Source organism: Streptomyces sp. NPDC056479 (assembly GCF_042795335.1).
Classification (GTDB): Bacteria; Actinomycetota; Actinomycetes; order Streptomycetales; family Streptomycetaceae; genus Streptomyces.
In genome coordinates this window covers 1,042,226-1,130,630 of the sequence record NZ_JBHTRZ010000001.1, presented here as the reverse complement: position 1 = coordinate 1,130,630, position 88,405 = coordinate 1,042,226, and the positions used below count along the sequence as shown (strand labels likewise).

At 69.3% G+C, this 88,405-nt stretch carries 73 protein-coding genes and 1 pseudogene; 42 read left to right on the top strand and 32 right to left on the bottom strand.

The window, feature by feature from the left end:
- Positions 1-91: 91 nt before the first annotated feature.
- The 11 genes from ACFQ6S_RS05020 to ACFQ6S_RS04970 form a co-directional block, all read right to left on the bottom strand.
- On the bottom strand, positions 92-2,452 hold the full coding sequence (locus tag ACFQ6S_RS05020) for an AbfB domain-containing protein (RefSeq protein ID WP_383403621.1): 2,361 nt from the start codon (positions 2,450-2,452) through the stop codon (positions 92-94).
- 127 nt (positions 2,453-2,579) lie between these two features.
- Positions 2,580-3,614, bottom strand: coding sequence for an ABC transporter permease (locus tag ACFQ6S_RS05015; protein WP_383403618.1), 1,035 nt, complete (start codon positions 3,612-3,614; stop codon positions 2,580-2,582).
- Positions 3,611-4,573 (bottom strand): ABC transporter permease, encoded by a 963-nt coding sequence (locus tag ACFQ6S_RS05010; protein ID WP_383403615.1) that lies wholly within the window; start codon positions 4,571-4,573, stop codon positions 3,611-3,613. Before ACFQ6S_RS05010 ends, ACFQ6S_RS05015 begins: the two co-directional genes overlap by 4 nt.
- Entirely contained in the window at positions 4,566-6,125 is a 1,560-nt protein-coding gene (locus tag ACFQ6S_RS05005; RefSeq protein WP_383403613.1) for a sugar ABC transporter ATP-binding protein, read from the bottom strand. Before ACFQ6S_RS05005 ends, ACFQ6S_RS05010 begins: the two co-directional genes overlap by 8 nt.
- Before the next feature lie 84 nt (positions 6,126-6,209).
- Positions 6,210-7,304, bottom strand: coding sequence for an ABC transporter substrate-binding protein (locus ACFQ6S_RS05000; RefSeq protein WP_383403610.1), 1,095 nt, complete (start codon positions 7,302-7,304; stop codon positions 6,210-6,212).
- A gap of 372 nt (positions 7,305-7,676) precedes the next feature.
- Complete coding sequence (locus tag ACFQ6S_RS04995; RefSeq protein WP_383403607.1) at positions 7,677-8,708, bottom strand: LacI family DNA-binding transcriptional regulator; 1,032 nt, start codon at positions 8,706-8,708, stop codon at positions 7,677-7,679.
- 325 nt (positions 8,709-9,033) lie between these two features.
- Positions 9,034-9,201: a hypothetical protein gene (locus tag ACFQ6S_RS04990; protein WP_383403605.1), complete on the bottom strand. Its 168-nt coding sequence runs from the start codon at positions 9,199-9,201 to the stop codon at positions 9,034-9,036.
- A gap of 27 nt (positions 9,202-9,228) precedes the next feature.
- Positions 9,229-9,585 (bottom strand): PRC-barrel domain-containing protein, encoded by a 357-nt coding sequence (locus tag ACFQ6S_RS04985; protein ID WP_383403602.1) that lies wholly within the window; start codon positions 9,583-9,585, stop codon positions 9,229-9,231.
- A gap of 141 nt (positions 9,586-9,726) precedes the next feature.
- Positions 9,727-9,960 carry a hypothetical protein gene (locus ACFQ6S_RS04980; protein ID WP_383403599.1) on the bottom strand — a complete coding sequence of 78 codons (234 nt, stop codon included), beginning with the start codon at positions 9,958-9,960 and terminating at the stop codon, positions 9,727-9,729.
- Between the two features lie 546 nt (positions 9,961-10,506).
- Entirely contained in the window at positions 10,507-10,659 is a 153-nt protein-coding gene (locus tag ACFQ6S_RS04975) for a hypothetical protein (RefSeq protein WP_383403597.1), read from the bottom strand.
- 53 nt (positions 10,660-10,712) lie between these two features.
- Positions 10,713-11,177, bottom strand: coding sequence for a cupredoxin domain-containing protein (locus ACFQ6S_RS04970; protein WP_383404328.1), 465 nt, complete (start codon positions 11,175-11,177; stop codon positions 10,713-10,715).
- Between the two features lie 168 nt (positions 11,178-11,345).
- On the opposite strand from ACFQ6S_RS04970, the gene ACFQ6S_RS04965 reads away from it, so the two are divergent.
- Both ACFQ6S_RS04965 and ACFQ6S_RS04960 read left to right on the top strand, forming a co-directional pair.
- On the top strand, positions 11,346-12,083 hold the full coding sequence (locus ACFQ6S_RS04965; RefSeq protein ID WP_383403594.1) for a hypothetical protein: 738 nt from the start codon (positions 11,346-11,348) through the stop codon (positions 12,081-12,083).
- Positions 12,084-12,121: 38 nt separating this feature from the next.
- Positions 12,122-12,965, top strand: a protein-coding gene (locus ACFQ6S_RS04960) for an IS5 family transposase (RefSeq protein ID WP_383403591.1) whose coding sequence is annotated in 2 segments (ribosomal slippage) — positions 12,122-12,469 and positions 12,471-12,965 — 843 coding nt in all. Because the reading frame shifts where the segments join, the coding sequence is not laid out codon by codon here.
- Positions 12,966-12,981: 16 nt separating this feature from the next.
- On the opposite strand, the pseudogene ACFQ6S_RS04955 reads toward ACFQ6S_RS04960, so the two are convergent.
- Both ACFQ6S_RS04955 and abc-f read right to left on the bottom strand, forming a co-directional pair.
- Positions 12,982-13,132 (bottom strand): annotated as a pseudogene (locus ACFQ6S_RS04955) (GNAT family N-acetyltransferase); the annotation flags it as partial.
- An 87-nt stretch (positions 13,133-13,219) separates the two neighbouring features.
- Positions 13,220-14,908, bottom strand: a complete 1,689-nt coding sequence (gene abc-f / locus ACFQ6S_RS04950) for a ribosomal protection-like ABC-F family protein (RefSeq protein ID WP_383403589.1) — start codon at positions 14,906-14,908, stop codon at positions 13,220-13,222.
- Between the two features lie 223 nt (positions 14,909-15,131).
- On the opposite strand from abc-f, the gene ACFQ6S_RS04945 reads away from it, so the two are divergent.
- Positions 15,132-15,308 (top strand): hypothetical protein, encoded by a 177-nt coding sequence (locus tag ACFQ6S_RS04945; RefSeq protein ID WP_383403586.1) that lies wholly within the window; start codon positions 15,132-15,134, stop codon positions 15,306-15,308.
- A 366-nt stretch (positions 15,309-15,674) separates the two neighbouring features.
- Here ACFQ6S_RS04945 and ACFQ6S_RS04940 read toward each other — a convergent pair whose 3' ends face one another.
- The 4 genes from ACFQ6S_RS04940 to ACFQ6S_RS04925 form a co-directional block, all read right to left on the bottom strand.
- Positions 15,675-17,504, bottom strand: a complete 1,830-nt coding sequence (locus ACFQ6S_RS04940; protein WP_383403584.1) for a glycoside hydrolase family 2 protein — start codon at positions 17,502-17,504, stop codon at positions 15,675-15,677.
- 65 nt (positions 17,505-17,569) lie between these two features.
- Complete coding sequence (locus ACFQ6S_RS04935) at positions 17,570-18,469, bottom strand: carbohydrate ABC transporter permease (protein WP_383403581.1); 900 nt, start codon at positions 18,467-18,469, stop codon at positions 17,570-17,572.
- A 2-nt stretch (positions 18,470-18,471) separates the two neighbouring features.
- Complete coding sequence (locus ACFQ6S_RS04930) at positions 18,472-19,422, bottom strand: carbohydrate ABC transporter permease (protein ID WP_383403578.1); 951 nt, start codon at positions 19,420-19,422, stop codon at positions 18,472-18,474.
- A 21-nt stretch (positions 19,423-19,443) separates the two neighbouring features.
- Positions 19,444-20,805, bottom strand: coding sequence for an extracellular solute-binding protein (locus tag ACFQ6S_RS04925; RefSeq protein ID WP_383403575.1), 1,362 nt, complete (start codon positions 20,803-20,805; stop codon positions 19,444-19,446).
- A gap of 260 nt (positions 20,806-21,065) precedes the next feature.
- Here ACFQ6S_RS04925 and ACFQ6S_RS04920 point away from each other — a divergent pair, with 260 nt between their 5' ends.
- From ACFQ6S_RS04920 to ACFQ6S_RS04800, 25 genes are all read left to right on the top strand, one after another.
- On the top strand, positions 21,066-22,169 hold the full coding sequence (locus ACFQ6S_RS04920) for a LacI family DNA-binding transcriptional regulator (protein ID WP_383403573.1): 1,104 nt from the start codon (positions 21,066-21,068) through the stop codon (positions 22,167-22,169).
- 352 nt (positions 22,170-22,521) lie between these two features.
- Positions 22,522-22,974: a hypothetical protein gene (locus ACFQ6S_RS04915; RefSeq protein ID WP_383403570.1), complete on the top strand. Its 453-nt coding sequence runs from the start codon at positions 22,522-22,524 to the stop codon at positions 22,972-22,974.
- 77 nt (positions 22,975-23,051) lie between these two features.
- Positions 23,052-25,634, top strand: coding sequence for a tetratricopeptide repeat protein (locus tag ACFQ6S_RS04910; RefSeq protein ID WP_383403567.1), 2,583 nt, complete (start codon positions 23,052-23,054; stop codon positions 25,632-25,634).
- 371 nt (positions 25,635-26,005) lie between these two features.
- Positions 26,006-28,777, top strand: coding sequence for an AAA family ATPase (locus ACFQ6S_RS04905; protein WP_383403564.1), 2,772 nt, complete (start codon positions 26,006-26,008; stop codon positions 28,775-28,777).
- A gap of 216 nt (positions 28,778-28,993) precedes the next feature.
- Positions 28,994-29,380: a hypothetical protein gene (locus ACFQ6S_RS04900; RefSeq protein ID WP_383403561.1), complete on the top strand. Its 387-nt coding sequence runs from the start codon at positions 28,994-28,996 to the stop codon at positions 29,378-29,380.
- A gap of 101 nt (positions 29,381-29,481) precedes the next feature.
- Positions 29,482-29,898 (top strand): hypothetical protein, encoded by a 417-nt coding sequence (locus tag ACFQ6S_RS04895; protein ID WP_383403558.1) that lies wholly within the window; start codon positions 29,482-29,484, stop codon positions 29,896-29,898.
- Positions 29,895-31,199 (top strand): hypothetical protein, encoded by a 1,305-nt coding sequence (locus ACFQ6S_RS04890; RefSeq protein WP_383403555.1) that lies wholly within the window; start codon positions 29,895-29,897, stop codon positions 31,197-31,199. The genes ACFQ6S_RS04895 and ACFQ6S_RS04890 overlap by 4 nt, the downstream gene beginning before the upstream one ends.
- A gap of 111 nt (positions 31,200-31,310) precedes the next feature.
- The gene (locus ACFQ6S_RS04885) at positions 31,311-32,090 is read left to right on the top strand and encodes an aminotransferase class IV family protein (protein ID WP_383403552.1); all 780 of its coding nucleotides are present in this window, start codon (positions 31,311-31,313) and stop codon (positions 32,088-32,090) included.
- A gap of 820 nt (positions 32,091-32,910) precedes the next feature.
- Entirely contained in the window at positions 32,911-33,720 is an 810-nt protein-coding gene (locus ACFQ6S_RS04880; RefSeq protein ID WP_383403549.1) for a 2OG-Fe(II) oxygenase, read from the top strand.
- A 54-nt stretch (positions 33,721-33,774) separates the two neighbouring features.
- Positions 33,775-38,091, top strand: a complete 4,317-nt coding sequence (locus tag ACFQ6S_RS04875; RefSeq protein WP_383403546.1) for an amino acid adenylation domain-containing protein — start codon at positions 33,775-33,777, stop codon at positions 38,089-38,091.
- A gap of 32 nt (positions 38,092-38,123) precedes the next feature.
- Positions 38,124-38,882: an SDR family oxidoreductase gene (locus ACFQ6S_RS04870; protein WP_383403543.1), complete on the top strand. Its 759-nt coding sequence runs from the start codon at positions 38,124-38,126 to the stop codon at positions 38,880-38,882.
- 24 nt (positions 38,883-38,906) lie between these two features.
- Positions 38,907-40,484 carry a fatty acid--CoA ligase family protein gene (locus ACFQ6S_RS04865; protein WP_383403540.1) on the top strand — a complete coding sequence of 526 codons (1,578 nt, stop codon included), beginning with the start codon at positions 38,907-38,909 and terminating at the stop codon, positions 40,482-40,484.
- Between the two features lie 84 nt (positions 40,485-40,568).
- Complete coding sequence (locus ACFQ6S_RS04860; protein ID WP_383403537.1) at positions 40,569-41,873, top strand: 3-deoxy-7-phosphoheptulonate synthase; 1,305 nt, start codon at positions 40,569-40,571, stop codon at positions 41,871-41,873.
- A 438-nt stretch (positions 41,874-42,311) separates the two neighbouring features.
- A complete protein-coding gene (locus ACFQ6S_RS04855; RefSeq protein WP_383403534.1) occupies positions 42,312-43,349 on the top strand; it encodes a polyprenyl synthetase family protein in 1,038 nt (345 codons plus the stop codon).
- Positions 43,350-43,395: 46 nt separating this feature from the next.
- The gene (locus ACFQ6S_RS04850; protein ID WP_383403531.1) at positions 43,396-44,274 is read left to right on the top strand and encodes an SAM-dependent methyltransferase; all 879 of its coding nucleotides are present in this window, start codon (positions 43,396-43,398) and stop codon (positions 44,272-44,274) included.
- 103 nt (positions 44,275-44,377) lie between these two features.
- Complete coding sequence (locus ACFQ6S_RS04845; protein ID WP_383403526.1) at positions 44,378-45,550, top strand: cytochrome P450; 1,173 nt, start codon at positions 44,378-44,380, stop codon at positions 45,548-45,550.
- Between the two features lie 53 nt (positions 45,551-45,603).
- On the top strand, positions 45,604-46,476 hold the full coding sequence (locus ACFQ6S_RS04840; RefSeq protein WP_383403523.1) for a 4-hydroxybenzoate octaprenyltransferase: 873 nt from the start codon (positions 45,604-45,606) through the stop codon (positions 46,474-46,476).
- A gap of 17 nt (positions 46,477-46,493) precedes the next feature.
- Complete coding sequence (locus ACFQ6S_RS04835) at positions 46,494-47,345, top strand: arylamine N-acetyltransferase (protein ID WP_383403521.1); 852 nt, start codon at positions 46,494-46,496, stop codon at positions 47,343-47,345.
- Positions 47,326-48,348, top strand: coding sequence for a diiron oxygenase (locus ACFQ6S_RS04830; protein ID WP_383403519.1), 1,023 nt, complete (start codon positions 47,326-47,328; stop codon positions 48,346-48,348). Before ACFQ6S_RS04835 ends, ACFQ6S_RS04830 begins: the two co-directional genes overlap by 20 nt.
- Before the next feature lie 63 nt (positions 48,349-48,411).
- The gene (gene pabB / locus ACFQ6S_RS04825; protein ID WP_383403516.1) at positions 48,412-50,526 is read left to right on the top strand and encodes an aminodeoxychorismate synthase; all 2,115 of its coding nucleotides are present in this window, start codon (positions 48,412-48,414) and stop codon (positions 50,524-50,526) included.
- 185 nt (positions 50,527-50,711) lie between these two features.
- Entirely contained in the window at positions 50,712-52,583 is a 1,872-nt protein-coding gene (locus ACFQ6S_RS04820) for a 1-deoxy-D-xylulose-5-phosphate synthase (protein WP_383403514.1), read from the top strand.
- Positions 52,580-53,719: a flavodoxin-dependent (E)-4-hydroxy-3-methylbut-2-enyl-diphosphate synthase gene (ispG, locus tag ACFQ6S_RS04815; protein WP_383403511.1), complete on the top strand. Its 1,140-nt coding sequence runs from the start codon at positions 52,580-52,582 to the stop codon at positions 53,717-53,719. Before ACFQ6S_RS04820 ends, ispG begins: the two co-directional genes overlap by 4 nt.
- Entirely contained in the window at positions 53,716-53,880 is a 165-nt protein-coding gene (locus tag ACFQ6S_RS04810; RefSeq protein WP_383403508.1) for a hypothetical protein, read from the top strand. Before ispG ends, ACFQ6S_RS04810 begins: the two co-directional genes overlap by 4 nt.
- Positions 53,877-54,854: a 4-hydroxy-3-methylbut-2-enyl diphosphate reductase gene (locus ACFQ6S_RS04805; RefSeq protein ID WP_383403505.1), complete on the top strand. Its 978-nt coding sequence runs from the start codon at positions 53,877-53,879 to the stop codon at positions 54,852-54,854. Before ACFQ6S_RS04810 ends, ACFQ6S_RS04805 begins: the two co-directional genes overlap by 4 nt.
- Positions 54,855-54,978: 124 nt before the next feature.
- Positions 54,979-55,872, top strand: coding sequence for a DMT family transporter (locus ACFQ6S_RS04800; protein ID WP_383404326.1), 894 nt, complete (start codon positions 54,979-54,981; stop codon positions 55,870-55,872).
- A 103-nt stretch (positions 55,873-55,975) separates the two neighbouring features.
- Here ACFQ6S_RS04800 and ACFQ6S_RS04795 read toward each other — a convergent pair whose 3' ends face one another.
- Complete coding sequence (locus ACFQ6S_RS04795; RefSeq protein ID WP_383403503.1) at positions 55,976-56,428, bottom strand: hypothetical protein; 453 nt, start codon at positions 56,426-56,428, stop codon at positions 55,976-55,978.
- Between the two features lie 141 nt (positions 56,429-56,569).
- Here ACFQ6S_RS04795 and ACFQ6S_RS04790 point away from each other — a divergent pair, with 141 nt between their 5' ends.
- A complete protein-coding gene (locus ACFQ6S_RS04790) occupies positions 56,570-57,577 on the top strand; it encodes an NAD(P)-dependent alcohol dehydrogenase (protein ID WP_383403500.1) in 1,008 nt (335 codons plus the stop codon).
- 442 nt (positions 57,578-58,019) lie between these two features.
- Here ACFQ6S_RS04790 and ACFQ6S_RS04785 read toward each other — a convergent pair whose 3' ends face one another.
- Positions 58,020-58,739 (bottom strand): DinB family protein, encoded by a 720-nt coding sequence (locus ACFQ6S_RS04785; protein ID WP_383403496.1) that lies wholly within the window; start codon positions 58,737-58,739, stop codon positions 58,020-58,022.
- Between the two features lie 371 nt (positions 58,740-59,110).
- Between ACFQ6S_RS04785 and ACFQ6S_RS04780 the strand changes: the two genes are divergently transcribed.
- A complete protein-coding gene (locus ACFQ6S_RS04780; protein ID WP_383403493.1) occupies positions 59,111-64,906 on the top strand; it encodes a WD40 repeat domain-containing protein in 5,796 nt (1,931 codons plus the stop codon).
- 27 nt (positions 64,907-64,933) lie between these two features.
- Here the strand turns inward: ACFQ6S_RS04780 and ACFQ6S_RS04775 are convergent, their stop codons facing one another.
- Positions 64,934-65,461, bottom strand: a complete 528-nt coding sequence (locus ACFQ6S_RS04775) for a hypothetical protein (protein WP_383403490.1) — start codon at positions 65,459-65,461, stop codon at positions 64,934-64,936.
- Positions 65,462-65,615: 154 nt separating this feature from the next.
- On the opposite strand from ACFQ6S_RS04775, the gene ACFQ6S_RS04770 reads away from it, so the two are divergent.
- The 3 genes from ACFQ6S_RS04770 to ACFQ6S_RS04760 all read left to right on the top strand — a co-directional run bounded on the left by ACFQ6S_RS04770 (position 65,616) and on the right by ACFQ6S_RS04760 (position 67,858).
- Complete coding sequence (locus ACFQ6S_RS04770) at positions 65,616-66,518, top strand: SDR family NAD(P)-dependent oxidoreductase (protein ID WP_383403487.1); 903 nt, start codon at positions 65,616-65,618, stop codon at positions 66,516-66,518.
- Positions 66,519-66,679: 161 nt separating this feature from the next.
- Positions 66,680-67,246 carry a TetR/AcrR family transcriptional regulator gene (locus ACFQ6S_RS04765; protein ID WP_383403484.1) on the top strand — a complete coding sequence of 189 codons (567 nt, stop codon included), beginning with the start codon at positions 66,680-66,682 and terminating at the stop codon, positions 67,244-67,246.
- Between the two features lie 117 nt (positions 67,247-67,363).
- Positions 67,364-67,858: a peptidylprolyl isomerase gene (locus ACFQ6S_RS04760; protein ID WP_383403481.1), complete on the top strand. Its 495-nt coding sequence runs from the start codon at positions 67,364-67,366 to the stop codon at positions 67,856-67,858.
- A gap of 132 nt (positions 67,859-67,990) precedes the next feature.
- Here the strand turns inward: ACFQ6S_RS04760 and ACFQ6S_RS04755 are convergent, their stop codons facing one another.
- The 3 genes from ACFQ6S_RS04755 to ACFQ6S_RS04745 form a co-directional block, all read right to left on the bottom strand.
- A complete protein-coding gene (locus ACFQ6S_RS04755; protein WP_383403478.1) occupies positions 67,991-69,703 on the bottom strand; it encodes an IlvD/Edd family dehydratase in 1,713 nt (570 codons plus the stop codon).
- A 379-nt stretch (positions 69,704-70,082) separates the two neighbouring features.
- Positions 70,083-70,496 carry a hypothetical protein gene (locus ACFQ6S_RS04750; RefSeq protein WP_383403476.1) on the bottom strand — a complete coding sequence of 138 codons (414 nt, stop codon included), beginning with the start codon at positions 70,494-70,496 and terminating at the stop codon, positions 70,083-70,085.
- 77 nt (positions 70,497-70,573) lie between these two features.
- Positions 70,574-72,772 (bottom strand): hypothetical protein, encoded by a 2,199-nt coding sequence (locus ACFQ6S_RS04745; protein ID WP_383403473.1) that lies wholly within the window; start codon positions 72,770-72,772, stop codon positions 70,574-70,576.
- 353 nt (positions 72,773-73,125) lie between these two features.
- On the opposite strand from ACFQ6S_RS04745, the gene ACFQ6S_RS04740 reads away from it, so the two are divergent.
- The 3 genes from ACFQ6S_RS04740 (at position 73,126) to ACFQ6S_RS04730 (ending at position 75,836) form a co-directional block, all read left to right on the top strand.
- Positions 73,126-74,190, top strand: a complete 1,065-nt coding sequence (locus tag ACFQ6S_RS04740) for a zinc-binding dehydrogenase (protein WP_383403470.1) — start codon at positions 73,126-73,128, stop codon at positions 74,188-74,190.
- A 58-nt stretch (positions 74,191-74,248) separates the two neighbouring features.
- Entirely contained in the window at positions 74,249-75,223 is a 975-nt protein-coding gene (locus ACFQ6S_RS04735; RefSeq protein WP_383403467.1) for an amidohydrolase family protein, read from the top strand.
- A 127-nt stretch (positions 75,224-75,350) separates the two neighbouring features.
- Complete coding sequence (locus tag ACFQ6S_RS04730) at positions 75,351-75,836, top strand: MarR family winged helix-turn-helix transcriptional regulator (RefSeq protein ID WP_383403464.1); 486 nt, start codon at positions 75,351-75,353, stop codon at positions 75,834-75,836.
- A 33-nt stretch (positions 75,837-75,869) separates the two neighbouring features.
- On the opposite strand, the gene ACFQ6S_RS04725 is transcribed toward ACFQ6S_RS04730, so the two are convergent.
- The 6 genes from ACFQ6S_RS04725 to ACFQ6S_RS04700 form a co-directional block, all read right to left on the bottom strand.
- Entirely contained in the window at positions 75,870-77,585 is a 1,716-nt protein-coding gene (locus ACFQ6S_RS04725; RefSeq protein ID WP_383403461.1) for a PP2C family protein-serine/threonine phosphatase, read from the bottom strand.
- Positions 77,582-78,643, bottom strand: a complete 1,062-nt coding sequence (locus ACFQ6S_RS04720; RefSeq protein ID WP_383403458.1) for a SpoIIE family protein phosphatase — start codon at positions 78,641-78,643, stop codon at positions 77,582-77,584. The genes ACFQ6S_RS04725 and ACFQ6S_RS04720 overlap by 4 nt, the downstream gene beginning before the upstream one ends.
- Positions 78,643-79,086, bottom strand: a complete 444-nt coding sequence (locus tag ACFQ6S_RS04715; protein WP_383403455.1) for an anti-sigma regulatory factor — start codon at positions 79,084-79,086, stop codon at positions 78,643-78,645. The genes ACFQ6S_RS04720 and ACFQ6S_RS04715 overlap by 1 nt, the downstream gene beginning before the upstream one ends.
- Positions 79,083-79,502: an STAS domain-containing protein gene (locus tag ACFQ6S_RS04710; RefSeq protein WP_383403451.1), complete on the bottom strand. Its 420-nt coding sequence runs from the start codon at positions 79,500-79,502 to the stop codon at positions 79,083-79,085. The genes ACFQ6S_RS04715 and ACFQ6S_RS04710 overlap by 4 nt, the downstream gene beginning before the upstream one ends.
- Positions 79,499-80,398: an STAS domain-containing protein gene (locus tag ACFQ6S_RS04705; protein WP_383403448.1), complete on the bottom strand. Its 900-nt coding sequence runs from the start codon at positions 80,396-80,398 to the stop codon at positions 79,499-79,501. Before ACFQ6S_RS04705 ends, ACFQ6S_RS04710 begins: the two co-directional genes overlap by 4 nt.
- 63 nt (positions 80,399-80,461) lie before the next feature.
- On the bottom strand, positions 80,462-81,634 hold the full coding sequence (locus ACFQ6S_RS04700; RefSeq protein WP_383403445.1) for a PP2C family protein-serine/threonine phosphatase: 1,173 nt from the start codon (positions 81,632-81,634) through the stop codon (positions 80,462-80,464).
- A gap of 155 nt (positions 81,635-81,789) precedes the next feature.
- Between ACFQ6S_RS04700 and ACFQ6S_RS04695 the strand changes: the two genes are divergently transcribed.
- A complete protein-coding gene (locus tag ACFQ6S_RS04695) occupies positions 81,790-82,269 on the top strand; it encodes a MarR family winged helix-turn-helix transcriptional regulator (RefSeq protein WP_383403442.1) in 480 nt (159 codons plus the stop codon).
- Positions 82,270-82,485: 216 nt separating this feature from the next.
- Here ACFQ6S_RS04695 and ACFQ6S_RS04690 read toward each other — a convergent pair whose 3' ends face one another.
- Positions 82,486-82,884: an STAS domain-containing protein gene (locus ACFQ6S_RS04690; protein ID WP_383403439.1), complete on the bottom strand. Its 399-nt coding sequence runs from the start codon at positions 82,882-82,884 to the stop codon at positions 82,486-82,488.
- 361 nt (positions 82,885-83,245) lie between these two features.
- Between ACFQ6S_RS04690 and ACFQ6S_RS04685 the strand changes: the two genes are divergently transcribed.
- Positions 83,246-83,716 carry an ATP-binding protein gene (locus ACFQ6S_RS04685; RefSeq protein ID WP_383403436.1) on the top strand — a complete coding sequence of 157 codons (471 nt, stop codon included), beginning with the start codon at positions 83,246-83,248 and terminating at the stop codon, positions 83,714-83,716.
- 632 nt (positions 83,717-84,348) lie between these two features.
- Here ACFQ6S_RS04685 and ACFQ6S_RS04680 read toward each other — a convergent pair.
- Positions 84,349-85,224 (bottom strand): RNA polymerase sigma factor SigF, encoded by an 876-nt coding sequence (locus ACFQ6S_RS04680; RefSeq protein WP_383403433.1) that lies wholly within the window; start codon positions 85,222-85,224, stop codon positions 84,349-84,351.
- Between the two features lie 356 nt (positions 85,225-85,580).
- Between ACFQ6S_RS04680 and ACFQ6S_RS04675 the strand changes: the two genes are divergently transcribed.
- From ACFQ6S_RS04675 to ACFQ6S_RS04660, 4 genes are all read left to right on the top strand, one after another.
- Complete coding sequence (locus tag ACFQ6S_RS04675) at positions 85,581-86,450, top strand: SigB/SigF/SigG family RNA polymerase sigma factor (protein WP_383403430.1); 870 nt, start codon at positions 85,581-85,583, stop codon at positions 86,448-86,450.
- Positions 86,451-86,476: 26 nt separating this feature from the next.
- Positions 86,477-86,764 (top strand): DUF5133 domain-containing protein, encoded by a 288-nt coding sequence (locus ACFQ6S_RS04670; RefSeq protein WP_383403427.1) that lies wholly within the window; start codon positions 86,477-86,479, stop codon positions 86,762-86,764.
- A 76-nt stretch (positions 86,765-86,840) separates the two neighbouring features.
- Positions 86,841-87,212, top strand: a complete 372-nt coding sequence (locus ACFQ6S_RS04665) for a PRC-barrel domain containing protein (protein WP_383403424.1) — start codon at positions 86,841-86,843, stop codon at positions 87,210-87,212.
- A 239-nt stretch (positions 87,213-87,451) separates the two neighbouring features.
- The gene (locus ACFQ6S_RS04660) at positions 87,452-87,799 is read left to right on the top strand and encodes an ATP-binding protein (RefSeq protein ID WP_383404324.1); all 348 of its coding nucleotides are present in this window, start codon (positions 87,452-87,454) and stop codon (positions 87,797-87,799) included.
- 49 nt (positions 87,800-87,848) lie between these two features.
- On the opposite strand, the gene ACFQ6S_RS04655 is transcribed toward ACFQ6S_RS04660, so the two are convergent.
- On the bottom strand, positions 87,849-88,289 hold the full coding sequence (locus ACFQ6S_RS04655; protein WP_383403421.1) for an ATP-binding protein: 441 nt from the start codon (positions 88,287-88,289) through the stop codon (positions 87,849-87,851).
- Positions 88,290-88,405 lie beyond the last annotated feature (116 nt).

Genomic DNA, 88,405 nt, shown 5'->3' with positions numbered 1-88,405 from the left:
TGGCGGGGGGGGGGGGGGGGGGTGGGGGGGGGGGGTTCTCCCTTCCCCCCCCCCCCCCCCCGCCCCTACGGCTCCGTTCACCGCGCCCGGTTCACGGCGCCCACGGGGACTCGACGGCCCACGTGGTGTCCTCCGTGAAGAGGGCAGAGTTGTCCCAGGTGTGGGTGCCGCCTGGCGTGGCTAGCCACAACTCGGCGTTGTAGTGGCGCAGGTATTGCTCCGGGTAGTTGTAGGCGGAGAGCCGCACTCCCCCGTTCGCGCCCCTGACGGGGCAGAAGGTGGCGTCCGCCCGGTACAGGTCGCCGCTGCCGGCCTCCTTGTAGACGCGGAACTCGCGGTGGCGCAGGTACTCGCCGGGGTAGTTGCGCGATTCGAAGCTGTAGCAGGAGCTGTTGGCGAGGCCGAGGACGATCTTCCAGGTGGCGTCGTTCTTCAGCAGGGCGTCGCTGCCGCTGCTCACCACCTCCGTGAAGACCGCTCCGTCCTTGTGGCGCATGTACCGGTCGGTGTAGCCGGGGGTCGTCACGCGCAGGGACCTGTACTGGTTCGTGGGCAGGGTGATGGGGGCCGTCGATCCGCGGGAGGCGTCGATGAGGGCGAGGTTGGCCGCTCGTACCCGGGCCTCGTCGACCTTGACCACCTGACGGTCGTAGGTGAGCAGGCCGTTGACCTCGTTCTCGACGTCGGTGATCTCGGTGTAGACCGACGCGGACAGGCCTCGGGACATGCGTACCTCGCGGATCGCGTCGATGAGGCCCACGAAGCGGTTGTTGAGGTGGGCGAGGTCGGGCTGGTCCTCGTAGCTGAAGCCGCCGCCGGGGTACCACTCGTGGCCGGCGGCCTTGAAGCCGAGTCCGCCGAACTCGCCGAGGACGGCGGCCCGGGTGGCGCTGGGCACGGTGGTGCCGGGGCCGACATATACGTGATGGTCGACTACGTCGCCGTTGCCGCCGTCGACGGCGCCGCAGCAGTTGACGCCGCTCATGTTGTCGACCAGGCGTGAGGGGTCGTAGGCCTTGACCTTGTCGGCGATGCGGGCCTGGTCGTACTGGCCCCAGCCCTCGTTCTGGTTGACCCACATGACCAGGGACGGTGAGCTGCGGTGCTGGTCGATGATGCGGTCGTACTCGGCCTCCCACTGGGTGCGGGCCGCGGCGTCGGGGGTGTGTTCCATGGAAGGCATGTCCTGCCAGACCAGCAGTCCGAGCCGGTCGGCCCAGTAGAACCAGCGCTGCGGCTCGACCTTGATGTGCTTGCGGACCATGTTGAAGCCGAGGTCCTTGTGCTTCTGGAGGTCGTGGCGCAGGGCGGCGTCGGTGGGCGCGGTGTAGATGCCGTCCGGCCAGTACCCCTGGTCGAGGGCGCCGGTCTGGAAGACGAACTTGCCGTTGAGGACGGGGCGGAGGACGCCGTCGACGCGGGCGATGCCGATGGAGCGCATGCCGGTGTAGCTGCCGACGGAGTCGACGGTCGTGCCGACGGAGAGCAGGTCGGCCTTCACGTCGTAGAGGAAGGGGTCCTCCGGGGTCCACAGGTGCGGGTTCGGGACGGGCACGGTGAACTCGGTGCCTACCGGGCCGGTGGCGGTGCCGATCGTGGTGCCGCCGGTGGAGACGGTGACGCGGGCCTGGTGGCCGTTTGTTCCGGTTCCTCGGACGGTGACCTTGAGGCGGTTGTTCGCAGGGTCCGGCACCATGTCGAGGCGGGTGATGTGCGCGGGGGCCGTGGGTTCGAGCCACACGGTCTGCCAGATGCCGGAGGCTGCCGTGTAGAAGATGCCGCCGCCGGGGTGTGGGGCGACGTCGCGGATCCGCTGCTTGCCGACCGCCTGGCCGCCGGTCTCGGTGGGGTCCCAGACGGAGACGACGATCGTGTTGGTGCCGCCGTTGAGGAGGTCGGTGACGTCGTAGGAGAAGGCGTCGAAGCCGCCGCTGTGGGTGGCTCCTGCCTGACGGCCGTTGACCCATACGGTCGTACGCCAGTCGCTGGCGCCGAAGTTGAGCTGGACGCGGCGGCCGTTCCAGTTCGACGGGGCGGTGAAGGTGCGCTTGTACCAGAGCCTGTCGTTCTGGGTGATCTTGCGCTGGATCCCGGAGAGCGCGGACTCGGCGGCGAACGGGACCCGGATCTGCTCTGTGAAGGTCACCGGCTGTCCGGCGTCCGCCGAGGTGACGGCGAAGTCCCAGATGCCGTTGAGATTGGCCCAGTCGGGACGGGTCAGCTGGGGGCGGGGGTATTCCGGGAGCGGGTTGTCGGTGGGGACCTGGTTGGTCCATGGGGTGGTCATGGGGGACGGCTTGGGTGTCCACGCCCGGGGTGCGGCGGCCGCGGAAGCGGTGGCCGTCAGTGCCGTGCCGGCGACCAGGGTGAGCGCGGCGAGCGCGGTGGTCGCCCACCGCGCTCGTCGTCTCAGCCAGGCGAACGGCCGTCGGCCTGCGGGTACTCGACGCATCGTGCCTCCTTGAATCGTGGGGTGGGAGACGTGCGCGTGCGGGTGGCGGCCGGAGGGGAGTCCGGCCGCCCGGAACCGGACTCGGCGGCCGGGCCGTCTGGGGCTCTGCCGCCGGGTCCGGGGCTGGTCACATGAGTTGCCGTCTGCGGCCCAGCCAGGTCTGGGCGATCACGACGACGGCGAGGAAGGCGCCGCTGACGACCTGCTGGTAGGAGGAGTCGAGGGAGCCGATCTGGTTGATGACGTTCTGGATGACCTTCAGCAGCAGTACGCCGACCAGGGAACCGCTGACGTAGCCGAGGCCGCCGGTCAGCAGGGTCCCGCCGATGACCACGGCGGAGATGGCCTCCAGTTCCATGCCGTTGCCGAGGATGGTGACGCCGGAGGCGAGCCAGGCGGCGTTGAGCGCACCGGCCAGCCCGGCGAGGAGCCCGGACAGGGTGTAGACGAGGATCTTGGTGCGGGCCACGGGGGCGCCCATCAGGGCCGCCGCGTCCTCGTTGCCGCCGACGGCGTACACATGTTGTCCGAAGCGGGTGCGGCGCAGGACCACGGCGCCCGCGATGAAGAGGGCCAGGGTGATCCACACCGGGTTGCCGAGGCCCAGGGTGGTGCCCTGGCCCAACTCGGCGAGGAACGAGCCCTTGCCGATCAGGAAGGTGTCCGCGCCCTCGTCGGTGATGGCGAGCAGCAGGCCGCGCGCGCCCAGCATGGCGGCCAGCGTGACGATGAAGGGGGCGAGTCGGGAGCGGGCGACGAGCAGGCCGTTGACGACTCCGATCAGTCCGCATACCGCCAGCGGCATAAGCAGGGCCACCAGGGTGCCGTGGCGTGATCCCCAGGCCGCCAGGACGCCGCCGAGGGCGAACAGCGAGCCGACCGAGAGGTCGATGCCGCCGGTGATGATCACGAACGTCATGCCTAGGGCGACGATCGCCAGGAAGGCCGAACTGGTCGCCATGTTGCTGACGTTGTCGCCGGTGGCGAAGGCGTCGAAGGAGAACGACGCCACCAGGGAGACGAGCACCAGCACGGCCAGCGCGCCGTGCTGCTGGATCAGGGCGCTCAGCCTCTCGGAGCGGGCGGAGCCGACCGGTTCGGTCTCCCCCGTCGGCTCGTTGCTCGCAGTGGTCACGGGCGCGTCCGCTTTCGTGACGGTCATCGCCTCCCCCGTCCCCGTGCCGCGTAGACGGCGGCGACGATCACTATGGCCTGGGCGATCTGGGTCCAGGAGGGCGGCAGATCGTGCTTGATGAGGGTGGCGGTGAGCAGTTGGATGAGGACGGCTCCCGCCACGGTGCCGGCGATGTTGACCCGGCCGCCGGTCAGTGGGGTGCCGCCGACGACGACCGCCGTGATCGCCGAGAGCTCCATCAGATTGCCGAGCGAGGTCGGGTCGCTGGCCTGGAGGCGGGCGGTCGCGAGCACGCCCGCGACGGCGGCGAGCAGCGCGCAGACGACGTACACGATGATCAGCACGCGTCGCACCGGCAGGCCGGCGAGCTGCGCGGCCGGGCGGCTGTCGCCGATGGCGAGGAGCTGGCGCCCGAAGGTGGTGCGGCGCACCACGAAGGCCACGAGCACGGCCAGGACCGCGGCGATCAGGATCAGGTACGGGATGCCGAGGATGTCGCCCGAACCGAGGGAGGCCAGGGAGGGGTTGCGCAGGTCCTCCAGCTGGGGCAGCAGCACCAGGGCGAGGCCCCGGCCGCCGACCATGAGGGCCAGGGTCGCGACGATGGGTTGAACGCCGACGAGCGCGACCAACGCGCCGTTGGCCAGTCCGACCCCGGCGGCGAAGAGCGCGACCACGAGCAGCGCGGGCAGGAGTCCGTAGCCGAGGTAGAGCGCGGTGACGGAGGCCGCCAGTGCCATCACGGCACCGACCGACAGGTCGACGCCCTCCGTGCCGATGACCAGGGCCATGCCGAGGGCGACGATGATGACGGGGGCGACCTGGACGGCCTGGGTGCGGAAGTTCTCGGCGGAGAGGAAGTGCGGGGTGATGACGGTGTTGACGACGAGCAGCGCCGCCACGCCCGCGTAGACGCCGTAGGTCTGCAGCCACTGGAGCAGGCGGGTCTTGTCCAGCGGGGCGGTGCGGAGGGTGGCCTCAGCCATCGGTGGCCACCTCCTTGGCCAGGTGCTCCACCGCGGCGTCTCCGGCGATGGTGCGCATCAGCTTGTCCTCGGTGACGTCGTCCCTGGTCAGTTCGCCGACGACGGCACCGTCCTTCAGTACGACCACGCGGTCGGACCCTTCGATCAGCTCCTCCAGGTCGGAGGAGATGAGGAGGACGCCCAGGCCGTCGGCGGCCAGTTCGTCCACGAGTTTCTGGACCTCCGCCTTGGCGCCGACGTCGATGCCGCGCGTGGGCTCGTCGAGCAGCAGCACCTTGGGGTTCATGGCGAGCCAGCGGGCGAGCAGCACCTTCTGCTGGTTGCCGCCGGAGAGTTCGCCGACCTTCTGGTGGGGCGAGGATGCCTTGATGCGCAGGCGCTTGATGAAGGTGTCGACGACGCTGTCTACGCGGGTCTCGGAGACGAGGCCGAAGCGGGAGAGCCGGGGCAGGACGGCGAGCGCGATGTTCTCCCGGACCGAAAGGCCGGGGACGATGCCCTCGCTCTTGCGGTCCTCCGGCAGCAGGCTGACACCCGCCCGGATGGCGGCCGGTGCCGAACCGCCGCGCAGCGGGACGCCGGCGACCTTGACACGACCCGAACGGACGGGCAGGGCACCGGAGATGGCCTTCGCAGTCTCGGTTCGTCCGGAGCCGAGCAGCCCTCCCAGGCCGACGACCTCGCCCGGACGGATACTCAAAGACACTTGGTGCAGCTTGTGCGGCACCGTCAGTTCCCTGGCGTCCAGCACGGGTTGGGTGTCGGTCGCCTCGTGGTCACCGGTGAACTTGGTGAGACCTTCCTCGCGGACCTCGCCGAGGTCCCGGCCGAGCATCGTGGACACCAGGGCGAGGCGGTCGAGGTCGGCCAGGCGGCCGTGGTGGACACGCCGGCCGTCGCGGAGCACCGTGACCGTGTCACACACGGCGTAGAGCTCGTCGAGGCGGTGGCTGACGTACACGACGGCGATGCCCGCGTCGCGCAGGCGCCGGATGACCGAGAACAGGGTCTCGACCTCGCGTGGTTCGAGGGAGGATGTCGGTTCGTCCATGATGACGATGCGCGCGTCGGTGGCCACGGCACGGGCCAGGGCCACCATCTGCTGGGCGCCGACCCCGAGGGTGCGCAGCGGTCGGCGGACGTCGACCTGGACGCCGTAGCCGCGCAGGGTCTCCTCGGCCTCCCGGTTCATGCGGGCGATGTCCAGGACGCCGAAGCGGTTGCGCGGTTCCCGGCCCAGGAAGAGATTGCGGGCCACGCTGAGCAGCGGGATCAGGTTGACCTCTTGGTAGATGGTCGAGATGCCCGCCTTCTGTGCCTCCAGGGGCGTGGCGAAGGAGACCTTGCGGCCCTGGAAGGTGATGTCGCCGGCGTCCGGCCGGTACACGCCGGTGAGGAGCTTGATGAGGGTCGACTTGCCGGCGCCGTTCTCGCCGATCAGGGCGTGGACCTCTCCGGCGTGCAGGGTCAGGTCCACGTCGTCCAGGGCCCGTACGCCGGGGAAGGTCTTGCTCAGTCCGCGGACGGCGAGGACTTCGGCGGGGGGTGCCACCTGTGCCTCCAGGAAGAGAAGGGTGCGTGCGGAACGTGGTGCGGGGAAGGCGATGGGGGCACGGTTGCCCGTGCCCCCATGGGGTCAGTACGCCTTGGTGATGTCCGTCTTCGCGTTGCCCGCGGTGTAGGCGCTGTCCTGGATGATGATGTCCTGCGGGACCTTCTCGCCCTTGGTGAAGGTGTCCAGGGTCTGGAACGCCAGTGGTCCGAACCGGGGGTTGGACTCGATGACGCCGCTGATCCAGCCGTCCACGATGCCCTGGACGGCGTTGCGGGTGCCGTCGACCGTGACGATCTTGACGTCGCCCGCCTTCTTGCCGGCGCCCTTGAGGGCGGCCACCGCGCCGAGCCCCATCTCGTCGTTCTCGGCGTAGATGCCCTTGATACCGGGCTTCGACTGGATGAGCTGCTCGGTGACCTGCTGGCCCTTCTCGCGGGCGAACTCACCGGTCTGCTCGAACACCACCTTCAACTCCGGCGCCTTCTCGGCGATCCGCTCCTTGAAGCCCTGGGTGCGCTCGGTGGTGACGTTGTTCCCGGCCGAGCCGAGGAGGATGGCGACCTCGCCCTTGCCGCCGGTGGCCTCGATCATCTGGTCGGCGGCGCGCCGGCCCTGCTCGACGAAGTCCGAGGCTATGAAGGAGACATAGTCCTTGCAGGCGGTGGCGTTGATCTTCCGGTCGATCGTGACGATCGGGACCTTCTTGGCGGCCGCGGCCTGGAGCACCGGGTCCCAGCCGTCGGAGTTGAGCGGGGCGATCACCAGCAGGTCGGCGCCCTTGGCGAGCAGGTCCTGGACGTCGCTGATCTGCTTGGAGAACTGCGACTGGGCGTTGGCCGTCAGCAACTTGACGCCCCGCTTCTCGGCCTCGTCCTTGATGGACTGGGTCTCGGCGATGCGGAACGGATTGGCCTCCTTCTCCGATTGCGAGAAGCCCACCGTCGCGTTCTTCAGGTCCAGCTTCTGGGCACCGTAGGCATCGATGGCGCAGGTCTTGCTGCCCGGCTTCGGCGTGACGACCTTCTGTTCGGCGCCGGCCGCCGCCGGGGACCGGGTGTCCTTCGACGCGTCGTCCTCGGACTTCGCGCAGGCGGTGGCGGTCAAGGCCACCGCGGCGGCCAGGGCCACGACGCCGGGGCGGGCGAGGAGGCGAGGACGGTCAGTGGTGCGCTGCATGGTGACCCCGATCCGGGCGACGCTGAAAGGGAATTGGGGAGCTGATGAATCATCGGAAAAGTTGCTTCTCCCCCGGCGGGCAACGTTGTCGGGCCCGTCGCAAAGAGGTTTTTACATCGTTGGAAGGAAGCTGTAAACCCCCTGTGCGCGCAGCTGTTGCGCGCAGCGAGGAGGTGGGGTGCCACGCAAGCGCTTGCCTCATGACCGGCGCTAGCAGCGACCACGAACTCCCGTTCCTGTCTCGGGACCTCGGCAGACCAGACCCCTTGCCGCGGCCGGGCGAGATGCCCGCGGCCAGGCGGCACGACGGAGGACCCCGCCGTGCCGGTCGGCCAACCGACGGGGTTCGCGGCGTACTTGGTTACGCCCGGGTCAGCCCTCGGCCTCGCCCTTCGACGCGCCGCGCCCGAGTGTGCTCTCCCGCTCGACCAGGCGGTAGTCCGCCCAGACCCTGCGGGGTTCAGGAGCCTCACCGCCCAGCCGGGCGAGCACCGACTCGACCGCGAGCCGGCCGATGGCCTCCTTGTCCGGCGACACGGAGGTGAGCGTCACCGCGCCGAAGCGCCCTTCGACCACGTCGTCGAAGCCGACGACCGCGATGTCCTCAGGGACGCGCAGTCCATGTTCGCGCAGGACACGCATCGCGCCGATGGCCACGGGGTCGTTGTAGGCGAAGATCGCGTCGGGACGCCGTCCGGCCTCGAGGATCCGGGTCATGGCCGCCGCACCGTCCGCGTGCCCCCACCCCTCGGTGGTGGCCACGAGTCCGTCGTCGGCCGGTAGTCCGGCGGCGGTGAGTTCCTCGCGCCAACCGCGCACGCGCAGTTGTGCGGGCTCGCTGCGGCCGCGCCGGTCTCCTATGAACGCCACCTCCCGGCGTCCGAGGCCGACCAGGTGCCGGACGGCGGCGCGGGCCGCGGCGACGTTGTCGATGGCGATGTGGTCGTAGGGCAGGTCGTAGTCCCGCTCCCCGAGCAGTACCAGCGGCACGTTCTCCGCCCGGTCGCGCAGGTCTTCGGTCTCCAGCTCGATGGGGCTGAGGATGAGCCCGTCGATGACCCGTGCCCGGAAGCCCTGGCTGACCAGGATCTCCTGTTCATGGCGTCCGCCGGTGTGGTCCAGCAGCACGATGTAGTCGTGGGCGGCGGCCGCGTCGATGACGGCGGCGGCCAGTTCGGCGAAGTAGGGGTTGCCGAGTTCGGGGAGGGCGAGGGCGATGATGCCCGTGCGTCCTTTGCGCAGGTGCCGGGCGGCCAGGTTGGGCCGGTAGCCGAGCGCGTCGATGGACCGCTGGACGCGTTCGCGCATGGCGGGGGTGACGTGCTGGTAGTTGTTCACCACGTTGGAGACGGTCTTGATGGAGACCCCCGCATGGGCGGCGACGTCCTTGAGGCTGACCCGCACGGCATTCCCCTTCGAAGCGGCCCGACTCGGGTGGTCGGTGCGGGTACGGTGTCGTCACCGTGAGCCTGGCGCCGAGTCCCGGTGCTGACATTTACAACGTTATACATCCGACGTTGTCACGCTGACAAGGCGTTGTGGGAGCGCCGGACGGGAGGGGGCGGCGCGAGCGGTACACGCTCGTGTCCGGCGGGTTGACCGTTGATCGCAAGCGCTTGCTCCCATGCAGTCGGCGACAGAGCGCTCGGGCCCCGTCGACCTGAGGGTCGGCCTCGCTCCGCAAGTCCGGGGGCGGTGGTCGCGTCGTCCATTCGTCGGACAGACGGGCCTATCGAACCGGGCGCCTGCCGCTTCGCCGGAGCTTCATTCCCACGTAGAGGATGTCGGCGATGGCCACGAGCACCCCGATGATCAGCAGATAGAGCAAACCCTCGGCGAGTACTCCGATGAATCCGAGCACTATCGCCACAAGAAGCAGGAACAAGAACAGAGCCATGGCCGCCTCCCGGATCGACGTTGTTCGTCAGCGGCGTGCCAGCCGCCGCTCGCCCTCCGCGCCGGGCCGGTAGGCCAGGTCGTAGTGGGCAAAGACCGCTGCTTCGTCCTCGGCCGGCAGGACTCCGTCGATGTCGATGGACGGCGCATCCTTGACCTGGTGTTTTGCGTAGGTGACCCGCAGGTATCCAGGGCCGACCGTGGCTCCGGCGAGCGGAACGAACACCAGGCGGTGCCGAGTCGGCATGCCGACCGTGACGGTCGCGAAGGACGGCGCGTCGGAAGCGGTGTCCACATAGATCGACTCCAGTTTGCCGATCTTGTGTGCGCTGTCGTCGACCACATCGTGACCGCGCCACTCTCGGATGTCACCGGCCTCGAACATCGCGATCCTCCGCTCGTCGTCCCTTCCGGCCGCGTACCCCCATTCTGCTTCTCTGCACGATGCGTCACGATGCGTCCGGCAGGGCTGCGCCCGGGGAGGCCGCCAGCGGCCTCCCCGCCCGATGTCCGGATCAGTGCCAGGTCATGTTGATCGCGCGTTCGAAATTGACGTAGCCGGCGCGCTGGAAGGCATTCGCCATCGGAGCGTTGCTGAGATCTGTGACGTTCGGATGCGCGGGACCTTCTGCTCGGCGAGGACGCGGGTGCCTTCGGCGAGGATCTCGTCGATGTAGCCGTGGCCGCGGCGTGCGGGCAGAACGGCCAGGTAGGCAATGATCGAGTTGTAGCCGTTGCGGGCCGGGATGACGAACCCCACCGGATCACCGCCGGGTATCGCGACCCGCCAGCATTCCCGCGGGCTCGTGTGGCGCGGAGCTTCCTAGTAGTGGCTGAGCGCCGCTTCGCGAGCGGGCATCCGGGTCAGGCTGCGCCGGCTGTGAGCGTCCAGCGTCCCGTCCATGGCGAGGGTCATCAGGGCAAGGAGTTCCTCGGAGTCACGGACTGACCGGAACGCCAGTTGTCCGCTGGGCTGGGGAAGAGGTGTCCCTGAGCGCCACTCCAGACGCAACCGATCCACGAACAGCTCGGCGCCGGTTCGCTCCAGTATCTTCGGTCCTTCACCACGCGCTCGGTCACCGCTCTCTCACATCAGTTGGACGGGACGAGGCGGTTGTAGTCGGGCGGGCCGATCCCCCGGGGGAAGCGTCTTGGCCATGGCGGTGTGCAGGAGTCGTCCGCCGATGTCCACGCGGTCGGGAGCCGCGGCACTGTCGTCGAGATCGAGAATGTCCAAGAGAAGCGGTGTGTCCTCTCCGGCCCGGCCCCACCAGGCGGACCTGACCACTAGGCCCTGTCGTTCGGATCAGCCCGGCTGCGAGGATCGGTTCCTCTCGGCCGACCCGAGCGGGGCATGGCGCGTGCAGCTGGCGAGTTCGAGGATCGTGGGGCGGCCCTCCAGTTCGGCCAGCCAGGCCGGGGGGAAGGCCGTCTCGCCGTGCAGGGCGACCACTCGCACACCAGGGGTCGCCCTTGCCGCTGCCGGCTTGACCGGGTTCGCGTCGACAGCGCTCAGTAGCCATTGCTATCGGACGTGTTGGTGTCGCTGTCCGTCGAGGCGGTGCCGCCCACGGTGAGCTCGGTCTTCATGCCCATGCCCTTGTGGTCGTCGACAGGGCAGTAGACCTCGTACGTGCCGTCCTTCAGCGTGATGGTGAGGTTCGCCGACTCCCCGGGTTCCAGCGTCCGCGTCTTCTGTTCCGTTCCTGAGCCCTCGATCTCCAGGGCGTGGTCGTGGTCTCCGTCGTTCTTGGCGACGAAGGTGTAGTCACCCGCTTTCAGCGTCGTCTCGGACAGCTCCATCTTGAAGTCGGTCATCTTGACGTCCACCTGGGTGGTTCCCGGCTCGCCACTCTGTTCCGGGGCCGGCGATGAAGAGCCGCCACCGTCGCCGTTACCGCCTCCGCACGCCACGAGAATGCCCGCCACTGCTCCGGCAGCCAGCCCGGGCCCGACGTTCCTACGCACGAACGTCATGAGCGTCGTCGCCATGTCTCGGCCCTCCGTGAGAAATCGTCCTGCCCAGAGGTACGGACGGGCCGCGCCAGGGGATTTCCGGCAAACAGCATCAAGCGGGAGAATGGGGCCGTGATCCCGCGTGGCACTGGGGGAATCCGTTCGGCGAGTTTCGCCGTATTCACAGGTATGCGCGGATCGGGCCTGCCACTTGGGCGGCTCTCGGACGAGGCGCTGCTGGCGGGAATGGCGGCAGGCGCCCCGGAGAGCGCCCTCGCGTTCGTCCGCCGGTTCCAGCGCATGGTCTTCGGCATCGCCATAGCTGTCGTTGACGACTCACAGCTCGCCGAGGACATCGCCCAGCACCGGTTGCGCCTGAACCGGCCCGCACGACGGCGGCGACCACGGGCGGGCGTGGCGGTCGCGGCCGCCGCCGCGATCGCCCTCGGGTGCGGTTTCGGTGGCTGGGCCGTCGGTACGGCCATCGAGGGAGCGTCGGCTCCCTCCTCGCCGAGTTCGGAGCCCCCCGGCGCGGAGCACGGCCTTCTCACAGCGTCTCTGCTGACGCCCGGCCACCGCCCGGTGGGCCGGATCTTCGCCTATACCGGATCTCCGGGCTGGATCTACATGTCGGTCGACCTCGGCCCGGACGGGTCCCGATCCGGCTCCCAGGCCGAAGAGGAGTCCGAGGCCATCGACTCACGCAACGGTTACGACGAATACCCGGAGGCCGGGAAGGTCAGTTGCCGGCTGGAGCGCTCGGACGGCACGTCGGTCCGCATCGGAGAGTTTTCCCTCGACGACGCCGGCCGGGGCTACTGGGGAGCCCCCACGCCGGTCGCCCCGGAGACCGTGTCTGGTGCCAGCCTGCTGAACGCGGACGGCTCCGTCCTGGCCACGGCCCACTTCGACGCGCGGGACAACTAGGGGCGTCTCGTTTTGGATCATCGGATCGTTGGTCCGGTGTGCGGTTGCCTGATGTGCAGTGGGCACGGATCGAGCCGTTGCTCCCGGACCGGACGCCCAAACGGGGTGGTCGCTGGACGGATCACCGGGAGGTGATCGACGCGATCGCCTTCAAGTTCCAGACCGGAACGCAGTGGGTGCACCTGCCGGAGAAGTACGGAAATTGGCTGGGCGTCTACAACCGGCTGCGGATGTGGGCCGTCGACGGTACCTGGGAGCGGGTGTTCACCGCGCTGATGGCCCAGGCCGACGCCGACGAGGACCTCGACTGGGCGGTCTCGGTGGACTCCACGATCGTGCGCGCTCACCAGCATGCGGCCGGGGCCCGCAAAAGGGGGCCCGGCCGGTGAACCCGGCGACCATGCCATCGGACGGTCCGGCGGCGGACTGACCACGAAGATCCACCTGGCTGCCGATGCCCGCTGCAGGCCTCTGGCTTTCGTCCTCACCGCCGGACAGGCAGGCGAAGCACCGGTCTTCACCGATGTCATGGCCCGCCTGCGTGTTCCCCGCCGACGTGGCCGACCGCGCACCAGACCGGACGGGGTCCTGGCGGACAAGGCCTATTCGTCCCGCGCGATCCGCGAGCACCTACGCCGACGCGGCATCCGTGCCGTGATCCCCATCCCTGCGGACCAACGCGGCCACCGACGGCGACGAGGCAGCCGAGGCGGCAGACCGCCGGCCTTCGACCGCGAGACCTACAAGCAGCGCAACACCGTCGAGCGGTGCATCAACCGCCTCAAGCAGTGGCGCGGGATCGCCACCCGTTACGAGAAGACAGCCACCATCTACCTGGCCGGACTCCACATCGCAGGCACCTTCCTCTGGTCCGCCCGATGATCCAAACGACAGGGCCCAGGTGCCCGCCGCGCAGGGCGACCCACATCCATTCCGGCCGACGCCAGCCGACGCCGGCCGGCTGCGAGATCGTCCGCCAATTCCTCGTTGAAGGCACACGGAAGTCGGCAGAAGAGGTCGAGTTCGTCGTGCCCGGTGATCGGGCGCATGGTCAGGTCGTGCTGTTCCACGGTCCATGCGCGCTCCGATGACCGGGCCCGTCCGGGGGCGGCGGACGGTTGGGCGGCCCAAGGTCGTCAGTTCTGGGGCACCTTCTCAGCGGACATGGGGAGTTCCAGGCGGGGCCCGTGGAAGCGTTCACGCAGGAGCCGGTCGTGCGTCACCACGACCAGCGTGCCGGTGTAGCGGGCCAGGGCAGCCTCGATCTCTTCCACCAGTGCGGGGGCCAAGTGGTTCGTCGGCTCGTCGAGCAGGAGCAGATCGAGTGGGCCGTCCGTCACGAGCCGGGCCAGTTCGAGCTTGCGGCGCTGCCCGACGGACAGGTTCCGTACGGGAACGGAGAGGTCGGCGGCCTGGAACAGGCCGAGCGCAAGGAGTGCGTCGGCGTGCTCGTCGGGCTGCCCCACCCTGTCCGCTGCGAATGCCGCGAGCAGCGTGCGGGCGTCGAAGGCGTCGTCGGGCGCGCATTGCTGACGCAGGAATCCAACCCGGCGCGGTCGGCGCACGATACCCGCGTCGGGTGTCAATTCCCCTGCCAGTAGCTGGAGAAGGGTGCTTTTGCCGACACCGTTGGGGCCGGTGACGAGGAGTCGTTCTCCAGAAGCGAGTTTCAGGGACGGAACGTACAACCGCCCTTTGACCAGGACGTCTTCCAGGTGCGCTGCCGTTGGTGTTTCCTCGGCGGTCGGCGTGCCTTCGACCCGGCCTGCGAAACTTAACGGCTGCGGAGGTGGCGGCACGGGGTTCTCCGTCAGCCGTTGCAACCGCTCGCGTGCGTTCCGGATGCGGCTTTGTGCGCCGTGTGCCCGCGAGCGCGCACGAAAGGCGCCGGCGCCGCTGAACGCCCACGGCCCCTTGCGGGGGATCTCGGCCAGCATTCCGATACTGGAGTCGGCGAGGTGTTCCTGCCGGGCGACCTCATTGCGCCATTGCTCGTGTTCCCACGCCCACCGGGCACGGGCCGCCGCCTTGGCGGTGAGAAAGCCGGCGTACCCGTCGCCGTAGCGCCGTACCGTGTGCTGATCGTGGTCCACTTCCAGGATGGTGTCGGTGACGCGTTCCAGGAACGCCCGATCGTGTGTGGCCACGATGACCGTGCCCCGATGACGCCGAAGTTGTCCTTCGAGCCAGGCCACGGCCTCGTCGTCCAGATCGTTGGTCGGCTCGTCGAGCAGCAGCAGTTCGGGTGCCAAGGCCAGGGTCGCGGCGAGTGCGAGACGGGAGCGCTGCCCTCCGGAGAGGGTGCTCAGCACACGCCCCCGGTCCAGCGGCGCGTGCTCGCCGAGCCGGCGCAGGCTCACCTCGACCCGGCGATCCGCTCCGTGCCCGCCCCGCGCATCGAACTCGGCCACCAGTGCGGCGTAGCGCTCGAACTCAGCGTTGCCGGCCGTGCCCAGCGCGGCCTCGGCGACACGAATACGGTGCTCCAGGGCGCGTAGTTCACCCAGTACGTGATCCACGGCATCGCCCACGCGCGCCGAGCCGGGCAGATCGAGAGTCTGGCGAAGGTGGCCGATCCCGCCCGGTGCCATGACGGTCAGGCTGCCGTTGTCGACCACCTCCTGTCCCGCTAGCAGCCGCAGAAGCGTGGACTTCCCGGAGCCGTTGTCCCCGACGATCCCGACCTTCTCGCCCGGCCGGACAGTGAGAGACACGCGGTCCAGCACCATGCGGTCGCCGTAGCGCTTGGTCACCTCGGCAAGAGCGATCTGAGACGTGGCGAGCGGAGAAGCAGTGACGGTGGTGCTGACGGAAGCAGAGTGCAAGGGCAGTCCTTTGATGGGTGAACAGGATCGTGTGGCAGGCCGAAGGAACAGCAACTGCCGACCAACGATGACGATGAAATTAGACGATACGTTTCGTCTCGTCAAGTGGCCATGCGTCGCTCACCGCGCACTCGCGGCGCCAGGCAGTGCGTGAGGGGGTCCGCCGGGGGCATACGCGAGAAACGGCACCATCGGTCGATTCCCCTCACCAAGGAGGCACACCGTGCTGGGCATCATCGCGGCGGTCCTGTTCTTCATCGCCTTTCTCATCAACGCGGCGGACATATCCACCAACGAAGTCTTCACATCCACCAACGTCATGCTGATCGGGCTCACGTGTCTCGCCTTGCATGTCGCGGGGATCGGTAGCGGCTGGGCGGCGCGGGGGCGCAGGCGCTGAGCGGGAGCGTGAGGCGTGGCAGGTCAGGTAAGCGGGGGCGGAGCGTCTTCACGGGCGCCCTCGACGAAGAGCTGACATCAGCTCCATTTACATCGAACGGACGCCGCGCCGACCGTCGCCTCGGCACCCACGCCGGGTGGCGGTTCCGCCGGGCGCATCCTGCTGGTCGGACAGCGACTGCTCAACCGGGACGGCATGCCGCCGCAGGCAGACGGCAGCCAGGCGCTGCAGATCGCGACCGGCTTCGAAGGCACGGTCTGCCGAGGGTATTTCGCGAGTGGCGACGTCACCTGACGGCAGTGCCGGAGTGGTGCCACCCCGTCGTCCGGCGGAGTGGCACCACTCTCCTCTCCTGATCTCCTGCGATCAGGCCCGATCGTCGTCCTGGTTCTCGATCGCGGCCGGACGCAGCTGCGCGGCCCTGATGCGGTCGACGTCCAGCTTGAGACCCCGGTCGAAGCGGTAGATGCCGTTCTGTTCCTGGAAGACGTCGGTCAACTGGGTGTAGCAGTAGCCGAACATGTCACGGTCGTTCAGCAGCACCTCGGTCAGGCCGCTGAAGCGGGCGTGGAACTCCTCCTCGTCGCGGACGCGTTCGCCGTAGCCCCAGGACTCGGTGCGGTCCTCTCCGGACTGGGCGGCCGCTGCCTCGGGGTCCCACCAGATGCCGCCGAACTCGCTGACGAAGTACGGCTGGCCGCCGTAGGGAAGGGAGTAAGGTGCGCCGCCCTCATGGGAGTTGACGAAGGGGTCGTCCTTGGCTAGGCCCGACATCAGCTGCCGGAAGGTCTCCGGGTCCTGCTCGTAGTGGTGTGAGTCGTAGATGTCGGTCCCGGCGACGCGATGGGCGTAGCCGGAGGCGTCGATCACCGGGCGGGTGGTGTCCATCGCCTTCGTGGCCAGGAACATCGCGCGGGTGACGTCGTCGAGTTGGGTGATGCGGTCGTGGAGCTTCTGGTACGTCTCGTTGAGCGGGCACCAGCCGATGATCGAGGGGTGGGAGTAGTCCCGTTCGAGGGCCTCCAGCCACTGGGCGACGTACGAGGCGTCGGGCCGCTGGTTGTCACCCGAGGAGCCGCCGATCTCGCAGCCCCAGTCGCCGAACTCGCCCCAGACCAGGTAGCCGAGGCGGTCGGCGTGGTGGAGGAAGCGCTCCTCGAACACCTTCTGGTGCAGCCGGGCCCCGTTGAACCCGGCCGCCATGGCCAGCTCGATGTCCCGGACCAGCGCCCCGTCGGTCGGCGCGGTCATCAGTCCGTCGGGGTACCAGCCCTGGTCGAGGACGAGGCGCTGGAAGACGGGCTTGCCGTTGAGCAGGACGGTCTTGCCGCTGAGTCCGACGGAGCGTAGTCCCGCGTAGCTCTCGGCGCTGTCGACCACCTTGCCTGTGGCGTCGAGGAGTTCGAGGCGTACGTCGTACAGATGCGGGTCTTGCGGGCTCCATCCGCGGCGCCGGTCGTCGGGCACGGGCAGGTGCAGGCGTGGGGCCAGGTCCAGATCGGCGCGGACCTCGGCGCGGCTCACCTCGCCGTCGGCGTCGCTGAGGACGGCGCGTACGCGGTGGCCGGGGCGGCTGCCGGAGATCGACAGTTCGAGGTGGAAGGCGGAGCCGGCTAGGTCGGGGGTGATGCGGGGGCGGCGCAGGTGCAGATCGGGGACGGGCTCCAGCCAGACGGTCTGCCAGATGCCGGTCACGCGGGTGTAGTTGCAGTCGTGGTTGGCGTACTGGATCGCCTGCTTGCCGCGTGCCTGCGGGCCGGACTTGGGGTCGCGAGCGCGGACGGTGATGACGACCTCCTCACCGCTGCCCGCGATGTCGCCGAGGTCGGCGGTGAACGGGGTGAAGCCGCCGCGGTGCCGGGCGACCTCGCGGCCGTCGGCCCACACGGTGGTGTCATGGTCTACGGCGCCGAAGTGCAGCAGCACGCGGCGTCCGGCCCATTCGGCGGGCAAGGTGAGTGCACGTCGGTACCAGACGGCCTCGAGGAAGTCGGTGTCGCCGATGCCGGACAGCTCGGACTCGGGTGGGAAGGGTACGAGGATCTCGTCGCGCAACTCGCGGCCGAGCAGGCCGCGTTCGAGCCCGCTGTCCCCTCGGTCGGTCTCGAACTGCCAGGCGCCGTTCAGGTTGAGCCAGTCGCGCCGCACGAACTGCGGACGCGGATACTCCGGGCGCGGTACGGAGTGAGTGGGCACACATGCTCCAGTCGATCGGGGGCCGGCCAGACGCCGCCGGCCTCTGAGTACGGCGAGGGGTGAGGTCAGGAACCGCCGAGGCCGGTGGTGGCGACGGAGTCGACGATGCGGCGCTGGAAGCAGAGGAACACCACGATCAGTGGCAGGGCCGCCAGCAGCGCGGAGGCCATGGACTGGGCGTACTGGATGCCGAAGGCGTCCTTGACGGTGGCCAGGCCGACGGGGAGGGTCATCAGGTCCGGGTCGTTGGTGACGATGAACGGCCACATGAAGTTGTTCCACGCCCCGATGAAGACGAAGATCGCCACGGCGGCGACGATCGGCCGGGACAGCGGGAGCACGATCGACAGGAACACCCGGAATTCCGATGCCCCGTCCATCCGGGCCGCGTCCTCCAGCTCAGGGGGGATGCCGTCGAAGAAGCGCTTGAGGATGAAGACCATCATGGGCGCGACGACCTGCGGCAGGATGACCGCCGCGTAGGTGTCCACCAGGTTGAAGAGCAGCATTTGCTCGAAGAGCGGCACGACGAGCAGCTGCGGCGGGACCAGGATGGCGGCGACGGTGACGGCGAGCAGCGTCCGGCGGCCGCGGAAGGTGCCGCGCGAGAAGCCGTATGCGGCGAGCGTGGAGACGACGACCGTGATCAGCGTGACCAGCCCGGCGATCAGGAAGCTGTTGAAGGCCCAGACGGTGACGTTTCCGCGTTCCAGGATCTGTTGATACGCCTCGGTCGTGAAAGCGCCCTTGATCGGGGACAGGCCGGGCGACGCCACGTCCTGCTCGCTCTGTACCGAGGTCGCGACGGCCCAGACGAACGGCAGCAGCCAGACGGCGGCCAGGACGGCCAGCGCGGTGCCGGCCAGGGCGCGCGGCAGCCGGCCGTGTCCGAGGAGCAGGGAGGATTCGGCAGCTGCCAAGGGGGGACGGCGCCGCGGGCGAAGGGGTGTTGCGGTGGCGGACACGGTCAGTCCTCCTGGCGGAAGAGACGCAGCTGCACGAGCGAGACGACGATGACGAGGGCGAAGAAGAGATAGGAGATGGCGGAGGCGTAACCGAGCCGGTAGCCGGTGAAGCCGACGTCGTAGACGTACTCCAGGACCGGCCGGGTCGAGGCGTTGGGGCCGCCCTTGGTGAGGATGTAGATCTGGTCGAACACCTTGAGCGAGGCGAGGATCTGGAGCATGGCGACCAGCGCGGTGGTCCTGCGCAGTTGCGGCAGGGTGATGGACCACAGGCGCCGCCAGGCTCCGGCGCCGTCCAGCGCGGCGGCCTCGTAGGAGGTCGAGGGCAGGGACTGGAGCGCGGCGAGGTAGAGCAGGAAGTTGAAGCCGACCGTCCACCAGACGGTGAGAGCGGCGATCGACCACATCGCGACGGCTTCGTCGGACAGCCAGCCGACGGGCTCCATGCCGAGGGTGTCGAGGAACTGGTTCGCCAGGCCGAGCTCCGGCTGGTAGAGCCAGGTCCAGATGAGCGTCACCACGGTCACGGGCAGCAGGTAGGGGGCGAAGAAGGCCAGTCGCCACACCCATTGCCCGGCGAGGCCGCTGTGCACCAGCAGGGCCATGGCCAGCGCGATCAGCACCAGCGGAACACTGGAGATGACGGTGAAGACGACCGTGTTGCCGAGGCTGCTCCAGACGTCCGGATCGCCGAACGCCTCGGCGTAGTTGTCGAAGCCGACGAAGGCCGTGTCGCGCAGCGCGAGCGAGCTGTCGGTGAAGCTCATCCAGAGCCCATGCACGATGGGCCACACGAGGAACAGGACGAAGACGAGCAGGAACGGTACGACGAAGGCGAGGCCGGGGCCGTGAGTGGTACGGCGGCTCTTCGTGCCGATACGGCGGCGGCCGCCAGGCCGGTCGGCGGCCGGGCCGGTCACGGCGTCGGCGCCGGGGGGTGCGGTGGTGGTCACGTGGGTCACTCCTTCTGCTCGTCAGGCCACCGGGTTGGGCTGCCGGAGCAGCGCGTCCGCCTCGCGGACCATCTGACGCACCGCCTTCTCGGCGGAGGTGTTGCCGAGCAGCGCCGACTGGAGCGGCTGGCACATCCGGTTCTGGAAGTTCGAAGCTGCCCCGGCGAACCAGTTCGGCGGGTCGAGCACCGCCACCTCTCCGGCGTCCGCGTAGGAGGACTGCGGGTCGAGGGCGGCGTACTCCGGTTCCGCGATCACGGGCTGATAGGCCGGGATGTGGCCGGCGCTCGCCCAGGTGAGGCTCTGCTTGACCAATTCCGCGACGTACCGGTGGGCCTGGCGGCGGCGCGCCGGGTCGGGGTCCTCCTGATGCGGGAGGACGAAGCTGTGGCTGTCCGTGTAGACGGCCGGCTTGTCGAAGACCTGCGGGAAGGGCGCGGCGCCGAGCGGGATGCCGGACTTCTTCAGCGTCGGCAGTTCCCACTCCCCCAGCATGACCATGCCTCCGCGGCCACCGATGAAGCCGGCCATCGCGCCGTTGTAGTCCAGGTTGTTGGGGTTGGTACGGCCGTCGAAGAGCTGCTGCATGAACGTGACGACGCGTACCGCCGCGTCGACGTCGATCTGCGCGGGCCCGCCTTCCGGCAGGGTGAAGGCGGACCCGGTCTGCGCGTAGAGGGCGGCGAACTGCCGCCAGTTCTGGGCCGTGTCGGTGACGTGCCCGAACAGGATGCCCTTCTGCCCGGTCGCCTCGGCGAGCGCCTTACCGGCGTCGAGCAGGGCGTCCGGGGAGCCCAGCGGGGCAAGTTCGCCAGAGGTGTCGAGGAGTCCCGCCTTGTCGGCGGCCTCCTTGTCGTAGAACACGATGAACGGGTGGACGTCGAGCGGGATGGCGTACACCGTCCTGTCGTGCTGCGTCCGCGCCCAGACCGCCGGTGCGAAGTCCTTCTGGCTGACGCCGAATTCGGCGAGCAGTTCCAGGTCGAAAGGGTCGAGGAGGCCGCCGGGCGCATAGCCGGCCAGCCGGGAGAGATGCATGACCGCGACATCGGAGGCCCGGCCGCCGGCGGCCGACATGGCCAGCTTGGTGTAGTACGACGGTCCCCAGTCGAGGATCGTCCGCTCCACCTCGAAGCCCTGCGGGCCTTCGGACACGGCCTTGATCATGTCGTCCATCAGCATGCCGTCGCCGCCCTGGAACAGGTCCCAGACGCTCAGTGCGGAGGCGTCGGCGGCGGCCGGTGAGGCGCAGCCGGACAGCGGGCCGGCGGCGAGCAGCGCACCTGCGGCGGCGGTGCCGTGGCGCAGCAGCCGGCGCCGGGTGAGGCCAGGTGCCGCACCGGGTGCGGGGGCTGGTTGCGAGACAGAGAAGCGGGTGAACATCGCGTACCTTCCGACAGCCGGACACGCATGCCGGACCGACGGTGGACCACCCATGAGCGTGGTGTTCCACCGCCTGGGTCAGGCGGGGGCGCACCGGTCGAGCCGATGCGATGGCTAGTTTTTACATCGATGTACATTGGCTGTAAAGGGCCAGGGAGCAAGGCCGGAAACCGAAGGCCGAACGAGCCCGGAGGTCTCGCTGCCGATCGGCGACCTGCCGGGACATAAACTCAGCAGCGCTGAGGAGCAGGGAGGTTCCGGTGGCACGACCCAGGATCAAGGACGTCGCGCGGCTCGCAGGCGTGTCGGAGAAGACGGTGTCCAACGTCATCAACGACTACACCCACGTCTCCGACCGCACCAGGCGCGCCGTCCGCGATGCCATCGAGGAACTCGGCTACAAGGTGAACCTCGCCGGTCGCCACCTGCGCCAGGGCCGCACCGGCATCATCGCTCTCGTCGTTCCCGAACTGGACGTCCCGTACTTCGCGGAGCTCGCCCGGCACGTCATCCGCGAGGCCGAGCGGCGCTCGCTGACGGTACTGATCCACCAGACCGGAGCGGATCGCGAGCACGAGCTGGCGGCGCTGACCGGATTCGGCTCCAGCTTCGTCGACGGAGTCATCCTCAGCCCGCTCGCCCTCACCCCGGACGACCTGCACGATCGCACGGACGCCCCGCCCACCGTGCTGATCGGCGAACTGCTGGAGGAAGGCGCCGACCACGTCGCCATCGACAACGAGAAGGCCGCGCGGGAGGCCACCGAGCACCTGATCACCCTGGGCCGCCGCTCCATCCTTGTCATCGGCGGACGCAGCGACACCCGCCCGGGCACGGCCGAGGCCCGCACCCGCGGCTACCGCGCCGCGCTGGCGGAAGCGGGCATCGCCTACGACCCGGCCGCCCTCCTGCCCGTCGAGTCCTTCCGCATGCCGGACGGCGCCGAGGCCGTGACCCGGGCGCTGAGCGAGGGCTCCCGCCCCAACGCACTGCTCTGCCTCAACGACCAGTTGGCGCTGGGCGCGTTGCGCGCACTGCACGAGCACGGCATCCGGGTGCCGGAGGAGGTCGCGGTCATCGGCTTCGACGACGTCGAGGCCGGCCGCTTCAGCGTCCCCACGCTGAGCACCGTGGCCCCCGACAAGGCCGCGGTGGCCCGGGTCGCCGTCGAACTCCTGCAGCAGCGGATGGACGAGGCCACGGGGTCCGCCTCGAGGGACGACGCCTTGGCGGATGCCTCGTTGGCGGATGCCTCCTCGGTCGGGGTGCGGTCGCCTCGGGATCTTGTGGTGGCGCATCGGTTGGTGTTGCGGGAGAGTACGGAGGGTTTCGGTGGGGGGATGGATTCAGCCTCTCGGCCGTAGTCATCCTGACTTCCGGTCGTCCGGGACGTCTGGCCAGAGGAACCAGCGGCTCTGCGCTCATCGTCGATAGGGCTCGATGTCTCATGGTTTCTCGGCACCTTGAGGGTCCTAGCCTGCCTGGCACTCCATCAAGGCGAGCGTCGAATGACCGCCAGGTGCGTCATTTCACGGAACCTTCTGAACCCCGCCTCAGCGACCAACAGCGTCAGGACTTCGAAGGTCCGGTCAAACGGGTGCCCCTGGCCGTCCAGGAGACCACAAGACCAAGCAGTCCACGCACAGCCAGCACCACCCAAAGCCGCTTCGCCGACATCGTCGGTGCGTCCCTTCAGCGCGGTGGGTTGGTTGTGCGATGGACGTGGTCCGGAAGTTCGGTGCGTGCAACCATGCTGTGTTCCTGGGTGTGTTGCTCGGTGTGGACGGGGGTCGCGGCATGGCGGCGGTGCTGCGGTGGCTGGTGGCGGTGGTGGCCTCGGTGGCGGCGTTCTTTGCCGTCGCGGTGCCCTGGGCGGTGCTGTCCTCGGGCGGGGGTGATCCTTGGGAGGTGATCGGTCCGGTGGCGGGGGTGGTCGCGGCAGGGGTGCTGGCCGGGGTGGGCTGGTGGGCCTCCCAGACCGGTGCACCCGGCGGCACTGGGCCGGTGCGCACGGTGCGGCAGTCGGCACATACGAAGGGGAACGTCAGGCAGACCGCGGGAAGCATCGGCGCCTCCGGCCGGGCCGGCCGTCGGCCCATGCGGGAGAGCATCCGCCAGAAGGGGCGCGGCGGCGGTGACGTCGATCAGGTCGGCGGGGACCGCACCTAGAGGGGGCGGCCGCAGTGGAGCGTTCAGGACAGCGCCGAACGCGTCAGCAGGCGCGGGCGCAGCGTGATGTCACTCAAGTGGCAGGGGATATGCATGTGTATCCGGCGCCGGTACAGGGCCCGTCCGTGCAGTGGCCGGTCTGGGTGGGGGATGTACCGCGGCTCGCGGCGGCCTTCCAGCCCCGTACGGAGATCCGGGACCGCGCCGATGAGGCGCGACGCACGGGCCATGACGTCGTGCTGTCCGGGGCGGGCGGAGTGGGCAAGAGCCAGCTCGCGGCGTCCCTGGCACGGCAGCTGCGGGACCAGGAGCACACAGCGGGTGTCGGTCGGGATGTGCTGGTGTGGGCGAGAGCCACCAGCCCCGACCAGATCATCACGGTGTACGCGGAAGCAGCCAGGCAACTACATCTCTCCGGGGCCACCCCCGAGGACGAAGGCGGGGCGGCGCAACTGTTTGTACGGTGGCTGACGGCCACGCAGCGGCGATGGTTGGTGGTGCTGGACGACCTCACCGACCCCGCCCTCCTTGGGGAATGGTGGCCGGACAGCGGCGCCGGTAACGGCTGGGTCCTGGCCACGACCCGGCGCGAGGATGCCCAGCTCAGCGGCCAGGGCCGCACCCTGATCCGGCTCGGCCTCTACACGCGGGACGAGGCGGATGCCTATCTGCGCCGCCGACTCACCGACGCCGGCCACGCCCACCTGCACGACTCCGACCGGGCGGACAAGCTGGCAGACGAACTCGGCAATCTTCCTCTCGCCCTCGGTCACGCCGCCGCCTACCTCATCAACACCCGGCGCACGATGGCCAACTACCTCACCCTGCTGCGCGATACCAGCAGCAGGCTGGGTGATCTGCTCCCGCCCAGCGCCGACACCGAAGGCTACGGACGGCCCGTCACCGCCTCGCTACTACTCTCCCTCGACGCGGTCGACGAAGTCGACAACACCCGACTGGCCCGCCCCCTGCTGCACCTCGCCTCCCTCATGGACCCCCTCGGCCACCCCGCCATGGCATGGACCACACTCGAGGCACTCGGCCATCTGCGCACCGCACGCCCACCACAACGCCGCTGGTTGTGCCGCCACCGCCCCGCCGTCACCGAAGGCGAGGTGCACAGCGCGCTGGAATGCCTGCGCACCTACGCCCTGATCACCCAAGACACGGCCACCGCCCCCATCCGTCTGCACGCCTTGACCGCCCGCGCGGTGCGCGAAACCATCCCGTCCGGCACGCTCCCGGCCACAGCCCAGACCGCCGCTGACGCGATCTTGAGCCTGTGGCCCCGTTTCGACCACGAGGAACGGGAAATGGCCGCCACACTGCGTGCCAACACGGCCCATCTCGATGAGCTCACCCACCCGGTCTTGTGGCAGCCCGAAGCCCACCCGTGCATCTACCAGGTCAGTGTCAGCCTCGCCGATGCGGGGCTCTACGACCAGGCCATCGAGTACGACCAGAGAACCGCTCGCCAGAGCAACGACATCCTCGGTCCCGACCACTTCGACACCCTCCTTGCGCGCCACAACCTCGCCGCCTCCTATAGCGACGCCGGGCGCGTCCAGGACGCACTCGACCTCGGCGAGCAGGTGCTGGCCGACTACGAACGGGTCCTCGGCGACGACCACCCCGACACCCTCACCGCCCGCAACAACCTCGCCAACTCCTACAGCGCCGCCGGGCGCGTCCAGGACGCCCTGGACCTGCGCGAGCGAGTCCTGACCAGCCGAGAGCGGGTCCTGGGTGACGAACACCTCGCCACCCTCTCCGCCCGCAACAACCTCGCCGCCTCCTATAGCGATGCCGGGCGCGTCCAGGACGCCCTCGACCTCGTCGAGCAGGTCCTGATCGACTATGAACGGGTCCTGGGCGACGACCACCCCGACACCCTCGACGCGCGCCGCAACCTCGCCGTCTCCTTCAGCACCGCCAGGCGCGTCCAGGACGCCCTCGACCTCGGCGAGCGGGTGCTGGCCGACTACGAACGGGTCCTGGGCGACGACCACCCTGACACCCTCGGCGCGCGCCACAACCTCGCCGCCTTCTATAGCGATGCCGGGCGTGTTCAGGACGCCCTGGACCTGCGCGAGCGGGTCCTGACCAGCCGGGAGCGGGTCCTGGGTGACGACCACCCCGACACCCTAGACGCGCGCCACAACCTCGCCGTCTCCTACGGCGACGCCGGGCGCCTTGACGACGCTCTCGACCTGCGCGAGCGGGTGCTGGCCGACTACGAACGGGTCCTGGGCGACGACCACCCCGACACCCTTTCCGCCCGCAACAACCTCGCCTGCTCCTATAGCGATGCCGGGCGCATTCAGGACGCCCTGGACCTGCGCGAGCGAGTCCTGACCAGCCGGGAGCGGGTCCTGGGCGACGACCACCCCGACACCCTCGACGCGCGCCACAACCTCGCCGAGTCCTACGGCGACGCCGGGCGCCTTGACGACGCCCTCGACCTCGGCGAGCGGGTGCTGGCCGACTACGAACGGGTCCTCGGCGACGACCACCCCCACACCCTCACCGCCCGCAACAACCTCGCCCGCGCCCGTGATGCTGCGGCAGCTGTACAGCAACCGGATACAGCAACCCCAGCAACCGCCCCCGACCTCAACCCCCATCAAACACTCCCGAGCAACCGGTATGACCCTCCCTGATTGCACATACAGCTACGGATCAGAAGGTACGCCAGGGGCAACCGCAGCAGGCGCCTCAGCCTCTCGCCCCCCAACACACACAGCGCTGCCGGACGTCGCACCGCCGACGCATGTCCAGTTCGCCCGGCACCGACGCAGTGCGTCCACCAGGGGTCCTGCTTCTTCAACGGACCATCCCTACACACTGCCTGGCGCTGCATCAGGACTTTGACGGAAAACGGTGACGGTCCCGACCGGCGCTGTCACTCTGGGTCCTGCTCAGCGGGTGCGGCCCGGTCTTGGGGAGGTCCGGCAAGGAGCCGCCCGCCCGGCTTCTGGCGCGCCGCAGCGTCCTGCGGGCTCATGGTTTCGTCGAACCAGCGGGGGGACGAATGCGGCAGACGTCCGAGGTGCCGTTCCTGGGCAGGCACGAGGAAATGGCCAGGATGAGCGGCTGGCTGGACATGGCGGCCGGAGGCGAGCCTCGGCTCGTCGTCATCGATGGAACCGCCGGGATCGGGAAGACCTCCCTGATCCGTCGTTTTCTGGCCGGCCCGGCCAGGGACTGCCGTGTGCTGACTGCCAGCGGCGAGGAACTCGAGCGGGAGCTGGCCTACGGCCTCATCACTCAACTGATGCGCCAACTTCCGGGGACGACCGGTGCGGTGCTTCCCGATGCGGCTGACGGTGCCTCGTCCGGCACCGCCGCGCATGACCCCGTTGCCGTGGGGGCGGTATTCCTGGATGCCCTGGGGCGATTCCAGGACCAGAAACCGGTGGTCATGGTGATCGACGACATCCACTGGGCAGACACTCCCTCTCTCCATGCGCTGACCTTCGTCCTGAGAAGACTGCGCGTGGACCGGGTTCTGACCGTGCTGGCCATCCGGGACTCAGCCGATCCCCGGGTGCCGCAAGGGCTCCACCGGTTGGTCCAGGACGACAGCACGCTCAGGCTGACGCTCCAGGGCCTCGGGCTGCCGGAACTGATGGCGCTGAACGCGGCCCTCGGACCCGTGTCACTGCCACGCCGGGCCATGGTCCGGCTGCGGGATCACACGCTCGGAATCCCGCTGCACGTCAAGGCACTGCTCCAGCAGTTCCCCGCCGATGTCCTCGGTCACCGCGCCGTCCTGCCGGCACCCCGCAGGTACGAGCACATCATCGCGGAGCGACTCGCTGCCTGCGAAACGGGATCACGCCGCCTGGTACAGGCCGCCAGTGTCCTCGGCATGTCCAGCCCTCTCCATCTGGCGGCGGAGGTGGGTGCTGTGCCGGAGCCCCTGACCGCGCTGACCCGGGCGATGGCGTGCGAACTGCTGGAGGAAGGCCCCACTGTAACTCCGCCGCAGGTGTCCTTCCCCCATCCTCTGCTGCGTGCGGCCGTCTACCGCGGGCTGGAGCCGTCCGAGCGCTCGCGCCTGCACCGTGTGGCCGCCGATCTCATGGTCGACCCATGGCTCGCGCTGCAGCACCGGGTCAACGCCGCCATCGGACCCGATCGACAACTCGCCCAGGAACTCGCTCTGTTCGCCTCGCAGCAGTCCGCGAATGGCGCATGGTCCGCCGCGGCCTCCGCCTCGATGGCCGCCGCCCGGCTGTCCGCCGAGCCCGGCACGCAGGCGCGGCGGCTGCTCCAAGGGGTCGAGTACCTGCTGCTCGCCGGAGATGTCAGTCAGGCCGCCGAACTGGAGCCGACCATCCGCGGCATGGTTCCCGACGCGGAACAGCACTACGTCCTGGGCCACCTCGCCCTCACCGCGGGCCGGCTCGACGAAGCCCGTCGTGAGCTCGCCGCCTGCTGGGACACCTGTGACGCGACCACGGGAACGGAAACACTCCGCAAGGCCGCCGAGCAGATGGCCTGGCTTTGTCTCATCCAGGGCGACGCCCCGCGCATCATCCACTGGGGCGAGCGCGGACTTGCCCTGCCACCGGGCGAGCGGTCGTCTTTCCTACGCGATTCCCTCGCCATCGGCCTGGCGATCTCCGGCGACTACGAGCAAGGCATGCGGTCCGTCGCACACCTGTCGGACACCGGACGGCGGGACACCCCGGAGAAGCTGGACGGCCTCCTCGCACGCGGCATGCTGCACCTGTGGAACGGGCAGCTGCGCGAGGCCCGCCGGGACCTGAAGGACGCCTTCGACTCTCACCGTCGTGGCGGGCTTCCCTATGCGGCTCTGGTCGCGCTGGGCTTCCTCACGGACGCCGCCTACCGCGCCGGGCAGTGGGACGAAGCCATCGCCCACGGCACCCATGCCGTGTCCCTGGCGGAGGACACCGACCAGACATCCATCCTCGCCGTGGTGCACGCCGTGACCGCGTACCCGCTCGCCGGCCGAGGTGACTTCCGGGCCGCCGAAGCACATGCCGCATCAGCAGCCGAATACGCCCAGATGCTCGGAGACGTCAACGACTCCGCCTTCGCGGCCACCGCGCTCGCTCTCGTCCACCGTGCCCGCGGTGATCAGGAGAAGGTGATCGAGCAGCTGAGCCCCTTCCTGAGCCCGGAGATCGTCCACCGGTACGGCATCGAGGAGCCCGGCCTCGTCGCCTGGCGTCCCCTGCTCGCCGAAGCCCTGACCCGCACCGGCCGCACGGAGGAAGCCCAGGCGGTGCTCACTCCGTACGAGAGGCGTGCGGCCGAGCGGGGAAGGCCGCTCGAGCAGGCGGCGGCCGCGCGCTGCCGGGGGCTGCTGGAGGAAGCCCTCGGCCACGCCGAAGCCGCCGACCTGGCATTTCTCAACGGCTTGCGGCACTGCGTACAGGGCGACGGCTGCTGGGAAGAGGCGTTGTTGCACCTGGCCTACGGCACGTTTCTTCGCCGTTCCGGCCGACGCAGGAACGCGGCGTCCGAGCTCGAAGGCGCGCAAAGGATCTTCCGCCGCCTCCAGGCCACGGTGTACCTCGAGCGGTGCGACAGGGAACTGACGGCCTGCGGACGCGTGACCGTCCGTCCGCGGACCACCTGGCATCCGGTACTGACCGCGCAGGAACTCACCGTCGCCAGGCTGGCTGTGCAGGGAATGACGAACCAGCAGATCGCCCGTGAGCTGGTGCTCAGCGTGAAGACCATCGAGTACCACCTCAGCAACAGCTACAGCAAGCTCGGCATCACTTCCCGCATGGGGCTGATCGACAAGCTGCCCCGGGACGTCTGACGACGGGCGCGACAGGAGCGCCGGGCGGCGCCAACTACCCCTCGCTTCACGTCGGTTCGCGCCCCAGGGATCTCCCCAGGGTCGCCCCTGGGGCGCTGTGAGCTGCTGCTCCGTAGCGTTCCTGTCCACCACACACGACCGATTGGGGGGAAAGAGTTGCGTGCGATCGCCTTCACTTCACGCCTCTTCTGCGCTGTGATGCTCGCTCCTGTACTGATGACCACCGCGGCCTGCTCGAAGGAGGGAACACCGCCGACGGGCCCGGTGAACGCCGACGCCCGGCCAGCCGCCGAAGACGACTCACAGTCGGGGTCCAGCGGCGTTTCCTTCCGTACCCCACCACGCGTGGTGGGCAGTTGGTGCGGAGGAACGGACAGGGCGGCGCACTGGACCTACGTCTTCGCCGACGACGGACGGTACGTCCGGAGCGATGGAGGCAGGCAGGGCGATTCCGGAATCGCCCGCTTCGACAGCTCGCAGCTGACACTCCTCGTCGACGGCCGGCCCCTCATCTCCTATCCGTGGTCCCTGTACTCCGACCCGACCCTCGGTGACCTGCTGTACATCGACGGCTTCAGCTATGTACGGGGAAAGTGCTCATGACCCGTCCCGCCCCTGACACGACCCCCGGCCGTCGGCTTCGCACCCCGCTTCGCCCACTCGTTGCGCTGCTGCTTTCCGGCGTCGCTGCCTGCTCAAGCCCTGTGACCGGAGCAGACACCACGGACTCGCGTTCACCGATCGGGCCCGCCGTCCCTCAGGACATCGTCGGCGCGTGGGAGAGCGCGCAGCCGGGCAGCAACACCACACTCGCCTACCGGTTCACCGCGGAGGGGAAGTACAAGTACTTCGGCATGACGTCCTATCCCATGGGAGAGACGGGAACCTACGAACTCACCTATGTCGCCGGAGGGACGTACAAGACTTCGGCGAAGGCCCTGACCCTCAGGCCGCACTTCGCGAGCGTGACCAGGAAGAACCCTGAGAACCCCGAGCAGGACCACACGAACAGGCCGGCCCCTGTGGAAACGCAGCACTACCGGTGGGAGGTAGCGGACCGGAAGCTGTCGCTGACCCGTTCGGACGGTACGCAGTTCGTCTTTACGTGGGTGTCCCCATGACCAGCCCCACGCCTACGGGCCCGGCCGGCACCGCTCCGCCCCGGAGGCGGTTCTGTCTGCGTACCCATGTCCAGCTCGGGCTGATAGCCGCCATCGTGACAGCGACACTGCTGGCCACCTGGCAGTTCAAGAAGGCCGGTGACTGCTATCAGGACGCGGTCGCCGAGGAACTGAGGCTGCAGACGGCGGTCCAGGAAGAGGCACGGTATGTGTACGCCGACGAGGCTCCCCTCGGATTCCGCGTGGCTGCTGCCTCCAGCCGAGCCGAGGCACTCGGGGCGCTCAAGGACGACGGCCGGCTCGCGGCATCGGAGTTCTCTCTCGCCGAGCAGGAGGCGGTCAGCCTTCGTCACAGCGCTGCTCCCGAAAGCATCATCGGCAGCGACCGGTACCGGGACGCCCAGAAGGGCTACGACGTTCCCCGCCGCCTCGCCCACCAGGAGAAACGGGATCCTGCCGAGTACCGGCTGACGCCGAACGGGACGATGGAGGACGGCGACAGGTGGGCGGCGTGGGGGCGGTTCTCCTTGGCCCTGGCCGGCGCGGCGATCCTCGCGATGATGGCCGCCGCGAGCGTTCTGCGCCCCGAGCCATGGCGTATCCCTCCCTCCACTGGCAGCTCGCCCCGCCTCCTGCGAGGCATTGACCCGATTCCGCAGCCGGCGACCGCCTCGCCGGACCACCGGCGCGGCACGCAGATGCACCTGCTTGTGGTGGTGCTGCTGTTCCTGTTGCCTCTGCTGCAGTTGGCGGCCGCCTCCAACGAGCAGCGCGCGCAGGCCGAAGCGTCACGCCATGCGCTCCGGCTCGGCTCGGCCATCGTGGCCAGCGGACAGCGAGAAGCCTTTCTGACGCAGGCCGTCACGGAGTCACAGGTAGCCGACATCCATGCGGCTGCCCGCGAGCTCGCGGTCCTGTACGAGAAGGACTCTCCCGCCGTACGACACGAGCGGGCCGTTGCCTCCGCCGAGACGAGCCACGCCTCCCGGCTGCGTGTGATGGCGGAATACATGGGCCGGGCACCCAGCCGCGCCGACGGGGTCTCCGCCGCGTCCGTGGCTGCCTTACGGGCTCGGCCCGAGGACTGGCCGGGCATGCGGGCGGAGCAGAACCGTCAGAAACTCGTTGCGGACGCGGCCGGTGATCGAGGTCTGTATCTCGCCGCCGCCACCGCGCTGGCCGTGGTCGCGGAGATGCTGGCAGCCGCGTTCCTGGAGTCCGATCGTCTGTTCAGGATGGGATGGCCCGCGGGAATCGCCGCGCTCTCGAGCGGCATCACGGCCTGGGCCCTGCTTTCGTGACACCGTCGAGCTCCGCGGCAACGCCTTCGGAATGACGTCGACATGACGCTGACCCGCCAGGAACCAACTTTGGAGTGCCATCAGCAAAGGCAGCCCTGACATCCTGGCGGCATGGCGACACTCAACGGAAAGCCCGTTTCCTCCGATGAACTGCTGTCCCTGGCCCTGGTCAACATCGGCCACTTCACGACCATGCGAGTAGAAGACGGCCGTGTCCGCGGCCTGCCGCTGCACATGGAACGCCTCACGAAGGACTGCAAGGCCGTGTGGGGTGCTGAACTGGACACCGAACGTGTCCGCGACTTCGTCCGCCAGGCCCTGGAGGGGCAGACGCAGCCGTGCGTCGTCCGCGTGACCATCTACGACCCCAAGGTCGACATGGGACATCTCGCGAACGTCGGGGAACCGCAGGTCCTGGTGACCGTGCGGGGTGCCGGCGCGATGCCTCCGGCTCCGCTACGTGCCAGGAGCATGCCGTACGAGCGAGACCTGCCCGAGGTCAAGCACGTCGGCCTGTTCGGGGCCCTGCACACCCGGCGCAGCGCGCAGCTCGCCGGATTCGACGACGCCCTGTTCATCGGACGCGAAGGACTCGTCAGCGAAGGCAGCACCTGGAACGTCGGATTCGTCGAGAAGAACGGCACGGTGGTGTGGCCACAGGCTCCTGTGCTGCCCGGAGTCACCATGGCACTGCTCCAGCTGCGCGCCGAACACCGGATCGCCACCGTCACCCTGGAACAGGCCAAGGGCATGGCGGCCGCGTTCGCGACGAACACAAGTATCGGCGTACGGGCCGTCGCTGCGATCGACGACACCGAACTGGCCACCGAGCACGCCGTGTTGGACCGGCTGCGCGAGACCTACCTGTCCGTCCCCGGAGAAAGGCTCTAGGCCGCGGCCTAGACGGGCGGCCCACGCGGAAGAGCCGAGGCGAAACTCCCGAGCCAGCCTCGCCAATGAGGCTCCCTCGACGCCCTGCCGGCCCGAGCCGAACCCGACGATCAACAGCGGTTCGCGGCGCCTCTCACCAAGCGGGACGCCGTCGAACACGACAAAGGAGCCGGGCAACTGCTGCGCCGCGACCGCCCGAATACGGCGCCGAGCGGGCCCGTTCGGTGCCCGCATTGAGAAATCTCGGGCCAGCCGAACATCCGCCGGCACTCCTGGGCGCTGAGCTCGAAATTGCATCGTTCCCTAGTGATTTCCCTAGTCCCCATTGCCACATCGTTGACACAACTGGAAGAGATCACCCAGACTCAAATCCGGTCCCGCCACTGGATCCCTGGGTGACTCTGGATTCCGGGTTCGCTCGCGCGGCTGGAGGAGAATCGCGATGAGTCTGAAGCCGAGGCAGCCGTACGGTTCGCCCGCCGCACCATATGACCGCCTTCCCTCTCGTAGTCTCCCTTGGCGCCGGAAGCAGATCGCACTTGTTCGAAGAGGCCCTATGAGCTTGTCCACCTCCAATAATCGCGGATAAATCAGACGCGTAGCGGCATGGACAATGGGTTGACGATTTCCGAGAAATAGACGCCAAGGGTTTCAAATCGCCGACCTCTGGCCAACCCTGCCGTTGCGGCTGGCGAATTCCATTCCTTCTGATCCGGGCTGTCCTGCCATCAACGCCGATCCGGATGAGCGCGAAATCGAGTTCCGAGCACGGTCACGTCTTCGCGCCAGCCCTGCGCCATCCACCGAGAGGAAGCCATCCGTGACCACCCAGCCCGACGTCGTACGGTCCGCGACAAGCACGGTCGCGCACGAACTCACCACAGAGACGCTGCTCCAGCTGGCGAACCGAGAGATCGCCGCGATCCATGTGCGCGGCTATTACCCGGTCGAGATCGCGGCCGAGGCCGCCAAGAAGGCAATCAATCATCAGGAACTCGGCCATTACCACAAGCAGCACACCAGCAGTGTCGGTCGTGTCTACATGCCTCACATCGACACCAAGTGGGACGAGGAGCTGACGGATAGGTACCACGAGCAGGCGCTCCCGGCGATCGAAGACGTCCGCTCGATGTTCCACCCCTACATGGCGCCGGTGGACCGTATCCGACTGGAGCTCCAGGAGCTGTGGCCGGCAGGCGCCAACCTGCTGCGCCTGCGCGGCCGTACCTGCTTCGTCGGTGCGCTCCGCGTGTTCCAGCCGAACACCTCAGAGTTCTGGCCGCACAACGACGCGATTGACCAGGAGACCGACGCCCCCGAGATCGAGGGCGTGCTCAACCAACTCGTTGCCAACATCTACTTGCAGTCCGCGGATGAGGGCGGCGATCTCCAGCTCTGGCTGCGTGAGCCGACTCCTGAGGAGACGAAGCAGATCCTCGTCGTTGAGGGGCTGGAGCCGGACTCCATCGAGAAGCCGGTGATTCAGATCCACCCGGAAGCCGGGGACCTCATTCTCGTCAGCCCCCGTCAGCTGCACGCGGTGACGCCGGCCAAGGACCAACACCGGGTCGGAGCCAGCGCCTTCATCGTCTCCAAAGGCCCGCAGGAACCGCTCCTGTTCTGGAGCTGACGCCCCCACCACCAGCCACCCGGCCACGAGTCGACACACAGAGGACGACAGTAGATGCTCCCGGCTCAGGTCCGAGCGCACGCGAAGGCTCACCCGAACCGCACGGCTGTTGCCATGGGTCACGATCGACTGACCTACGCACAGCTCGACGTCCGGGTCTCTCGACTGGCCCGCCGTCTGCGCCATCTGGGCGTCGGCCGCGGGCACCTCGTCGGCGTACACCTGGACCGTACGCCCGCGACTGTCGCCGCACTCCTGGCCGTGCTCTCCGCTGGTGCGGCGTACACCGTGGTCGACCCGGCCGATCCGGTGTCCGAAGGGGCGGGCCGTCTCGCCGCGGCCCGCCCCGACCTGGTCCTTGGTGCGGGGCCGTACCTCGACGAACTGCGTCGTCATGGGCTCAGCGTCGTCGACGTCCACGAGAACATCCCCGGGGACGACGCCGGGGAGCCCTCCGAGAGGGGCGTGACCACCCCCGCCGTCCAGGACACCGCGTACGTGCTGCACACTTCCGGCTCCACCGGTGTGCCCAAGGGCGTCATGGTCACGCACGCCAACATCAGGCACTACACCGAGTCTTTGCTGGACCGGCTCGACATAACCGAGCCCCTCCAGTACGCCCACGTCACCACGCTCGCCGCCGACCTCGGCAACACCTGCGTCTTCCTCGCCCTGTGGACCGGCGGCACCCTGCACCTGGTGGACGACGCCACACGACGCGACCCCGCAGGTCTGCTCCGCTATCTGCACGCCGAAGGGATCGACGTCCTCAAGACCACGCCCTCGCACTGGAGCGTCCTGTTCCAGGCGTACGGGCTGGACGGCGCCTCTCGACCACGGCTCCGGCATCTGGTGCTCGGCGGCGAGCTCCTGCCCCTGCCGCTGGCCCGTAGAGTCATCGCTTCCGGCATCACCGCCACGCTGGTCAACCACTACGGCCCGACCGAGACGACGGTCGGCGTCTCCGTCCACCTCCTCACCTCCGAGACCGACCTCGACGCCCTGGGCGACGCAGCGTCGGTACCGATCGGCCGCCCGCTCGGGGCGAACCGGCTCCTCGTCCGCACGCCGGACGGAACCTTCCATGAGCGCGATGCCGCCGGTGAGCTGTACGTTGTCGGCCCTTCGGTCGCACTCGGCTACCGCGGCGCCCCGGAGGCCACTGCGGCGGCGTTCACCGAGGAAGTGGCCGCGCGATATCCCGGTCTCGGCGTGGCCTATCGCACCGGTGACCGAGTGCGGGCCGACTCCCACGGTGTGCTGGAGTTCCTCGGGCGCGGCGACCGGCAGGTCAAGGTGCGCGGTCACCGCGTTGAACTCGACCATGTCGAAGCGGAGTTGCGACGGATGCCCGGCGTCGCCGACGCCCGCGCGATGGTGCTGCCAGGCGAGCAGGGCCGGCTGGTCGCCGTGGTCAGCGCATCTGACACCCACGGGCAATCGGCCTCGCTCCGAGCCCGAGCCCGGGAAGTGCTGCCTTCGTACATGGTCCCGGACCGGATCGAAGTGCTCGACGCCTTCCCACGGACCGGAAACGGCAAGACCGACCTTGCGGCGCTGCGTCAGTTCGCTGAGGACAGCCCCACCGAGCGCCGAAACGCCCATTGCTCGGAGGATCAGCTGGGTCATCTGGATCCGCCGGATCCGCTGCTCGACGAGGTGCTGACGGCTTGGCGACGCCAGCTCGGTCACGATGACTTCACCCCGTACGACGACTTCTCGTCGGTCGGCGGCAACTCCATCGATGCCATTCAGGTGATCGCGGACCTGCAGTCCCGCGGCCATCGGGTATCCGCTGCCGCCTTTCTGGCCGAGCCCACTGCGGCGGCCCTGGCCACACGCCTGCGGGCGGGCGCCGCGGGCGAGGGCCCCGAGACCACGGACCCTCCGGTGGTCCCCTTCCCAGCGGAGGACACCGCGCTGTCCCTCGCCCAGGAATGGTTCTTCCGGCAGCACTTTGCCCAGCCCGACCAGTGGAACCAAGCGTTGTTGCTCGACGCCGACCCGCCCGTCCGACCGGAGATCATGGCCGCCGCGGTGGCCGACGTGATTCGCCTGCATCCGTTGCTCCGCACTGCTTTCCGCCCCGGACCGAGCGGTGTCCGCCGCGTGCTCGCCGAGCCCGGTACGCCCTTCACCAGCTCCGCCCTGCCGGTCGCCGCCACAGAGGCCGAACGGCACATCGAGGAGACCGCCACCGCCTGCCAGGAGCGGATCCGGGTCGAGGACGGCACCCTGTTACAGGCCCACCTGTTCCTCGGCACGGAGCGGAGCCACCTGTTGCTGGTGGCGCATCACCTGTGCGTCGACGCCGTCTCCTGGCGCATCGTCACCAGCGACCTGGCCCGCTGCTACGCCGAACGGCTGCGCGGCAGAGCCCCGTCGCTGGCTCCCGCACCCACCGACTTCGGCGGCTGGGCGACCCACCTGCGCGGCCAGGCCCCTGTCCTGGCCGACGACCTCGAGTACTGGCGCGACATCACCACCTCGGCCCCAGCCTCTGCCGCCGTCGGCAACAACCGCGAGGGCAACGCCGAGACGATCTGGTTCCGCCTGTCCCGCGCCCAGACCGACGCACTGAATGGCACCCGGCTGCCCCCGCATGCCGTCCTGCTCGGCGCTTTCGCCCAAGCACTGGCCACAGCGCGCGGCACCGACGAGGTCGTGGTGGATGTCGAGAGTCATGGACGACTCCCACTTGACGAGGCCCTGGACGTCTCCCGCGTGGTGGGCTGGTTCACCTCCACATTTCCGGTCAGCATCGCCGCCGTCGCCGACGACATGACGGCTACGGTGAAGGCCACTGAGTCCGCGCTGGCAGATGTGCCCCGACTCGGCGTTGCCTACGGGCTGCACGGTCAGCCACAGCGCACCGACGTGTGCTTCAACTACCTGGGCGCGCTTGCCTTCCCTCAGGACGACGAGCTTCGGCTGTCGCCCTCACGGCACCGGCTCGGCCCAGTCCGTGGACCGGAGAACGACCGCGGTTACGCCCTCAAGCTCACCGCGCGCCTGCACGACGGACAGTTGGCGGTCGACTTGTCCTACCCCTTACGCCCGCACGACTCCGGGCAGCTGATCGACCTGGCACGCGATACGCGGGCGCATCTGCTGGAGGCGGCCGGACTTCCGCCGGAGGAGGGGCAGTTCGTGGTGGAGCGCGGCTCCACCACGGGTCTGCTCGTCCAGGTCCCGCGCACAATGTGCTTCGAACCGCCGGCCGGCGGCGGTCTCGGACGGACCGGCGTTCGCGAGTACGGCACCGTGCTCCTTTCCGGGGCCACCGGCTTCATCGGTGCCCATCTTCTGTACCTGCTGCTCACCCGTACCACCGGCACGATCCACTGCCTGGTTCGCGACCGCGACGGCCGCCCGGCCCCCGAGCGGCTGCGCGAGACGCTCGCCTGGTACCTGCCCGATGGTGACCTCGACCGTTATGCCGACCGAATCACCGTGCTCGCCGGTGACCTCGCCGAGCCCGCGTTCGGCCTGCCCGACCAGGAGTACGAACGGCTGGTCCGCGAGGTCGAGGCCGTCTACCACCTCGCCGCCGACACCCGTCTGTTCGGCGACCGCGAGAGCTTCACCCGTCTCAACACCGAACCGGTGCGTGCGGTGGTCGCTCTCGCCTCCACCGGTCGGCCGAAGGACCTGCACTACGTTTCCACTCTCGCGGTCTGCGGTACCGGGCCGGCGGGCGAAACGCCAGTCTTCTCCGAGGAAAGCCTCAACATCGGCCAGCGCTTCCTCAACGAGTACGAGCGCAGCAAGTACGACGCGGAGCGGATCGTCCACGAGTTCGCCGCGGCCGGCGGAGCGGGTTTCGTCTATCGGTCCGGCAACGTCACCGGTCACTCGGTCACCGGCCGCTTCCAGCGCAACGGCGGTGACAGCCGGCTGGTCCAACTCCTGCGCGCCGCGGTACAGATCGGCCGTGTGCCCAGTGTCGACGCGCGGACAGTGGCACTCAGCCCGGTGGATGTGGTCGCTGAAGGCATCCTGGCGATCTCGCGGAGCGAACGGGTGTCCGGCGGCACCTTCCATGTCGACACGCACCACGAGGTGCTCTACGCCGACCTGTTCGCCGCCCTGCGTGAGCTCGGGTTCGTCCTGGAGCCTGACGAGGCGGCCGACTTCGCGCCGCTGTTCGCGGACCATCTGGCCGGCGGCGACGAACAGATCGCTCTGGCGCATTTCTGGGCGAGCCGTCCGGAGCGCAATGTGCGTTACGACCACACTCGCACCCGCCGCCTGCTCGCCCGCCTGGACGTGTCGTTCCCCGCACCGGACCGTACCTGGCTACACGCCTGGTTGACCGGCCTGATCGACCGAGGCGCGCTGCCGCCCCGGTCCGTTCCGCCCTCTCCATGAGCCAGCCGATCGATGAACCACAGGGACTCAACATGACAGACCGACGCATCGCAGTCGTGACCGGGGCCTCGTCGGGGATAGGGCGGGCCGTCGTCCGCCACCTCGCCCATCAGGGCGCCTTCGTGGTGGCCGCCGGGCGGCGCGCCGAACGACTGACGGAACTGGAAGAAGAGTTACGTACGGCGCCCGGCCGGGCCGTGTCGGTGGCCGGCGACATCGTGCAGGCCGGTCACACCGAGGAACTGCTGGCCACGGCTGAGTGGGAGTGGGGACCGGCCGACGTGTTCGTCGCCGCCGCCGGGCAGGGCCTGCCCGGCACCGTGCTGGGCTCCGACCCGGAGCGCTGGCAGGAACTGGTGGAAGTCAACTACCTCGCCATGCTGCGCCAACTCCGCGTGGTCGGCGCCGAGTTCCGAAAGCGGGCGGAGGACGACGGCGGCGCGCAAGTGCGGGACATCGTGGTCGTCGGCTCGACCGTCGGCCGGCAGGTGTCGGCAGCGAATCCGGTCTACGGCTCGACCAAGTTCGCGGTGCACTCGCTGGTGGAGGCACTGCGGCAGGAGGTGTGCCCCCACAACATCCGGGTGACGCTGATCGAACCGGGTTTCGTTCGCTCCGGGTTTCAGGAGTCCGCGGGATACGACGCGGCGTGGTTCGAGGCGATCGCCGAGGAGAACGGGCCGCTGCTGGTCCCGGAGGACGTCGCCGACGTCGTCGGGTACGTGATCGGACGCCCGACGCATGTCCACCTCGACGACATTCGTCTGCGCCCCACTCGCCAGCGGCCCTGACCACGCCGACGAAATGGAATTCCGATGTCTTCGAACGAGAATTACGCCCGCCGGGTGCTTGAGGCGTTGGCGTCCGATCCCGACCGGATCGCCCTGTGGCGGGAAGGCGAGGAGTTCACCGCGGGCGAGTTCTGCAAGGCGGTTCTCGCGGCGGCGGAACGCCTGCGTCGGCACTTCACCGAACGCCGGGCTTTGATCACGGGAGCCCAGGATCCGGTGGTGGCCGTGCTGACCGTCGCCAACAGCCCGGCGACCATCATCTTCCGCTACGCGGCCAACCTCGCCGGGGCCACCCTGGTCCATCTGCACTCCACGAACGCGGTGGATCCCACCGACCAGATGGCCGCCGCCGCCCGGCAGAAGATCCTCAGCAGGACCGGGGCGACCTTCCTGGCCGTCGACAAGGAGAACGTCGACGCGGCCCGCGAGCTGTGCGACCGGCTGCCCGAGCCACCGCGGCTCGCCGCGCTCGGCCCTCTCGGTCCCGATGTCCTGGACCTCTCGTCGGGCGACGCGGACGCCTTCGACCTCGACGCCGTCGAGGTCGATCCCGAACAGCCGGCCGTGGTGATCTGCACCAGCGGTACCAGCGGCCGCCCCAAGGCCGTCACGATGCCGTACCGCGTCCGCAGCCTCTACCTCCAGGTGGGCCTCAAGGTGGGCTTCCAGTCCCCGGAACCCCTCGTCTACCTGTCGACCCTGCCGGTGAGCAACTCCAGCGGCTCCATCGTCGACCTCGCGCTCGCCTCCGGCGGAACGGTCGTCCTGCACGACGGGTTCGAGGCCGGCGCAGTGCTCCGGGCCGTGGAACAGCACCGCGTCTCCACGCTGACGATCACGCCGCCGCAGCTGTACATGCTGATCGACCACCCCGACCTCGCCACCACCGACCGGTCGAGCATCAGGAACATCACCTACGTCGGCTCCCCCGCGGCCCCCGCCCGCCTGGCCGAGGCGCTCGCAGTGTTCGGCCCGGTACTGCTCCAGATCTACGGGACCACGGAGACCAGCCCCATCAGCGTCCTGACCCCGCCGGACCACTTCGACCCCGAACTCCGCCGGACCGCCGGGCGCCCGACCGCGGAAGTACGCATCCGCGACGTGGACGACGACCATGACGTCCGGCCCGGCGAGATCGGCGAGGTGTGCGTGCGGAGCCCGTCCACCATGCTCGGCTACTGGGGCGAACCTGAGCTGACCACCGCGACCATCCGCGACGGCTGGGTGCACACCGGCGACCTCGGCTCCATCGACGAGAACGACTGTCTGCGCTTGCACGGGCGGATGGGCGAGGTCATGAAGACCAACGGCATCAAGGTCCGTCCCACGGATGTGGAGAACGCGCTGCTCAGCCATCCGGAGGTCGCCCAGGCCGCGGTGTACTGCGTGGTCGACGACGACCGCGTGGAGCACATCCACGCCGCCGTCGTGATGCGGCCGGGCAGCACCGCCGACTCCGGGACGCTGATCGGTCACGTGGCTGCCGAGCTGTCCCCGAAGCACGTACCGGCCGTGGTGACGTTCCACGACGCGCTGCCCCTCACCGGTGCCGGCAAGCCGGACAAACAGAGGCTGGCCGCACGGCACAGCGGTGCGGCATGACACCGACCGCCGCACCCGTACCGGCCGAGTCCGCCGAGCGGCGCCCCGACCATTCGGCGCTCGCCCCGAAATGCCGTGCCCGACATGCGTAAGCCGGCTCTCCAGCAACCCGACTGGGACGATCCGGCCCAGGTACGGCGGATCCGGGAGGTGCTGGCCGCACGCCCGCCGCTGGTCAGGGCGGAGGACGTGCGCGTGCTGCGGATGCTGCTGGCCCAGGTGGCCCGGGGCGAAGCCCTGGTGGTGCAGGCCGGGGACTGTGCCGAGAACCCGGCTGAGTGCGACGCCGCGTACGTGGCGCGCAAATCCGCGGTGCTCGACCTGCTCGGCGCGACGCTGAAGACGGCCACCCACCAGCCGGTGGTACGGGTCGGACGCATCGCGGGCCAGTTCGCCAAGCCTCGTTCCAGGCCCTTCGAACGGATCGGGGAGCTGGAACTGCCGGTCTACCGGGGCCACATGGTCAACGGCCCGGAGCGCGACCCGGAAAGCCGTCGGCACGATCCGCTGCGTCTGCTGACCTCGTTCATCACGGCCTTCGACGTCATGGAACACCTGGGCTGGCGCGGGCCCGTGGCCTTGGGCCACCACCCCCTGACCGTGCCCCGGTTGTGGACGAGCCATGAGGCACTCGTCCTCGACTACGAAGTGCCGCTGATCCGTGAGCTGGGTGACGGGCGTCGCTGGCTCGGCTCCACACACTGGCCGTGGATCGGCGAGCGGACCCGCCAGCCGGACGGCGCTCACCTGGACCTTGTCGCCGGCATCGTCAACCCGGTCGCCGTGAAGATCGGTCCGACCACCACCCGGGAGGAGATCACCGTCCTGTGCGAACGGCTCGATCCGCTACGGGAACCGGGCCGGCTCACTCTCATCGCGCGGATGGGCGCCGAGGCGGTTGGCGACCGGCTGCCAGGGCTCGTGGAGGCGGTCCGGATGGCCGGCCACCCGGTGATCTGGCTCAGCGACCCCATGCACGGCAACACCGTGGTCGGCCCGGACGGACACAAGACCCGCCTGTTGGAGACCATGGCACGGGAGATCCGGGGATTCCTCCGGGCCGTGACCGATGTCGGCGGCACGGCGGGCGGACTGCATCTGGAGACCACCCCCGACGACGTCCTCGAATGTGCCACGGACATCTCCGAGTACGAGGGGAAGACCGTCCGCCGTACCAGCCTGTGCGACCCCCGGCTCAATCCTGAACAGGCCGTCTCGATGGTCTCCGCCTGGTCCGACGGGTACGTCCGGCCCACCTCGTCGAGAGACGGGCCATGGATGGACCGGGAAGAGCAGACGATCCCGGCCGGACGGTCGCTGCCTGCTGGGCCGGAGTATCAGGAGCTCGAGCCCCGGAACCACGCCGCATTGCGGCTCAACCAGACCTAGTTCGGTTTCCCCATTTTGAGCCAATTGCCGCGCCAGTGTGGCTGATTCGCCTTGATCGCGGCGAATGCGGCGAGCGCACTTGGCAATTAAAGCCAACCCCAAAAGAGGACCACTACCGATCGGGCACGGATGGCGTCCGAATACGGCGGCCGGCGGGCCCGTTCGGTGCCCGCATTGAGCACGCCTTTGCCCGGCTCGAAATGGCATCGTTCCCTAGTGATTTCCTTAGTCCCCATTGCCGCATCGTTGACACGACTGGGAGAGATCACCCAGACTCAAATCCGATACGCCACTGGATCCCTGGGCAATTCTGGATTCCGGGTCACGTGAAACTCGGAAGCAGCACGCCGGTGACCTGCGGTGATGCTCGGCAATGGTGGGCTTCTACTTAAGCCTCCTTGCATCGAGATTTCACTGCACGGCGAAGGGAGAATCGCGATGAGTACACACGTCACCTCGTCTACCGGGTCCAAAGCCCTCTTCTCGCCGGGGGTAGCGCGATCCACGGTATTTCCTGTTATTCAACAGCAGGTTTCTGCGTTGGAGCCGACCCTGGCCCGGATTTGCGGTTACCACTTGGGCTTCATTGACGAACATGGTGATCCCACCAGTGGGGAGAACGGCAAACTCACCCGCGCCAGCCTCATGATGGCGGTGGCCGATGGGTTCGGCCTGCGGCCGGAGGACGTGCAGTCCCAGGCGGCAGCGGTGGAGTTGCTGCACAACGCGACCCTGATCCACGACGACATCGCCGACACGGACGAGCTGCGTCGCGGCCGCCCGGCCGCGTGGAAGGTATTCGGCACGAGTCTGGCGATACACGCCGGGAACGCGGTACAGGCTCTTGGGCTGCGGATGGTCGTGGACGACTCCGGCCCCGGCCACAACGAGATCGCCAGGTCGTTCACCGAGGCCCTCGGTCTGGTTCACGCGGGCCAGGCTCGTGAGCTCAGCATCCGACCGGGCCCGGGATCCGGCATTGCGGCGTACGAGCAGATGGTGAAGGAGAAGGCTTCCGCACTGCTGGAGTGCTCGCTGAGGACACCGGCACTACGGGCGGGCAAACCGGGGACTGTCCTGGCCGCCCTGCGCGACGCGGGCCGGCACCTGGGCATCGCTTTGCAGATCTCCAATGACGTGGAGGACATCTGGGGCGATCCCGCGGTGACCGGCAAGCCTATCCGGGGCGACATCAAGCGGCGCAACCTGACCTTCCCCGTGTTGGTTGCCCTGTCCGCCGACAGCCCGGCCGGCGTCCGACTGAGCCGGTTGTGGCACGCCGACGGCACCACAACGGCGCACCTTCAGTCGCTGGCCGACCTCATCGAGGAGGCCGGCGGCCGCCAGTCGGCCGTGCGGCTGTCCCGCCGCCACCTGGACTCGGCTGTGGAGCACCTCGGACGAGCCGGGCTCTCCCCGACCGCGACCGCCGAACTGACCGCCCTGTTCGACCGCATCGTCAATCGCGCAGCATGACCCGCGCCGCCCGACAGGGGCGGCAAATGAATGGGAGTACACCTTCATGACCACTACCCACGAATCCCCGGCTCCCCCTGTCGTCCGCAGCGAGTTCGAGCGCCGGGCGCAGGCTCACTATGAAACCAAGACCCAGGACCCGATCAACCTCCTGCTGGGCGAGGAGGACGGGCTGTACCACCACCACTATGCCGTCGGCCCGTACGACAAATCCGTGCTGGAGGTTCCCGAGCCCGAGCGGGACGCCGCGATCCTCGCGGAAATGGCCCGGATGGAGAACGAGCAGGTCGAACTGGTGCTGCGGGGGCTGGCCCCGCTCTCGCCGGACGCGAGGGTGCTGGACGGCGGTTCGGGTCGCGGCGGCACGGCCTTCCTCGTCAACCGGCGGTTCGGGTGCGAGGTGGTCGGGGCCAACTTCTGCGCCCACCACATCGAGTTCTCGGAGCGCCTGGCCAAGGAAGTGCACGGCTGCGACGACAAGGTCTCCTTCAGGTACGCCAACATGTGCGACACCGGTCTGCCCGCCGGGTCGTTCGACGCCGTGTACACCAACGAGACCACCATGTACGTCGACCCCGCGGAGGCCTTCGCGGAGTTCGCCCGGCTGCTGCGCCCGGGAGGCCGCTACGTCTGCGTCACCTGGTGCGCCAACGACGCAGTGTCGACCAGCAGCACGGCGGTGAAGGCCATCGACGACCACTACGACTGCCACATCAACAACCGCAGCGACTACTTCAAGGCACTCGCCGACAACCACCTCGTGCCTTCGCAGGTCTGGGACCTGACCCAAGAGGCCATCCCCCACTGGGAGCTGCGCTCGCACTGGGGACTGCGCACCGGCGTGGAGCAGCCGTTCCTCGACGCGCACAGGAGCAACGAGCTCAACTACATCGTCGTCGTCGCCGAATACACGCCGCCGGCGTAGAGCGGCCTGCGGGCCGCCCGCCGAGTTCAACCGGGCGGCGGCCCGGTTGAACTCGGCTTCGGCTCCGACGGGGTCCTACGGGTCATAACGATGGAGGATGTCAGTGAACGCCCCAGCTCAATTGCCCTTCGAGCAGACGCATCTGCTGCACGTCGCGCCATTGCTGCGCACGCTCCAGTCCCAGGGCACGGTCCATCGGGTTCGTACCGCCGAGGGGGACGAAGCGTGGCTGGTCACCGGTCATGGCCAGGTACAGCAGTTGCTGGACGACGACCGGTTCAGCCGCTCCCATCCCGACCCGGAGACCGCAGCCCGTGACAGAGGGGCCGCGTTTCTCAACAGCCTGCTGGGCAGCTTCGCCAACGACCACGCTCGGATGCGTTCGCTGCTGGAACCGCACTTCTCACCGGAGCGCATGCTGGCGCTGCGGTCCCACGTCGAAACGCTGACCGAGCAGCTGCTGGACGAGTTGGCCGGGCAGACGCCACCGGTGGATCTACGCCTGGCGTTGGCCCTGCCGCTGCCGATTCTGGTGATGTGCGAGTGGCTCGGCGTGCCCCATGAGGACAAGGACCAGTTCAGCACTTGGACCCAGGACGCCGCCAATGTGCAGGACCGGACCCGATCCCAGCAGGGGCTGGCGGCGTTGTTCGGCTATTGCCAGAAACTTGTGGCTCACAAGCGGCAGAATCCGGGCGATGACGTGATCTCCAGGCTGTGCGCGGCCGAGGGCGTCAACGACAGCGAAGTCATAGGGCTGACCGCGTTGTTGCTGTTCGGTGGTTACGAGACCACGGTGGCCCGAATCGGCACGGGTGCATTGCTGCTGCTGGCCAACCCTGAGCAACGTCAGACACTCCTGGACGACCCGGGCCTCATCCCGGGCGCGGTGGAGGAAATCCTGCGCATGTCGATGCCGAACCCGCACAACGGCGGAATGCCACGTTATGCGCGGACGGATCTGGAGATCGACGGAACCGCCATCCGCGCCGGAGACCTCGTGCTGCTGAACATCATCGCGGCCAACCACGACCGGACGGTCTTCAGTGACCCGGAGCGGGTCGATGTCACTCGACAGACCGCCGGCAGCCTCACCTTCGGACACGGCATGCACTACTGCGTCGGCGCGCCGCTGGCCCGGATGCAGCTCCAGGTGGTGCTTGCCCGCCTTGTCGCGCGCTTCCCGACCATGCGTCTGGCCGTCGACGTGGAGAAGCTGAGGCTCCGCCACGACACATTGACCGGCGGGCTTGTTGAACTTCCGGTGACGTGGTGACCGGCGTCCCGGCGGCAACGGGGCGCGGTAATTCCCCGAGAATATCTGAGCGCATGGTCAGGAAGAGTCCTGATTCAATCCGCGTCTATCTCGTGTTGATGCGTCTTCACGCACCCACGGGTGTCGTGCTCTACCTTCTTCCAGCCTTGTGGAGTGTTTCCCTCGCCTCCGGACGGCGACCGGACCTGCTGACGGTGGTCTGTCTCGCCGTCGCGGCGGTGCTGGTGCGCGGGGCGAGCTGCGCGGTCAATGACGTCGTCGACAAGGACATCGACGCCCGGGTCGCCCGCACGGCGTCGCGCCCTGTCGCGGCGGGGACGATCAGCGTCGGGAAGGCACTCCTGTTCGGCGCCGCACAGGCTGTGGCTTCACTGCTGATTCTGGCGATGGTGAACGGCGAAACAGCCCTGGTCGTCGGGGCCTCGTATCCGTTGCTTGTCGCGTACCCCTACATGAAGCGGGTCACTCCGTGGCCCACGGCATGGCTGGCACTGGCGATCAACGTTTATGTGCTGGCCGGCTGGACCGCAGTGACCGGCAGTATCGACTACCCGCCGGCGGTGGCCGGCCTGTATGCGTGCGGGTTCTTCTGGACCCTGTTTCACGACACGGTCTATTCCCACCAGGACAAGGAGTACGACCGGGCCATCGGTGTCAGGTCCTCTGCTCTGATGTTCGGCCGGTCCAGCAAGGCGTGGCTGGCCGTCTTCATCGGGCTGAGCGTCGGCGGCGCGTTGTGGGCGGGCGTCGAGGAACAGACCGGTTGGGCCTATTACTTGCTCGTCGTGTCTGCGGGTGTCCTGCTGGCCTATCAGGTCGTACGCGTGAATCTGGATGATCCGAAATCCTGCTGGGACACCTTCGTCACCAATCGCTACTTCGGCTGGATCATTCTCGCGGCGGCGGTCGCCGGGCAGTTCACATGACAGGGAATGGGATACGAATGACAGATTCGATGTGGCAGGGTACCGGCGTCGACTTGGACGCCTACCTGTCTCGCGTGGGATATCCGGCCGACGTGGCTCCGGATCTCGCTACGCTGCGAGGCCTGCATGCCGCCCACGTCGAGACGATCGCCTTCGAGAACATCGACGCGGTGCTCGGGCGGCCGGCGCCGTTGGACCTGGACAGTGTCCAGGAGAAGATCGTGCGACGCGGCCGTGGCGGCCTGTGCCTGGAACACCTCGTCCTGATGGCAGCCGTGCTGGACCGAATCGGGTTCACGTTCTCGGCGCTCGCGGCCAGATCCCGAATCCGCACCGGAAACAGGACCGGTCCCGCCGTCCATGTAGCTCTGTGCGTCGAGTTGGACGGCGAACGCTGGCTCTTCGATGTGGGCTTTGGTGGATTCGGACTCTATGAGCCGATCCGCCTCGCCGCGACCTCGCGGCTGGATGGGGACTGGCCCTTTGACATGGTGCGGGAACCGCACGGCGAATACGTACTGCGATCCTTGCGTGCCGAAGGACCGCTGGAGCTCTACGGTTTCACCACGGACGCACGCTTTCCGGCGGACTTCGAGGTCCTCAACCACTTCTGCCTGACCCACCCTCGCTCCCCGTTCAACCACCGGGTCATCCTCCAGCGCACACAGTCCACGGTGAGGCACGTCCTCATCGGCAACACGCTCACAGAAATGCGGCTTGGAGAGCCGGTGACTCATCGGGAACTCGACGAGGACGAGGCGCTTTCCGCTCCGGAAAAGATCTTCGGGATCACATTGGAACCAGGCGACGTCCAGGACCTCAAGGGTAGGCGAGATCACAAGGATCGATATGGACGAGATGCTCAATGAACCGGAATTCGGAGCATTACCCGTGGTGGAACGGCTCCGGTCGCTCCCGGAGCACGATCCGAATGATGCGGTGGAGAACGCCATCCTCGGCAGGCTTGCCGACAACTGGTACCGGCGCGCCACGGTCAAACGGCGGGAAGAGACTCTGGACGACGTGTTCGAACGGGACAGGCCGGACTTCCCCGTAGCCCTGCTGCCCTTCCGGAATCACCCTACCTATCTCGGTCTCGACGACGACGTCAAGGCCAAACTCCTTGCGTGGGGCTGGGTGGCGTTCAACAAGAACGTCATGGACATCGAGCAGTACGTGGTCAATCCGGGGTTCAGCCTGGTCGCCCAAGACGCCTTCGACACAGGGCTGGGCGGCGAGTCCATGGCAATCGCGGTTACCCAAGCCATGGTCGATGAGCAGTACCACACGCTGATGCACCTCAATGCCAGCGCCGTGACACGTCGGCAACGCGGCTGGCGAATGCCCGAGTCCGCACTTCCACTCGGTCACAAAGCACGCAAGCACGCGCACCGGCTGGCGACGGCCAAGACGCCCGAGCATCGGGCTCTGGTCTCACTCGCCTTCACCACGGTCGCGGAAATATCGGTAAACGCCCACCTGGACCTCATTGCCGAGGATCACGAGATCCAGCCCGTCAACCGCATGACGGCCGTTCTGCACAACCGCGACGAGTACTGCCACGCCTCAATCGCGGACACCATCGCCCAGGAAGCTTGGAAGCGTTTCACTGCCGAGCGACGCGACTACTTCCTCAGCGCGCTGGCCGACGGGATGGAGGCTTTCGCCGCCCACGATTTCACGACCTGGGCGAGGATCTTGGAATTGCTCGAGGTGGAGGGGGGCGAGCAGATGCTGCGAGACATCAAGGGCACCTCCGGCGGTGGCCGGCTCCTTCAGGACTTCAGCGGGTTGCGGCAGCTGTGCCAAGAACTGGATGTCCTCGACTCCGTCCCCTTCGACTGGTCGACGGTGACGACCGACCCCCGCTGACGACCACGTACGCCAAGCAGCGATCCAATGGACCGCCTCCGACAAACCACCTGGTGTTAGCCCATGCGCGTGCTGCTCATCGACAATTACGATTCCTACACCTACAACCTGTACCAGCTCCTGGCAAAGGTGTACGGCATCACGCCCGTCGTCGTACGGAACGACGCCGCAGCGTGGGATCACCTGGATCTGGACAGCTTCGATGCCGCAGTGATCTCGCCGGGACCGGGGCACCCGGCCGTCCCTCGCGACTTCGGCCGCTCCCGCGACGTCCTGGAGCACGCCCGGCTTCCGGTCCTGGGCGTGTGCCTCGGGCACCAGGGCATGGGACTTCTGTCGGACGCGCGGATCGTCCCCGCCCCGCAGCCCCGACACGGCTATCTGTCCACGATCCGGCACAACGATGACGGACTCTTCGCCGGCATCCCGCAGGACTTCACCGCCGTGCGCTACCACTCACTGAGCATCGCTGAACCCGGGCCCGCCCACCTCGAGATCACCGCGCGCGCCGAGGACGGAGTGGTCATGGGCCTGGCCCACCGCGATCGACCCTGGTGGGGGGTGCAGTTCCACCCCGAGTCGATCTGCACGGAGCACGGTGCCCTCCTCGTGGCGAACTTCCGTGACCTGGCGCTCGCCTCGGGTTCACGCGAGGGTCGTACCGGCATCCGTGACCGCCGAGTCAGCGCCGGCACCAATGGCACGTCCGTGTCTGTCCCACCGTCGACTCCGCTCCCGCTCCCCGCACAACTCCAGGCGCAGATCCACATCCTGGACAGAGCCGTCGACACCGAGGCCGCGTTCCTGGCCCTGTACGGTACCGACTCACGCTCCTTCTGGCTCGACAGTTCGCACGTCGAACCGGGCCTTGCCCGCTTTTCCTTCCTCGGCTCGGCGGAAGCGCCCGGAAGCGAGATGCTGACCTACCGCGTGGACGATGAGCATGTCGTCGTGGAACCCGCGGGAGGGATTCCTCGTCTGGAAGTCGGCACCATCTTTGACGCCCTCAACCGCCGCACCGGCCGAGTGGTCACCGGTGCCGAGGAGTTGCCCTTCGATCTTGTCGGCGGCTACGTCGGTTACTTCGGTTACGAGTTGAAGGCCGATCTCGGCGCCGATCGCACCCACCGGTCGGAGACCCCGGACGCCGTGTGGCTTCAAGCCGACCGCTTCATCGCCGTGGACCACGCCGAAGACCGTACCTATGTCGTCGCCGTGTGCGAGCAGCAGGACTCGGACGCCGCCCAGAAGTGGATCAATGCAGTGGTCCCCACATTGGCCGACCTGCCCACATCACAGCCTGACACGTCCGCTCCACCCTCCGCAGAAGACCATGACGCGTCGAGACGGCTGGTCCGTTCGCGCACCCAATACCTGGCCGACATCCGCGAGTGCGATCGACGCCTGAGGGAGGGCGTGAGCTACGAAATATGCCTCACCAACAAACTCCGTCTGCCCGCGCCGGCTAACGATGTCGCCTATTACCAGCGCCTACGCCAACTGAACCCCGCTCCTTACGCCGCGCTCCTGCGCCTCGACGAGGTCACGGTTTTCAGCTCCTCACCCGAGCGATTCCTCAAGGTGGACGCGGCTCGCACGGTGGAGACCAAGCCGATCAAGGGAACAGCGCCCCGCCACCCGGACCCGCGCACCGATGACGAGAGACGGCGCTCCTTGCAGATGGATCCCAAGACGCGCGCCGAGAATCTCATGATCGTGGATCTGCTGCGCAACGACCTCGGGCGGATCTGTGAGATCGACAGTGTCGCTGTCCCCGCACTGATGGTGACGGAGTCCTACGCCACCGTGCACCAGTTGGTCTCCACGGTCACCGGGACGCTGAGCGACGGCACGTCCGCCGTGGACGCGGTACGGGCATGCTTTCCCGGCGGATCCATGACGGGAGCGCCGAAGCTACGCACCATGGAAATCATCGACTCCTTGGAGAGTGAGGCCCGCGGAGTCTATTCCGGAGCCCTTGGCTTCATCGGATACACCGGGACCACCGACCTCAGCATCACCATCCGCACCGCGGTGAGCCACGATGGCGAGTTGACCATCGGTGCGGGTGGCGCCATCGTGCTCGACTCCGACCCCGACGCGGAGTACGAGGAGATGCTGCTCAAGGCCCAAGCGACCCTGCGGGCACTGCCGAAGGCGCGGGTCGTGGGCTCGTAGATGCGGCGACTCCAGTTTCGGGACCGACCCCGAACGGGGGCACCTGAAGAAGCCTCACCCCCCATAACAGCCACGCAGCCACCACGTCCTTGCGACACCTGCTGCGCTTGTCTGCGGCGGAAGGATGCTCATGTCCCCCCTACAACTGCCCTGCCACGACACCGCCGCCCGGACCGGGAGGCATCATGACTGAGCTCTCCCAGGCCCCCACCTACGAGCGGCCCACCGCCCTCGATGGCGCACACCTGGCCACGCTCGACGGCCCGCACGACGTGCGCGCCCTGTCGACCGGACAGCTCGCGGCCCTGGCCCAGGACATCCGCACGTTCCTGATCGAGAAGGTCTGTGCATCGGGCGGCCATCTGGGCCCCAACCTGGGCATGGTGGAACTGACCATCGCCCTGCACCGCGTCTTCGACTCGCCGCGCGACGCCATCCTCTTCGACACCGGCCACCAGGCCTACGTCCACAAGATCCTGACCGGACGCGCCGCGGACTTCGACCGGCTGCGCCAGGCGGGAGGACTGTCCGGCTATCCCTCGCGCGCCGAGTCCGTACACGACTGGAGCGAGAACTCCCACGCCTCCGCCTCCCTCTCCTATGCCGACGGCCTGGCCAAAGCCCATGAACTACGCGGGTACCGGGACCGGTCGGTGGTCGCCGTCATCGGCGACGGAGCGATGACCGGCGGCATGGCCTGGGAAGCGCTGAACAACATCGGCGCAGGCGAGCGTCCGGTGGTCGTGGTCCTCAACGACAACGGTCGCTCCTACGCCCCCACCACCGGAGCCCTCGCCAACCAGCTGCACACCCTGAAGCTTCCCGGTGCCCCCACCGTCTCGGACCAGGCCGGTGCGAATCTGTTCACCCAGATCGGCTTCACCTACCTGGGTCCCGTCGACGGCCACGACACCGGAGCCCTGGAGGCTGTCCTGGAGCAGGCCCGCATGCTGCGGCGGCCTGTACTCGTCCACGCGGTGACCGTCAAAGGCTCGGGATTCGGGCCGGCCGAGGGCGATGAGGCGGACTGCCTGCACGCGGTGGGCACCGTGGACGCGGTCACCGGCCGGCCCGCCCCGGCCTCCGGTCCGCCCGCCGTTTCGTGGACCAGTCTGTTCGGCCAGGCCCTGCTCGAGTTGGCGGGCGAACGCGAGGACCTCGTGGCCATCACCGCCTCCATGCTCAGGCCCACCGGCCTGTATCCGATGGCGGTGAAGTACCCCGAGCGGGTCTTCGACGTCGGAATCGCCGAACAGCATGCCGTCACCTCCGCGGCGGGTCTGGCCATGGGGGGCTTCCACCCCGTGGTCGCCCTCTACTCCACCTTCCTCACCCGGGCCGCGGACCAGGTCCTCATGGACGTGGCCCTGCACCGGCTGCCGGTCACCTTCGTCCTGGACCGGGCCGGCATCACCGGCCCCGACGGCGCCTCACACCACGGCATGTGGGATGCCTCCCTCCTCGGCATCGTGCCCGGCCTGCGGTTGGCGGTGCCCCGCGACGGCGTACAACTGCGGTCGCTGCTGCGTGAAGCCACCGCGCACGAGGGACCCACCGCTCTTCGCTTCCCCAAAGGAACAGCCGAGGACGGCCTGGACGCCGTACGCAGCGCCGGGAGTGTGGATGTCCTGTCGGAGTCCGGGGTCCGGGACGTCCTCCTCGTCTCCTACGGACCGATGGCCCCCATGTGCCTGCAGGCCGCCACCCGGCTCACCGAGCAGGGGATCGGAGTGACCGTCGCCGACCCGTGCTGGGCGCTACCGGTCGCACCCGAACTGCTCGACATGACCGCCCGGCACCGGCTGGTCATCACCGTGGAGGACAACTCCCGCACCGGAGGCATCGGCAGCACCCTCGCCCAGACCCTGCGGGACAAGGCGATCACCACCCCCGTCCACAATCTGGGGCTGCCGCGCGCCTTCCTCCCTCACGGCTCCCGCGCACAACTGCTGGCCGGCGCCGGCCTGACGGCAGAGCAGATCGCCTACGCGGTCCTGCGCGCCCGTGCCGGAAAACCTCTCGAGCACTCCGCCATCACGGACGGGAGCACTCAATGACCGCCGTCGGCCTCCCCATGCCCACCGTTTCCCCTGCACCGGTGCGCCGCCGCTGTCGGCAGATCCGCGTCGCCGATGTCCCAGTAGGCGGCGGCGCACCGGTCTCCGTCCAGTCCATGACCACCACTCCCACCGCGGACGTGGACGCGACGCTGCGGCAGATCGCCGAACTGACCGCGGCCGGATGCGAGATCGTGCGTGTCGCTGTGCCCTCCCTGGACGACGCCGACGCCCTGCCCGCGATCGCCGCGAAGTCGAAGATCCCCGTCATCGCCGACATCCACTTCCAGCCGCGCTACGTCTTCGCCGCCCTGGACGCCGGCTGCGCCGCGGTGCGGGTCAACCCCGGCAACATCAGGGCCTTCGACGACAAGGTCAAAGAGATCGCGAAGGCTGCCACCTCGGCCGGGGTTCCGATCCGCATCGGCGTCAACGCCGGGAGTCTGGACCGGCGGCTGCTGGCCAAGTACGGCAAAGCCACCCCCGAGGCATTGACGGAGTCCGCGCTGTGGGAGTGCTCCCTGTTCGAGGAGCACGGCTTCACCGACCTGAAGATCTCCGTCAAGCACCACGACCCCATGACCATGGTCGCCGCCTACCGGCACCTCGCCGCCGCCTGCGACTACCCCCTGCACCTGGGCGTCACCGAGGCCGGCCCGCCACCCCAGGGCACCGTCAAATCCGCGACCGCCTTCGCGATCCTCCTCAACGAGGGAATCGGCGACACGATCCGCGTCTCCCTCACCGCACCCCCCGTCGAAGAGGTCAAGACCGGCCAGCAGATCCTGCAGTCGCTGGGACTGCGCGCCCGCCAGCTGGAGATCGTCTCCTGCCCCTCCTGCGGCCGCGCCCAGGTCGACGTCTACGCCCTCACCGAACGCGTCACCGCTGCCCTGGACGGCTTCCCCTACCCGCTGCGCGTCGCGGTCATGGGCTGCGTCGTCAACGGGCCGGGCGAAGCACGCGAAGCCGACCTCGGCGTGGCCTCCGGCAACGGCAAGGGCCAGATCTTCGTCAAGGGCGAGGTCGTCAAGACCGTCCCCGAGTCGAAGATCGTCGACACCCTCGTCGAGGAAGCGATGCGGTTGGGCGAGCAACTGGCCCCGGAAGCCACCGAGGAGGAGAGCCGAGGGTGAGCGCGCAGACCCCGGCCACCCTCTTCGACCAGGAGGCCGTACGCCGCGCGGTGGACATCGCCCGCCCCGACCACCCGAGCGGTCGCATCGCCGCCCTTCCACCCCACATCACGGCCGTACTGCGTTCCCTGGCCTTCACCCATACGTCGAGGACCACATGACCAACCCGCCCGCAGTACCCGAACCGGCTGCCCTCCCCCGCCGTGTTCTGCTCGCCTCTCCCCGCGGATGGTGCGCGGGCGTGGACCGCGCCGTGCTCGCCGTCGAGAAGGCCCTGGAGCAGTACGGGCCGCCCATCTACGTCCGGCACGAGATCGTGCACAACAAACACGTCGTCCAGACCCTGCGGAACAAGGGCGCCATCTTCGTCGAACGCACGGACGAGGTACCCGAGGGAGCCATCGTTCTGCTGTCCGCCCACGGCGTCGCCCCGACCGTCCACGCCGAGGCCGCCGAGCGCAACCTCGCGACCATCGACGCGACCTGCCCGCTGGTCACCAAGGTGCACAGGGAAGCCGTCCGGTACGCGCAGCAGGACTACGACATCCTCCTGATCGGCCACGAAGGACACGAAGAGGTCATCGGCACCAGCGGCGAAGCGCCCGACCACATCACCGTGGTCGACGGCCCTCAGGACGTCCCAAACCTCTCGGTACGCGACGAATCCAAGGTCGTCTGGCTCTCCCAGACCACCCTCTCCGTCGACGAGACCATGGAAACCGTCAACGCCCTCAAGGCACGCTTCCCGAACCTGACCTCCCCGCCCAGCGACGACATCTGCTACGCCACGCAGAACCGCCAGACCGCGGTGAAGAAGCTCGCCGAGGACGCCGAACTCATCATCGTCGTCGGCTCCAAGAACTCCTCCAACTCCGTCCGCATGGTCGAGGTCGCCCTCGACGCCGGCGCGCCCGCAGCCCACCTCGTCGACTTCGCACACGAGATCGACGAAGCCTGGCTGGAGGGTGTCACCACGGTGGGCCTGACCTCCGGCGCCTCCGCCCCCGACGTCCTGGTCGACGGCGTACTCCAGTGGCTCGCCGAACGCGGCTACGACCATGTCGACACCGTGACGACCGCAGACGAGTCCATCACCTTTGCTCTCCCACACGAACTCCGTCGCGATCTGCGATGACACCGCAGGTCCCGGGGCGGCCGTGCTTGCGGGTCTCCGATCGCGGCCTCACTCCCCTCCAGGTGACCATGGCAAAGGGAAGCCAGCCGGCGTCGCACGCCCGTCGGTCCAGGAGGTGGCCAGACTGCACACCACACTGTCCGTCGTCTTCGCGATCTGCGCCGCACTCAGCAACGCCGTCGCGACGGTGCTGCAACGCAAGGCGGCGCTCACCGTGCCGAGCTCCCAGGGGTTCCGGGCCGGCCTGATCCTCGATCTGCTGCGACGGCCCATCTGGCTGGCCGGCATCCTCGCGGTGATCGCTGCCGCCGTTTGTCAGGCCTTGGCGTTGGTCACCGGGCCGCTGACGATCGTGCAGCCGTTGTTCGTGCTGGAACTGCCCCTCACCCTCATCGTCGCCTCGCTGCTGATGCAACGGAACCCGTCGGGCACGGGCTGGCTCGCGGTCGCGGTGGTCGTGTTGGGGCTGGCGGTCGCGCTGGGAGCTGCAGCCCCCTCCGGCAATCGCACACACGTTCCACTGGATCGCTGGATTCCCGCGCTCGCCGTATGCGTGGGCATGGTGTGCGTCCTCGCTCTGGCCGCCCTCCGACGACCGGAGGGACGCGCCCGCGCCGCCTGTCTGGGCGCCGCCACGGCCATCAGTTATGCCGTGACCGCGGCACTGATGAAGGCCGCCACGCACATCCTCGACGATCAAGGGCTGGCCGCCTTCTTCTCCGCCTGGCAGACGTACGCCTTCGCCGCGACCGGCGTGTGCGCGCTGTTCCTGCTGGAGAACGCCATGCAGGCCGGTCCGCTGGTCGCCTCCCAGCCTGCGCTCACCCTCGGCGACGCGCTGGTCAGCCTCGCGCTCGGCATCACCCTGTACGAGGAGACGGTCCGCTCCGGATGGTGGCTGGTGCCCCAGCTCCTCGGTGTCGCCCTGATCGCCGTCGGAGTCCTCGCACTGGCGCGGATCCCACTCACCCAAGCGGTGGTGGCGCCGGAGGAGGAACGACAGGAACAGAGCGGGTAGCGGAGAGCGGCCGCCTGCTGCCGTTCACCCGGAGGTGCCCGGCAACAGGCGGTCGATCTTCGCCGAAGGGATGGATCTGCGGCTGGTCCGCCTCGCCGGTCGGTCAGCCCGCGAACACCCTGCCCTCCTTCACGACGTAGTGCGTCGGGTCGGAGCAGCCGATGGACGGTGTGATCAGCAGGCTCACCGTCAGCGGCGCGGGCTCGGTGCTCGCGGTCGAGAAGTCGCAGACGGCGCCGCTCCCCGTCAGCGGGTACCAGAACCACCCGTCGACCTCGCCCACGGTGACCCGGTCGGACTCCTTCCAGGCGCCCCCGCTCTGCGTGTAGACCTGAAGCCGTACGGAAGCGGCGTACTCGTCCTGTGTCGACCTCAGGGCGGTCAGCGTGATCTTGTAGTCGCTCCCGAGGACGGACGAGGCGATCTGCCGCTTCTGCGGTGCGGCGGTGCCGGCGCTGGAGGTGCTTGCCGTGGCAGTCCCGAGGACTGCCGCCATCGCGAGCGTGACGGCTGCCGTCGCGGCGTATCGGGTGCGGGTGCCGGTGCGGTTGCTCATGTGTTCCCCCGTGGAACCGAGTTGTACTGGATGGTCTGATTTGGCGCGTACGGTGGTAAAGACCATTCACCTCCCCTCAGGGTTGTACGCAGCTTCCCGAAACGCGCCTTCCCGAAGAGACATTGCCGCTACGGTGCGCCCATGAAGGCAGCGGTGCACAGCCGGTACGGGCCACCTGCTGTGGTTCGGATCGCCGAGGTGGAGAAGCCCTCGGTCGGGGACCATGACGTTCTGGTGCGGGTGCACGCCACCACCGTCAATCGGACCGACTGTGCCTACCGGGCGGCGAGGCCCTTCTTCATGCGCGCGCTCACCGGCCTCACCCGCCCGAGGCGTGCCGTGCTCGGGACGGAGTACGCCGGAGTGGTGGACGCGGTCGGCAGTGGTGTCACGTCCTTCTCCGTCGGCGACCGTGTGTTCGGGTACAACGAGGGAGCGTTCGGCACCCATGCCGAGTACCTGTCGGTCCCCCAGGACGGCGCCGTCGCCACCATGCCAGGTGGCGTGACCTTCGAGGAGGCCGCTCCCGGTACCGAGGGCTCGCACTACGCGATGTCGTTCGTCAGGACCGCCCGTGTGCGGGCCGGGCAGGACGTGCTCGTGTACGGCGCGACCGGGGCCATCGGGTCGGCGGCCGTACAGCTCCTGAAGCATCACGGTGCCACCGTGACCGCGGTGTGCGGCAAGGCCCAGTTGGAGCTGGTGAAGGGCCTGGGCGCGGACCGGGTCGTCGACTACACGGCCCAGGACTTCACCCGGGACGAGCAGCGCTACGACGCGGTGTTCGACGCCGTCGGCAAGAGCACGTTCGGTCGCTGCCGGCGGCTGCTGAAGCCCGGCGGTGTGTATCTGTCGTCGGAGCTGGGCCCCGGGTGGCAGAACGTCATCCTGCCGCTCGTCACGCCGCTGTTCCGCGGGCGGAGGGTGAGGTTTCCCCTTCCGCAGCAGAATCAGCAGGTCGTGCGGCAGATCCGGGATCTGATCGAGGCGGGGGAGTTCAAGCCGGTCGTGGACCGACGGTATCCGCTGGAGCGGATCGTCGACGCCTATCAGTACGTCGAGACCGGGCACAAGATCGGCAACGTCGTCATCACCGTCGTACCGCAAACCCAGTCGTCATCTTCATCGCCGTCGTCGACGGAACGCTAAGAGGACCGGGGTGACGGGGGCCCAGCGGTGGAGGCGGTCCGGGCGTAGGAGGTGGGGGATCACGTCCGCCGGGCGGAACGGTACCCGTCAGTCCTGTGAGGTGGGCGGTGAAGTGGGCGCTCCACTGCCGGCGTTCGACGTCCAGGGCGAAGGCCGGCATCGTCAGCGTGTACTCGTGGGGCTCCAGGGAGAGTTCCTCACGCATGCCGCGGCGCGCCACCTCGTGCAGATCGGGTGCGTTGCGGCCGGCCGAGTCGATTTGGCGGGAGAGTCCCTCGTTGACCGAGGAGCCCCACAGGCCCGGGCCGGAGCGGACGGCCTGGGCCCGCCGGCTGACGACGAGCAGGTGATCGGCCGACCACGGCCGGTCACGGAACGGGAGCGTATGGCCTCGCGGCGGGCTCGCTCGGCCAAGTCCCCCTATCCGTAGGCCTATCCGGGCCTACCCGCCGCTGGTGACGCGGGCTTGCCACAGGTCGCGAAGGAGCGCGATCTCGGCCATGTGGTGGATGAGTTCGAGGTTGGCCCCCCAGAGCACGGAGATGAACGGCTCGTCGGGGTCGGAGCCGTACGGATACTGCGAGAAGCCGACCGTGTCGAGCTGCTCCTCGGTCATGGCGCCGACACTGTCGCGCCAGCGGTCGATGAGCGTCCAGAACCGGTCGAGGGCCAGGGTGGCGGAAGGGGTGAAGTCGACCAGCATTTTGGGTTCGTGGCGTCGTTCGCCGAAGGTCCACTCCCATTGGCCCGCGAAGCAGTAGTGCAGGTGCCCGAGCCGCCACGCGATGGTGGTGACCGGGGTCTGGTCGGGCTCCGGCTCGCCGGTGTGGGCGAGGATCTGCTCGACTCGCTCGACGCTCACACTCCAGTCGTCGGCGATCTTGGCGACGCTCATGCCGGCGGCGGCCTGCCGGGCCACCTCGGCGTACTCGTTCGCCGGGATCTCCGGGGCACCGAGGTCCAGCACCCAGTCGCCGGGGCCGAACGCCCTGGGCGTCGTCGCCTCGCTCCGACGCCGGATCGACCAGCAGCCGGGTACGGGCTCCCACAGATACTCCTCGTCGCCGAGTCCCGTCAGTCGTACCTCGGCCATCTCCCTGGCTCGGTCGAACTGGTCAAGTAGCAGGCCGAAACGGTCGGTTCGTACGCCTTCGCTCTCCATGCCCGGCTCCCTTCGAGGTCACCCCGCACCCGCTGCGACGAGGCGGAGGCTAGCCGCCGGCCGGGGCGGGGCGCGACCGAATTCCACGCCGATTTGGCCGATTGGCCGACGTCGGCGCGCGCTACGGCCGCGGGAATCGACCCGCCCTTGACACGCACGGAAAACGTCGTACGGAAACGTCGTACGGGACGAATACCGCGAGGCGCACGCGCCGTAGCTCGGACGGGAGTTCGTCCATTCGCCCGACGAGGCGATATCGCTCGCCACATCCACGCGGTGATGCTTGTGCATGCCCGCGTCAACCACGGACGGTGGGTGCCGTGGCGCGTCCACGAGGGGGCGTGGAGCGGTCTTCTGGGGGGAGAACCGCCATGGGCGTCAGGACGATCGAGCAGGTCGTGTCGCGGTACCATCCCATCCTCGATGTACCGAACCTGCGCATGGGGTTCGGCCGGGACGGATTCGTCTATCTCGTGATCGGGGGCCGGCCCGACGGCCGTGCGTTACGGCTGCGGGCGGACGGCTCGGAGCAGACCTTCGCCCGGGCCGGGTACGCGGCGCAGGCGATCACCGCCGACGCCGGCGGTGTGATCGCGACGGCCGACGCCCACTTTCCGCACCGGATCACCTTCTGGGACACCGACTTCAACGAGCTGGGCCACTACGACGAGTTCACCGCCGACGACGACGCCGGGTACTTCTCGCCGGGAGGTGTGGAGGCGGCCGAGCGCGGTGGGTTCTACGCCATCGACCAGCATGCGCGGCGGGTGCTCAAGCTAGGCCCCGGCGGCCTGGACAGGCCCATCCCCCTCACGGGGCTGCCGCCCGATCTTCCCGACTCGACCATCTCGGCGAAGGGCACGGTCGGCCTGCGGGTGGCGGAGGGCGCGGACCGGCTCTACACCGCGTGGCCGTCCAGCGCCGCGGTCCCGGGCGGGTTCATCAGCGCCGCCACGCTCGACGGGGTGCAGCGCTGGAGCCTGCCGGGCAGGGTCTCGGGCCTTACCCTCAGCGCCTTCGACGCCTCCGAGAACGGCTGGCTCCACGTGGTCTTGGGCGGTGGGCGAGAGCACAAGGTGGTCGTCTACGACCAGGAAGGGCAGCAGCGGCGCACGGTCCCGATCGAGCCCGTCGGCGGCGACCACGTGGTGCAGGACCTGCGGATCCGTGACGGCAAGTACTTCGTGAAGCGGAGCGACCCCCGGTTCCTGTTCGAGACGTACGACGCCGCCACCGGCGAGCGCCTGGGCGCGGTGGACGCCGACGTCGAGAAGCTCACCGTGGCGTACGGGTCGGAGCGGCACGACGCGGACGTGTGGACGGCCGGGGCCGCGATGCCTCTGACCGTGACGCACAGCCCGGGCAGGTGGGCGGACAAGCCGCACTTCAGGGTGTGGCTGCGACCGCTCGGTGTCCCGGAGTTCACCGAACTCCCGCTGTCCGGCGGCACGGTCACGCCGCCCGCTGACACCCGCGGGCTGTACCAGCTGCGGGTGACGCCCGATGTCGCGGGACGGCAGACCGAGTACGTCGTGGACGGCATGATCGAGATCCGGCCGCCCGGCGAGATCAAGGGCTCGCTGTCCATCCTGACGTACACCGTGGACGAGAGCATCACGCCGCCGCCTCCGACGCCCAAGGTGACCGGCAAGAACCGCTTCTACTACGGCCGGGGCGAACCGCTCCTGGTGAAGATCGTGGCGAAGTCGGCACCGGGCACCCCGCTGCCCGGCTCGGTGCGGGTGAAGGTGCTGCGTGACGGTGCGGTGGTCGGTGAACCCCGGGACGTCACACTGACGGGCGGCGGCGGGGAGTTGAGGTTCGACGCGGACTTCACTCTGGGTCTGGAGCCCGGCCGGTACGTCATCGACGCCGATCCGCAGCCCGGCTTCACGGTGGCGCCGCAGTACCTGGAGATCGGGCAAGGGCTCGTCCGGCGGCCGGAGTTCCACCTCACGTGGTACAGCGACATCTACGCCTCTCGCCATGCGAGTTTCCCGGTCGACCCCCGGGACGTGATCAAGGACTCAGCCACCCAACTCCCGCCCCGGCCCGTGGACGCGCCGGACACGATCGAGGCCCATCTCGCCAGGGCCGAGGCGCTCGGGCTCAATCTCTTCGTCGATCGTCTCGGCGCTCTCGGCTGGTCCACGCACCTCGTGGACGGCCTCGTCGACTCGGACTTCGCAAAGCGCCTGGACGGCGACCCGAAGGCGGTCTCCGCACTGAAGGCGGACGTCGAGGACACGGCCCGCCGTACCCTCGCCGGCTACGGAGCACGCGGCATGGAGGAGCAGGCCGTCCTTCTCCAGAACGACACCTATCTGCCTCTGGACTGGCCGAAGAACCACGAGAACCGCGACGAGACGGAGCTGAAGGCCGAAATCCGGAAGGTCACCCTGCGGCTCCGTCCCTACGCCGCCCTTCGCGGCTGGACCTGGGGCGCGAACTGGTGGCTGGCCCAGCACGGCGCGGGCCACGCGAAGGACGAGGACGAGCGGGGCAAGTACACCGTGGCGGCCGAAAAGGCGCGGCGGACGGGCGAGTGGTCGCCCGTCCTCGACACCGTCACCGACCGTGCCTTCGCCTACAAGACCGACCTGGGCGACCACTTCCGCGGCGAACTGAACACGGTGGCTCCCGCCCTGATCAGCGCGATGACCGCGCCCTACCGCGAGCCCCAGTGCCCGCCCCAGATCATCTTCGCGTCCGCCGACGAGGTCGATCTGCACTACCAGGGCGAGCAGGCCCCGGCCCCGCTGACCTCCGCCCACATGGTCGACTTCTACCGGCGGGCGGGCAAACCGGCCTGGGGTCACCCGGAGTTGTTCAACGACGACGGCACCGGCGGGATGATCCTGCCCACCCTGTTCCTGCAGGCGATGCGCGGCCCGGACGGCACCGGCATGGTCGGCGACGCGGGTGCCCAGCACATCGAGGGAATCCTCGACTACAAGGAGCGCGGCGGCGGCAGCGGCTCGAAACCCGGTGACCCGCGCGCCGGGGGCGCGGGCAAGATGTCCGTGCTGCGCGCCGCGTTCGACCTGATCGCCCGGCTGGGCCCGGCGATCGCGGGCGCCGAGAACGCGAACCGCGTCGCGATCGTCGTCTCCACCCGGATGCTGCGCCTGGAGACCTACCACACGCTCGCCAGCATCTACTTCCTGCGGCTCTACGAGGCGTACGCCGCCTGTCTGCACGCCCACCGGCCGGCGTCCTTCCTCTTCGCCGAGGACGCCGACCCCGAAACCCTGCGCCGCTACGAAGCCGTACTCCTGGTCGGTCAGACGGTCGACCTGGACCCCGGGCTGGAGCTGGCGCTCCGGGAAGTGCACGCTCCTCCCCCGGCGAGCCCGGCCGACCCGATGCCCCCGGGGAAGGTCACCGTGTACGCCGACGGCACCTGCCTGGCCAAGTACCGCAGCGTCTTCCACCCGCTCCATGCCGACACCGGCGCCGATCGCGTGGTCGATCCCGACGAGATCGTCTCCTTCAACCGGGTCCAGGGCGAACAGGTCGTACAGAGCGACGACACGGCCTACCACCGCCTGCGTCGCGCCTTCCTCGACCAGGCGGCGTCGGTGGGCAAGGCCCTGGTCCGCGTCCCGCCGGTCGCCGAGTGCGACAGCCCGGAGGTCCTGCTCAGCGAGTGGCGGGCCGGGAACGTCACCTACATCTGGGCCGTCAACAACACCATGCTCGACTGGGAGCCCGGGCTCGCCTGGCGGGTGGGCCTGATCTGTGCCCAGCGCATCCCCGTCCGGGCGACGCTACGAGTGCGCCTGCCCGCGCTGCACCATGTCGTCGATGTGCTCACCGGCAAGCGGGTCTCGCTGCTCGGCGGCGAGTTCACGGCGGACCTGCGGACCGTACCCGCGCGGCTGTACGCGGTGGTCCCGCTGCTGCACGACCCGCTGCCGTCCGCGTCCGAGGAGGCGTTCGGCCCGCACGCCCGGGACGTCGCGCTCTCCGCGGACGGCCGTACGGCCATGGTCAACGCCTTCAACTGGGACCACAATCTGTACGGCCTCGACCTCGCCACCGGCAGGACCCGCTGGCGGCAGCGGATCGGCCACCACTTCGCGTACGCACCCGCGGCCCGCCCCCAGGGCTTCGCGGCACAGGGCTTCGACGTGCACGCCCCCGAGGGCTACCACCTGTATCTGCTGGACGCCGCCGGGACACCCGAGCGCCGGTTCGCCCTGTTCGGGCTGCCCAAGAAGGCCACCGACTGGGCGAAGAGCGAGTGGGGTTACGACTACGGCCTCAACAACTTCGCGCTGGCGCCCGGTGGTTCCTGGGTCGCCACCTCCGGCGACCTGGGCCTCGCGGTCTGGGACCGCGCGGGGCGCGAGAGGTGGACGCACGAGTGGTGGGCCCAGAACCGCAGGGTGCCGCTCCGGCTGCTCGCCCTCGACGACGACACCCTGATCACCTTCGCCGAGAACACCATCTCGGCGCTCTCGGCGGCGGACGGCACCACCCTGTGGTCCCTCGACGTCGCCGGTCGCGCGAGCCTGGGCGGGACCTTCAACGGCGGCGCCGTCAGCGGGGACCGGCGTACGGCGGTGATCTGGTCGGAGGCCGACGGCGGGCGGGTGTACGTCATCCGTGGCGGCCGGCTCCTCAACACCCTGCCCACCGCCGCCAGTGAGGTCTCCGTCTCCGCCGACGGGTCGTTCCTCGTGGTCACCTCCCGCAACCAGCTCAAGGCGTTCGACACCGAGCGCGGGTTGCTGTGGACGTACACCGGGGACGATCTGCTGCGCCGCCCGCGTGTCTCGCCCGACGGCACCCGCGTCGCCGTCGGCAGCGAACTCGGCACCCTGTCCGTACTGAAGCGCGACGGTGCCCTGCTGGCCGCCACCGATCTGCGGGCGCTGCCCGTGCCCACCTGGCTGCCGGGCGGTGACCTGCTCGTGGCGACCTGGATGGGCACCGTGATCCGCTACCGCGGCGCCGGTCTCGCCGACCTCCGGGAGGTCTGGCGGACGCGGCTGGTCCCGCAGGAGGAGGACATCCGGCCCAAACTGTCGGCGCCCGATCAGGTACCGGTGGTGCGCAGGGCCGGCTGGGGCAACGCGCCCGAGCACCCCCTGGAGCTGACCCCCAATCTGATCGCAGACACCCACGCCTTCTTCGACATCAGGATGATCAACCCGACCATCCCGATGACGCCCCAGAACGACTTCGGGCTCCTGACCGACGGCAGCGCCGAGCCGCCCCCGCGGCCGTGGCTGAACTGGACGGTCCTCAACGGCCTGGGGCACAACCGGGACAACGAGTTCGTCTTCACCGTCGACACCCTGCGCACCCAGGTGAGGCTCACCGGCATCACGTTCGCCGAGGATCCGGCGCACCCGGAGTCCTGGCTGCGTGACGTCCTGCTCCAGTGGTGGGACACCGAGCGGGGACTCTGGCGCGACGGTCCGATGCTGCTGTCCGACCGGGCCGTGCATCGCCATCCCATCGATCCGCCCATCGAGTCCGCGCGCTTCCGGTTCGTCACCACCGGCGGCGGTGCCTGGCCGGCGGGAAATCTCCGGCTGGGTGCGCTCGTCTTCCACGGCGAGGTGCTGGGCAACTCCCACCGGGACGTGCTGCAACCGAAGCCGCTAGCCGTTCTGTTCGACGAACGCGAGGACGATCTGCGCGACCTCGTGCTCGGCGAGCCGGGCTCCCGCGTCGTCTTCCAGCACGGCGACGCGTACTCCGGAACCAGGTGCGTGCGGCTGAACGACACCGTGGAGCGGCATCCGCTCCACCCGAACGGCTTCTTCGGCCACGCGGTCCACGACTGGGACTTCGAGATCGTGGAGCATCCGGCGGGCCCGGGTCAGTACCGGTACTTCCAGTTCGCATGGCGGGCCCTCGGCCCGCAGACCGGCGGCATCGGCCTGCGGATCGGGCCCCCCTGGCCTTCGCCCGCCGTCGCGGTGACCGTCGGCGACTCCGTGTGGCGGCCCGACTCGGTCATGGCCCTGCACCGGGTCCCGGGCGCACCGCCCACCACATGGACAACGGTGCGCCTGGACCTCTGGCAGCTCACCGGCGGGAGGCTGGCCCGCGTCCGCAGCCTCAGCCTGCGCAGCGACGGCGGCGGGGCCCTCTTCGACCAGCTGGTCCTCGGCCGCACCGAGGCCGATCTGCCTCCCCCACCGGCCTGACCGGCGGGGCCAGGGGCCGGATGCGTTTCACAGGGTGCTGACGGCTGTTCGGGCCGCCTCGATGAACTCTTCGAGGCGGTTCCGGAAGCGTTTCTGTGCTTCGTCGAAGCGTTCCCGTGCCTGTGGTTCGTCCTGGGAGACGCGAGCGAGGGCCGAGTTGGCCTCCGACGCGGCCTCGAGCACCTCACGGGCGGCCTGCGCCACGGGGTCGGGACCTTCGAGCACGATGACGCGCACGCAGCGCATGAGCGGATCGAAGGCGTTGCGCAGTTGCGTCCGGAGTTCGTCGACGCCCGCGAGCCGGTCGGCCTGACGGGCGAGTTGGACGTACACGTCGCCGACTCTCCAATACAGCTCGCCGGTGACATGCGCCTGCTCCATCAGGTCCAGATAGGCGGTGCGTCGGCTGCTTCGTACCCGGTCCCGGTGCTGACCCTGTAGGGAGGTCTCGGCCTGGACCCTTGCCGCGCGGGCGTTCCCGAGGGTGGTCACCCAGCTGGCCAAGACCGCCGTACCGCCGGTGAAGACGGCAACCCACATTGCGCTGTCCCCCATGATCCCCAGTCTCGACGGCCGGCTTCGCCCTGTCGAGGTCGCCTCACCTCGCCGCCATCAAAACGGATAGCCAATCCGGATCTGCTATCGTGATGCCAACCGGATAGTCCATCCGCATAGCTCATCCACCTACGCAGAACGGGTCGGTCACGCAATGAAGCAAACAGCAGTAGTCACCGCAGGAACGGCGGGAATCGGGCTGGAGACCGCCCTGGGCCTCGCCGAGGCCGGCCTCGCGGTCATCGTGGTCGGGCGCAATCCCGAGCGCGGCGCCCGTGCGATAGAACAGATCAATGCCACCGGGCCGTTGCACTCCGCACGGTTCCTGGCCGCCGATCTCTCCTCCCTCGACGAGGTCCGCGCCCTCGCCCACAGGATCGCCGCGAGCGGCCCCCTGACCGTGCTGGTCAACAACATCGGGGCGATGTTCCCGGACCGGCAGGACTCGGTCGACGGGATCGAGGCGTCGTTCGCCGTCAACCACCTCTCGCCGTATCTGCTCACCGAACTGCTGCTGCCCGCTCTGCGAGCCGGCGCGCCGAGCCGGATAGTGAACGTCACCTCCGGCGCGACCGGGGTCGCCAAGCGCGTCTTCGACGCCGTAGAGCCGCCGGGTGGCTACTACGGCTTCCACTGGTACGGCCGCGCCAAGCTCGCCAACCTCGCCTACACGCTGCAGCTGGCCGGCCGGCTCGAAGGCACGGACGTCTCGGTCTTCGCGGCGGACCCGGGCGGCGCCGCGACCGACATGACCAACGGCACCATGCGCGACCCGAAGATCGTCTCGCCCGGCCTGCGGCTGCTGTGGCCGCTGGTCCGGCGCAAGTTCGAACGCTCGACCTCGGGACCGGCGTCCATTGCGGCCCGCCCCTCGATCTTCGCCGCGACCGACCCCTCGCTGAGCGGCCGGACCGGCGTCGTCATCGGACCCCGCGCACAGCCCGTCGCCCCGTTCCGCTCGGCCACGGATCCACGCATCGCCGAAGCGGTACGCCATCTCAGCGAGCACCTCGCGCCGCTCACGCCCGTGACGAGCACCGGAGCCGATCGCGCATGACCGGGCCGCGAACGGCGTCGACGAGGAGCCGGGCGATGGCAGCCACTGCGGCCGCCCCAACTTTTCGGCCCCATGCCGTAGTTGACTGAACGGAAAGTCATGCGGCTCGTCCGGATCATGCGCCACGCAATACGGATGAGCCATCCAGATAGAATTCCCCCATGCCGACCAGCCCCCTGCGCAAGGACGCCGCTCGCAACTGGGAGCGGATCGTCGCCGTGGCCCGCGAACTCGTGGACGAGGGCACGCCCCTGCAGCTCAACGACATCGCCCGGCGTGTGCAGATGGGTGTCGGCACCGTCTACCGTCACTTCCCCACCGCCGAGGCGCTCCTGGAGACGGTCGCCACTCCCACCCTGGAGACACTCGTCGCCCACGGCGAGAAGGCGCTCGCAGACGAGGACCCCCGGCGTGCCCTCGCCGGCTTCCTGACCCGCACCATCGAGGCACAGGTCACCGACGCCTCCCTGCCACCGGTCGCGGCCGCGCCCGTCGACGCCCTGCCCCGCACCACCGAACTGAAGGGGGCCCTGAGGTCGGTCGGCAGCCGGTTGCTCGAGCGTGCCCATGACGCCGCAGTGGTGCGCACCGACCTGACCTCCGAGGATCTGGTACCGCTGATGTGCGGGGTCGCCTTCGCCGCCCAGGTCCATGGCGAACCCGAGGCTCGTGTCGAGACCGCCCGCCGCTATCTGACGGCGCTGCTCGAAGGCCTGTACATCCGTTGAGGGACTACGTCTCGGGTCACTCCTCGGGGCTGCTTCTCCCCCTCCCGGCTCGCGGAGTGGTGATCACCACGCCGGGCCTGTTCGACCTGACGCCGTCTCTAGTGGAGAATTCGCGGCATGAGCGAGAACGTTTTCTTCAAGATTTCGGCCAATGGCGAGGACATGGGCCGCATCGTCTTCCGCCTGTACGACGACGTCGTGCCCAAGACCGCACGAAACTTCCGTGAGCTGGCGACGGGCCAGCATGGCTACGGCTACAAGGGTGCGCCCTTCCACCGGGTGATCCCGGAGTTCATGCTCCAGGGCGGTGACTTCACCAACGGCAACGGCACCGGTGGCAAGAGCATCTACGGCGAGACGTTCGCGGACGAGAACTTCGAGCTGAAGCACAGCAAGCCGTTCCTGCTCAGCATGGCCAACGCGGGGCCGGGCACCAACGGCTCGCAGTTCTTCGTCACCACGGTCGTGACGCCGTGGCTGGACGGCAAGCACGTCGTCTTCGGTGAGGTCGTCGAGGGCGAGGACGTCGTCAAGGCGATCGAGGCCCTCGGCAGCCGCTCGGGCTCGACCAGCAAGAAGATCGTCATCGAGGACAGCGGAGTCGTCGCGTAACGACCCCGTTCATGGTCGGCGGCCCTCGGGCGGCCGTGTAATCGGTCCGCCGGGCCCGCGTACGGGCTCGGCGGACCTTTCTTTCTCTGTCTGTTTCTCCGCCTCCTTCTCCGTCTCTTTCTCCGTCGGGGGTCAGTGCGACTCGCGACCCACCTCCGAACCGCTCGACCCGACGAGGAAGTCGAGGTCTGCGCCGGTGTCGGCCTGGCGGACATGGTCGACGTAAAGGCGCTCCCAGCCGCGCCGCGGGTCGGCGTAGGCGGTGACCGTCGCCTCGCTGGGGCGTCTGCGAGCAAGCTCGTCCGCCGATATGTCGACGTCGATACGACGGGCCTCGACATCCAGGGTGATGTGGTCCCCGGTACGGACGAGGGCGAGCGGACCGCCTGCCGCCGCCTCGGGGGCCACATGCAGGACGACCGTGCCGTACGCCGTCCCGCTCATCCGGCCGTCACAGACGCGGACCATGTCGCGGACACCCTGTTCGAGGAGCTTCTTCGGCAGGGGCATGTTCGAGACCTCGGGCATACCGGGATAGCCCTTGGGTCCACAGCCGCGCAGGACCAGGACGGAGTCGGCGTCGACGTCGAGTTCGGGGTCGTCGATACGGGCGTGGAAGTCCTCGATGGAGTCGAAGACAACGGCCCGGCCGCGGTGCCGCAGCAAGTGCGGGGAGGCGGCGGCCGGTTTCACGATCGCTCCGTCGGGGGCGAGGTTGCCGCGCAGAACGGCGATCCCGCCCTCGGCGACCAGGGGTTCCGCACGGGTGCGGATGACCTCGCCGTCCCAGATCGTGGCGTCGCCGAGCGCCTCGATCAGGGGCTTGCCGGTGACGGTGAGGGCGTCGGGGTCGAGCAGGTCACGGACCTCGCGCAGGACGGCGAGCAGGCCGCCGGCGCGATGGAAGTCCTCCATGAGGAAACGGCCGGCCGGCTGGAGGTCGACCAGGACCGGGACGCGGGAGCCGACGCGGTCGAAGTCGTCGAGGCGGAGGTCGATGCCCAAACGGCCGGCGATGGCCAGGAGGTGGACGACGGCGTTGGTGGAGCCGCCGATGGCGGCGAGCGCGACGATCGCGTTGTGGAAGGACGCCTTGGTGAGGATCGTCCCCGGCCGACGGTCGGCGGCCACCATGTCCACGGCCAGCCGGCCGGTGTGGTGCGCGGCCTCCAGCAGACGGCTGTCGGGGGCGGGGGTACCGGCCACTCCGGGGACGACCGTGCCCAGTGCCTCCGCGACCAGGGCCATCGTGGAGGCGGTGCCCATGGTGTTGCAGTGGCCTCGGCTGCGGATCATCGCCGACTCGGAGCGGGCGAACTGCTCTTGAGAGAGCGTGCCCGCGCGGACCTCCTCCGACAGCCGCCACACATCGGTACCGCAGCCGAGCGGCGTGCCACGGAACGTCCCGGTCAGCATGGGGCCGCCGGGAACCACGACGGCGGGCAGGTCCACCGACGCGGCGGCCATCAGCAGGGACGGGATCGTCTTGTCGCAGCCGCCCAGCAGGACCACGCCGTCGATCGGGTTGGCCCGTAGCATCTCCTCCGTGGCCATCGCGGCCATGTTGCGCCAGAGCATGGCGGTGGGACGGACGTTCGTCTCGCCCAGCGACACCACCGGCAGGTCCAGCGGGACGCCGCCCGCCTCGTACACACCGTCGCGCACCGAGGACGCGACCTCGTCGAGATGGGCGTTGCAAGGGGTCAGGTCCGAGGCCGTGTTGGCGATGGCGATCTGCGGCCGGCCGGTGAAGGCGTCGCCGGGGACGCCTCTGCGCATCCACGCCCGGTGGATGTAGGCATTGCGGTCCTGCCCCTCGTACCACTGTGCGCTGCGCAGCCTCACCGTGACTCCTCCTGGGTGGGTCCTTGGGCCTCTCCTGCCGACGGCTGGGCAGCGTCCGGGAGGACCGGCGCGGCCCTGAAGGCCGGCACAGCTCCGGAGGTGTTGCGGGGATCCACCGAGGTCAATGCACGACTACGCTCTCAGCCTTGTGCGTGAGGATGCCCAGGAACACCCCCCGACCCACCTCGTGGATGGCCTGTGTTGTCCAGGTGGTACGACCCGCAGAGCGGAGTGCGTCTGACCGGGGATCAACGGCGTGGTGAGGCGCCTGCCGCCGCCCGAGCCCAGCCAGGGCTCAGGAGACGGTCAGCAGGCCGTGTTCACTCTGGCGTGGCAGCACATATCCGTCACGAAAGGGCGGGACGGGCTGCCCTGGGCGTCAGAACCGGCCGCCGGTCATCCGGGTGATCGGACCCAGCGTGCGCCGGCCCGCACGCCGACCCGCCGCGTACGACGTCGCGCCCAGCGCGGTCAGCCCCGCGCCGACGCCCGCGACGACGATCTTGCGGTTGGCGATGAGCGTCCAGGTGGTTTTGGCGAGGGCGGCGGCCTGCCCCGAGGCGGCGACGACGGCTTGGCGGCCGGCCTCGACGCGCTCGGCTGCCGTGTGGGCGACCGCGGTGGTCGCCTTGGCCGTCCGCTCCGCCGTGTCACCGGCCTTGTCGGCAGCCTTGCCCGCCGCCTTCGACGCCGGAGCGGTCGCCCCCGATGTGGTGCGACGAGCCTTGGCCGCCGCCTCCTTCGCGGATACGGAATCTTGATTGGTGTCGTTGTTCGATGGGCTCATAGACATCGCGTAGCCGCATCCTCCGGCAGCAAACATGTTCGAGCAAGGCCACGTGTCCGGGGCGGCACACGCCGGACTCTGCTTCACCGAGCACCACTTGGGCCACCTGAGTCGGCTGCAGCCCCTGGCGAATCCACGGTCCTCTGGAACGGCGACCACGGCCTCCGGCCGAAGGTTTTGAGGGTGATGGCGTAAGCCAGGGCAACCACCAACAGGGCGACATCGAACGGCATCCACGCGTACGGGGTGTCAGGGCCGGGTTCGGCGAACGGGCTGGCGCGGACCCTCGGCCACTTCACGGTCACGTCCCCCGAGGCGTCGAGGTAGGCCACCGCGCCGTCGAAGCGGTCCACCGCCCAGAACAGGCCGCGCCGGTCCTGCGGGGTCCGGACCGGGGACGGCAGCGGACCCAGCTCGCTGGTGCCGACGCGGTCGGCGGGCACCGCGTCCGGGAAATAGGTGATCAGCAGTTTGCGGGTCGCGTTCGCCTGGCTGACCAGGTAGCCGTCGGCCAACTGCGCGTATCCGGACGGTACGTCGATCTGCCGCCCCGTGGCCCGGTCGTAGACGCCCGCGTCACCGCGGGGCCCGCAGGACCAGTAGATCCAGCGGCCCACCACCTGGAGTTCCTTGGGAACGCAGGTGGCTCCGACGGGCTGCGTGCGCAGTGGCTTGAGGGACGGCAGAGACACTGCAGAGACGGTGCCGGGCTTGCTGCCCGGCGTCCACAGGGTGCTCTCCCAAAGGGCCGCGGGTTGCCGGGGGCCGGTGCTCAGGACCTTGTCCCCGTCCCGTACCTCCTGCTTGCCCTTTCCTGTCGGGCAGATCTTCTGGTCCGACGGGCGGACCACCCGGTAGGGACCGGCGGCCGCCACGACGTGCCCGACGCCGCACACGTTGTGGGCGACGGAGGACTTCCCTGTGGCGGTGAGACGCAGGCAGTCCTCGTAGCAGGGCTGGTGCCAGCCCGCGCTCATGGCGTCGATGTAGGGCTCTTGGTCCGGCACGTCGTACCCCAGGTCGCCCAGTACCTCGGGCGGTCCGGCGGTCAGTGTCCCGTCCGCCGCGAGGGAGAGCTTGGATGCGGTGAGGAAGGTGTTGCCCTCGCCCGGTTTTTCCGCGCTCTCCGTGGCGAACAGCAGCCGCCCGTGGTCGAGGGCCATGCCGCCGACCTCCCACTCCGTGACCGCGGGCAGTGGCACGGCCGGCTTGGCGACCGGAGTGCCGTCATCGGCGAGCGTGATGCGCTGCACCGCCCAGTGGTCCTTGTCGCTGCCGCCCTCGATGTAGAGGCTGCCGTCCTGGCCACGGACGAAGGAGTTGGCCGAACTGAGCAGCAGTGTCCGGAGCGCGCCGCCCGCGAGGGGTACGGCGTGGACCGTGCCGCCGTGCAGATCGGTGTACACCAGCCAGTCGCCGACCACCCGCGCCGTGTCCCCCTGCCCATCGCCCTTGAACGAGTCGTCGTCGTCCGGCAGTTGGCCGATGAGAGTGCCGGGGCTGTCCGGTTGCCCCCGGCCGATGACGTACAAGTACGACCTCTTGGGCTCGTTCTTGTAGGCCTCGTGATCCTCTTCGTACGTCTGGAAGAGGATCTTGTCGCTGCCGAGATGCTGGACGAACAGCCCGTCGAAGTCCCCGTTCGGTACATAGGTCAGCCGGGCCGTCGCGAAATCCAGCAGCGCGGTGCGCCGGGCATCGCCGCCGACAGGCCGGTACAGGAGCACGCCGCCGCGGCTGTCCGATGCCGCGCCGTGGGCAAAGACGCCGTCGTCGTCGGCCGCAGCACGTTCGAGGTCGTCCAGGACGCCGGACACCTGACGATCGGTCGGCAGCCCGCCGCCCTCGGGGATTTCGAGCAGGTGCAGGGTTCTCTCGCCGTCGACCACGCGCTGGGTCACCAGACGGTTCTCGGCAAACACCTTGGTGGCAGCGTCGGTTGGGGGCAGGTCCACCCGTACGACCTCGCCGGTTGCGTAGTGCCGGATCCGGTAGGTGTTCGTCTCCTTCACCCGTTCCAGCCCGAACCCGCCGTTGACAGCCACCGGAGTGGGCAGGTCCGCAACGGTCGAGCCGTCATTGCCGACCCACGTCGACACGCTCGACGGTTCGGCAGACGATGGCGACGACAGATAGCCGGAGCTGTCCACGGCGTTCAGGTTCGCCGGTCTTGTCGTCATGCGTGCCGCCTGAAGCGTGACGGACGGCATCTCCTCCTCGTCCGCCGCGGCCGCCGAGGCCGGCGTCCAGGTCAGCAGCCCGGCCCCCACCGCCAGCACCACCGCACCGACGGCCGGCCCAACCCTGCCTCCTTTTCTCCATCCTCGCCCTCTTCGCACCACACGCCCCTCAGCAGTTCAGCGCCGTCACTCGGCCGTCCGACCGATCCGACCCACGGCAGGCAGCACAGGTTGCGCGCACCTGGAGAAAAGATCCGCACGGACTCAGCTCTACGCGAAGCAGCCATTCGTCCGCCATTCGCCATTCCTGCACGCGCCGTACGGTGTTCATCTCGAACGAGAGCGAGGTCAACTGCCTTGCCGTTCCTGTGTATCCGACCTCGCCCGCAATACCCTGTCCCTCCGGGGCGACATCGGCCCCTCACCACCCCCGCTCGGGAAGCAGGTCCCGCCCTATGCGCGCCTTTGTGCTGACCGATCCCGGCGAATTCGAGGTCCAGGACCTGCCCGCACCGGTGGCCGCCCCCGGTGAAGTCGTCGTGGACGTCGAGCGGGTCGGGGTGTGCGGTACCGACATGGAGTTCTTCACAGGCGACATGGCCTACCTCCATCAGGGGCACTCCAGCTATCCGATGCGGCCGGGGCACGAGTGGGCCGGGCGGGTGGCGTCGGTCGGTGTCGGTGTCGACCCGGGGTGGATCGGCCGCCGTGTCATGGGGGACACGATGCTCGGCTGCGGCAGCTGTCGCCGCTGTCTGCGGGGCCGTCAGCATGTGTGCGAGAAGCGGCAGGAGGTCGGCATCCGCGGGGCGCGGGCCGGTGCTCTGGCGGAGCAACTCGCCGTACCGGCCGTCTCGTTGCACGTTCTGCCCGACTCGGTCGACGCCGTGCTCGGCGCGCTCGTCGAGCCCGGAGGCAATGCCCTACGCGCGGCGCGGGCGGCCGAAGCGCGCGCCGGGGACCGTGTTCTGGTGCTGGGGCCCGGGACCATCGGCCTTCTCGTCGCGATGTTCCTGCGGGCGGCCGGCGCGGAGGTCCATCTGCTGGACCGGCCCGGCAACTCCGCCGCGTTCGCCCGTTCCCTGGGCTTCGGGCATGTGTGGGACGAGCACTCCCTCCCCGAGCTGCCGTTCGACGCGGTCGTCGACGCCTCGAGCGCCGCTCATCTGCCGCAGCGGGCGCTGGAGGCGGTCGAGCCGGGCGGTCGTGTCGTGTACATCGGGCTGGCCGGTGAGCCGAGCAGGATCGACACCCGGCGGCTCGTCCTCAAGGACCTGACCGCGGTCGGTGTCCTGTCCGCCTCCCCCGGCCTGGACGCCACCATCCGGGCTTACGCGTCCGCAGCGGTCGACCCCAGGCCACTGGTCGCGGCCACGGTCGGCCTCGACGAGGTCGGGCCGGTTCTCGCGGGCGAACGTCCGCAGGGCGCCGGAGCCGGTCCCAAGATTCATGTGGATCCGCGGAGGGCTCCGGAGACGGTAGGAGCTACTCCGATGGAAGGAATGGAAATGCCCGGATAAGATCCTTTCGTACCGTCGCCGTCATGCTGCGGTACGGCACCGAGGAGGCTGGACGGGCATGACAGACCGCGTACCCACGGACCCTCGACGCATCGACGTCCATCAGCATGTGATCCCGCCCGTCCGCGCCCGCGCGATCACCGGCCGTGCAGCGGCCGTCGGATGGCCCGCGCCCTCGTGGGACGAGCACAGCGCGATCGCCATGATGGACCGTCGGTCGATCGCCACCGGAGTGCTGTCCTACGCCGCCCCGCTCGCCGGCCCGGACGATCCCGCCGCGGCGCGCGAGGCGGCCCGGAGCGTCAACGAGTACACGGCCGAGCTGGTCAAGAACCGTCCCGACCGCTTCGGCCACTTCGCCGCCCTCCCGCTGCCCGACGTGGACGGTGCCCTCGCCGAGACCGCGCACGCCCTGGACGAGCTGGGGGCGGACGGCGTCATGGTTCTGTCCAACGCGCACGGCCGCTATCTCGGCGACCCGGCGTTCGAGCCGCTGTGGGCCGAACTCGACGCCCGCTCCGCCGTCGTCCTCGTCCACCCGACCGCGCCCCCGGGTGCCCCCGTCCCGGAAGTGCCGGCCCCACTGGCGGATTTCCCCTACGACACCACCCGTACCGCACTGCACATGACCATGCAGGGTGTGCCACGCCGGTATCCGCGGATGAAGGTGATCCTCCCCCACGCCGGCGGCTTCCTGCCCTACGCCGCCCACCGCTTCGCCCTGGCCGCCCGGCTCACCGACGGCGAAGAGCGAGGCACCCCCCAGGACTTCCTCGCCGACCTGCGGCGCTTCTACTTCGACACCGCCATCTCGACCGGAGCTACGACCCTGCCCTCACTGCTCGCCTTCGCCGAGCCGGACCACATCCTGTACGGCAGTGACTTCCCGATGCTCCCCGAGGACTGGGGCACCGACTTCGACACCGCGCTGGACGACTCCCCGCACTGGGATTCCGGTCGGCTGCATGCCGTCAACCGGGGCAATGCCGAACTCCTCATCCCCCGCCTGGCGAACGGGAGTCGGCACTCATAGGTGCATGCCGGAGTCGGCCTCGTATCCGTCGCCGTCACAGCTGTGTACTCTCCCTCGCTTCGGGTAGGGCCCTTGCACCGATGCACCCAGACCGGAGTCGACGGTGAGACTCGAAGGATGACGGACCATGCGCCGCGAACAGGATCCCCAGGTCGCCTCCCACCTGGTCGGCCAGCAGGTCGTCGAAGTCGTGGAGGACCTGGTGACGCTGTGGTTCTCGGCCGTCGAGGACGTCCGTCCACGCCTGTCTCCCCGTCAGATACGCGCCTTGCGGGCCGTGCGTGGCCGGCCCGCGCTCAATGTCACCGCCCTGGCCGAGCACCTGCGGATCGGGCTGCCCACCGCCAGCCGGCTCTGCGACCGGCTCGAAGCCGCCGGGCTGCTCCGGCGCAGCGTGCGGCCCGGCGACCGGCGTGAGGTGCGCCTGGAGGTGACGGACCAGGGGCGCGTATTCCTGTCGGATGTCACCGAGGGGCTCTCGGTTCGTCTGGCCACAGCCCTCGACGGTGTTCCGCCCTCGCGGCTCGAACAGGTCCTGCGCGCCTTTGACGAGGCCGGGCTCTCCGCCGGCACCGAGCCAGGGACGGGCACGGGCACGGGGAACGACAGTTGACGGCTCGGCTCAGGACCGGGGTGTCCGCTTCGATCACCCGTCGCCGTGCACGTGGCACAGCAACAGGCATACGTCGTCGTCGTGTTCGGAGTCGTGCAGCAGCGGATGCAGGAGCCGGTCGGCCGACCCCTCCAGATCCTCCTCGAGTTCGGCCGGCCCGAAGCCGCCCAGCGCATCGGCGAGACGCTCGATACCGGGGTCGATCCCCTGGGCACGGCGCTCGACCAGCCCGTCGGTGTACAGCGCCAGCGTCGATCCGGGCGGCAGTGGCTCCGTGTGGTCGGGGATCTCCTGTTTCAGGGGGATGCCCAGCATGGCGCCGGGTTTGGCGTCGAGGGTGCGCACCTGGCCCTCGGGGTCGCGCAGTACCGGCGGCGGGTGGCCGGCGGCGGCCCAGGTGAGGGTGCGGTCGTGCGGGTGGAAACGCGCGATGACCGCGGTGGCGTAGAGGTCGAGGCGCAGGCGGTGCAGGAACAGGTGCAGGCGGGTCAGGAGTTGGCCGGGGCTGCTGCCGTCGACGGCGTAGGCGCGCAGGGCGGTGCGCAGTTGGCTCATCATCACCGCGGCGTGCAGCCCGTGTCCGGTGACGTCTCCGACGACGGTGATCAGACTGCCGTCGGGCTGGCGGAAGGCGTCGTACCAGTCACCGCCGATGTTCAGACCATGGGTGGCCGGGAGGTAGCGCGCGGCCAGGCTCAGGCCGGGGGTGATGGGCAGGTCGGTGAGCAGGGCGCGCTGCAGGGTCTCGGCGATGTCCCGGTTGTGTTCGAAGCGCCGGGCGTTCTCCAGGGCGATGCTGGCTCTTCGGGCCAGCTCGATCAGCATGACGGCGTCGTCGGCGTCCCAGCGTTCGTCGGGTGCCGAGAGGGTGAGGACGCCCTGCGGCGCCCGGCGGGTCAGCAGGGGGACGCAGAGCAGGGGCCGGGCGGGGTCGAGGGCCGAGGGCGGCTGGTCGTCTACGCCGGGCAGACGGCCGGGATGGTCGGCCGCGTACTGGGGGCGGCCGCGGCGGGCGGCGAGGACGGCGGCGGCCGCATGGGGGCCGCTGCGCAGGGCGTCGTCGACGCCGTCGAACAGCCAGACGTCGACGAAGCGGGCGTAGCGCGGCACCAGCAGGGCGGGCAGCAGCCGCACGATGGCCTCGTGGTTCAGGGAGGCGGTCAGGGCGGCGCTCGCATCGGCGAGGAAGGTCAGCCGGCCGCGGGCGTTCTCCGCCTCCTTGCGGGCCTTCTGCTCCGCGTCGAAGAGCTCGCGCTGGGCCCGGCCGGCGGCGTCCAGCTCGGCGTGGAGCGCCAGCACGCCCTGGTTGGTCTGGTGGAGTTCCTCCCGGTGGAAGGCGACCATCGCCTCCTGCTCGTCGAGCCGCTCCAGCAGCAGGGCCGCGTCCTCGTCGGCGCCGAAGAGGGCCTCGGCGAGCGTGACCGGGTCGTCGATCGCGGGCTCACCGGTGAGGTCCGCGTCCTCGGCGCAGGGCACCGACGCGTGCCACGGGGGACGCAGGTCTTCCGGGCGGCGTCGGGCCGAGTCCACCTCGACGCGGAACACGCGGTCACCGGGGGTCGCGGTCACCGCCACGGCGACCCGCCACTCGCCTCCCTTGGTGAGGCACTGCCGTAGTTGTGCGGTCAGTGCGGCGATCAGGCGCGCGCGTTCGACGGTGGTCACTCCGCTCGCGACGGCCAGCCGCGCCGTGCCGATGCGGGCCTGAGCGGCGTCGGTGATGGTGTGGACGTGCCAGGTGCGGTTCATGGGGAGCGGTCCGGGAGGCAGGGGCTCAGCACGACGACGGCGGTGTCGTCGCGTACCGGCCGGGCGGAGCTGCTGGCGTCCCGCACGATCGAGGCGGCGGTCACGGCGGGGTCGAGGGACGAACGGGCGTGGACGACGGGGCCGGGGCTCCAGCGGCTCGGCAGGCCGTCGCTGTGCAGGATCAGGAGGCTCTCGTCGGTCCAGGTCTCCTGGTGCTGCGGCAGATGCGTGGGGAGGTGGGCGCCGACGATGCCGGGGCGTGAGACCAGCCCCTGCCAGGTGTCGCCACGGCGTAGCCGTGCGCCCACGTTGCCCACTCCGGCGAAGAGCAACTTTCCTGCGGTGATGTCGAGTTGGGCAATGGCCACGGCGGCGCCCCTGGTGTCGCGCAGGGCGGCATGCAGTCGCCGCAGCAGGTCGGGCGGCGGCAGGTGCGGCGCAGACCGGAGTGCCTCCACGGCGGCGGAGGAGGCCCGGGCCGCCGGGGAGCCGTGGCCGAGGCCGTCGGCAAGCATCAGTGTCACGCGGTCGGCCGTCCGTACGCACACCCAGGCGTCGCCGGAGAACTCCCCGCCCGCCAGGGGGATGTTGACTCCGCCCGCCCGCACCGGGAGCGGACCGCCGGTGTCGCGGCCGGTCCGGGCGGCGATCCTGGCCATGGCGATCGTGCCGCGTCCGGGTGTGCTGTGCAGGCCGAAGTCGTCGGCCGTGCGCAGGCAGGTGCCGAGGCCGGCGCCGAGGGAGGCGGCGGTCGAGTAGCCGTCGCGCAGTGCCGCGGCGGTGTCGGGCATGCCGGGCCCGTGGTCGACGGCCATGATCTGCACCAGCGGTATCCGCTCGTCGGCGTAGGCCGGGGTCGGCGGGCCCACGAGGTCGAGGAGTATTCGTCCGCCACCGGCGTGCTTCAGCAGATTGGTGGCGAGTTCGGTGGATACCAGCTCGGCGGCGGCGACCCTGTCCTCGGGCAGCCGGGCGCGGTCGGCCGCGTCCCGGGCCGCCATGCGGACATCGCGTACCCGGGTCGAGTCGTGCACCGGAACCTCCCAGACGCGCGGCATCAGGGCGCCTCGCGCGGACGGGGCGGCCCGGAGATCCAGGACGTCACCGTCACGGTGGTGCCGACGCCACGACGGCTGTCGATGGAGAACTCGTGGACCAGGCGTCGGGAACCGCCCAGCCCCATCCCCAGTCCGTCTCCTGAGGTATAGCCGTCGGACAGGGCCAGGTCCAGGTCCGCGATGCCGGGGCCCTCGTCGATGAAGACGAGGCGCAGCCCCCGTACGCCACCGCTGGTCACCTCGGTGCACTCCATCCGGCCCCCGCCGCCGTGGACGAGGGCGTTGCGCGCCAGCTCACTGGCCGCAGTGACGAGTTTGGTCTGCTCGACCAGACCGAACCCGAGTTGGGCCGTCAACTGCCGTACGTGCTGCCGGGCCCGGACCAGGTCGAGGTCCGAGTGGATCGGCAGGCCGGCGGCGACGCTGCCGGTGCTGTGGGTCACGGGCGCTCCCGGCGGGGGCGCCCGTCGCGGGGCAGGGCCGAAACCTCGGCGCCGAGCAGGAGCATGGCCTCCTCCGTGCTGAGAGCGGTGCGCAACCCCGGCAGGGTCAGGCCGAGTTCGACCAGTGTGATGGCCACCGCCGGGCGCATCCCGGCCACCACGGTCTGCGCGGCCAGCAGGCGGGTCATGGCCGCGACGTCACTGAGGACGCGGCCCATGAAGGAGTCGACGATCTCGACACCGGAGACGTCGATGACCACACCGGTGACCGCGCTGTCGGAGACTGTCACGCCGATGTCCTGCCGAAGCTGTTCCGCCGTGCTGTCGTACAGGTCCCCTTGGAGGGTGACCAGGAGGACCCCGCCGAGCCGCAGTACGGGCACATGCCCTTCGTACGGGAAGGTGGCGGCCGTCACTGGGGCTCCGCGGCCGACGCCGGGTTCAGCACGATGTGCGCGCCCTGCTGCTGCAACGCGTAGGCCAGGGCGTCCGCGAGGCTGGCGCGGGTGAGCACCGAGCTCAGGTCGATGCCGAGGTGGACGATGGTCTGCGCGATGGCGGGCCGGATCCCGGAGACTATGCACTCCGCGCCCATCAGCCGCGCCGCCGCCACGGTCTTCATCAGATGCTGCGCCACCAGGGAGTCGACCGTCGGCACTCCGGTGATGTCCAGGATCGCGATCCTGGCGTGCTGTTCCACGACGGCGTCCAGGAGCGTCTCCATCACCACCTGGCTGCGGGCGCTGTCGAGCGTGCCGATCAGCGGTACGGCGACGATGCCCTCCCACATCTTGATCACGGGGGTGGCGATCTCCAGCAGTTCGAGCCGCTGGCGATTGATGAGTTCCTGCCCGGCGGTCGTCGTCGACTCCAGCATGACCAGGCGCAGGGTGCCCATCAGCACGGTCAGGGCCATCGCGCACTCCCGCCGGTGCTCGGCGGGCGCCTCGGCGAGCTCGTCGAGCAGGAGGTCGGTGACGGGCGGTCGCAGCGCGTCCATCTCGGCCGAGATCTGCGCGGCGGTGGCGCCGGCTCGCGCCCGGGACTGTGCCGTCCGTGTCAGCTGCTCGCGCACGACCGTGAAGCCGTCCGCCTCCGAGTCCTCCACCCGTCCCGAGGCGGCCACCGCGGCCAGTGCCTCGACCACGGCGCGGCCGGCTTCCACCGCCTCGTCCCGGGAGACGGTGAACACGGTGCGGAACACCGCCGCGTCGGCCCAGCGCTGGGCGATCTTCTCCCGGCGCTGCCGCAGGAAGTCTCCGACCACCTCCGCCGGGCCCAAGCGGTCCTCTGCCGTTCGCTGCTCCGGCACTTGTTTCCCTCCTCCTACATTGCGCGCCGCCCCGACCGTGCGGGCCGGCGCCGGACACTTCGGTCAGGGCTCTTGAGGCGGCCCGAACCAGTCGAGACACACCACGAGCGCGTCGTCGTCGGCCATGGGCGTGCCGCGGTGACCGGCCAGTTCTCGCAGGACGGCCCGGGGGACCTCGGCCGCCGGCAGCAGGCTGGTGGACACGATGGCGCGGGCCAACGAGCGCTCACCGTAGCGCTCACCGCCGGGCGCGGCGACCGCGTGCACCCCGTCGCTGGCGAAGACGAGCCGGTCGCCCGGCTCGATGTCGATCTCGTGGGAGACGTAGTCCGTCTCCTCGAACATGCCGAGGGGGAGCTGCGCCTCCAGGTCCACGAATGCGGCGGTACGGCCGCGCAGCCGCAGCATCTGCGGGGAGCCGGCGTCGACGACCCGGAGCCGGCCCCTGCGCAGGTCGAGGTCGAGCAGCAGCACGGAGAGGTAGGCGTCGCCGCGGTACTGGGCGTAGACGGCCTGGTCGGCGAGGGCGGCCTGGTCCTCGATGGACAGGCCGGCACGCCGCGCGTTGCGCAGCGCGTTGATGCCCAGGTTGCTCAGGAGGGCGGCCTCGATGCCCTCGCCCATGCCGTTGGTGATGTAGAGCATCAGGCCGTCGGCGCTCGCGGACCAGTCGAAGTTGTCGCCGAAGATGGCGTAGGCGGGCTCCAGTTGGGCGCCCAGCGCGTACTCGGGACGTGCACAGGACCGGCCGGGCAGGAGCTGCCACTGCATCTCGGCCGCCAGCGTGAGCCGGTCGGTGCGGCGCGCCCGGAGGTACAGATCGGTGTCCCGGTCGGCGACGATCACCTCGTGCCCCAGTACCTGCGCCACGTCGGCCAGTTCGTCAAGGTACTCGTCGGCCCGGTCGGCGGAGGGCATCGTGACCGCCAGCACGCCGAGCCGGTCACCGCGCACGGTCACCGGCAGGTGCAGGCACACCGCGCCGTCGGTGAGCTTCTCGACGAACGGTTCCTGGGAGCCGAAGGCTCGTCCGGCGGGGCCCACATGTGCCGGCACGGACTCGGGCGGGCCCGGAGCCAGGAGGACGGGCTGGAGCGTGGCGAGTCCGTAGTCGGCCAGGAAGAGCTGGACGCCCTTCGCCCCGTACTCGTCGCACAGTACTTCTCGGACCGCGTCCACCAGCCGGTGCGGGGCCGCGGCGCGAAGCGCCCGCTCGGCTGCCACGAATCTGTTCACGATGTTGGGTACGCCATTCCTGTCACAGTGACGGCGTCGGACCCGCGCTGCCGCGGACGCCATCCGTCGGTCCTTCGTGTCGGTATCTAGTGTTCTGCACTTATTGCCCGAACCGGTGGGCTGACAGTGCCCGTGAAGCCTGAAAGAGTGGGAGCGTGACTTCCTCCTACTCGCAGCCGCGTCCGGACGAGGTGGCGCGTGTGACCTCCGAGGCCGCCGAGTTGTTGGAGGTCCTGTGGGGCCGCGCCTCCACGGCACCGGTGTCCGCCTCCCAGATCCGTGTGCTCTTCATCCTGGAGCACAGTGACGGCATCAACCTGCGCATGCTCGCCGAGACGCTCGGATCCACGCCGCCGTCGACCAGCCGGCTGTGCGACCGGCTCCAGGCGGTGGGCTTCGTCGAGCGGGCGCCGAGCGCCGCCAGCCGCCGTGAGCTGCGTCTGCACCTGAGCCGTCACGGGCGGAACTTCCTGGCGGAGCTGCGCGCACGCCGCGAGGCCGCCCTGCAGTCCGTACTGGAACAGATGCCGGCCTCGAAGCGGACCGCGCTGCTGGAGGGCCTGGAGGCGTTCTGCGCCGCGGCGTCCGCGGAGATCCACGAAGGCGACGAGGCCTCCGACGCCCGGAGTGCGTGAATCCGGCCCCATCCCCGGGGCGTCGCCGAGGCGGGGCCGGTTGCGCATCGCCGCTCGGCGACGCGGGCCGTCGCCCTTGCTGACCGGCACGTTCCACACCCCTCCCCGCGCTTGACCCGCTCACTCTGTTGCCTCATGGCCATAGTTGTCAAACGGCAACTGTTGTCTTTGCAAGCGCGGACGGGATCGATGAACTGCCTGTCCGGCAGGCCGCCTTCACTCCTCCGCTCGGACGGGCGACTCCAGGCTCGGCCCCGCGTCTGCCGTCGCGAGCGCCTCCTCGACGTCCGCCACGATCGGGACGGTGATGCTGACACCGGTGAGATCCATGATCCGGCGGACGGCCGGCGTCGGGGAGATGACGTACACACCACCTGAAATGTCCCGTACCTCCTGATAGGCGCGCAGGACGATGTTCATGCCGGACGAGTCCATGAAGGGAACGCCGGCGATGTCGAGCATGAAGTGCTTTCGGCCGTGGTGGAGCTGGTTGGCGAGGTGGTGCTGCAACTCGGTGGCCGTATCCATGTCCAGGTCACCCTCGACCGTGAGGAGAACGGCATCCTCACGGGGCACTTCCACCTTGATCGACAAGGGATTCTGGGCAACGGACACAAGTACCTCCTACAGGCGTTGGCGATCGAGACGAGTGCCCCGACGGGCGGATTCAATGCCTCTCGGAGTGAAAAACCCCGCGACGGGCCCGTCGGTGCGATCGCCCGCCTACCCCTGAATCCCCGCAGCACACAGAGCCGGTGCGAGGCAGCGGTATGTGGTCACCCATCTGGCTGCTTTTGCGGGGGTGGAGCCCGAACGGCGGTTTGGCGGCCGGTCGACTGGTCACGCGAAGAGAGAGAAAGCACACGCGTTGTGGAGGAGGGACGGGAACTCCAGCCTGCGCGAGGCCCCTCAGGGGCCCGCGGCGGGATCTCGGTCTCCTCCCTGTGTGAGGTCGCCTGCGTCAGGGAGCGAAAGGATGAGCGAGAAGTACCGGACCGGCGCCGCCACGGCTTCGACGGGCCGTCTGTGCGGCGCGCCGCGCACTCCGGCCGAGGCACGCGGAGCCGTGCGGCGCGTCCTGTCCGAGCAGTCGCGCGTCCGGGGCGTCATGTGCACGCCGGACACACTCTCGGACGCGCTGCTGGTGGCGTCGGAGCTGACGACCAACGCGATGCTGCACGGCGGCGGCATCACCGGCTTCGACGTGAAGATCGTGGGCCGGGATCTGTACGTGTCCGTCAGCGACCGCGAACGGCGACGACCCGTCGCCCAGGACCCCGTCGACCACCACGGCCGACACCGCGTCGGCGGCCGCGGCTGGCCGATCGTCTGCCGCCTGTCACGCACCGTACTCGTGTCCGACCTGCCCGCCGGGGGCAAACGGGTCACCGCGGTCATCGCCATGACCGCGGTGGCGGAGCGCCGGCGGTCAGCTGACAGACACTGACGCGGGCGGGGAGACTCCGGCCTGGCGGAGGTCGTAGACCGGAACCAGGACATGCCTGTCGACGACGGGGGCGGCACGACCCGTCTCTCAAGGCCCGTCCGCTGCCACAGACGACACCGCTGCGGAACCCGCGACCAGCCCGATCGCCTGCCGGCCATCACCTACCGCGCTCGGCCGACAGACACCCACGCGGACGAAGACACTCCCACCCGGCGCAGGGCCGCAAACCGGAACCAAGACAAGCCCGTCGGCTACCGGAAGCGGCACGACCCGTCGCCCGAGGCCCGACCGATGGCCACAGACGACACCGCCTGCGGAACCCGCGGCCAGCCCGATCGCCAGCCGGCCATCACGCACCGCGCTCGGCCGACAGACACCCACGCGAACGAAGACACTCCGACCCGGCGCAGAGCCGCAAACCGGAACCAGGACACGCCCGTCGGCGACGGGAGCGGTATGGCCCGTCGCCCAGGGTCGATTCGCTGTCCCGGACGACGGCGATGTCGCGGCTGCGGCCGGCTGTCGCGTGCCGTGGTTCGTCGTCGACCTGTCTGCGCGGCGCCGGCGGTGAGACGTGCGGGTGGGCCCGCAGTCGCCCGGCTGCGGGCCCACCCAGTTGACGGCGGCTAGGGCTAGGCCACTCCTGGCTCCAGCAGCCCTGCGCGCAGTTGCTTGATGATGCGGCTGATCAGCCGGGAGACGTGCATCTGGGACACGCCGATCCGTTCGGCGATCTGCGCCTGGGTGAGCTCCTCGACGAAACGCAGATGGATGATCCGGCGTTCGCGGTCGTCCAGCCCGGCGATCAGGGGCGCCAACGAGTGGAAGTCCTCGACGAGTTCCAGCGACGGATCCTCCTCACCGAGGAGGTCGGCCAGCACGGACTCGCCGTTCTCGGAGTCGCCGGTGACCGCCGCGTCGAGGGAGGCCGACTGGTAGCAGTTGGAGGCCTTGCGGGCCTCGATCACGTCTTCCTCCGAGAGCGACATCAGCTCCGAGAGTTCACGCGTGGTCGGCGTACGGCCCAGCCGGGAGCTCAGCTCCTCCGTCGCCTTGGCCAGCTCCACACGCGCCTCCTGCAACCGGCGCGGCACATGCACCGCCCAGCTCGTGTCGCGGAAGAAGCGCTTGATCTCGCCGACGATGTACGGGACGGCGAATGTGGTGAACTCGACCTCCCGCGAGACCTCGAAACGATCGATGGCCTTGATCAGCCCGATGGTCCCGACCTGGACGATGTCCTCCAGCGAGTCCCCACGGGCACGGAAGCGCGATGCCGCGTACCGCACGAGTGAGAGGTTCATCTCGATCAGGGTGTTGCGCACGTACTGATGCTCGTGCGTGCCCTCCTCGAGCGTGACCAGCCGGTCGAAGAACTGCCGCGACAGCTCGCGTGCGTCCTGCGGCCTCACCCTCGTCGGTTCCTCGATCAGCGGCAGCGCCGCCTCGCCCGTCGTGACCGTCTCCTGTGCCGTGGCCGTTGCCTGCGCCACCGTCACGGCTGCCATGCCGCCCTCCCCGGTTACCGGAACCCATTGCCTCCCCCCGTGTGCCCGAGTTCGCGCGACTCACTCCCCCTGATTCGCACGGACTTCCCCGAGGTGGCGAGTTCTGGCGTGAAGTCACCTGCCGGCGTGGCCGATTCCGAACGCCCCGGCCGCAGAGATCCGGGACTGCCACGGAACGTTCCGTCATCGTCAGTGCGTCCGCGGTCGTTTGCGCCGGAAGTCGTGGGGCATGCGGGATTTCGTGCTTCGGAACAGAGGCGCACCGGTGCGACGGATGTGATCGCTCCGGGGCCTACGAGCCCTGCACCGTTTCCCACGGAGTTTGCCTGAGAAAGACGTTCAGGAGCTGTTCTCTCATGCTGGTTGAAACGTCCGCACATGGTTCCGACAACAACTCTGCCCGCCCCCGCGGGTCCGGCCGACGCGTCCACCACGACGCCCCCGACACCGCGGCCGACTTCGACCGCCTGGTCGCTCTGCCCGACGGGCCCGAGCGAGAGGCGATTCGCGACGAACTGACCAGGTCATGGCTGCCCATGGCGCACCGTATCGCCAGCCGATTCCGCAACCGCGGTGAGTCGCTGGAGGACCTGCGCCAGGTCGCGGCTCTGGGACTGGTCAAGGCGATCGACCGCTACGAGCCGGGACGAGGGGCCTTCGAGAGCTACGCCGTGCCCACCATCACCGGCGAGATCAAGCGGCACTTCCGCGACCGGATGTGGGCCCTGCGGGTCCCCCGCCGCGTCCAGGAGCTGCGCAACAAGGTACGCATCGCACGCCGAGAACTCACCCAGACCTCCGGCGGCTCCACCCCCTCGGTCACCGAGATCGCCGCCCACACGGGGCTCACCGAGGACGAGGTCAACGCGGGACTGGAGGCGCTGGACAGCTTCAGCACCCTGTCCCTGGACGCCGAGATGTCCGCGAGCGACGACGGTTACAGCCTCGCCGACACCATCGGCGGCTGCGAGGAGGCGTACGACGTCGTCATCGACCGAGAGGCGGCGAAGGAGGGGCTGCGCCGGCTGCCCGAGCGCGAGCGCACCATCCTGTACCTGCGCTTCTTCGAGGACATGACGCAAAGCCGCATCGCCGATCAGCTCGGCATCTCCCAGATGCATGTCTCCCGCCTCATCACCCGGTGCTGTGCGCGGGTACGGGACGAGGCCCTCGCACAACAGGACCAGCGCTCGGAGCACCGCGGCGATGACGGCCGGTCCGCGTGAATCACCTCATCCAGGAGCGGATACCCATGCTGATGCCCCATCCGGCCATGCTGCGCAGGCTCGTCGAGGAGTACGAGACGCTCATGGCCGACCAGGGCGACGGTGCGGCCGGCCGGGGCGGGCGTGATCTGCGCGCACAGGACCTGGCCTACACGCTGTGCGTGTCGACCGGAACGCGCGAGGTCGGCCAGGCCCTGAAGACGGCCCGCCACCTGCTCGCCGCCGCGCACGACCCCGTCGTACCGGCGAAGCGGCCTGCGGGCATCGCCGGTGGGGGCGAGCCGCCGGCGCAGGAGTCCGCGATCGTCGGCTGATCCGGGACCGCGTGCGGAAAGCGCGCGAACACGGCAGAGCGGCGGAAGACAGTAACGACAGGAAGGAGGAAGTGATGTGAGCACCGACAGCATCTGGTCGTACCCTCCCGGGAGCGGTCACCAGGTGGGGCGGACACTGACCGGGTTCACGGTCCAGGCGACCGACGGGGTCATCGGCCAAGTGGACCGCCAGGCCGACGACACTCCCCTGCGGCATCTCGTCGTCGACACGGGCGCCTGGGTGTTCGGCCGGAGTCTGCTGATTCCGGCGGGCACGGTCACCGGCATCGACATGGAGGCCCGCACGATCGCCGTGGGGTGCAGCCGGGCGGCGGCCAAGGCGGCACCCCGTTTCACGACCGACCGCGAGACCCTCGATCCCGATTACTTGTCCGCCGTTGGTGCCTACTACGCCGCGTTGCCCCATGATTCGGGCACGCGCGGGTAGGCGAACCCATGGAGAGCGACGGACGACTTGGAGCGGAGACGACAGCGTGCGAGGAATGGTGAAGTGACCAAAGCCACAGCCCTCTTGGTGCACGCCCGCGATGCTCGGGAAACGACGAGCATCCCGCGGGCGGCGAACGAGCAGCCTTGATGCCGGCGGAGCGCCGTCCTGCCGGGGACAGCCGGACGGCGCACACCGGATCGGTCCCGATCACCAGCGCGGCGGCGGCACGAAGTTACGTGCGTTCGGTCGTGGAAGCGCACGGGCATGGCTCGTCCGGCCCGACGGCTGAGGCAGCCGTGATCGATCTGTTGTTGGTCGTGTCGGAACTGGTCACCAACGCCATCCGGCACGGTCGCGGCCTCGCGGGTTTCGAGGTGGACCCGGTTCCGGAGGGGGTGCGGCTCAGCGTGCACGACTACAGCGAGACCGTCCCCTCCGCCGCGTACGGGCCCGGCACGCTGCCCCAGGCGCACGAGGGCAGCGGATACGGATGGCCGTTGATCATCCGGCTGGCGCGCGAGATCCGCATCGAACACCGCCGCGAGGGCGGCAAGACCGTCAGCGTGCTGGTGCCGATGACCTGAGGGCCCGCTGGTGGGCCGAGTGCGCGGGACGGTGTGCGGCGCGGGTGACTCACCAGGGCAGGAACGCGTGCACGTCCTTGCCGTCCTCGCGCACCACCACGCTGACCTGGTCGCACAGTGTGTGGATCAGATACCAGCCGATACCGCCGCCGCTGCCGGTGCCCGGGTGGAAGGGGCGCGGCGCCGGCGGGGTGGTGCTCGTGTCGCTGAACATCACATGGACGCCGTCGAAGGTCCTGCGCATCACCAGCCTGAGCGGCCCCGGAGCGTACTGGATCGCGTTGGCGGCCAGCTCGCTGACGACCAGCAGGATGTCGTCGCGGTACTCGGGGGTCGCCGGCGGCGCGGACCGCGCGAGCGTGGTCAGGAACTTCTCCGCGCTGAGGCGCGCTCTTGTCACATCTCCGAACCCCCCGCCAAACCTGGCCTCCCAGTCCTGGATCTTCTCGGAGGACGGTGTATCGCCACTCCCACGCGATTCGGTCGCCATCACACCTTCTTCGGCCCGTCTACCGTCGGCCGCGGTGACTTGTCTCGTGTGCTTCCACCGCTGCTGGTTCCCAGCCAGAGCGCGGATACGCGTCCGAAACAGGTAGGAACCTTGGA

Excerpts from the sequence above, each read along its gene's own strand:
- ACFQ6S_RS04905 (WP_383403564.1), top strand. The coding sequence starts at position 26,006 with ATGCGGCAGACGTCCGAGGTGCCGTTCCTGGGCAGGCACGAGGAAATG.
- ACFQ6S_RS04865 (WP_383403540.1), top strand. The coding sequence starts at position 38,907 with ATGTCTTCGAACGAGAATTACGCCCGCCGGGTGCTTGAGGCGTTGGCG.
- ispG (WP_383403511.1), top strand. The coding sequence starts at position 52,580 with ATGACCGCCGTCGGCCTCCCCATGCCCACCGTTTCCCCTGCACCGGTG.
- ACFQ6S_RS04780 (WP_383403493.1), top strand. The coding sequence starts at position 59,111 with ATGGGCGTCAGGACGATCGAGCAGGTCGTGTCGCGGTACCATCCCATC.
- ACFQ6S_RS04915 (WP_383403570.1), top strand. The coding sequence starts at position 22,522 with ATGGACGTGGTCCGGAAGTTCGGTGCGTGCAACCATGCTGTGTTCCTG.
- ACFQ6S_RS04890 (WP_383403555.1), top strand. The coding sequence starts at position 29,895 with ATGACCAGCCCCACGCCTACGGGCCCGGCCGGCACCGCTCCGCCCCGG.
- ACFQ6S_RS04970 (WP_383404328.1), bottom strand. The coding sequence starts at position 11,177 with ATGACGTTCGTGCGTAGGAACGTCGGGCCCGGGCTGGCTGCCGGAGCA.
- ACFQ6S_RS04680 (WP_383403433.1), bottom strand. The coding sequence starts at position 85,224 with ATGGCAGCCGTGACGGTGGCGCAGGCAACGGCCACGGCACAGGAGACG.
- ACFQ6S_RS04770 (WP_383403487.1), top strand. The coding sequence starts at position 65,616 with ATGAAGCAAACAGCAGTAGTCACCGCAGGAACGGCGGGAATCGGGCTG.
- ACFQ6S_RS04765 (WP_383403484.1), top strand. The coding sequence starts at position 66,680 with ATGCCGACCAGCCCCCTGCGCAAGGACGCCGCTCGCAACTGGGAGCGG.
- ACFQ6S_RS04750 (WP_383403476.1), bottom strand. The coding sequence starts at position 70,496 with ATGTCTATGAGCCCATCGAACAACGACACCAATCAAGATTCCGTATCC.
- ACFQ6S_RS05015 (WP_383403618.1), bottom strand. The coding sequence starts at position 3,614 with ATGACCGTCACGAAAGCGGACGCGCCCGTGACCACTGCGAGCAACGAG.
- ACFQ6S_RS04985 (WP_383403602.1), bottom strand. The coding sequence starts at position 9,585 with ATGTTCGAGGCCGGTGACATCCGAGAGTGGCGCGGTCACGATGTGGTC.
- ACFQ6S_RS04805 (WP_383403505.1), top strand. The coding sequence starts at position 53,877 with ATGACCAACCCGCCCGCAGTACCCGAACCGGCTGCCCTCCCCCGCCGT.
- ACFQ6S_RS04740 (WP_383403470.1), top strand. The coding sequence starts at position 73,126 with ATGCGCGCCTTTGTGCTGACCGATCCCGGCGAATTCGAGGTCCAGGAC.
- ACFQ6S_RS04675 (WP_383403430.1), top strand. The coding sequence starts at position 85,581 with ATGCTGGTTGAAACGTCCGCACATGGTTCCGACAACAACTCTGCCCGC.
- ACFQ6S_RS04785 (WP_383403496.1), bottom strand. The coding sequence starts at position 58,739 with ATGGAGAGCGAAGGCGTACGAACCGACCGTTTCGGCCTGCTACTTGAC.
- ACFQ6S_RS04735 (WP_383403467.1), top strand. The coding sequence starts at position 74,249 with ATGACAGACCGCGTACCCACGGACCCTCGACGCATCGACGTCCATCAG.
- ACFQ6S_RS04840 (WP_383403523.1), top strand. The coding sequence starts at position 45,604 with ATGGTCAGGAAGAGTCCTGATTCAATCCGCGTCTATCTCGTGTTGATG.
- ACFQ6S_RS04670 (WP_383403427.1), top strand. The coding sequence starts at position 86,477 with ATGCTGATGCCCCATCCGGCCATGCTGCGCAGGCTCGTCGAGGAGTAC.
- ACFQ6S_RS04830 (WP_383403519.1), top strand. The coding sequence starts at position 47,326 with ATGGACGAGATGCTCAATGAACCGGAATTCGGAGCATTACCCGTGGTG.
- ACFQ6S_RS04820 (WP_383403514.1), top strand. The coding sequence starts at position 50,712 with ATGACTGAGCTCTCCCAGGCCCCCACCTACGAGCGGCCCACCGCCCTC.
- ACFQ6S_RS04990 (WP_383403605.1), bottom strand. The coding sequence starts at position 9,201 with ATGGCTCTGTTCTTGTTCCTGCTTCTTGTGGCGATAGTGCTCGGATTC.
- ACFQ6S_RS04655 (WP_383403421.1), bottom strand. The coding sequence starts at position 88,289 with ATGGCGACCGAATCGCGTGGGAGTGGCGATACACCGTCCTCCGAGAAG.
- ACFQ6S_RS04775 (WP_383403490.1), bottom strand. The coding sequence starts at position 65,461 with ATGGGGGACAGCGCAATGTGGGTTGCCGTCTTCACCGGCGGTACGGCG.
- ACFQ6S_RS04900 (WP_383403561.1), top strand. The coding sequence starts at position 28,994 with ATGACCACCGCGGCCTGCTCGAAGGAGGGAACACCGCCGACGGGCCCG.
- ACFQ6S_RS05000 (WP_383403610.1), bottom strand. The coding sequence starts at position 7,304 with ATGCAGCGCACCACTGACCGTCCTCGCCTCCTCGCCCGCCCCGGCGTC.
- ACFQ6S_RS04720 (WP_383403458.1), bottom strand. The coding sequence starts at position 78,643 with ATGCCGCGCGTCTGGGAGGTTCCGGTGCACGACTCGACCCGGGTACGC.
- ACFQ6S_RS04685 (WP_383403436.1), top strand. The coding sequence starts at position 83,246 with ATGAGCGAGAAGTACCGGACCGGCGCCGCCACGGCTTCGACGGGCCGT.
- ACFQ6S_RS04725 (WP_383403461.1), bottom strand. The coding sequence starts at position 77,585 with ATGAACCGCACCTGGCACGTCCACACCATCACCGACGCCGCTCAGGCC.
- ACFQ6S_RS04790 (WP_383403500.1), top strand. The coding sequence starts at position 56,570 with ATGAAGGCAGCGGTGCACAGCCGGTACGGGCCACCTGCTGTGGTTCGG.
- ACFQ6S_RS05010 (WP_383403615.1), bottom strand. The coding sequence starts at position 4,573 with ATGGCTGAGGCCACCCTCCGCACCGCCCCGCTGGACAAGACCCGCCTG.
- ACFQ6S_RS04875 (WP_383403546.1), top strand. The coding sequence starts at position 33,775 with ATGCTCCCGGCTCAGGTCCGAGCGCACGCGAAGGCTCACCCGAACCGC.
- ACFQ6S_RS04925 (WP_383403575.1), bottom strand. The coding sequence starts at position 20,805 with ATGTTCACCCGCTTCTCTGTCTCGCAACCAGCCCCCGCACCCGGTGCG.
- ACFQ6S_RS05020 (WP_383403621.1), bottom strand. The coding sequence starts at position 2,452 with ATGCGTCGAGTACCCGCAGGCCGACGGCCGTTCGCCTGGCTGAGACGA.
- ACFQ6S_RS04835 (WP_383403521.1), top strand. The coding sequence starts at position 46,494 with ATGACAGATTCGATGTGGCAGGGTACCGGCGTCGACTTGGACGCCTAC.
- ACFQ6S_RS04885 (WP_383403552.1), top strand. The coding sequence starts at position 31,311 with ATGGCGACACTCAACGGAAAGCCCGTTTCCTCCGATGAACTGCTGTCC.
- ACFQ6S_RS04870 (WP_383403543.1), top strand. The coding sequence starts at position 38,124 with ATGACAGACCGACGCATCGCAGTCGTGACCGGGGCCTCGTCGGGGATA.
- ACFQ6S_RS04965 (WP_383403594.1), top strand. The coding sequence starts at position 11,346 with ATGCGCGGATCGGGCCTGCCACTTGGGCGGCTCTCGGACGAGGCGCTG.
- pabB (WP_383403516.1), top strand. The coding sequence starts at position 48,412 with ATGCGCGTGCTGCTCATCGACAATTACGATTCCTACACCTACAACCTG.
- ACFQ6S_RS04760 (WP_383403481.1), top strand. The coding sequence starts at position 67,364 with ATGAGCGAGAACGTTTTCTTCAAGATTTCGGCCAATGGCGAGGACATG.
- ACFQ6S_RS04855 (WP_383403534.1), top strand. The coding sequence starts at position 42,312 with ATGAGTACACACGTCACCTCGTCTACCGGGTCCAAAGCCCTCTTCTCG.
- ACFQ6S_RS04730 (WP_383403464.1), top strand. The coding sequence starts at position 75,351 with ATGCGCCGCGAACAGGATCCCCAGGTCGCCTCCCACCTGGTCGGCCAG.
- ACFQ6S_RS04795 (WP_383403503.1), bottom strand. The coding sequence starts at position 56,428 with ATGAGCAACCGCACCGGCACCCGCACCCGATACGCCGCGACGGCAGCC.
- ACFQ6S_RS04850 (WP_383403531.1), top strand. The coding sequence starts at position 43,396 with ATGACCACTACCCACGAATCCCCGGCTCCCCCTGTCGTCCGCAGCGAG.
- ACFQ6S_RS04860 (WP_383403537.1), top strand. The coding sequence starts at position 40,569 with ATGCGTAAGCCGGCTCTCCAGCAACCCGACTGGGACGATCCGGCCCAG.